The sequence below is a fragment of the Rhizobium sp. EC-SD404 genome (assembly GCF_902498825.1).
Lineage (GTDB): Bacteria > Pseudomonadota > Alphaproteobacteria > Rhizobiales > Rhizobiaceae > Georhizobium.
On the sequence record NZ_LR701459.1, the window covers coordinates 974,945 to 1,086,488 of the forward strand.

At 62.9% G+C, this 111,544-nt stretch carries 115 protein-coding genes (2 of these 115 cut by a window edge); 77 read left to right on the plus strand and 38 right to left on the minus strand.

Features of this window, described 5'->3' with window-relative positions; genetic code table 11:
• Positions 1-1,019, plus strand: the 3' portion of a protein-coding gene (ruvB, locus tag GC125_RS05610; RefSeq protein ID WP_151984440.1) for a Holliday junction branch migration DNA helicase RuvB. 22 nt of this gene lie to the left of the window's left edge; the window shows 1,019 of its 1,041 coding nt (coding positions 23-1,041); its start codon lies off the left edge, out of view; it ends in the stop codon at positions 1,017-1,019.
• Positions 1,020-1,031: 12 nt separating this feature from the next.
• Here the strand turns inward: ruvB and GC125_RS05615 are convergent, their stop codons facing one another.
• The 5 genes from GC125_RS05615 to GC125_RS05635 are packed head-to-tail and all read right to left on the minus strand — an operon-like array spanning position 1,032 to position 4,482.
• A complete protein-coding gene (locus tag GC125_RS05615; RefSeq protein ID WP_151984442.1) occupies positions 1,032-1,928 on the minus strand; it encodes an NAD-dependent epimerase/dehydratase family protein in 897 nt (298 codons plus the stop codon).
• A gap of 1 nt (position 1,929) precedes the next feature.
• Complete coding sequence (locus GC125_RS05620; RefSeq protein WP_199864464.1) at positions 1,930-2,757, minus strand: glycosyltransferase; 828 nt, start codon at positions 2,755-2,757, stop codon at positions 1,930-1,932.
• A 36-nt stretch (positions 2,758-2,793) separates the two neighbouring features.
• Positions 2,794-2,988, minus strand: coding sequence for a DUF2283 domain-containing protein (locus GC125_RS05625; protein ID WP_151984446.1), 195 nt, complete (start codon positions 2,986-2,988; stop codon positions 2,794-2,796).
• Positions 2,985-3,245: a DUF4258 domain-containing protein gene (locus GC125_RS05630; RefSeq protein ID WP_151984448.1), complete on the minus strand. Its 261-nt coding sequence runs from the start codon at positions 3,243-3,245 to the stop codon at positions 2,985-2,987. Before GC125_RS05630 ends, GC125_RS05625 begins: the two co-directional genes overlap by 4 nt.
• 16 nt (positions 3,246-3,261) lie before the next feature.
• A complete protein-coding gene (locus tag GC125_RS05635; RefSeq protein ID WP_151984450.1) occupies positions 3,262-4,482 on the minus strand; it encodes an NAD-dependent epimerase/dehydratase family protein in 1,221 nt (406 codons plus the stop codon).
• A gap of 140 nt (positions 4,483-4,622) precedes the next feature.
• On the opposite strand from GC125_RS05635, the gene ybgC reads away from it, so the two are divergent.
• A complete protein-coding gene (ybgC, locus tag GC125_RS05640; protein WP_502706036.1) occupies positions 4,623-5,072 on the plus strand; it encodes a tol-pal system-associated acyl-CoA thioesterase in 450 nt (149 codons plus the stop codon).
• A 16-nt stretch (positions 5,073-5,088) separates the two neighbouring features.
• Here the strand turns inward: ybgC and GC125_RS05645 are convergent, their stop codons facing one another.
• Positions 5,089-6,474, minus strand: coding sequence for a TrkH family potassium uptake protein (locus tag GC125_RS05645; protein WP_199864465.1), 1,386 nt, complete (start codon positions 6,472-6,474; stop codon positions 5,089-5,091).
• Positions 6,475-6,888: 414 nt separating this feature from the next.
• Between GC125_RS05645 and tolQ the strand changes: the two genes are divergently transcribed.
• From tolQ to GC125_RS05700, 11 genes are all read left to right on the plus strand, one after another.
• Positions 6,889-7,605, plus strand: coding sequence for a protein TolQ (gene tolQ, locus GC125_RS05650; protein ID WP_151984454.1), 717 nt, complete (start codon positions 6,889-6,891; stop codon positions 7,603-7,605).
• Positions 7,606-7,629: 24 nt separating this feature from the next.
• Positions 7,630-8,079 carry a protein TolR gene (gene tolR, locus GC125_RS05655; protein ID WP_151984456.1) on the plus strand — a complete coding sequence of 150 codons (450 nt, stop codon included), beginning with the start codon at positions 7,630-7,632 and terminating at the stop codon, positions 8,077-8,079.
• Positions 8,080-8,089: 10 nt separating this feature from the next.
• Entirely contained in the window at positions 8,090-9,211 is a 1,122-nt protein-coding gene (tolA, locus tag GC125_RS05660; protein WP_151984458.1) for a cell envelope integrity protein TolA, read from the plus strand.
• A gap of 21 nt (positions 9,212-9,232) precedes the next feature.
• Positions 9,233-10,561: a Tol-Pal system beta propeller repeat protein TolB gene (gene tolB, locus GC125_RS05665; protein WP_151984460.1), complete on the plus strand. Its 1,329-nt coding sequence runs from the start codon at positions 9,233-9,235 to the stop codon at positions 10,559-10,561.
• A gap of 185 nt (positions 10,562-10,746) precedes the next feature.
• Positions 10,747-11,286: a peptidoglycan-associated lipoprotein Pal gene (gene pal, locus GC125_RS05670; protein WP_151984462.1), complete on the plus strand. Its 540-nt coding sequence runs from the start codon at positions 10,747-10,749 to the stop codon at positions 11,284-11,286.
• Between the two features lie 163 nt (positions 11,287-11,449).
• Positions 11,450-12,430 (plus strand): tol-pal system protein YbgF, encoded by a 981-nt coding sequence (ybgF, locus tag GC125_RS05675; RefSeq protein WP_151984464.1) that lies wholly within the window; start codon positions 11,450-11,452, stop codon positions 12,428-12,430.
• 113 nt (positions 12,431-12,543) lie between these two features.
• A complete protein-coding gene (gene tilS / locus GC125_RS05680) occupies positions 12,544-13,806 on the plus strand; it encodes a tRNA lysidine(34) synthetase TilS (protein ID WP_286165605.1) in 1,263 nt (420 codons plus the stop codon).
• A gap of 90 nt (positions 13,807-13,896) precedes the next feature.
• Positions 13,897-15,828, plus strand: coding sequence for an ATP-dependent zinc metalloprotease FtsH (gene ftsH / locus GC125_RS05685; protein ID WP_151984468.1), 1,932 nt, complete (start codon positions 13,897-13,899; stop codon positions 15,826-15,828).
• Positions 15,829-16,005: 177 nt separating this feature from the next.
• Positions 16,006-17,358 (plus strand): phosphoglucosamine mutase, encoded by a 1,353-nt coding sequence (gene glmM, locus GC125_RS05690; RefSeq protein WP_151984470.1) that lies wholly within the window; start codon positions 16,006-16,008, stop codon positions 17,356-17,358.
• 201 nt (positions 17,359-17,559) lie between these two features.
• Complete coding sequence (locus GC125_RS05695; RefSeq protein ID WP_151984472.1) at positions 17,560-18,342, plus strand: outer membrane protein; 783 nt, start codon at positions 17,560-17,562, stop codon at positions 18,340-18,342.
• A 209-nt stretch (positions 18,343-18,551) separates the two neighbouring features.
• Positions 18,552-19,250, plus strand: coding sequence for an outer membrane protein (locus GC125_RS05700; RefSeq protein WP_151984474.1), 699 nt, complete (start codon positions 18,552-18,554; stop codon positions 19,248-19,250).
• A gap of 82 nt (positions 19,251-19,332) precedes the next feature.
• On the opposite strand, the gene GC125_RS05705 is transcribed toward GC125_RS05700, so the two are convergent.
• Positions 19,333-19,560: a hypothetical protein gene (locus GC125_RS05705; RefSeq protein ID WP_151984476.1), complete on the minus strand. Its 228-nt coding sequence runs from the start codon at positions 19,558-19,560 to the stop codon at positions 19,333-19,335.
• A gap of 242 nt (positions 19,561-19,802) precedes the next feature.
• On the opposite strand from GC125_RS05705, the gene GC125_RS05710 reads away from it, so the two are divergent.
• From GC125_RS05710 to GC125_RS05745, 8 genes are all read left to right on the plus strand, one after another.
• Positions 19,803-20,015 carry a hypothetical protein gene (locus GC125_RS05710; RefSeq protein WP_151984478.1) on the plus strand — a complete coding sequence of 71 codons (213 nt, stop codon included), beginning with the start codon at positions 19,803-19,805 and terminating at the stop codon, positions 20,013-20,015.
• 336 nt (positions 20,016-20,351) lie between these two features.
• On the plus strand, positions 20,352-20,561 hold the full coding sequence (locus tag GC125_RS05715; RefSeq protein WP_151984480.1) for a hypothetical protein: 210 nt from the start codon (positions 20,352-20,354) through the stop codon (positions 20,559-20,561).
• A gap of 89 nt (positions 20,562-20,650) precedes the next feature.
• Entirely contained in the window at positions 20,651-20,860 is a 210-nt protein-coding gene (locus GC125_RS05720; RefSeq protein WP_151984482.1) for a hypothetical protein, read from the plus strand.
• An 84-nt stretch (positions 20,861-20,944) separates the two neighbouring features.
• Positions 20,945-21,154 carry a hypothetical protein gene (locus tag GC125_RS05725; RefSeq protein WP_151984484.1) on the plus strand — a complete coding sequence of 70 codons (210 nt, stop codon included), beginning with the start codon at positions 20,945-20,947 and terminating at the stop codon, positions 21,152-21,154.
• A 166-nt stretch (positions 21,155-21,320) separates the two neighbouring features.
• On the plus strand, positions 21,321-22,496 hold the full coding sequence (locus GC125_RS05730) for a phosphoserine transaminase (protein WP_151984486.1): 1,176 nt from the start codon (positions 21,321-21,323) through the stop codon (positions 22,494-22,496).
• An 81-nt stretch (positions 22,497-22,577) separates the two neighbouring features.
• Entirely contained in the window at positions 22,578-24,173 is a 1,596-nt protein-coding gene (gene serA, locus GC125_RS05735) for a phosphoglycerate dehydrogenase (RefSeq protein WP_151984488.1), read from the plus strand.
• Positions 24,174-24,390: 217 nt separating this feature from the next.
• Positions 24,391-24,828 carry an FKBP-type peptidyl-prolyl cis-trans isomerase gene (locus GC125_RS05740; RefSeq protein WP_151984490.1) on the plus strand — a complete coding sequence of 146 codons (438 nt, stop codon included), beginning with the start codon at positions 24,391-24,393 and terminating at the stop codon, positions 24,826-24,828.
• 117 nt (positions 24,829-24,945) lie between these two features.
• A complete protein-coding gene (locus tag GC125_RS05745) occupies positions 24,946-25,164 on the plus strand; it encodes a hypervirulence associated TUDOR domain-containing protein (protein WP_286165377.1) in 219 nt (72 codons plus the stop codon).
• A gap of 70 nt (positions 25,165-25,234) precedes the next feature.
• Here GC125_RS05745 and GC125_RS05750 read toward each other — a convergent pair whose 3' ends face one another.
• Positions 25,235-27,220: a methyl-accepting chemotaxis protein gene (locus GC125_RS05750; RefSeq protein ID WP_199864466.1), complete on the minus strand. Its 1,986-nt coding sequence runs from the start codon at positions 27,218-27,220 to the stop codon at positions 25,235-25,237.
• Between the two features lie 154 nt (positions 27,221-27,374).
• Here GC125_RS05750 and GC125_RS05755 point away from each other — a divergent pair, with 154 nt between their 5' ends.
• Positions 27,375-27,872: a GNAT family N-acetyltransferase gene (locus GC125_RS05755; RefSeq protein WP_151984494.1), complete on the plus strand. Its 498-nt coding sequence runs from the start codon at positions 27,375-27,377 to the stop codon at positions 27,870-27,872.
• Between the two features lie 10 nt (positions 27,873-27,882).
• On the opposite strand, the gene GC125_RS05760 is transcribed toward GC125_RS05755, so the two are convergent.
• Positions 27,883-28,770 carry a DMT family transporter gene (locus GC125_RS05760; RefSeq protein WP_151984496.1) on the minus strand — a complete coding sequence of 296 codons (888 nt, stop codon included), beginning with the start codon at positions 28,768-28,770 and terminating at the stop codon, positions 27,883-27,885.
• A 214-nt stretch (positions 28,771-28,984) separates the two neighbouring features.
• Here GC125_RS05760 and GC125_RS05765 point away from each other — a divergent pair, with 214 nt between their 5' ends.
• The 4 genes from GC125_RS05765 (at position 28,985) to GC125_RS05780 (ending at position 34,085) form a co-directional block, all read left to right on the plus strand.
• Positions 28,985-30,283, plus strand: coding sequence for an adenylosuccinate synthase (locus GC125_RS05765; protein WP_151984498.1), 1,299 nt, complete (start codon positions 28,985-28,987; stop codon positions 30,281-30,283).
• Positions 30,284-30,352: 69 nt separating this feature from the next.
• Positions 30,353-32,818 (plus strand): hypothetical protein, encoded by a 2,466-nt coding sequence (locus tag GC125_RS05770; RefSeq protein WP_151984500.1) that lies wholly within the window; start codon positions 30,353-30,355, stop codon positions 32,816-32,818.
• A 67-nt stretch (positions 32,819-32,885) separates the two neighbouring features.
• Complete coding sequence (locus GC125_RS05775; RefSeq protein WP_151984502.1) at positions 32,886-33,464, plus strand: cytochrome b; 579 nt, start codon at positions 32,886-32,888, stop codon at positions 33,462-33,464.
• Between the two features lie 33 nt (positions 33,465-33,497).
• Positions 33,498-34,085, plus strand: a complete 588-nt coding sequence (locus GC125_RS05780; protein ID WP_151984504.1) for a YceI family protein — start codon at positions 33,498-33,500, stop codon at positions 34,083-34,085.
• An 83-nt stretch (positions 34,086-34,168) separates the two neighbouring features.
• Here GC125_RS05780 and rpoH read toward each other — a convergent pair whose 3' ends face one another.
• Positions 34,169-35,074: an RNA polymerase sigma factor RpoH gene (rpoH, locus tag GC125_RS05785; RefSeq protein ID WP_151984506.1), complete on the minus strand. Its 906-nt coding sequence runs from the start codon at positions 35,072-35,074 to the stop codon at positions 34,169-34,171.
• A 202-nt stretch (positions 35,075-35,276) separates the two neighbouring features.
• Positions 35,277-36,314: an RluA family pseudouridine synthase gene (locus GC125_RS05790; protein WP_151984508.1), complete on the minus strand. Its 1,038-nt coding sequence runs from the start codon at positions 36,312-36,314 to the stop codon at positions 35,277-35,279.
• Between the two features lie 42 nt (positions 36,315-36,356).
• Here GC125_RS05790 and GC125_RS05795 point away from each other — a divergent pair, with 42 nt between their 5' ends.
• Both GC125_RS05795 and GC125_RS05800 read left to right on the plus strand, forming a co-directional pair.
• Positions 36,357-36,749: a hypothetical protein gene (locus GC125_RS05795; protein ID WP_151984510.1), complete on the plus strand. Its 393-nt coding sequence runs from the start codon at positions 36,357-36,359 to the stop codon at positions 36,747-36,749.
• Positions 36,750-36,757: 8 nt separating this feature from the next.
• Entirely contained in the window at positions 36,758-37,588 is an 831-nt protein-coding gene (locus tag GC125_RS05800; RefSeq protein ID WP_151987603.1) for a TrmH family RNA methyltransferase, read from the plus strand.
• Positions 37,589-37,611: 23 nt separating this feature from the next.
• Here the strand turns inward: GC125_RS05800 and GC125_RS05805 are convergent, their stop codons facing one another.
• A complete protein-coding gene (locus GC125_RS05805) occupies positions 37,612-38,808 on the minus strand; it encodes a coiled-coil domain-containing protein (RefSeq protein ID WP_151984512.1) in 1,197 nt (398 codons plus the stop codon).
• Between the two features lie 249 nt (positions 38,809-39,057).
• A complete protein-coding gene (locus GC125_RS05810; protein WP_502706087.1) occupies positions 39,058-39,642 on the minus strand; it encodes a DUF1134 domain-containing protein in 585 nt (194 codons plus the stop codon).
• A gap of 205 nt (positions 39,643-39,847) precedes the next feature.
• Here GC125_RS05810 and chpT point away from each other — a divergent pair, with 205 nt between their 5' ends.
• Both chpT and GC125_RS05820 read left to right on the plus strand, forming a co-directional pair.
• Positions 39,848-40,489, plus strand: coding sequence for a histidine phosphotransferase ChpT (gene chpT / locus GC125_RS05815; protein WP_151984516.1), 642 nt, complete (start codon positions 39,848-39,850; stop codon positions 40,487-40,489).
• A gap of 143 nt (positions 40,490-40,632) precedes the next feature.
• Positions 40,633-40,998 (plus strand): response regulator, encoded by a 366-nt coding sequence (locus GC125_RS05820; protein WP_151984518.1) that lies wholly within the window; start codon positions 40,633-40,635, stop codon positions 40,996-40,998.
• A 64-nt stretch (positions 40,999-41,062) separates the two neighbouring features.
• Here GC125_RS05820 and ctrA read toward each other — a convergent pair whose 3' ends face one another.
• Positions 41,063-41,764 (minus strand): response regulator transcription factor CtrA, encoded by a 702-nt coding sequence (gene ctrA / locus GC125_RS05825; RefSeq protein WP_151984520.1) that lies wholly within the window; start codon positions 41,762-41,764, stop codon positions 41,063-41,065.
• Positions 41,765-42,238: 474 nt separating this feature from the next.
• On the opposite strand from ctrA, the gene GC125_RS05830 reads away from it, so the two are divergent.
• Positions 42,239-42,595 (plus strand): flagellar export protein FliJ, encoded by a 357-nt coding sequence (locus tag GC125_RS05830; protein ID WP_151984522.1) that lies wholly within the window; start codon positions 42,239-42,241, stop codon positions 42,593-42,595.
• Between the two features lie 97 nt (positions 42,596-42,692).
• Here the strand turns inward: GC125_RS05830 and GC125_RS05835 are convergent, their stop codons facing one another.
• Positions 42,693-43,289 (minus strand): hypothetical protein, encoded by a 597-nt coding sequence (locus GC125_RS05835; protein WP_199864467.1) that lies wholly within the window; start codon positions 43,287-43,289, stop codon positions 42,693-42,695.
• Between the two features lie 196 nt (positions 43,290-43,485).
• Entirely contained in the window at positions 43,486-43,761 is a 276-nt protein-coding gene (sciP, locus tag GC125_RS05840; protein WP_126011690.1) for a CtrA inhibitor SciP, read from the minus strand.
• A gap of 255 nt (positions 43,762-44,016) precedes the next feature.
• On the opposite strand from sciP, the gene mnmA reads away from it, so the two are divergent.
• Positions 44,017-45,201, plus strand: coding sequence for a tRNA 2-thiouridine(34) synthase MnmA (mnmA, locus tag GC125_RS05845; RefSeq protein WP_151984526.1), 1,185 nt, complete (start codon positions 44,017-44,019; stop codon positions 45,199-45,201).
• A gap of 151 nt (positions 45,202-45,352) precedes the next feature.
• Here the strand turns inward: mnmA and GC125_RS05850 are convergent, their stop codons facing one another.
• Together GC125_RS05850 and GC125_RS05855 are read right to left on the minus strand one after the other, a co-directional pair.
• Positions 45,353-46,051 carry a L,D-transpeptidase gene (locus GC125_RS05850; RefSeq protein WP_151984528.1) on the minus strand — a complete coding sequence of 233 codons (699 nt, stop codon included), beginning with the start codon at positions 46,049-46,051 and terminating at the stop codon, positions 45,353-45,355.
• A 103-nt stretch (positions 46,052-46,154) separates the two neighbouring features.
• Positions 46,155-46,925, minus strand: a complete 771-nt coding sequence (locus tag GC125_RS05855; protein ID WP_151984530.1) for a L,D-transpeptidase — start codon at positions 46,923-46,925, stop codon at positions 46,155-46,157.
• A 178-nt stretch (positions 46,926-47,103) separates the two neighbouring features.
• Here GC125_RS05855 and GC125_RS05860 point away from each other — a divergent pair, with 178 nt between their 5' ends.
• The gene (locus GC125_RS05860; RefSeq protein ID WP_151984532.1) at positions 47,104-47,745 is read left to right on the plus strand and encodes a DNA-3-methyladenine glycosylase I; all 642 of its coding nucleotides are present in this window, start codon (positions 47,104-47,106) and stop codon (positions 47,743-47,745) included.
• Positions 47,746-47,808: 63 nt separating this feature from the next.
• Here the strand turns inward: GC125_RS05860 and GC125_RS05865 are convergent, their stop codons facing one another.
• Complete coding sequence (locus tag GC125_RS05865; protein ID WP_151984534.1) at positions 47,809-48,294, minus strand: hypothetical protein; 486 nt, start codon at positions 48,292-48,294, stop codon at positions 47,809-47,811.
• Between the two features lie 84 nt (positions 48,295-48,378).
• Entirely contained in the window at positions 48,379-48,702 is a 324-nt protein-coding gene (locus GC125_RS05870) for an ArsR/SmtB family transcription factor (RefSeq protein WP_151984536.1), read from the minus strand.
• A gap of 75 nt (positions 48,703-48,777) precedes the next feature.
• On the opposite strand from GC125_RS05870, the gene GC125_RS05875 reads away from it, so the two are divergent.
• The 4 genes from GC125_RS05875 to hisG all read left to right on the plus strand — a co-directional run bounded on the left by GC125_RS05875 (position 48,778) and on the right by hisG (position 52,709).
• Entirely contained in the window at positions 48,778-49,236 is a 459-nt protein-coding gene (locus GC125_RS05875) for an SRPBCC family protein (protein WP_151984538.1), read from the plus strand.
• A 104-nt stretch (positions 49,237-49,340) separates the two neighbouring features.
• Positions 49,341-50,879: a histidine--tRNA ligase gene (gene hisS, locus GC125_RS05880; RefSeq protein WP_151984540.1), complete on the plus strand. Its 1,539-nt coding sequence runs from the start codon at positions 49,341-49,343 to the stop codon at positions 50,877-50,879.
• A gap of 7 nt (positions 50,880-50,886) precedes the next feature.
• Positions 50,887-52,023 (plus strand): ATP phosphoribosyltransferase regulatory subunit, encoded by a 1,137-nt coding sequence (locus GC125_RS05885; protein ID WP_151984542.1) that lies wholly within the window; start codon positions 50,887-50,889, stop codon positions 52,021-52,023.
• Positions 52,020-52,709 (plus strand): ATP phosphoribosyltransferase, encoded by a 690-nt coding sequence (hisG, locus tag GC125_RS05890; protein ID WP_151984544.1) that lies wholly within the window; start codon positions 52,020-52,022, stop codon positions 52,707-52,709. Before GC125_RS05885 ends, hisG begins: the two co-directional genes overlap by 4 nt.
• Before the next feature lie 192 nt (positions 52,710-52,901).
• Here the strand turns inward: hisG and GC125_RS05895 are convergent, their stop codons facing one another.
• The 3 genes from GC125_RS05895 to GC125_RS05905 form a co-directional block, all read right to left on the minus strand.
• Entirely contained in the window at positions 52,902-53,288 is a 387-nt protein-coding gene (locus GC125_RS05895; protein WP_151984546.1) for a DoxX family protein, read from the minus strand.
• Between the two features lie 209 nt (positions 53,289-53,497).
• Positions 53,498-54,889, minus strand: coding sequence for a class II fumarate hydratase (gene fumC, locus GC125_RS05900; RefSeq protein WP_151984548.1), 1,392 nt, complete (start codon positions 54,887-54,889; stop codon positions 53,498-53,500).
• Positions 54,890-54,984: 95 nt separating this feature from the next.
• Positions 54,985-55,761, minus strand: coding sequence for a sulfite exporter TauE/SafE family protein (locus GC125_RS05905; protein ID WP_151984550.1), 777 nt, complete (start codon positions 55,759-55,761; stop codon positions 54,985-54,987).
• Positions 55,762-56,006: 245 nt separating this feature from the next.
• Between GC125_RS05905 and GC125_RS05910 the strand changes: the two genes are divergently transcribed.
• Positions 56,007-56,714: a glutathione binding-like protein gene (locus GC125_RS05910; protein ID WP_151984552.1), complete on the plus strand. Its 708-nt coding sequence runs from the start codon at positions 56,007-56,009 to the stop codon at positions 56,712-56,714.
• Positions 56,715-56,836: 122 nt separating this feature from the next.
• A complete protein-coding gene (locus tag GC125_RS05915; protein ID WP_199864468.1) occupies positions 56,837-57,982 on the plus strand; it encodes a GGDEF domain-containing protein in 1,146 nt (381 codons plus the stop codon).
• Positions 57,983-57,989: 7 nt separating this feature from the next.
• On the opposite strand, the gene GC125_RS05920 is transcribed toward GC125_RS05915, so the two are convergent.
• Both GC125_RS05920 and GC125_RS05925 read right to left on the minus strand, forming a co-directional pair.
• Positions 57,990-59,219: an NAD(P)/FAD-dependent oxidoreductase gene (locus GC125_RS05920; protein ID WP_151984556.1), complete on the minus strand. Its 1,230-nt coding sequence runs from the start codon at positions 59,217-59,219 to the stop codon at positions 57,990-57,992.
• 162 nt (positions 59,220-59,381) lie between these two features.
• Positions 59,382-59,972 carry an NADPH-dependent FMN reductase gene (locus GC125_RS05925; RefSeq protein WP_151984558.1) on the minus strand — a complete coding sequence of 197 codons (591 nt, stop codon included), beginning with the start codon at positions 59,970-59,972 and terminating at the stop codon, positions 59,382-59,384.
• Between the two features lie 86 nt (positions 59,973-60,058).
• Between GC125_RS05925 and GC125_RS05930 the strand changes: the two genes are divergently transcribed.
• On the plus strand, positions 60,059-60,484 hold the full coding sequence (locus GC125_RS05930) for a winged helix-turn-helix transcriptional regulator (protein WP_126011655.1): 426 nt from the start codon (positions 60,059-60,061) through the stop codon (positions 60,482-60,484).
• A gap of 85 nt (positions 60,485-60,569) precedes the next feature.
• Here GC125_RS05930 and groL read toward each other — a convergent pair whose 3' ends face one another.
• Together groL and groES are read right to left on the minus strand one after the other, a co-directional pair.
• Complete coding sequence (gene groL / locus GC125_RS05935; RefSeq protein WP_151984560.1) at positions 60,570-62,216, minus strand: chaperonin GroEL; 1,647 nt, start codon at positions 62,214-62,216, stop codon at positions 60,570-60,572.
• A gap of 61 nt (positions 62,217-62,277) precedes the next feature.
• Entirely contained in the window at positions 62,278-62,574 is a 297-nt protein-coding gene (gene groES, locus GC125_RS05940; RefSeq protein WP_151984562.1) for a co-chaperone GroES, read from the minus strand.
• 260 nt (positions 62,575-62,834) lie between these two features.
• On the opposite strand from groES, the gene GC125_RS05945 reads away from it, so the two are divergent.
• From GC125_RS05945 to GC125_RS05960, 4 genes are all read left to right on the plus strand, one after another.
• Positions 62,835-63,683: a TIGR01459 family HAD-type hydrolase gene (locus GC125_RS05945; RefSeq protein ID WP_151984564.1), complete on the plus strand. Its 849-nt coding sequence runs from the start codon at positions 62,835-62,837 to the stop codon at positions 63,681-63,683.
• Positions 63,684-63,693: 10 nt separating this feature from the next.
• Positions 63,694-64,698: a bifunctional riboflavin kinase/FAD synthetase gene (locus GC125_RS05950; RefSeq protein WP_151984566.1), complete on the plus strand. Its 1,005-nt coding sequence runs from the start codon at positions 63,694-63,696 to the stop codon at positions 64,696-64,698.
• A gap of 290 nt (positions 64,699-64,988) precedes the next feature.
• Positions 64,989-68,006, plus strand: coding sequence for an isoleucine--tRNA ligase (gene ileS / locus GC125_RS05955; RefSeq protein ID WP_151984568.1), 3,018 nt, complete (start codon positions 64,989-64,991; stop codon positions 68,004-68,006).
• Between the two features lie 118 nt (positions 68,007-68,124).
• Positions 68,125-68,796: a hypothetical protein gene (locus GC125_RS05960; protein ID WP_151984570.1), complete on the plus strand. Its 672-nt coding sequence runs from the start codon at positions 68,125-68,127 to the stop codon at positions 68,794-68,796.
• A 14-nt stretch (positions 68,797-68,810) separates the two neighbouring features.
• On the opposite strand, the gene GC125_RS05965 is transcribed toward GC125_RS05960, so the two are convergent.
• On the minus strand, positions 68,811-69,266 hold the full coding sequence (locus tag GC125_RS05965) for a nucleoside deaminase (RefSeq protein ID WP_151984572.1): 456 nt from the start codon (positions 69,264-69,266) through the stop codon (positions 68,811-68,813).
• Between the two features lie 63 nt (positions 69,267-69,329).
• Between GC125_RS05965 and GC125_RS05970 the strand changes: the two genes are divergently transcribed.
• The 3 genes from GC125_RS05970 to GC125_RS05980 are packed head-to-tail and all read left to right on the plus strand — an operon-like array spanning position 69,330 to position 72,698.
• Positions 69,330-71,243: a pseudouridine synthase gene (locus GC125_RS05970; RefSeq protein WP_151984574.1), complete on the plus strand. Its 1,914-nt coding sequence runs from the start codon at positions 69,330-69,332 to the stop codon at positions 71,241-71,243.
• Positions 71,224-71,796, plus strand: coding sequence for a 16S rRNA (guanine(966)-N(2))-methyltransferase RsmD (gene rsmD / locus GC125_RS05975; RefSeq protein WP_151984576.1), 573 nt, complete (start codon positions 71,224-71,226; stop codon positions 71,794-71,796). Before GC125_RS05970 ends, rsmD begins: the two co-directional genes overlap by 20 nt.
• Positions 71,793-72,698 (plus strand): patatin-like phospholipase family protein, encoded by a 906-nt coding sequence (locus GC125_RS05980; protein WP_286165379.1) that lies wholly within the window; start codon positions 71,793-71,795, stop codon positions 72,696-72,698. The genes rsmD and GC125_RS05980 overlap by 4 nt, the downstream gene beginning before the upstream one ends.
• 21 nt (positions 72,699-72,719) lie before the next feature.
• Here the strand turns inward: GC125_RS05980 and GC125_RS05985 are convergent, their stop codons facing one another.
• On the minus strand, positions 72,720-73,145 hold the full coding sequence (locus GC125_RS05985) for a VOC family protein (RefSeq protein ID WP_151984578.1): 426 nt from the start codon (positions 73,143-73,145) through the stop codon (positions 72,720-72,722).
• A gap of 198 nt (positions 73,146-73,343) precedes the next feature.
• On the opposite strand from GC125_RS05985, the gene GC125_RS05990 reads away from it, so the two are divergent.
• The 6 genes from GC125_RS05990 to lpxK all read left to right on the plus strand — a co-directional run bounded on the left by GC125_RS05990 (position 73,344) and on the right by lpxK (position 78,975).
• Positions 73,344-74,681: a TldD/PmbA family protein gene (locus GC125_RS05990; RefSeq protein ID WP_502706037.1), complete on the plus strand. Its 1,338-nt coding sequence runs from the start codon at positions 73,344-73,346 to the stop codon at positions 74,679-74,681.
• On the plus strand, positions 74,668-75,498 hold the full coding sequence (locus GC125_RS05995) for a 3'(2'),5'-bisphosphate nucleotidase CysQ (protein WP_286165380.1): 831 nt from the start codon (positions 74,668-74,670) through the stop codon (positions 75,496-75,498). The genes GC125_RS05990 and GC125_RS05995 overlap by 14 nt, the downstream gene beginning before the upstream one ends.
• Positions 75,499-75,558: 60 nt before the next feature.
• Positions 75,559-75,819 (plus strand): DUF4170 domain-containing protein, encoded by a 261-nt coding sequence (locus tag GC125_RS06000; protein WP_151984582.1) that lies wholly within the window; start codon positions 75,559-75,561, stop codon positions 75,817-75,819.
• 70 nt (positions 75,820-75,889) lie between these two features.
• Positions 75,890-76,609, plus strand: a complete 720-nt coding sequence (locus GC125_RS06005) for a lysophospholipid acyltransferase family protein (protein ID WP_151987609.1) — start codon at positions 75,890-75,892, stop codon at positions 76,607-76,609.
• Positions 76,606-77,931 (plus strand): lipid IV(A) 3-deoxy-D-manno-octulosonic acid transferase, encoded by a 1,326-nt coding sequence (waaA, locus tag GC125_RS06010; protein WP_151984584.1) that lies wholly within the window; start codon positions 76,606-76,608, stop codon positions 77,929-77,931. Before GC125_RS06005 ends, waaA begins: the two co-directional genes overlap by 4 nt.
• A 6-nt stretch (positions 77,932-77,937) precedes the next feature.
• Positions 77,938-78,975 carry a tetraacyldisaccharide 4'-kinase gene (lpxK, locus tag GC125_RS06015; RefSeq protein ID WP_151984586.1) on the plus strand — a complete coding sequence of 346 codons (1,038 nt, stop codon included), beginning with the start codon at positions 77,938-77,940 and terminating at the stop codon, positions 78,973-78,975.
• A gap of 16 nt (positions 78,976-78,991) precedes the next feature.
• On the opposite strand, the gene GC125_RS06020 is transcribed toward lpxK, so the two are convergent.
• Both GC125_RS06020 and mutL read right to left on the minus strand, forming a co-directional pair.
• A complete protein-coding gene (locus GC125_RS06020; protein WP_151984588.1) occupies positions 78,992-79,213 on the minus strand; it encodes a DUF2093 domain-containing protein in 222 nt (73 codons plus the stop codon).
• Positions 79,214-79,349: 136 nt separating this feature from the next.
• On the minus strand, positions 79,350-81,182 hold the full coding sequence (mutL, locus tag GC125_RS06025; protein ID WP_151984589.1) for a DNA mismatch repair endonuclease MutL: 1,833 nt from the start codon (positions 81,180-81,182) through the stop codon (positions 79,350-79,352).
• A gap of 150 nt (positions 81,183-81,332) precedes the next feature.
• Between mutL and GC125_RS06030 the strand changes: the two genes are divergently transcribed.
• From GC125_RS06030 to GC125_RS06060, 7 genes are all read left to right on the plus strand, one after another.
• The gene (locus GC125_RS06030) at positions 81,333-82,331 is read left to right on the plus strand and encodes a metal ABC transporter solute-binding protein, Zn/Mn family (protein ID WP_286165381.1); all 999 of its coding nucleotides are present in this window, start codon (positions 81,333-81,335) and stop codon (positions 82,329-82,331) included.
• 19 nt (positions 82,332-82,350) lie between these two features.
• Positions 82,351-83,130: a metal ABC transporter ATP-binding protein gene (locus GC125_RS06035; RefSeq protein WP_151984591.1), complete on the plus strand. Its 780-nt coding sequence runs from the start codon at positions 82,351-82,353 to the stop codon at positions 83,128-83,130.
• Positions 83,131-83,135: 5 nt separating this feature from the next.
• Positions 83,136-84,365, plus strand: coding sequence for a metal ABC transporter permease (locus GC125_RS06040; protein WP_151984593.1), 1,230 nt, complete (start codon positions 83,136-83,138; stop codon positions 84,363-84,365).
• Entirely contained in the window at positions 84,366-85,277 is a 912-nt protein-coding gene (locus GC125_RS06045) for a metal ABC transporter permease (protein ID WP_151984595.1), read from the plus strand.
• An 86-nt stretch (positions 85,278-85,363) separates the two neighbouring features.
• On the plus strand, positions 85,364-86,650 hold the full coding sequence (locus GC125_RS06050) for a glycerate kinase type-2 family protein (protein ID WP_151987612.1): 1,287 nt from the start codon (positions 85,364-85,366) through the stop codon (positions 86,648-86,650).
• A 97-nt stretch (positions 86,651-86,747) separates the two neighbouring features.
• Complete coding sequence (locus tag GC125_RS06055; RefSeq protein WP_502706088.1) at positions 86,748-88,097, plus strand: putative bifunctional diguanylate cyclase/phosphodiesterase; 1,350 nt, start codon at positions 86,748-86,750, stop codon at positions 88,095-88,097.
• Positions 88,098-88,199: 102 nt separating this feature from the next.
• Positions 88,200-89,057, plus strand: coding sequence for a DMT family transporter (locus GC125_RS06060; RefSeq protein ID WP_286165382.1), 858 nt, complete (start codon positions 88,200-88,202; stop codon positions 89,055-89,057).
• Between the two features lie 11 nt (positions 89,058-89,068).
• On the opposite strand, the gene GC125_RS06065 is transcribed toward GC125_RS06060, so the two are convergent.
• A complete protein-coding gene (locus tag GC125_RS06065) occupies positions 89,069-90,697 on the minus strand; it encodes a long-chain-fatty-acid--CoA ligase (RefSeq protein WP_151984599.1) in 1,629 nt (542 codons plus the stop codon).
• A gap of 227 nt (positions 90,698-90,924) precedes the next feature.
• Between GC125_RS06065 and GC125_RS06070 the strand changes: the two genes are divergently transcribed.
• Entirely contained in the window at positions 90,925-91,656 is a 732-nt protein-coding gene (locus GC125_RS06070; RefSeq protein WP_151984600.1) for a LuxR family transcriptional regulator, read from the plus strand.
• Between the two features lie 4 nt (positions 91,657-91,660).
• Here GC125_RS06070 and pcaQ read toward each other — a convergent pair whose 3' ends face one another.
• Entirely contained in the window at positions 91,661-92,581 is a 921-nt protein-coding gene (gene pcaQ, locus GC125_RS06075) for a pca operon transcription factor PcaQ (RefSeq protein ID WP_151984602.1), read from the minus strand.
• Between the two features lie 87 nt (positions 92,582-92,668).
• Here pcaQ and pcaD point away from each other — a divergent pair, with 87 nt between their 5' ends.
• From pcaD to GC125_RS06125, 10 genes are all read left to right on the plus strand, one after another.
• A complete protein-coding gene (gene pcaD / locus GC125_RS06080) occupies positions 92,669-93,472 on the plus strand; it encodes a 3-oxoadipate enol-lactonase (protein ID WP_151984604.1) in 804 nt (267 codons plus the stop codon).
• The gene (gene pcaC / locus GC125_RS06085; RefSeq protein ID WP_151984606.1) at positions 93,469-93,870 is read left to right on the plus strand and encodes a 4-carboxymuconolactone decarboxylase; all 402 of its coding nucleotides are present in this window, start codon (positions 93,469-93,471) and stop codon (positions 93,868-93,870) included. The genes pcaD and pcaC overlap by 4 nt, the downstream gene beginning before the upstream one ends.
• 9 nt (positions 93,871-93,879) lie before the next feature.
• Positions 93,880-94,620, plus strand: a complete 741-nt coding sequence (gene pcaH, locus GC125_RS06090; RefSeq protein ID WP_151984608.1) for a protocatechuate 3,4-dioxygenase subunit beta — start codon at positions 93,880-93,882, stop codon at positions 94,618-94,620.
• Entirely contained in the window at positions 94,620-95,234 is a 615-nt protein-coding gene (pcaG, locus tag GC125_RS06095; protein WP_151984610.1) for a protocatechuate 3,4-dioxygenase subunit alpha, read from the plus strand. The genes pcaH and pcaG overlap by 1 nt, the downstream gene beginning before the upstream one ends.
• 24 nt (positions 95,235-95,258) lie before the next feature.
• Positions 95,259-96,116, plus strand: a complete 858-nt coding sequence (locus tag GC125_RS06100) for a CoA transferase subunit A (RefSeq protein ID WP_151984612.1) — start codon at positions 95,259-95,261, stop codon at positions 96,114-96,116.
• Entirely contained in the window at positions 96,113-96,928 is an 816-nt protein-coding gene (locus GC125_RS06105; protein ID WP_151984614.1) for a CoA-transferase subunit beta, read from the plus strand. The genes GC125_RS06100 and GC125_RS06105 overlap by 4 nt, the downstream gene beginning before the upstream one ends.
• On the plus strand, positions 96,921-98,126 hold the full coding sequence (gene pcaF / locus GC125_RS06110; RefSeq protein WP_151984616.1) for a 3-oxoadipyl-CoA thiolase: 1,206 nt from the start codon (positions 96,921-96,923) through the stop codon (positions 98,124-98,126). Before GC125_RS06105 ends, pcaF begins: the two co-directional genes overlap by 8 nt.
• An 82-nt stretch (positions 98,127-98,208) precedes the next feature.
• On the plus strand, positions 98,209-99,273 hold the full coding sequence (locus GC125_RS06115; RefSeq protein ID WP_151984617.1) for a 3-carboxy-cis,cis-muconate cycloisomerase: 1,065 nt from the start codon (positions 98,209-98,211) through the stop codon (positions 99,271-99,273).
• Positions 99,274-99,277: 4 nt separating this feature from the next.
• Positions 99,278-99,763, plus strand: coding sequence for a tRNA (N6-threonylcarbamoyladenosine(37)-N6)-methyltransferase TrmO (gene tsaA, locus GC125_RS06120; protein WP_151984619.1), 486 nt, complete (start codon positions 99,278-99,280; stop codon positions 99,761-99,763).
• Positions 99,764-99,850: 87 nt separating this feature from the next.
• Entirely contained in the window at positions 99,851-100,663 is an 813-nt protein-coding gene (locus GC125_RS06125) for a methyltransferase (RefSeq protein ID WP_151984621.1), read from the plus strand.
• Positions 100,664-100,768: 105 nt separating this feature from the next.
• Here GC125_RS06125 and GC125_RS06130 read toward each other — a convergent pair whose 3' ends face one another.
• Positions 100,769-101,536, minus strand: coding sequence for an anti-sigma factor family protein (locus GC125_RS06130; protein ID WP_151984623.1), 768 nt, complete (start codon positions 101,534-101,536; stop codon positions 100,769-100,771).
• Entirely contained in the window at positions 101,533-102,078 is a 546-nt protein-coding gene (locus tag GC125_RS06135) for an RNA polymerase sigma factor (RefSeq protein ID WP_151984625.1), read from the minus strand. The genes GC125_RS06130 and GC125_RS06135 overlap by 4 nt, the downstream gene beginning before the upstream one ends.
• Positions 102,079-102,256: 178 nt before the next feature.
• Between GC125_RS06135 and GC125_RS06140 the strand changes: the two genes are divergently transcribed.
• Positions 102,257-103,855: a S8 family serine peptidase gene (locus GC125_RS06140; RefSeq protein ID WP_286165386.1), complete on the plus strand. Its 1,599-nt coding sequence runs from the start codon at positions 102,257-102,259 to the stop codon at positions 103,853-103,855.
• 20 nt (positions 103,856-103,875) lie between these two features.
• Here GC125_RS06140 and arsB read toward each other — a convergent pair whose 3' ends face one another.
• From arsB to GC125_RS06155, 3 genes are read right to left on the minus strand one after another with little or no spacing between them, the layout of a single operon-like run.
• Positions 103,876-104,955 carry an ACR3 family arsenite efflux transporter gene (gene arsB, locus GC125_RS06145; protein WP_151984627.1) on the minus strand — a complete coding sequence of 360 codons (1,080 nt, stop codon included), beginning with the start codon at positions 104,953-104,955 and terminating at the stop codon, positions 103,876-103,878.
• Positions 104,956-104,973: 18 nt separating this feature from the next.
• Positions 104,974-105,495, minus strand: a complete 522-nt coding sequence (locus tag GC125_RS06150) for an arsenate reductase ArsC (RefSeq protein ID WP_151984629.1) — start codon at positions 105,493-105,495, stop codon at positions 104,974-104,976.
• 9 nt (positions 105,496-105,504) lie between these two features.
• Positions 105,505-105,837: an ArsR/SmtB family transcription factor gene (locus GC125_RS06155; protein WP_151984631.1), complete on the minus strand. Its 333-nt coding sequence runs from the start codon at positions 105,835-105,837 to the stop codon at positions 105,505-105,507.
• A 176-nt stretch (positions 105,838-106,013) separates the two neighbouring features.
• Here GC125_RS06155 and GC125_RS06160 point away from each other — a divergent pair, with 176 nt between their 5' ends.
• From GC125_RS06160 to GC125_RS06180, 5 genes are all read left to right on the plus strand, one after another.
• Positions 106,014-106,667, plus strand: a complete 654-nt coding sequence (locus GC125_RS06160; protein WP_151984632.1) for an ABC transporter ATP-binding protein — start codon at positions 106,014-106,016, stop codon at positions 106,665-106,667.
• Positions 106,664-109,162 carry an FtsX-like permease family protein gene (locus GC125_RS06165; protein ID WP_151984634.1) on the plus strand — a complete coding sequence of 833 codons (2,499 nt, stop codon included), beginning with the start codon at positions 106,664-106,666 and terminating at the stop codon, positions 109,160-109,162. Before GC125_RS06160 ends, GC125_RS06165 begins: the two co-directional genes overlap by 4 nt.
• Complete coding sequence (locus GC125_RS06170) at positions 109,152-110,234, plus strand: lipocalin-like domain-containing protein (protein WP_151984636.1); 1,083 nt, start codon at positions 109,152-109,154, stop codon at positions 110,232-110,234. Before GC125_RS06165 ends, GC125_RS06170 begins: the two co-directional genes overlap by 11 nt.
• 182 nt (positions 110,235-110,416) lie before the next feature.
• Complete coding sequence (locus tag GC125_RS06175; protein ID WP_151984638.1) at positions 110,417-111,508, plus strand: transferrin-binding protein-like solute binding protein; 1,092 nt, start codon at positions 110,417-110,419, stop codon at positions 111,506-111,508.
• 28 nt (positions 111,509-111,536) lie between these two features.
• Positions 111,537-111,544 carry the start of a surface lipoprotein assembly modifier gene (locus GC125_RS06180; protein ID WP_199864469.1) on the plus strand. Its footprint extends 1,036 nt past the window's final position, so the window shows 8 of its 1,044 coding nt (coding positions 1-8); the start codon lies at positions 111,537-111,539; its stop codon lies beyond the right edge, outside the window.

Here is a 111,544-nt window from a genome sequence, read left to right on the forward strand (position 1 = left end):
TCGATGCAGAAAAGCGCGGCGAGGACGCCGAGGCGTCTCTGCGGCCGCAGACGCTCGACGATTTCACCGGCCAGGCCGAAGCGCGCGCGAACCTCAAGATCTTCATCGAGGCCGCCAAGGCACGCGGCGAGGCACTCGATCACGTGCTGTTCGTTGGCCCGCCTGGCCTTGGAAAGACGACGCTCGCGCAGATCATGGCCAAGGAACTCGGCGTCAATTTCCGTGCGACATCCGGCCCCGTCATCGCCAAGGCCGGCGATCTCGCCGCTCTCTTGACCAATCTCGAAGAGCGCGATGTTCTCTTCATCGACGAAATCCATCGCCTCAGCCCGGCGGTCGAGGAAATTCTCTATCCGGCGATGGAAGATTTCCAGCTCGATCTCATCATCGGCGAAGGGCCGGCGGCCCGTTCCGTGAAGATCGATCTCGCCAATTTCACGCTCGTTGCCGCCACGACGCGGCTTGGCCTCCTCACCACCCCGTTGCGTGACCGCTTCGGCATTCCGGTGAGGCTCAATTTCTATACCGTTCCAGAACTGGAACTGATCGTCCGGCGCGGTGCCCGCATCATGGGCCTGCCGATGACCGAGGATGGCGCGCTCGAAGTCGCCCGCCGTGCCCGTGGCACGCCGCGTATCGCCGGCAGGCTGCTGCGCCGTGTGCGCGATTTCGCCGAGGTCGCGCGCGCCGAAGCTGTGGATCGCAAGGTCGCCGACGAGGCGCTGACGCGCCTGGAAGTGGATGCGCTCGGCCTCGACCAACTCGACCGACGCTATCTCTTCATGATCGCCAAGAATTTCGGTGGGGGCCCAGTGGGCATCGAAACGATCGCCGCCGGCCTCTCGGAACCGCGCGATGCGATCGAGGACATCATCGAGCCCTATCTGATCCAGCAGGGCTTCATCCAGCGCACGCCGCGCGGCCGGGTCCTCACTGCCAACGCTTGGAAACACCTCGGTCTCAACGCACCGAAGGATTTGGAAGCGACGCAGTTTCGCATTCAGTTCGACGAGGACTGATCCGTCGTCAGCCTAACGAGGCCTGATCAAGTCGGGCAGCGTTTCTTCCAGCAGGTCGAAGCCTCCCGGGCGCCAGCCGAGCTTTTTGAGCACGGTGCAATCCATGACGTCGACCGATGTTCTATCGGCGGGGTCTGGAGGCTGTCTCTCGATACCCGAGAGCGCAGCGACCCGGCCTAAAAGGTCGTGTTGATCCAGCAGGATGTCGGAAACGTTGAACACCCGTCCGGCGATGGCGTTGATATCGGTATACCGCAGAAGGAGAAGAACGGCCTGCGCGACATCGAAACCGTGCACTTCCGTCGCCACACGCGGCGCGATCGTCTGACCGTCCAGGAAATCCGCAAAGAGCTTCTCCCACTTGTGGGAGGCACCCGACCGATGAGCACCGTAAACGCCGGTGATCCTGAGGCTGGCCGCCACGAATTCGGCCGAGGCGAGGGCGCTGAGTGCTCTTTCTCCATCGAGCTTCACCTGCCCATATAGCGTTTCAGGCCTTGCCGGCGTCGCTTCTGTGAGTAGTGTCGGTGCCCCTTGGGTGCCGTAAACCGCGCGGCTTGAAAGAAAGACGGCACGCTTGACGCCGCCGGCTTTCGCAGTTTTGAACAAGGCGATACTGCCGTCGCGATTGAGCCGGCTGAAACGCGCCGGATCGTCGCCTTCGCCGCCCCGGTACTTGCCCTCGACATGATCGAAGGCGCCGTGCACCAGCCAGTCGATGCCTTCGAGAAGGGCCGTGCGATCGGCGTCGGGATCGAGGTCGAGCGGCCTGAAGGCAATCGGCGCACTGAACAGGTCGGGCTCGGGAGGTTGCCGGCCGGCGACGATGACCTCGAAGCCTTCCCGCAGCATGGCTTCAACGATGAAGCGACCGACATACCCCGTTCCGCCGGTCACCAGCACACGCATGTCAGTCGACCGCAGGATCGGCGACCGCAGGATTGGTGAGCGATGCGATGTCCGGAATGTTCGCGCCGGTGAAATAGGCCTGCCAGAGATCGATCAGCGGGCGCAGCCGATCCGTCTTCGGATGATCGGTCTCCCAAGGCTTCTCATATTGGTAGTGGATCACGTTCACCGAGCCCCAGTTCCAGAGTGCGGGCATGGTGAACCAGACATATTGCAGCATATTCATCGTCACCGGCAGGCCGTGCCAGTCGGGAAAGAAGGTCTGCAGGAAGGTCTGGTCGGTGCGCGGCCAGTGCGCGCCGGGCTCATCCAACCGCGCCATCATCGCATCGAACGTCGCGTCCGATGGCTCTGCCACGAAGACCCCGGAGTTCAGCCGGTGAAAGTCCGCGACGCTCTCGTAGACGTTCGGTGCCGCGGAGAATTCCGGATAGGCGAAGAGCTTGTCGATGTTGCGGATGACGATGGCATCGGCGTCGATGAAGACGACGCGTTCATACTGCGCCATCTGCCAGAGCCGCAGCTTGCAAAAATTGTCGAGCGGCGAATGAAATGCCGGCTTGCGCCCCTTGGTGAAGGGGGCGTCGGCATGGATCCGGGCGCGACTGTGTTGTTCGTTGAACGCATCCGAAAGCTCGAGAAGCTCGGCCGGATAGAGCTTCGCACCGAGGTCGACGAGCGGCGCAAGCGCTTGCCGATCGACACCACCCGTATGCATGACCACGAGGTCGGCGGTGGTCCCGGTCAGCTTTATCGACCGCAAGAGCGCCGTTGCGCCCATCGCGTAGTCCCGATTGGTGACGAGCGTGACGTAGGCGTGGGGGCTCATGGATGGCATGCAGCGTTCGCGATCAGGCTCAGGAGGTCAGGCTGCAGGCGACAGCACGTCGCGCGGCAGTCGCGACTTTGCGTCGAGAAGTTCGATGCCCACGATGCGTCCTTCGGAATCGAAATCGAAAACGATGCCGGGGGAAACTTCCTCGCTTTCGAGCACTGCGGCACGGGAAAAGCGGATATAGGCGGCGTTCGCATCCGCATCGTATGTGACGTCCGGTGTCATGTCGCTCGCCTTGCCTTCCGGTCGAAGAAGGCCGTGATTATACGGATGTGATCGTCGCTTTCCAAGCAAGCCACCCGCAGGATGCGGTTGCCGCGGTCAGCGATGCTTCGATAGCGGCGCTCGGCACCGATCGTCGTTTCATCGGGGAGAACCCAATCGGGCGCTTTGACCGTCGCCTCTACCCACGCCTGAGCGATGTCCCGTTCGGCCATCGCGTGCTCGGCGTGGTGGGTATAGACGATGGGCTTGTCAGCCACCCGCACCGCCCCGGTTTCAGGAAACGCTCTTCAGCTTCTTGCCTTCCGGATCGCGGTTGAGCGTCGGCGCGATGTCCTTGGTCCAGGCGGAAACGGCCGGAACGCGGCTGCGGTCGACGCGGTAGGCGAATTTCTTCGCCACGTCGACGACTTCCGACAGCAGACCTTCGGCAAGCGTGGTCGGATTGAGGCCGAGTGCGAGGAACTGCTCGTTCCTGACGATCAGTTCGTTTTCTGGTGCTTCCTTGCGCGGATTGGGCAGATAGGCGATCTCGGCGCCCGTCATCTTCGCGATCATTTCGGCCAGGTCACGCACCCGGTGTGTTTCCGTCATCTGGTTGAAGATCTTGACCTTGTCACCGCGCGACGGGCCGTTCTTCAGCGCGATTTCGATGCAGCGCACCGAATCCTGAATGTGAATGAAGGCGCGTGTCTGGCCGCCGGTGCCGTGGACCGTCAGCGGATAACCGATCGCCGCCTGGATGAGGAAGCGGTTCAGAACCGTACCGTAGTCGCCGTCGTAATCGAAACGGTTGATCAGCTGCGCGTGGCGGCGCGTTTGGTCCGTATGCGTGCCCCAGACGATGCCCTGGTGCAGGTCGGTGATCCGCAGCCCGTCATTCTTGGCGTAGAACTGGAACAGCAGCTGATCCAGGCATTTCGTCATGTGGTAAATCGAGCCGGGATTGGCCGGATAGAGAATGTCCTGGCTGACCGTCTCGCCGGAAAGCGTCTCGATGCCGACCGGCAGATAGCCTTCCGGGATCGCCGCGCCGATCGTCGAATAGCCGTAGACGCCCATGGTCCCGAGATGGACGAGATGTGCGTCGATATCGGTCTCGACCAGTGCGTTCAGCAGATTGTGCGTGGCATTGACGTTGTTGTTGACCGTGTAGTTCTTGTGCCGGTCCGACTTCATCGAATAGGGCGCGGCGCGCTGTTCGGCGAAATGGATCACGGCCTCGGGGCGATGCTCGATCAGCCAGTGCTTGAAGACGTCGTAATCGCGCGCGATGTCGATTAGGTGGAAACGGATGCGGTGACCGGTTTCCTGGTGCCAGATGCGGGTGCGCTCCTGGATCGAATCCATCGGCGTCAGCGACTGAACGCCCAATTCCGTATCGATCCAGCGGCGCGACAAATTGTCGACGATGTGAACCTCATGGCCCTGTGCCGAAAGGTGGAGGCAAGTGGGCCAGCCGACGAAGCCATCGCCGCCAAGTACCGCAATCTTCATGCGAGATAACTCCGTAATCGCTTTAATGCGTCCGTCCGTTAGGCCAAGTCTGTGTCAGCACTATAACGGAGGTGGCCGCGCTTGTAAGGCTGGGCGCGTTGCTCCACAAGTCTCCAGAAGAAAGACGGGGATTTTGCCGGATGGATGCGCATGACACGAGACTGCCGATGGTGCTCGCGGGGGAATTGACCCGTGACGGGCACCGGCTTCTTCAGCGCGTCTACTATGAGGACACAGATTTTTCCGGCGTCGTCTATCACGCGCGCTACCTCCATTTCATGGAGCGCGGCCGCACCGACTATCTTCGCCTTCTGGGGATCGCCCAGCGCGCCATGTCGGAAACCGAACGCCTTGCTTTCGTGGTTCGCCATATGGACATCGATTTCAAGCAGCCGGCCCGCATGGACGATGTTCTGACAATCGATACGGCAACCGTCGAAGCGCGCGGAGCCCGCCTGACATTATCCCAGACCATCAATCGCGGCAGCACCGTGCTGATCGAAGCGAAGGTCGATGTTGCCGTCATCGACGGGCAGGGGAGACCCCGCCGTTTGCCGGCGGATGTCGCAAAAGCATTTGCCCCACGTTGAAGTCGAGAGTGATTTCTCAGAAGTTCTTCCAGAATGACGAGCTGAACAGGATCAGAACGGCGAGAATTTCCAGTCGTCCGAGCAGCATGGCCACCGACAGGATCCATTTTGCAGCCTCGGACACTGGCTCGAACGTGCCAGCGGGTCCGATGATCGACCCGAATCCCGGCCCGACATTCGAGAGCGCCGTGATCGAGCCGGTCACAGCCGTCGTGAAATCGAGACCTGTCGCGGCGAGTGCGACGCTGACCAGGATGAAGATCGCGAAATAGACGCCGACGAAGACTGCGACCGATTGCACCACGCGCGGCGTGACGGGTTGGCGGCCGAACCGCACCGGCCGAACCGCATTTGGCCGGATCATCTGCGCCAGGTTCACCCGGAGCGCGTCGAAAAGCACCATCAGCCGGTAGGTCTTGATCCCGCCGGACGTGGAGCCCGAACAGCCGCCAAGGAATGTCAGCGTGAAGATCAGCATGATAGCGAGCGGCCCCCACAAATCGTAATCGGCGGAGACGAAGCCGGTTGTCGTGATGACCGACACGACGTTGAACGCGGCATGGATCACGGTGGCCCAGCGCGGGCCGTCCACATGCTCAAGCGCGAGGATCGTTATCGCCGCGGTTGCCAGTCCGATGATGCCGAGCAAAACCGGCATTTGCGGGTCGAAGGCCTGTCTCGGGCTCTGCAATACGATCGCGCGAATGAATGCCGCAAATGGCATCGCCCCGATCAGCATAAACACGGTTCCGACGATCAGCGCACCTTCGTTGTAGTTGCGAAACGAGGCGTCCGTCGTCGCAAAACCACCGGTTGAGACAGTCGCCATTGCGTGATTGATCGAATCGAAGCTCGACATGCCGGTGGCATTGTAGGCGAGCGCGCAGGCGAGCGTGATGGAGACATAGAACCCGATCAAGGCGATGGAAAATTGCCTGACGCGCGGAAACGGGCTGTCGGTCGCGCCGGACGATTCGAGCTTGAAGATCTGCATCCCGCCGACGTTGAGGAAGGGAAGCAGCAGAAGGCCCATTGCCACGACCCCGATGCCGCCGACGAAATGCGTGATCGAACGCCACAGCAGGATCCCCGGCGGCAGATTGTCCAGACCGACGATCACCGTCGCTCCGGTCGTCGTGAGACCTGAGACCGATTCGAAGAACGCCTCGCCGAAAGTCAGATCGAGCGAAGAAAAATAGAGAGGAAGCGCGGCTACGAGGGACGTCGATAGCCACAGCGCGTTCAGCAACAAGAAGCCGAAACGAGGGGAGAACCGGACAGACGCTCCTTGCGTCATGGCAATGACGGTCAGCGACAGTCCACCGACCAGCACCGCCGAAATCCCGAAGACCTGCCAATCCTCATGGCCATCGACGAGATCGGCCAGCATCGGCAAAAGCATGAAAACCGCCAAATACAGGCAGAAATAGCCTGATACATTGGCTGTCGCGGCAAGAGGGGAGTTGTTCAAGGCGGGTGAACCGGGGATGTGGATGCGCTTGCGTTTTACACCAGCGCGTCGCCCTCGGGAATGCGCTGGACAAAGATATCCGCCGGCCGCCGTCGACGCTAACGAAGGCTTAACCATAACGAATGCTTAATGGTGTTCGAATGGATGAAACCATGCGCGGAACGCCTTCGTTTGACCAAATTTACTGGCAAGAAGGCAGGTTCAGGCGCACGGGGCTCTTCGGACAGACCTTGTGATACAGCCGGGTCTTCTTTCGAGCATGAAATGTTGAAGTCGGCGCCGCCCGTACAAGCGTATCATTCGTGAACATCGCTTGCGGGCCTGGTCAATTCGAGGGCGTTATTGATGGAACAGGTGGGTTTGGCGGCAACGAGCGAAGTGACGCTCTGGGCGCTGTTCATGGAAGCGGGCTTTGTCGTCAAGCTCGTGATGGTAGGGCTTATCGGAGCCTCGATCTGGACCTGGGCCATCATCGTCGACAAGATCATGAGCTACGGTCGCGTTCGCCGCCGCCTCGACAATTTCGAGGAAATCTTCTGGTCGGGCCAGTCGCTCGAAGAGCTGTACCGGACATTGTCCGAGCAGAAGACCACCGGCATGGGCGCGATCTTCGTCGCCGCCATGCGCGAGTGGAAGAAATCCTTCGAGCGCGGCGCCCGCACGCCGATCGGCCTGCAGCAGCGGATCGAAAAGGCCATGGACGTGACGCTCGCACGGGAATCGGAAGAACTTGAATCGCGTCTGAGTTCGCTTGCGACCATCGGCTCGGCGGCGCCTTTCATCGGCCTGTTCGGCACAGTCGTCGGTATCATGACCTCGTTCCAGGCCATTGCCGGTTCGCAATCGACTAACCTCGCGGTCGTCGCTCCAGGCATCGCGGAAGCGCTTCTTGCCACGGCCATCGGCTTGCTCGCCGCTATTCCAGCCGTCATCGGCTACAACAAACTGATCGGCGATGCGAACAAGCTGACGAGCCGCATGGAAGCATTCGCCGACGAATTTTCCGCCATTCTTTCGCGTCAGATTGACGAGAAGCTTCAGCCGCGCCAGGCGGCCGAGTAAGGCACTGGGTTAGGGACCTCGATCATGGGCATGTCGGTCGGAAAATCCGGTGGTGGCGGTTCGCGCAGAAGGCGCGGCGGCAAGCGTGCCCCGATGAGCGAAATCAACGTGACGCCGTTCGTCGACGTCATGCTCGTGCTTCTGATCATCTTTATGGTCGCTGCACCGATGCTGACGGTCGGGGTGCCGATCGATCTTCCGGAAAGCCGCGCTAACGCTCTGAACAGCGAAAGCCAGCCGATCACCGTTTCCATCAATGCGGAGGGTCAGGTCTTCATCCAGGAAACCGAGGTGGCGATGGACGAGATCGTACCGCGTCTCGAGGCGATCGCCGAGACGGGTTATGAGGAGCGCATTTACGTGCGGGGTGACCAGAGCGCCGATTACGGTGCCGTGATCCAGGTCATGGGCCGCATCTCAGCCGCCGGCTTCACCAACATGGGCCTCGTTTCGCTCCAGGAGCAGGTCAACTGACCGGACCGCGATGAAAAAGTCTCTCGCGACATCGACGACCTTGCACGTAGTGCTGCTGAGCTGGGGCCTTTTGTCCTTGAGCGGCCCCGAGCGCTTGGACGCGGGTATCATGGAGACGTTGCCGGTCGACATCGTGCCGATCTCGGAACTGACACAGATCCAGCAGGGCGAACGCACCGCGCCAATCGCGGAAACCTCGGCGCCCGAGCCGGTCGAAGCGGAAGCTTCCGAGCCGGACGCGCAGAATATCGGCAACAACACCGTCGATCTCGATAGCCCGCCAACGCCGGAGGCGCGTCCCGAGACCGTGGAAGAGGCCGCAGCGCCTGCGCCGACACCAGAGCCAGTGCCTCAGCCGGAGCCTGAACCGGAGCCCGAGCCCGAGCCGGAACCTGTAGAGCCCGCCGAAGCCCCGCCGCCGCCCGAACCCGAAGCGCCGGAGCCTGAGCCGGAACAGGAAATCGCCGCTTTGCCCGAGCCGGCCGAAGCCGAAGCGCCGGAAGCCGAGCCGCTGCCGGAAGCTCCGGAGGCGACTGCTCCTGCCGAGCCCGAAGTGGCGGCACTGCCCGAAAATATTCCGACGCCCATGTCGCGGCCCGAACCGCCGCGGCCACAGGTCGCCGAGCAGCCCGAACCCGCCGAGCGTCCTCAAGAAACGCCGCCTCAGCAGCCGCAGCAGTCCCAGCAGGAAACGACAGAGCGCGAGAGCGAATTCGACGCCGACCAGATCGCCGCTCTGCTGAACCAGCAGGCGCCGTCGGGTGGTGGTCAGCGCCAGGCCGACAATCAGCAGGCAGCGCTTGGCGGACAGCAGACGACCGGCGGTGAATCGCTGTCGCAGAGCGAACTCGATGCCTTGCGCGGCCAGATTCAGCGCTGCTGGAACGTGGTGCCGGGCATGGCCGACGCGACCGATGTCCGCATTCGGGTCGGCATGCGGCTTTCGCCGGATGGCACCATCCAGGGCCAGCCGAGCGTGTCGGCCAGCGGTGGCTCCGACATGGCGCAGCGCACACTGTCTGGTAGCGCACTGCGCGCCGTTCTGCGCTGCGCGCCCTATTCGCTTCCGGCGGAAAAATACGAGACCTGGTCCGAAGTGGTCGTGAATTTCGATCCGAGCCAGATGTTCTGAGCTTTGAAAGGCTGAATGCGCATGAACACCATCTCATTGCCGCAAGGTGCAACGTTTCTCCGATCGTTCCTGTATGCGGTCGCCGTGCTCGTCACGGTGATCGTGCCGGCACGGGCGCAGGTCGAGATCGACATCAATCAGGGCAACATCGAGCCGCTGCCGATCGCCGTGACGCGGTTCCAGTCGACCGATGACCTCGGCCAGCAGGTAGCCGATGTCGTGACCGCCGATCTGCGCCGTTCGGGCCTGTTCAACCCGGTCGACCCGTCGGCCTTCATCCAGCAGATCACCGATCCGAACGCGACGCCGCGCTTCGAAGACTGGCGTGTGATCGGCGCGGAAGCGATGGTCACGGGCGCGGTATCGCGCGAGCCCGACGGCCGCCTCAAAGCCGAATTCCGCCTGTGGGACACGTTTGCGGGCCAGCAGCTTGTCGGCGAGCAGTTCTTTACGCAGCCGGAAAATTGGCGCCGCGTTGCGCACATCATCGCCGACGCCATCTATGAGCGGCTGACGGGCGAGCAGGGCTATTTCGACACCCGCGTCGTCTTTGTTTCCGAGAGCGGCCCGAAGGATGCCCGCCAGAAGCGTCTTGCCATCATGGATCAGGACGGGGCGAATGTCCGCTTCCTGACGCAAGGCACCGAACTCGTCCTGACGCCCCGCTTTTCGCCGAGCCGTCAGGAAATCACTTACATGTCGTTCGAGGGCGGCCAGCCCCGCGTTTATCTTCTCCAGTTGGAGACGGGTCAGCGCGAGATCGTCGGCAACTTCCCCGGCATGACATTTTCGCCACGCTTCTCGCCGGACGGCCAGAAGGTCGTCATGAGCCTTCAGCAGGATGGCAACGCCAATATCTACACGATGGATCTGCGCTCGCGTCAGACGACCCGCCTGACGTCGACGACGGCGATCGACACGTCGCCGTCCTATTCGCCGGACGCGAACCGCATCGTGTTCGAATCCGATCGAGGCGGTCGTCAGCAGCTTTATGTGATGAACGCCGATGGCTCCAACCAGCAGCGCATCTCGTTTGGCGATGGCTCTTATTCGACCCCGGTCTGGTCGCCGCGCGGTGATCTCATCGCCTTCACGAAACAGTCAGGCGGGCGGTTCTCGATCGGCGTCATGCGGCCAGATGGTTCGGGCGAGCGCATCCTGACGTCCGGCTTCCACAATGAAGGCCCGACCTGGGCTCCCAATGGCCGCGTGCTCATGTTCTTCCGCCAGCCCGCCGGGTCCGGCGGCCCGCAACTCTATTCGATTGACCTGACGGGCTACAACGAACAGCCGATCCAGACACCGAACTACGGCTCGGATCCGGCCTGGTCGCCGCTGCTCGAAGGTTGAGGCAAAACAGGGCGGGCGGCACGATTTTGCCGCCTTCCCGCCGCATTGAGCCCCTAGCTGAAAACCGGGGCGGCACACAGCGAATCACCGGGCCGGTAATGGTCCGTTAACCAGCTCCATAGTAACCACATTTAGGGTTTCCGGTCATAATTCGGAAACCATGGAGACCTTCAAGGAGATCGGCCATGCGCCGTTTGGAATCGTTCGCTCGCTCGCCCGGCGCAGTCGCTCTCGTCGCCCTGCTGGTCCTGTCCGGCTGCGCATCCCGCAACAACATGCCCAACAGTTCTGCCGACCTCGGCCTCGGTGGCCCTGGTGGTGCAGGCGGCATGGGTGGCGCAGGCGGCGTCGCCTCGCCCGGCTCGACCCAGGACTTCACGGTCAACGTCGGTGACCGCATTTTCTTCGAGACCGACTCGTCGTCGATCACGCAGCAAGCCGGTCAGACGCTTGACCGTCAGGCTCAGTGGCTCGCACAGTATTCGAACTACTCGATCACCGTCGAAGGCCACGCCGACGAACGTGGAACGCGTGAGTACAACCTTGCACTCGGCGCCCGCCGTGCTGCTGCGGCTCGCGACTATCTCGCCTCGCGCGGCGTACCGGCCAACCGCGTTCAGACGATCTCCTACGGCAAAGAGCGCCCGGTCGCGGTGTGCGACGATATTTCGTGCTGGTCCCAGAACCGCCGTGCGGTGACGGTGCTGGGCGGCGCCGGCAGCTAAGCGGCCGCTCCATTCCAGTCATTTCAATCGGGCGGTCTTTTTGGCCGCCCGATTTGTTTGTGCTTCAAACTTTGGCCGAACTCTGCTTGCAATGCTGTGCGCCAGTTATACAAGGTGTTGGTCTCCCTCGATCAACGCGGCCCACAAAGCGGATTGACTGACAATGGCTGTCGTATCTCGTATTTCATTCTTGCGTGCTTCCGTCGTCGCACTGACGGCAGTGATGGCGTCGTCCGCTGCACAGGCTGGACCGCTCGATTTCCTCATGCGGCCGGCACCACCGGCACCTGTCGGAAACGCTCCGACCATGGGCGGCGCGCCGGTCGTTCAGGTGCAGGGCGCTGACGCGCAGTTCCAGATCGGCCAGTTGCAGGAAGAAATCCGCCGCCTGAATGGCCGCATCGAGGAACTCGGCTTCCAGATGCTCCAGATCCAGGAGCAGATGCGCCAGGTTCAGGAAGACAACGAGTTCCGGTTCCAGGCTCTCGAAGGCGGCGCGCCTTCGGGCGACGCGACGCGCACTGACAGCATCACGAATGGGGCGGGCGCACCGAGCAATGACGGTGCTTCTGCCGATCTTCCAGGCATCCAGCCGGATGTCGCCACTGCTCCGAGCCCCCCGTCATCGACGGTCGCGCCCGCTGAGACGCAACTTGGCTCGCTGACATTCGACGATCAGGGCAATCTTTCGCGAACACTGGATACCGCCACGAGTGGCAGCAATGCCGCCGGTACCGGGGAGATGGCATCACTCTCGCTTGATGATCCGGACGGGCTCTACCGCGATGCCTATAGTCTGGTTCTTGCCGGCGATTATGCCGACGCAGAAGCGGCATTCCGCGACTATATCGATATTTTCCCGGATGGTGGGCAGATTGCCGACGCGCACTTCTGGCTGGGCGAAAGCCAGTTCTCGCAGGGCAGCTTCAGCGATTCCGCGCGCACCTTCCTCAACGCGCACCAGAATTTTCCCGAGGCCGAGAAGGCTCCGGAAATGCTGCTGAAGCTCGGCATGTCGCTTGCCGCGCTCGATAACCGCGACACCGCCTGTGCGACCTATCGTGAAGTGCTGTCGCGCTATCCGGATGCTTCCGCGACGGTTAGGGACAAAGTGACGCGCGAGCAGTCCAACGCCAGTTGCTGATGGTGGAGCGCGGCCCGGCACCTGAAGTCGCCGCTGCGCGTTGCCTCCAAAGCCTGGTCGATCCATCGCATCCCCTCCTGTTGGCCGTTTCCGGCGGCAGCGATTCCACGGCGATGCTTTTGGCCTTTCACCGAACGGTAACGCGCGCCCACCCTGAGATCCGGATTTGCGCCGCCACCGTCGATCACAGGCTGCGCGCCGAGTCCGCCGGTGAAGCTGCCGCAGTCGGTACCTTCTGTGCGAGGCTCGGCATCGATCATCGCATTTTGCCCTGGACCGCCGAAAAACCCGCAAGCGGCATTCAAGCCGCAGCGCGCCTGGCCCGCTACGGTCTCCTCGCCGACGAAGCCCGGCGCATCGGCGCGGGTGCGGTTGTGGCTGCCCACACACTCGACGACCAGTTCGAAACCGTTCTGATGCGTGCTGCGCGGCAGACCGAGGACGATGCTTTCGGCGCTGCCGGCATGGCACCGCAGTTGCTGTTCCATAAGGCTACCTGGATCGTTCGCCCCTTCCTCGACTGCCGGCGCGCGGACCTTCGGCGGTATCTCGAGGCGCACCAGGTGGACTGGATCGAGGACCCGAGCAATGCCGATCCACGCTACGAACGCGTGCGCCAACGAAGCCGACGGCCGCTCGATGACGGCGCTTTGGACGAATGGCTTTGCCGCATCGAGACCGCGGCGAATACGCGACGCAAACGCTCCGAGATAGTGGGCGAGGCGATCAAGGCTCATGCAAGCCAGTGGCGCCGCGCATTGTTTGTCTTGCGCGACGACGGCACTTTGTCCAGGCCCGTATTTTCAGAGGCGGTAGCAGAGCTGATCGCTGTTGCTGGCGGCCAGATCTATCCGATCGCCGGTCCCAAAATGGCGATGCTTCGTGCATTTCTCGACGAAGCAAGACCAGGAAGCCGTGTGGCACTCGGGCGTTGCATCGTGATGCAGCGGGCAGGAGCGGTCTTGATCTGGAGGGAGGACCGAGGTTTTGAAGATCTGATCGTCGAGCCGGGTTGCATGGGGCTATGGGATGAAAGGTTCGTCGTCGAAAATCCAACCGACCGTGCAGTTTCGATCACTCGAAATGCGGTCCCGCTCGGCGGCGAGCGTTTGGATATCCCTCAAGAAGCGACATCAGCCATTGCAGCCGCAGCATATTCAGCCCTCCCAATGGCGCTCCATCGTTCGTCGGAGAACGGCGAGAGCGAGGGTGAAATGCTCGGAATTGAGCCGATTCCGGTGGTCGCGCGCTACGACACCTTTCTGCCGGTATTCGAGTGGACACTCGGCTGTTCGCTCGCGAAACTCCTGGCTCTGGAGCGTTATCCGGAACCACCGATTGGCGGCGTGAACCTTGATCGAACGATGCGACAATAGCCGCCTTGGCAAGGGGCCGCGCCAAACCTATGTTAGCAGCTGACGAGCAGATCGATTGACCGGCGAGCCGATGCCGCCCTGGGGAGTTCAATGAACCCAAATTTCCGCAACTTCGCCCTCTGGGCGATCATCGCGCTTCTGTTGATCGCGCTTTTCAACATGTTCCAGGAGCCGACGGAACGGGCAAACGCGCGCGACATCAGCTACTCGCAGTTTCTCCAAGACATTGATTCCGGCCGCATCCGTGAAGTGACGATCATCGGTGAGCGGATTTCCGGTGTTTACACGGAGAACGGCACGTCCTTCCAGACCTACTCTCCAGGCGATACCGGCATCGTGCAGCGTCTCGAAGAGGCGAATGTTGCCATCACGGCACGTCCTGAGGTCGACAGCTCCAACACGCTCTTCGGTTACCTGATCTCCTGGCTGCCTATCCTGCTCATTCTCGGCGTCTGGATATTCTTCATGCGCCAGATGCAGGGCGGTTCGCGCGGCGCGATGGGGTTCGGCAAGTCTAAGGCCAAGCTTCTCACCGAAGCACACGGCCGCGTGACGTTCGATGACGTCGCAGGCGTCGACGAAGCCAAGGAAGATCTCGAGGAGATCGTCGAATTCCTGCGCGACCCGCAGAAGTTCCAGCGCCTTGGCGGCCGCATTCCGCGTGGCGTTCTTCTCGTCGGCCCTCCCGGGACCGGTAAGACGCTTCTCGCCCGTTCGGTCGCCGGCGAAGCCAATGTGCCCTTCTTCACGATCTCTGGTTCGGACTTCGTCGAAATGTTCGTCGGCGTCGGCGCAAGCCGTGTGCGCGACATGTTCGAGCAGGCCAAGAAAAACGCGCCTTGCATCATCTTCATCGACGAAATCGACGCCGTCGGCCGCCATCGTGGCGCCGGCCTCGGCGGCGGCAACGATGAGCGCGAGCAGACGCTCAACCAGCTGCTCGTAGAGATGGACGGCTTCGAAGCGAACGAAGGCATCATCCTGATCGCGGCGACGAACCGTCCCGACGTTCTCGATCCTGCCCTGATGCGTCCGGGCCGTTTCGACCGCCAGGTTGTTGTTCCGAATCCGGACGTCGCCGGTCGTGAGCGCATCCTGAAGGTGCACGTGCGCAACGTGCCGCTTGCACCGAACGTCGACCTGCGCACGCTCGCACGCGGCACGCCGGGCTTCTCCGGTGCCGACCTGATGAACCTCGTGAACGAAGCTGCCTTGATGGCGGCCCGCCGCAACAAGCGGCTTGTCACCATGGCCGAGTTCGAGGACGCCAAGGACAAGGTCATGATGGGTGCGGAGCGCCGCTCCAACGCCATGACCCAGGAAGAGAAGAAGCTGACCGCCTACCACGAGGCCGGCCACGCGATCGTCGCCATGCAGGTGCCCGTGGCCGATCCGGTTCACAAGGCGACCATCGTGCCCCGCGGCCGTGCGCTCGGCATGGTGATGCAGCTGCCGGAAGGCGACCGCTACTCCATGAGCTACAAGTGGATGGTCTCGCGCCTTGCAATCATGATGGGCGGACGTGTTGCCGAGGAAATCACCTTCGGCAAGGAGAACATCACCTCCGGTGCGTCATCCGACATCGAGCAGGCCACCAAGCTTGCCCGCGCAATGGTCACGCAGTGGGGCTTCTCCGACAAGCTCGGCCACGTCGCCTATGGCGAAAACCAGCAGGAAGTCTTCCTCGGTCACTCCGTGTCGCAGCAGAAGAACGTGTCGGAATCGACCGCGCAGACCATCGACAGTGAAATTCGTCGATTGATCGATGCGGCTTACACCGAGGCGAAGGAAATTCTGACGACCAGCCACGAGGCGTTCGTTGCCATCGCCGAGGGTCTTCTGGAATACGAAACGCTGACGGGCGAAGAGATCAAGGCCATCATCCGCGGCGAAAAGCCGGCCCGCGATATCGGCGACGATACGCCGCCGACCCGCGGATCGTCCGTTCCCAAGGCGGGCCCTAAGAAAGAACCGAAGAAGGGTGGCGAGCCCGAAGGCGGGCTGGAGCCCCAGCCGCAATAACGGCGCCTCTTGCCTCGACTTCTTTTACCACAACTGTGGAAAGGCCGCCTTACGGGCGGCCTTTTGACTTCAATCAACCTATTATAACCATAACTGCGCATAATCTGATGCGAAGAGCCGCGACCAGTCGATCACTCCGGGTTCGTACAGCGGTATGTTAGAAAAAGCGGGACATTCATGACGCGTCGTTACTTTGGCACCGATGGCATCAGGGGCACCTCCAATACCGGCAACATGACACCAGACGTCGCGATGCGCGTCGGTCTGGCCGTCGGCACGCTGTTTCGCCGTGGCGACCACCGGCATCGGGTCGTGATCGGCAAGGATACCCGCCTTTCCGGTTACATGCTGGAAAACGCGCTTGTGGCGGGCTTCACCGCGGCCGGGTTGGATGTCTTCCTTCTCGGCCCGATCCCAACACCTGCCGTCGCGATGCTGACCAGGTCTCTGCGCTGCGACATCGGAGTCATGATTTCGGCCTCGCACAATCCCTATCAGGACAACGGCATCAAGCTCTTCGGCCCGGACGGCTACAAGCTGTCCGACGATGTCGAGGCGACGATCGAAAGCCTGATCGACGACGACATGTCCAAGCTGTTGGCGCCGGCCGACCATATCGGCCGCGCCAAGCGCGTCGATGGCGACATCTACCGCTACATCGAGTTCGTGAAGCGCACCCTGCCGCGCGATGTGACGTTGAACGGCCTGCGCATCGCGATCGACTGCGCCAACGGCGCTGCCTACAAGGTCGCGCCTGCCGCGCTTTGGGAGCTTGGCGCAGAGGTGGTTCCGCTCGGCGTCGAGCCGAACGGGCGCAACATCAATCTCGATTGCGGGTCGACGAGCCCGATCGCGCTCGCCAAAAAGGTCCACGAAGTGCGCGCCGATATCGGCATCGCGCTCGATGGCGACGCGGATCGGGTGCTGATCGTCGACGAGAACGGCACCGTGGTGGACGGCGACCAGCTGATGGCCGTGATCGCCGAATCCTGGGCAGCAGACGAGCGGCTTGTCGGCGGCGGCGTCGTTGCAACCGTCATGTCTAATCTCGGCCTGGAGCGCTTCCTGGGTGACAAGGGCCTGTCGCTTCATCGCACGAAGGTGGGCGACCGCTACGTGGTCGAGCACATGCGCAGCCACAATTTCAACGTCGGCGGTGAGCAGTCCGGCCATATCGTGCTGTCGGACTTCGCAACGACCGGCGATGGCCTCGTCGCCGCACTCCAGCTCCTCGCTTGCGTCAAGCGCATGAACAAGCCGGTGAGCGAAGTTTGCCGGCGCTTCGAGCCCGTTCCGCAGTTGCTCCGCAACGTGCGCGTCAGCGGCGGCAAGCCGCTTGAGGACAAATCGGTACAGGCCGCAATCGCCGATGCCACGGCAGCGCTCGACAATTCCGGCCGGCTCGTCATCCGGGCGTCCGGCACCGAACCGTTGATCCGTGTCATGGCGGAAGGCGACGACCGAGCCCAGATCGAAAAGATCGTCGACGATCTCGTCGGCGTCATCTCCGGTGTCCGACAGGCCGCCTAGCCAGTTAACGATCAATCAAGAATTGAACCGGGTTAGGCCCTCGATCCACTCAGGATCGGGGGCCTTCTCTTTGTCATGGTGAGAAAATCGATAATAATCCTGGTAAACAGACGTGGTTAAATCCTATTTAACCATTGGAATTCATGATCCATCCCGAGACAGCAACCGGCCATGCCGGTTTATTTGTGAAAGATGGATAAAATGCTGCGATGGGCAATGGCGACCACGGTCGCAACTTTAGTTGCCGGCGTCAGCCTGCCTGCGCAGGCGGCCGATATCTACGTTCCGCCGGTCTACGAACCGGCTCCCAAGATCGAACTCGGCGGGTTCTACCTCAAGGGCTACCTGGGAATGAGCAACCAGCGTGTTGGTTCTCTCTACAATGTGCTTTTCGATACGACCGCTGATCTCGTCATCCGCGATAAGAACTTCGAGGCCGGCGTGCTCGGCGGCGGCGGCGTGGGCTATGCGGTCAACAACTGGCTGCGTCTCGACGCAACGGCGGAATATCGTGGCGAAGCTGGCTTCCACGGCCTCGATACGTTCACCGACGGTGCTGGCAACGCCCGCTTCAACAACTACACGGCCAAGAAGTCCGAGTGGCTGTTCCTGGCCAACCTCTACGCCGATCTTGGCAACTTCAACGGCATCGTGCCTTACGTCGGCGCCGGTATCGGTGCTTCGCGCAACTCGATCCATTCGTTCCGTGATGCCGGCATCGACCCGGCGACAGGTTCGCCGACGCTCGCCTATGCGGATGCCGACAGCAACTGGGATCTCGCCTGGGCGCTGCATGCCGGTGTGGGTTACGAAGTGACCGATCAGCTCACGGTCGATTTCGGATACTCTTACGTACATCTCGGCGATGGCCAGAGCGGCGACATCACGACTTTCGACGGCACGAACAACATCGTCAATCCGATGGAATTCCGCGACATCAGCTCGCATGATTTCAAGGTCGGCGTGCGTTACGCATTCCACTGATTTCTGCTTCAGGGCAGGGCACTGTCGAACCCCGTCTCGCAAAGAGGCGGGGTTTTTTGCTGTCTGCAAAGCAGCCCGCGGGGAAAAACATGCTTAATGAACATGCTTAACCGAGACTTAACCACTCTCCACTCATGATTGCACCATCACGCCCGAATCCGGCAAAGGCCATCGGCTTTCCTGTGAGCGGCAATTTTGAGAGGCAATCCATGGTCAAGCACATCATCTCTTCTCTGGTCGTATCCGCAGCCGTCATCGTTGGTTTCAGCGGTACGAGCGCCGCAGCCGATCTGGACAGCATCATCTATTCTCCGGAAATCGATCGCACCCGCCCCGTCGAAATCGGCAATGGCTGGTATCTGCGCGGCGACATCGGTTACGCAGTCGATGACGAGACGGGCAACGGCGATTTCGACAGTTTCCGCATGCAGTCGGAATTGTCCGGCGGACTGGGCTTCGGCTATCAGTGGACCGACCTCATCCGCACGGACATCACCGCTGACTACATGAAGGGTGATGCCGATGGCGTGGTGGCAGGTGGCTTCTGCAACGTAGCCCAGCCTTGCGGCTACGACGCTGCGTCGCTCCTGGCCAATGCCTATGTCGATCTGGGCACCATCGCCGGCTTCACGCCTTATGTCGGCGCCGGCGCCGGTTACTCCTATGTCGGTTTCGACGACGTCGATGTCGGGCTCGTGGAATTCGGTGGTGGCGACGACTGGCGCTTCACCTATGCCCTGATGGCCGGTGTGTCATACGATGTGTCCAAGAGCTTAAAGGTCGATCTCGGCTATCGCTACATGGACGTCGATGGCGGCGCCGTGGTCGACACACTGGCCGGAACGGTCGATGACGATGGCTATACGCGCCACGAAGTTCGCGCAGGTCTGCGCTACTCCCTCTGGTAGGCGTGCCTGCTCAGCGAATTCGAAAAAGGCGGCGAGGTTTCCTCAGCCGCCTTTTTTCAATGACCGAATAAGATAGGCGAGCTCACTGGCCGTAAAGAATGCCTGTGCCGCCTGTGTCGACGATGCGCCCGCGAACCGAGCCGCTGCGTTGCCGCGCTTCTGCCTGCTCCTGGCGGATTTCGAGTTCGGTTTTAACCGGTTGAACGCGGTACTCGGTGTATCCGGCATAACCGCCACCGCTGCTGCAGCCCGCCGCAAGACCCGTCAGAACGATGATCCCGGCAAGCCGGGGTAAGAATGATGGCCGCATACGGCTGCTCCCTGTGCTTTACACCGCGCTTTTTGCGCGTTCATGGCCTGCAAGGCAAGGTGTCTCGCGTCACGTCTTCGACAGAGCGATCACGCGAATGTTTTCGCGAGTGCTGTCACACAGCGTTCACAAAATCGGCTCTTACGAATCTGCCCGTCCCGCACCACATGGTCCCCAACAGCGAGCGGTGCCTGCGCGCGTTCGGCTGTCAAAAACAAGAAAATACCCCAAGGACCATCCCCATGAAGAATTCTGTGTTCGCGGTTGTCACCGCTATGCTGGCAGCCACCCTCTCGCATCAATCCGCATCCGCCGAAGGCCTGCTCTGCGCCCCGCGAGGAACGTTTGCGGACAATCACGCAAGCTATGCCTCTGCCACCCGGATGGAAGCCGACTACGGCAATTTCAACGATACGCCGCGGTTCTATCAGACGACCGGGTCCGTCGGTCGCTAATTCGAAAATCCAGTGAATTCGTCCGAGGAGTCCGGGCCGCGCATCGCGGTTTCGGAGGATCGAGCAATCATCGCGGACGATCGATCTATCGTCTCCAGGCCTGAAGTTGCCAAATAGGTCGCAACGAACCAGCCGAGAAAGGAGACCTGCCATCAACACGGTTCACCGAACGCTCGCGAAAAAGTTTCAATAGAAAACTGTCACACAGCGTTCACAGTTTGCGCACTGACAATCCTCCCCGGAGCGCACCAAGTTACAATCATGCAGCGAGGCAGATGTCTTCAAGCCACCTGGTTCGCACACTGATCAAAGAAGAAGAATTGAAAGGCGAATAAAATGAAAAATTCTGTGTTTGCACTTGCCGCCGCTGTCATCGCAGCTTCCGCATCGGTTGCCGTTGCTCAGACCCCGATCTCCGAATTCCGTGGGCCTGTAGCCGCTGATGCTTCGACCTACTCGGCCGGTCCGAGCGTCGATGGTTCCTACGGCACCTTCAGCGATGAAAACCGCTTCAACGATTTCTCTGGTCCCGTCGTCCGTCAGTAAGACGCTCGATCAGAAGAACTTCCTCGGCGGCGGGCGATGAACCGTCCGCCAGCCGAGCGAAACAAAAGTAAGAAAAAAGGAAAACGATCATGAAAAATTCTGTGTTTGCACTCGCAGCCGCCATCATCGCAACGACCGCAACCGTCGCTGCTGCTCAGACCCCGATTTCTGAGTTCCGTGGCCCGCTCGCCAACGACTACACGACCGCTTCTGGCTCGATCAGCCTGGACGCTCCTGCCACGATCGCTGGTGACGAAGGTCGCTTCAACGATTTCTCCGGCCCAGTCGTTCGTCAGTAATCGTCGAAGACCACTCATGGCCGCGATGGGTTGAGTATCTCCCCATTGCGGGCTTCGAGTAAAACCAAATTTAGGATTATGAAAATGAAGAACTCTGTACTCGCACTTGCAGCCGCCATCGTCGCAACCACCGCAACGGTCGCCGCTGCCCAGACCCCGATCTCCGAATTCCGCGGCCCGGTCGCTCCGGATTACACCGCCGCTTCCGGCGTCGTCACGATGAACGCTCCGGCCGCCTACGCTACGGACGAAGGTCGTTTCAACGACTTCTCGGGTCCGGTCGTCCGCCAGTAGTCATTGGCGTCACGAAACTTCTGACCTCCAAAAGCCGTCGTCCTTTCCCTGGGACGGCGGCTTTTCTTTTTAGCGGCCTCTTGCAGAGATGTGCTCGCTGCAGTAATTCCCGTCGCGGGCCACCTCTCCCCACCGAGAGGCTTACTATCTGGAAGGATAGACCGCGATGAGCACTTTTCCGACGCCCGAGTTGCGTCCGCAAAACCCCAATTTTTCCTCAGGCCCTTGCGCCAAGCGACCCGGTTGGTCGCTGGACCAGCTGTCCACGGACACGCTTGGTCGCTCCCACCGTTCCAAGATCGGGAAGACGCGTCTCGCAGAGGCGATCGACCTGACGCGCGAAGTGCTGCAGGTACCAGCCGATTACCGCATCGGCATCGTTCCGGCCTCCGACACGGGCGCCGTGGAGATGGCCATGTGGTCGTTGCTCGGCGAGCGCGGCGTCGACATGGTCGCCTGGGAAAGCTTCGGCGCCGGCTGGGTGACCGATGTCGTCAAGCAGTTGAAGCTCAAGGACGCCCGCAAGATCGAAGCCGGCTACGGCGATCTGCCCGACCTTTCGACGCTCGACTTCAACAATGACATTGTCTTCACCTGGAACGGCACCACCTCCGGCGTGCGTGTTCCGAACGCTGATTTCATTCCAGCCGACCGTCAGGGCCTGACGATCTGCGATGCCACTTCTGCAGCGTTTGCCCAAAAGCTCGATTTCGCCAAGCTCGATGTCGTCACCTTCTCCTGGCAGAAGGTTCTGGGCGGCGAGGGCGGTCACGGTGTCTTGATCCTCAGCCCACGCGCTGTCGCACGTCTCGAGAGCTACCAGCCTGCCTGGCCGCTGCCGAAAATCTTCCGCATGACGAAGGGCGGAAAGCTCATCGAAGGCATCTTCAAGGGCGAGACGATCAATACCCCGTCGATGCTTTGCGTCGAGGATTATGTCGATGCGCTGAAATGGGCGAAGTCCATCGGCGGTCTCGATGCCCTCGTGGGCCGCGCCGATGCCAACGCCAAGGTGATCTTCGATTTCGTCGCCAAGACACCGTGGATCGCAAATCTGGCCAAGGTCGACGAGACACGGTCGAACACCTCCGTCTGCCTGACGATCGCGGATCCGGACGTGACTGCGCTCTCCGACGACGAGCAGGCTGCCTTTGCGAAGGGCATCGTCACCGCTCTCGACAAGCAGGGCATTGCCTATGACATCGGCGCCTACCGCGATGCGCCGGCCGGCCTTCGCATCTGGTGCGGCGCGACTGTCGAGACGTCCGATCTCAAAGCCCTGATGCCGTGGCTCGACTGGGCTTTCCATGCCCAAAAGGCGACGCTCAAGGCTGCCGCCTGATCGCTTGATTGATACGGCCAGCGTCCCGCGCGCTGGCCGAACCCAAATCCAACAATTCGTTCTCAATTCAGGAGGCCAGACATGGCACCGCGCGTACTCGTATCCGACGCTCTCTCCGAGACCGCCGTCCAGATATTCAAGGATCGGGGCATCGACGTCGACTTCCAGCCGAAGCTCGGCAAGGACAAGGAAAAGCTTCTCGAGATCATCGGCAACTATGACGGCCTCGCGATCCGTTCGGCCACGAAGGTGACCGAGAAGATCATCGAGGCGGCCGGCAACCTCAAGGTCATCGGCCGCGCCGGCATCGGCGTCGACAACGTCGACATCCCTGCGGCAAGCCGCAAGGGCATCATCGTGATGAACACGCCCTTCGGCAACTCGATCACGACGGCCGAGCACGCCATCGCGCTCATGTTCGCGGTCGCCCGCCAGCTGCCCGCCGCCGACGCCTCCACCCAGGCGGGCAAGTGGGAAAAGAACCGCTTCATGGGCGTGGAAATCACCGGCAAGACGCTCGGCGTCATCGGCTGCGGCAATATCGGGTCGATCGTCGCGACCCGCGCCATCGGCCTGAAGATGCACGTCGTTGCCTTCGATCCGTTCCTGTCGCCCGAGCGTGCAGACCAGTTGGGCGTCGAGAAGGTCGATCTGGACACGCTGTTTGCCCGTGCCGACTTCATCACCATGCACGTGCCACTGACCGACAAGACCCGCAACATCATCAATGCGGCTGCGATCACCAAGATGAAGGACGGCGTGCGTATCATCAACTGCGCCCGCGGCGGTCTCGTCGTTGAAGCCGATCTCGCCGAAGCCCTGAAATCCGGCAAGGTGGCCGGAGCCGGCTTCGACGTCTTCGAAACCGAGCCGGCGACGGAAAGCCCGCTCTTCGGCCTCGAAAACGTGGTCTGCACGCCGCATCTCGGCGCGTCCACGACCGAAGCGCAGGAAAACGTCGCGCTGCAGGTAGCGGAGCAGATGGCCGATTATCTTCTGAAGGGCGCCGTCACCAACGCCATCAACATGCCGTCGATCTCGGCGGAAGAAGCACCGCGCCTCAAGCCGTTCGTCAAGCTCGCCGACATGCTGGGTGCCTTCGTGGGGCAGGCGACTGAAACCTCCATCCAGGAGGTTGAGGTTCTCTATGACGGCGTCACGGCCGAACTCAACACCAAGGCCCTGTCGTCCGCAGTGCTCGCCGGTCTGATCCGTGCGCAGGTCGCCGACGTCAACATGGTCTCGGCGCCGATCATGGCGAAGGAACGCGGTATCCTCTTTTCCGAGGTGAAGCGCGACAAGTCGGGCATCTTCGATGGCTATATCCGCCTGACGGTGAAGACCGAGAACCAGACGCGCTCGATCGCCGGCACTGTCTTCTCCGACGGCAAGCCGCGCTTCATCCAGATCAAGGGCATCAATCTCGATGCCGAGATCGGCCGCCACATGGTCTACACAACGAACGAGGACAAGCCGGGCTTCATCGGCCTTCTCGGCACCATCTTCGGCAAGGCAGGCGTCAACATCGCCAACTTCCAGCTCGGCCGCGATGTCGCCGGCGGCAACGCCATCGCGCTGCTTTATGTCGATGGTCCGGTGGAAGAGAGCGTTCTGGACGAACTGCGCAGCCACCCGCAGGTGCAGTCCGCCAAGGCGCTCGAGTTCAACGTCGATTGATCCATGCCTACTGCCGTCGGCCGGCCTCCGGGCTGCCGGCGGCTAAAATGCCCATTTTGCGCGGTTCGTACGGGCCAGTTGCCCGATTTTATCGCGCAAAATGTTTCAATCGGCGGATGAATGCCTATCTTGTAGGTTCGAATTCATACGAAACAACGCGGTGGTCGCTCTGAAGCGCGATATCCCGAGCCGCGTTTCGCAAGAGAAAGGTCTGCGCATGGCACAGGTAAAAACCGGCGATCTCGTTCGCATTCACTACACCGGAACCCTGACGGACGGCACCCAGTTCGACAGCTCGGAAGGTCGCGATCCGCTGGAATTCACGGTCGGCTCCGGCCAGATCATTCCCGGTCTCGACCAGGAAGTGCAGGGCATGGCTGTCGGTGAAAAATCGACCGTGACGATCCCGGCTGAGCAGGCCTATGGCCCGCACGATCCGCAGAGCATCCAGCAGGTTCCGCGCGACGCGATCCCGGCAGAAGTGAACATCCAACCCGGCGCTCAGCTTCAGGCTCAGACGCAGAGCGGCCAGACGGTTCAGCTGACCGTGGTCGAAGTCGATGAGGACAGCGTCACGGTGGACGGCAACCATCCGCTCGCCGGCCGTGATCTCGTCTTCGCCGTAGAACTTGTGGAGATCGTCAAGGCCGCATGATCCGCCTTGACATCGCGCGTTTCAAAAGGCCGGCTTTGCCGGCCTTTTTTGTTGGCCCGGAACCAGCCGCCATGACGTCACGTTGATCGCCACGATCAAGTCATGGAGACATGTGGCGTGGAAAAATACCGCAAGGGCACCAAGGTCGAGTGGAAGTGGGGCAACGGCGAAGGGACCGGAAAGGTCGCCGAAAGCTTCACCGAAAAGGTTACCCGCACCATCAAGGGCGAGAAGATCACCCGCGATGCGTCGAAGGACGATCCGGCCTATCTCATCGAACAGGAAGACGGCGATCGCGTGTTGAAAGGCCATGGCGAACTGAAGAAGGCCTCTTGATGCAAAACGGCGCGCCCCGTCAGGAGCGCGCCGTTTTCAATCGCTGATCGGTTTGCTGACCAGATCCGGCTCAGAACTCTTCCCAGTTCTCTTCGCTCGAACGAGCCACCGCAGCGGTTGCCGCGCCGCCGAACGCTCCCGCCAGTCGCCGTCCCAGCGCGCGCGCAGGCGATGGTCTCGATGGGGTGCTGGCGCTGACATGCGCCGGGCCGACCGACTTCGATACCCGTGAGGGCGCCGAAGTCCGCGCGCTATGTGCGGCAGACGACGCACCTTCTCCCATCTTGAACTGTGCGAGCAGCGCGTTCAGCTCGGCGGCCTCGCGGGCGAGATTGTGGCTCGCCGCTGTCGACTGTTCCACCATCGCCGCATTCTGCTGCGTGCCCTGGTCCATCGTATTCACGGCGCTGTTGATCTCGCCGAGCCCGATCGACTGCTCCTTGGCGCTTTCTGCGATCGCGGCGACATGGGCATTGATCTCCTGCACCTCGCCGACGATGGCCTGGAGCGCATCACCGGTGCGACCGACAAGGTCGACGCCCTGCTTGACCTGATCGCCGGACGAACTGATCAGCGTCTTGATCTCACGTGCCGCCGAAGCGGACCGCTGAGCCAATTCGCGCACTTCCTGGGCGACGACCGCAAAGCCCTTGCCGGCATCGCCAGCGCGGGCTGCTTCCACACCGGCATTCAGCGCGAGCAGGTTGGTCTGAAACGCGATGTCGTCGATGAGGCCGATGATGTTGGCGATCTCGACCGACGAATTCTCGATTTTTTCCATCGCATGGACAGCGTCTCGCACGATGGCACCCGAGCGTTCGGCGCCCTCTTTGGTGCGTGCCACCAACTGGCGTGCTTCTTCGGCGCGGCGTGCGCTGTCCTTGACCGTGGTGGTGATCTCTTCGAGAGCCGCTGCGGTCTCTTCGACAGAGGCTGCCTGCTGTTCCGTGCGGCGCGACAGGTCGTCGGCTGCCGATTGAATCTCGCGTGAACCGGCATCGATGCCGCGGGCATTTTCGCCGACCGCTTTCATCGCGTCGTCCAGCTTGGCGACGGAGTGGTTGAAGTTCTCGCGCAGCACGTCGAGCTGGCCGCTGAACTGGGTGTCGATGCGATAGAGCAGGTTGCCATCGGCAAGCTCGCTCAGGGCCTGACCAATGCCGTCGATGGCAAGCTGGACCTCTTCGGCATGACGGCGGCGTGCGCTTTCGTTCGCGTTGCGCTCGGCGTCGATCTGCGACTGCTGCTCCGCTTTGTTGCTCTCCAGAAAATTGCGGTCGATGACCGACTGGCGCAACAGGACGAGCGCCTTCGCCATTTCGCCGATCTCGTCACGTCGATCGATATGCGGCACGTCGGTGGACGTATCGTTCTCCGCCACCTCCCGCATGACCGATTTCAGTTCCATCACCGGCAAGGCGATCGAACGGCTGATGAAAAAGGCGCTGGCGAGCGTGAGAAGCGCTGCAAACAGGATTGTCCCTGCTGCGACGGAGGTTTCTTGCCAAAGAAGCGCCTGAAGGTCGTCCGTATAGACGCCATTTCCGACGACCCATCCCCAGGGTGCGAAGCCCGCAACGTGGGAGTATTTCTCCACCGCTTCCTCGAACCCAGGCTTCGGCCAGTAATATTCGACGAAGCCGGAGCCGTTCGCCTGAACGACGTCCACGAATTCCTGGAAGAAATACTTGCCGGTCGGGTCCTGCATGCCGCTGACATCCTGGCCGACGAGTTTCTCGTTGATCGGGTGAGCGACCATGATGTGGTTCATGTCGTTGACCCAGAAATACCCGTCGGCGCCGTAACGCACGGCCATGACAGCGCGCAGAGCCCCCGCCTGCGCGTCTTCCTGGCTCATCGCGCCAGACTGCTCGGCAGCATGGAAGTTCTGGATGATGGTGATGGCTGCGTCGTTCATCTGCGCAAGCTTCGCCTTGCGCTCCTCGACGGTGGAATTGAATCCGACATAGGTTTGATAGGCGACGGCAGCCGCCATGATGAGGAGTGCCAGGCACGCCAGCAGATAGATGCGCGCCCCGATTTTCAATGATTTCACGATCCCAGCCCCTTGATGGTAGAGGCTCAATTTTATGGACTCCGGTTAATCAACACTTATCGCGTCACCTACAAATTGGCGGTTTGTCTCTCGGAAGTATAAGAACGCGCTGATTGCCGCCACCGGAAGAAGCTTTAAAGAGGAATATCGAGGAATGCCCGACTATCAGTGGCGCCGCGCCGTGCCTGGAGACGTTCCACGCATCGCCGAAATCTCGTCCATCGCGCTCGCGGCATACCCCGAGGAGCCGGCGATCTTCCAAGAACTTCTCGCCTTGGCGCCCGATGGCTGCTTTGTCATGGAAATGGACGGTGCGATCGTGGGTTATCTGGTCGGGCACCCTTGGATGAAGGGCCGCCCGCCAGCGCTGAATCAGACGATCGGGACGCTGCCGGAAAGCCCGGATTGCTGGTACCTCCATGATCTCAGCCTGCTTGAGTCGGCGCGCGGCTTCGGCGCGGCGCGCGAAGCGGTGCGGCTCGCGGCAGCAGCATCGCGTGCAGCAGGTCTCGATGTCGTGGCTCTCGTGGCAGTCAATGGCGCGGGCGGGTTCTGGCGCGCACAGGGCTTCGGACCGCTGGAACCGGAGCAGGGCCGTGAGGGCATCGCAAGCTATGGCGACGATGCGATCTACATGGAGCGTCAGGTCTGAACCGTTGGCCTCACGCGACCTTCGGCTTGCCCTTTTCGGCGATCGCGATGCCGCCAAGCACGAGCCCAAGCCCGACAAGGTGGAACGGATAAAGCTCTTCGCCGACCACGGCGACGGCAAGCACCGTTCCGAAGATCGGCACCAGATTGACGAAAAGGCCGGCGCGATTGGCACCGATGATCTCGTTTCCGCGGATATACAGCGCTTGGGCGACGAGTGACGGCAGGATTGCGGTGAACAGCACGATCGCCCAGCCCGTCGCATCCGGCATGATCAGGCTATCGGTAGCCGCTTCCGCAATGGAGAGCGGCAGGGCGCCGAGCGCTGCCCCGAAGCAAAGAACCGCCATCAGGCTCAGCCAGTGGATTGGCGGCTTCCAGCGCAGCGCGACCGTGTAGCCGCCGTAAAAGAGAATCGCGACCAGCATCAACGCGTCGCCCCGATTGAGCTGCAGGGCGACGAGCGCGCCGAAATCGCCACCCGAAACTGTCACGGCGACGCCGACGAGCGTCAGCGCGAAACCCACGATCTGCAATCCGCTGACCGCGATGCGCAGCAGGATGAAATTCGCGACGAAGATGATGAGCGGCATGCCGGCCTGCTCGATCACCACATTGATGGTGCTGGTGTAGTTGAGCGCCAGATAAAGCGTTGCGTTGAAGCCGGTGAAGCCAGCGCCACCGAGCAGCAGCAGATAGGTCAGGTTCTGGCGGATGACGGGCAGGTCGCGCCGGATATGCGGCCAGGCGAAGGGCAGAACCGCCAGAAGCGCGAACAGCCATCTGAAGAGCGTCAGGAGCAACGGGCTCACATGCCCGACGGCAAGTTTGCCCGCGACGGCATTCGCGCCCCAGATCAATGCGGTGAGTGTCAGAAGGATATAGGCGCGACGCTGCACGTTGGCTGTCCCTAGACGCGGCATTCCAACCGCAATGTGTGGCCGTCTTCTAGACGCTTCGGTGCCCCGGAGGGAAGGGCAGATGTCCGATCCGGTTGCAATCCGGGAGAGCCTGCCGCATGGAGTCGCTTTCCCGCATCCGAGTGACTATAGATGCGGCGATTTGGCTGCGGCAGGGATTCTTGGCCGCTAGAGTACCGCTGAAAGGGTTCCGATGGCGAATGTGGTTGTGGTCGGCTCGCAATGGGGCGACGAGGGCAAGGGCAAGATCGTCGACTGGCTCTCCGAAAGAGCCGATATCGTCGTTCGGTTTCAAGGCGGGCACAATGCCGGCCATACGCTCGTCATCGACGGCAAGGTCTATAAACTCTCGCTGCTGCCTTCCGGCGTGGTGCGCGAAGGAAAGCTTGCCGTCATTGGCAACGGCGTTGTCATCGATCCTCATGCATTGCTGAGCGAGATGGACAAGCTCGCTGGCCAGGGCCTGACGATCACGCCCGAAAATCTGCGCATTGCCGAAAATGCAACGCTCATCCTGTCGCTGCACCGCGAACTCGATGGTCTGCGCGAAGACGCGGCCAACGACACGGGCACCAAGATCGGCACGACCCGCCGTGGCATCGGTCCCGCCTACGAAGACAAGGTTGGACGCCGCGCCATCCGCGTGCTCGATCTCGCAGACCTGGACAGCCTGCCGGGCAAGGTCGATCGCCTGCTGACACATCACAACGCGCTTCGCCGCGGTCTCGGCCAGGCGGAAGTGGACCAAGACGTCATCCTGGACGAACTGAAAGCCGTTGCCGAGCGCCTGCTTCCCTATAGCGAAGCCGTCTGGCGGCTCCTGGATCGCGAACGGCGCCGCGGCGCGCGCATCCTTTTTGAAGGAGCGCAAGGGACGCTGCTCGACATCGACCACGGCACCTATCCGTTCGTGACCTCGTCAAACACGGTCGCCGGCCAGGCCGCGGCCGGATCCGGCATGGGCCCGGGATCCGTCGGCTATGTGCTCGGCATCACCAAGGCCTACACGACCCGCGTCGGCGAAGGCCCGTTCCCGACCGAGCAGCAGAACGAGATCGGCAACTTCCTCGGCGAACGCGGCCATGAATTCGGCACCGTGACGGGCCGCAAGCGCCGCTGTGGCTGGTTCGACGCCGTGCTCGTGCGCCAGTCCGTCGCGACCAACGGCATCTCCGGCATCGCCCTGACCAAGCTCGACGTTCTCGACGGTCTCGATGAACTGAAGATCTGCGTCGGCTACGAGCTCGATGGCGAAACCTATGATTACCTGCCGGCCAGCCAAGGCCTGCAGGCTCGGGTCAAGCCGATCTATGAAACGCTCGAAGGCTGGAAAGAATCGACGGTCGGCGCACGGCGTTGGAGCGATCTTCCCGCACAGGCAGTGAAATACGTGCGTCACATCGAAGAACTTATCGGTGCACCTGTCGCTCTTCTTTCCACCAGCCCTGAACGCGATGACACGATACTTGTGACCGATCCGTTTGAAGACTAGTTTGCGGACCAGGGACGCAGTGCGTCGCACGGGTTTACCGGCGACCGACAAGAAAGACAGAGCTTCCGAATGGCGGACTTCGTAGCAGTCATCAAACGTGCCGTTGACGGTCTGGCGGAAAAGTCGCCGGACATGCGCGCGCGTGTCTATGACAAGGCAAGAACCGCTGTTCGGCGGCAGCTCGAAAACATGTCGCCGCGGCCGTCCGATCAGGCGATCGAAACCCAGCTGGCAAAACTGGAAGATGCCGTCGCCAAGGTGGAGGCCGACTACGCCGAGCCAGTCCTGAACGAGGAAGACCTGGTCTTCACCGACGAGGAATGGAACGCGCCGCAGGAACCACTTGCCGCAGGGCCGGCGGTGGAAGAGGTTTCCGAGCCCGAGCCCGAGCCCGAGCCCGAGCCCGAGCCCGAGCCCGAGCCCGAGCCCGAGCCCGAGCCCGAGCCCGAGCCCGAGCCCGAGCCTGAGCCTGAGCCTGAACCTGAACCTGAACCTGAACCTGAACCTGAACCTGAACCTGAGCCGGTCGCCGCCGTCGAGCCAGAGCCAGTCGTCGTCGAGCAGGAGCTTCCTGAGCAGCCGGAGCCGGTGCATGACACTGTCGTGGCTGCGCAAGACGACTGGCACGCGCCGGCTTTCGATGCGCAAGCCGAACCAGTCGATGCGGCCCCGGAAGAGCCTGCACAGCCAGCTCCTCAGGCCCCTGCAGACGGCGAGAAGGCAGCAAAAGCCGTTCAGCCGACGCCGGTCCCGTTCGGAAGCTACGCCATTGGACGCGCTCCGACGTTCCCGATGCCGCCGCGGGGCTCCGAGCCTGTCGCCGAAAAGCCCGCAAACGAAAGCGGATTCCGCCCGAGCCGCTATCAGTCCGGTTTCCCGACTGCGCGCAAGGAAGAGGAACAGCCGGTCGAGCCGGTCGCCGTCCAAGCTGCGCCTGAGCTTGTCGACGAGACGCCTCCGGTTCCGGAACATGTCGAGCCCGTCGCTATCGAGCCTGTCGAAGAGGTAACGGCCGCGTCGACTGACGACGCTGCTGCGCCGCCGCCGCCGGCCGAACCGGTTTTCGAGACGGAACTCGACGAACCAACCGTCGATGAACGATCGAACGGTGCTGAGCCTGCGGCACCCGTCGTGGCTGCAACGGCTGCCGCCGCAGCCGCGTCTCAGCCTGCATGGACACCGGGACAGTCCCAGGACGACGTGCTGAACCAGTGGCTTGAAGCCGAGGCCGGCCGCCCGGACAACGGCACGCGCAACACCGATCAGCCCGCCGAAGACCTGTTCGCGGCCGAATGGGAAGCGCAGGCGCGCGCCGACGGCGAGGAGCCTGTCGGCGGACCAACGCGACCGGGCTCCAAGCCCGAACTCCGTCCTGCTGCAAAGCTGGACGACGAGTTGACTGTCGCGGCCGGTGAGGAGCGAACCTCCCCAACGCCGCCCGTCCAGCCGCGCCGCGCCCATCGCGCCGTTCCCAAAAGCGGTAGCAAGCGGCCGCTGATCATTGCCGTGATCGCGCTTCTGATCGTCGCTGGCCTGGCCTTTGCCGGATATAGCCAGCGCGACGCTCTCGTTGCGCTCTTCGACGGCGGCGATACCCCGACGACCGAGACTCCGGCAGACCCCGAAATCGCTACGGTTCCGGAGACCGAAATGGCGCCCGCCGAGGAAGAGGTGGCGACCGCACCTGCTCCTGTCCAGGAGGAGCCGGCGCAGGCAGCAGGCGTGGAGAAGTTCACGCAGCGGCTAATGACCGACGGCAGCGAGCGGCAGGAAGGCCCGGGCGGTGAGCCTGAGGAAACGCCGGAAGGCCGCTCCGTCGCACTCCAGACCGAAGCGAGTTCTCCGGAAAACCTGGAGTCGCTCGCGGACGAAATCTCGCCTGAAGAAGTCGCCCAGAGCGATGCGGCGGCCGATGCAGCCACGCAGCCGAGCGATGCAGAGGAAGTGGCACAGCAGAGCGACGGTCAGCCGAGCGTCGGACAGTCGATGTTCCTCTATGAGGAGCGGATCGGCCAGCGCGGACCGACGGCCCTCGAGGGCAATGTCGTCTGGAGCATCGTGTCTGAATCGCCTGGTGGCGACGCGCAGCCGGAAGAAGCGATCCGCGGCGAGATCTCCGTTCCCGAGAAAGACCTGACCGCGCTCATCACCATCCGCCGCAACGCCGATCCTTCGCTGCCCGCCAGCCACCTGATCGAATTGGTCTTCTCGCTGCCTGCGACGTTCGAGGGCGGCGGCATCGAGTCGGTACAGCGCGTTGCCTTCAAGGAGTCCGAGCAGGACCGCGGCAACGAACTGATCGCCGTTCCCGCACGCATCACCGACGACTTCTTCATGGTGGCGCTGAACGACTATGCCGAGGCCGTGACGACCAATCTGCAGCTCATGCGTGAGCGCGAATGGATCGACATTCCGGTCGTCTACGGCAATGGCCGCCGCGCGCTGCTGACGCTCGACAAGGGCACGGCAGGCGCCGACGTCTTCAATCGCGCCATCCAGATCTGGCAGCGCCGGTCCGGCAGCTCCGCCGGCTAAAATCGGCGCAGCCACGGCCGTGACCGGTCGCTGAGCGGATCAGTTCAGCGCAGCAAGGCGATGCGTCATGCGGTTGCGTAACGACCGAGAGGGCTATGGAAGCGTGTCGATCGGCCTCCATTGGCTGATCGCGGTCGTTTTCATAAGCCAGATCATGCTCGGCGTTGTCATGACGCGCATCTTGCCGGAGACCGCTGCCACGACGTTCTGGGCCTATCAGTGGCATAAGAGCTTCGGCTTGCTGCTGTTGCTTCTGGCCGCACTGCGGCTGATTTGGGTGCTGGTCGAAACGAGGCCAGTCACCAAAGGCAGCCGCGGGTTGGTGCTAGCTGCGGGGGTCGTGCATCGCTGCCTGCTCGTCGCACCGATCCTCATTGCGCTGGCAGGTTGGGTCGTGGTGTCGGTATCGCCGCTCGGTATCCCGACTTTTGCGTTCAATCTATTCGTCGTTCCGCATCTCCCGCTGGCTCCCGGCGACGTTGCGGAAACGCGGGCGACGATGGTGCATCGCTGGCTTGCCTACGGCACGGTGAGTGTCGTGGCCATCCACATCGCCGCCGCACTGCTGCATCATTTTCGGTGGCGGGATGACACATTGCTGAGAATGATGCCGAAGCGCCGCCAATCCGCCGGAAACGACCGGTAAACCAGTCAATATCGAGCTCTGGAGGACACTGCCATGCGTGCGTGGGTAATCGGAGCATTCGCCGCAGTCGGCGCTTCACTATGCAGCCCGGCGGCGGTCTCGCCGGCATTCTCTGTAACCTTGGAGGAGGCGGCGGGCAGCTATCTCGTGGCCGATAATTCGCACATCCGGTTCTCGGTCGGCCAGGTTGGCGGAGGCCAGATCGCCGGGGAGTTCGCGACATTCACGGGAACGCTGCAACTGAACGCGGACGATCCATCCCGCTCGGTCGTGGTCTTCGATCTATATCCGGAGAGCGTGTCGACCGGTCAGCAGCGCATCGACGATTTTCTGCGCTCTGCGGCGGTGTTCGATACCGCAAACTATGATGTGGTCAGTTTCCGCTCGATAGACGTCAAGCTCACCGGGCCCGACACGGCGATTGTCCACGGCATCGTCACGGCACGCGGTAAGACCGCAGAGGCTGATTTCGACGTGGCGCTCACGGGCGAGGGGCCGGGATCTCTGCAGTTCAAGGTGACAGGCGACATCATGCGGTCGCCCTTCGGCATGGAAGTCGGAACGCCGATCTATTCGAACGTCGTTCGCTTCGACATGCAATTGGAAACGATGCGCCGCTGACCGGCGCATCGTTTTGAAGCGTTTCCAGGTGAAGTGTCTGCCGGTTCACCGTTCGGGAACGCGACAAATGACTCCAAGGAGGTTTATGCGTCTTCGACGACCCGGAGAGCCTTGGCACGCTCGGCGGCTGTCTTCTTGACCGCATCCTGCACCTTTTCGAAGGCACGGACTTCGATCTGGCGCACGCGCTCGCGGCTGATGTCGAACTCGCCGGAGAGGTCTTCCAGCGTGATCGGGTTTTCCGAGAGCCTGCGGGCTTCGAAAATGCGGCGTTCACGGTCGTTCAGCACGTTGAGCGCGCCGGCGAGCATGGAGCGACGGTCGTCGAGCTCGTCCTGCTCGATCAGCATGTCTTCCTGGCTTTCGCTGTCGTCGACGAGCCAATCCTGCCACTGGCCGGATTCGCCTTCCGTTGCGCGGATCGGCGCGTTGAGCGAGGCATCGCCCGAAAGACGGCGGTTCATCGAAACGACTTCGTCCTCGGAGACGTTCAGCGTCGTCGCGATATGCGAAACCTGGTCAGGCCGCAGATCGCCTTCCTCCAGCGCCTGCATCTTGCCCTTCAGCTTGCGCAGGTTGAAGAAAAGCCGCTTCTGGTTGGCGGTCGTGCCCATTTTCACGAGCGACCACGAACGAAGAATATACTCTTGAATGGACGCCTTGATCCACCACATGGCGTATGTCGCCAGGCGAAAGCCACGCTCCGGGTCGAATTTCTTGACGGCCTGCATGAGGCCGACATTGCCCTCGGAAACGACTTCGCCGATCGGCAGGCCATAGCCGCGATAGCCCATCGCGATTTTCGCGACGAGGCGAAGGTGGCTGGTTACCAGCCGGTGGGCAGCTTCGCGGTCGCCGTGCTCCTGATACCGCTTGCCGAGCATGTACTCTTCCTGCGGCTGCAGCATCGGAAATTTACGGATTTCTTCAAGATAGCGGTTGAGACCGCCTTCGCCAGAAGAAATGGATGGCAATGTACTGCGGGCCATATCAGCACCCTTTCCAAAAAGGTTGTTGGCCCCCACATAAGCGTTTGGCGGGCCAATCATGTCATGTCGTCTGTCGACCGACATGCTTTGAGTTTAGAGATAATTACGGCCGAAACGCGGATCAAGCGGTGTTACCGCGAACGCAAACGCGTGAACGCTCCGTCAATGGTTACGAGAGTAACCGACGATCGCGGTCTTTGTTTCAGCTTGCTCGCGGAATTTGCCGAAAGGCGTCGATCAACCCGGCGAGGTCCGCGGGCAGGGGCGCTTCGAAACGCAAATCCTCACCCGTGACTGGGTGCTCGAACGCCAAAAGGAACGCGTGCAACGCCTGTCGCGGAAACCCGTCGACCATGGCTTTAAGGTCGGCGGGCAACCGGTTCGACTTCGTCCGCATCGCAGCGCCGTAATCCTGGTCGCCGATGAGCGGATGTCCGATATGGGTCATGTGGACGCGGATCTGGTGGGTGCGCCCTGTTTCCAGGCGGCACTCGACCAGACTCGCCAAGGCCGTTGCATCATTGGCAGCGCCGAAGCGATCGGTGACACGGAAATGCGTGATCGCCTCCTGCGCGTCGCCGCTCAGATCCTTGCGCACGGCACGGCGCACGCGGTCGTTGCTGCGCCCAAGCGGCGCATCGATCGTGCCCGACATGCGGTCCGGCTGTCCCCACACGAGCGCCACATAAGCGCGTTCGAGGCTGCCGGTGCGGCCATGGTCTGCGAACTGCGCGGCCAGACCCTTGTGGGCGGCGTCGTTCTTGGCGACCACCATCACGCCGGTGGTGTCCTTGTCGAGCCGATGCACGATGCCCGGTCGGCGCACGCCGCCGATGCCCGAAAGGCTGTCACCGCAATGATGGATCAGCGCGTTGACCAGCGTTCCGGTCCAGTTGCCGGCCGCTGGGTGAACCACGAGCCCTGAAGGCTTCATGATGACGATGAGGTCGTCGTCTTCGTAAAGGATGTCGAGTGCGATCGCCTCGCCCTGCGGCTCGGGATCTTCCGGCGGCGGGATATCGACAACGACGGTGTCGCCGGGTCTGATCTTCTTGTGCGGATCGGTGGCAGGCTGGCCGTTCAGCGTCACGGCACCTTCCTTGATCAGCGCCTTTAGGCGGCTGCGCGAAAGTTCGTCTCCGAACTCGGCGGCAAGCCACACATCCAGCCGGCCGCTGGCCTCTTCGCCCGCCGTCAGCACTTTCTTATCGGATGTCGCTTCGTTAAAGGGTTCGGCCATGACACTGATTGAAGGGCGGCTTGGCCGCGTGAAGGGTTGACGATGTCGAAGATGGAAACGCCGCCGGAGCTCGAAGAACAGCCGCTCGATCCGGAGGTTGAAAAGGTTCGGCGCAAGATGGTGCGCCTCCTTGCCGTGTCCATCGGCATCATGTTCATCGGCGTTATGGCCGTGCTGGTCGCCATTGTCTATCGGATTTCCGAAACCGACGAGGCGGAGGTGGCGATGCCGTCGTCCGGAGACACCACTTTTGCCGCCGAAGGCGCCGTTGCGACGGCGGAAGCGACCCTGCCGGAAGGCTTTGCGGTTTCGAACGTCTCCCTCGATGGAAGCCGTATTCTCTTCTTCGGAACCAGCGGGGAGGGCGCGTCCATGGCTTATGTATTCGACATCGTCGAGGATCGCATCGTGGCAGAGATTTCGATCGGTCAATGAGCGCGTCGATCGGCCGGCGCCTGATCCGCATCGAGGACGCAGACGACCCGCGCGTCGCTCCGTTCCGCAATATCCGCGAACGGGATCTGGTCGGCCGCGAGAAGCGCTTCGTGGCGGAGGGCACTGTGGTGCTCAATGTGCTGGCCGATGTCCATGGCAAGCCGGGCCGACCATCCGCCGAAATGCTGCTCGTTCTGGAAAATCGGCTCGCCGGTATAGCGGACCTGCTCGCGCGGTTTCCCGACGACGTGCCGCTGATGGTCGTTCCGCGCGCCGTGATGGACGAGATCACGGGATTTCCCATGCATCGCGGCGTCCTGGCACTTGGGCGCGTGCCCGAGCCGGTCGCAAGCGCGTCAGTTCTGGCAGCAATGCCGCAAAGCGCGTTGGCGCTGGTCGCGGTCGGCATCTCGAACCACGACAACATGGGCGCGCTGTTTCGTAATGCCGCCGCCTTCGGTGCGGACGCCCTTCTTCTGGACGGGCAAAGCTGCGACCCGCTTTACCGCAAGGCGATCCGCGTTTCGGTCGGGCATGCGCTGCGCGTGCCCTATGCGCGCGAAGAGACGGCCGAGGATTTGTTGGAAAAACTGGCCGCGGAGGATTTCACGATCCTCACCTTGTCTCCCCGTGGGGAAGCGACGATCGAGGCCGTCGTGCCGACGCAGCGCATGGCGGTCGTCGTCGGCACAGAGGGCGAGGGATTGCCGGCTGCGCTCTTGAGCCGGACGTCGAGCGTTCGAATTCGCCAGGCGCCGGGCGTCGACAGCCTCAATCTGGCGACTGCAGCCGCGCTCGCACTTCACGATCTGGCGCTGAAGATGGGGCGGCTCGGCTAGCCGACCGGGAAGCCGTTCGAGGATTATTCGTGAAGCTGGGCCGCAGCCCGGGTCGCAAGGCTCTGGCGTGCAGCGTCGAAATTCCCGCCCTGTTCGGCTTCCACATTGCCAAGGATCGCATAGATCGGAGAGGACGCGCCTTCACGGGCAGCCGTCAGGCTGATCATGCTGGCCGCGATTTCCTTGATCTCGCTTCTGAGTTCCTGGTCGCCATCGGTATCGTTTGCGGCCACGAGCCGGTCGACGAGAGCTGTATGGCGTGCACGCAGGCGTTCGACACGTTGGCTAATGGCGATCTTGGAAGCCTGCGCGGTGTCTTCGCCGGAGGCGTCAGTCGCCTGTCCGTTGATCTGCATAGGCAGGCCCTTCGAGTGATCGGTGCCGTTTGGCGTCACGCGGTTTTCCTCATTGAGCTTCTGGCCGGCTTTTTCGAGTGCACGCAGATCGGCCGCTGCAGTCTTGAGACGGTCGCGCAGGCGGGCGATCTCGGCAGTGCGTCGCTCGATCGTGCTTTCCTGATCGACGATCTTCGCCAGATTCTCCGTGACGCGAGCCTCGAGCGCAGCGCTGCGAGCTTCTTCGCGCTCCAGGCGAAACTGCAGATCTTTGCTGCGGCTTTCAGCAGCATTTGCGGTATCACGCAGGCGCCGACGTTCTTCTCCAGCCATATCGAGCGAAGATCTAAGGCTCTCTACCTCGGTTTCGCGCGTGGCGAGGTCGATGCGCATGGCTTCGAGGTCGCTCGAGAGGCGTCTTGTGCTGCCGTTGAGGGTGCGGCGTTCCTCGTCACGTTGCGAAAGCCGCTCTTCGGTTTCAGAAAGAGCAAGCCGCAGCGCATCGGCGCGTTCGCGCTCCTGGCGGTTCGAAGACCGCAGGTCGGCTGCGTCGATGCTCAAGGCATTGATCTGCTGGCTGAGTTCGGAAATTTCGCCACGCATGGTGCCAGCTTTGCCCGCCAGCTCGTCCGCCCGTTTAGCTTCGCTCACGCGGCGGTCGCGTTCGTTGCGCAGTGAAACCGACATGCGGCTGTTTTCGAGGGCGAATGCGGCGCGCTCCATATCCCGCGCGGCCTTAAGCTCACGCCCGCTGATAGGCACCGTCGCATAGACGCGTTTTTCGGTGTAGCGCACGACTCGGCCAAAGACGGCCGGCGCCAGGACGAGGCCGAGCAGAAGGGCCGACAAGAAGCCCAATGCAAAGAGCAATACGAACTCGACCATGGTTGCGTCAGACCAATTTCAGGGTGTCCCTACCCGAAACTGGTCTATCGCAAAACGGTTTCAAAAGAAATCACCGAGAAAGGTGAGGGTCGGTTTAGGTTAATGCCCGAACCGCAGAGCAAGTAATTGTTACCGCGCTGTTTTCAATACAAAAAACTCGGGTGAGATCCAACTTGCGGCAGGCCTTTGGTCGGCTCGCGTCGTCCTGCCATAAAGCGTGCGATGGTAAGCATGAGGTAAACGCCCAGCTCAGAACGGGTTCCAGGTTGGTGACGAGGTCAGTTTCAGGTAGCCGATATTGAGCCCGAGACGAGCGCCGACGCCGGTGCGGATCGGAACCAGAAGAACCTGGTCGCGGCGCATGACCTGCATGCCGACGCCCGCGACGACGAAAGCCGAGCCGCCGACACCCGCGAAGCGGCCATAGACGCCGTTGACGCTCGGCAGATCGTAGACGAGCATCATCGTGCGTGCGCCCTGGCCACCGTAGTCGAGGCCGAGCGACGGGCCCTGCCAGAAGAGATTGTGGCTACCGGCATTTTTTGTGTGCAACTGCCCTTCGCCGTAGGTAAGGCCGCCGATGAAGGCGCCGCCGGCTTCTTCGCCGAGCACGTAGCCGTTGGGCAAGCCATAGGATTGGAACGCCTGTTCGACGACTTTTGCCAGGCCACCAGACGTCGAGCCGAAGAAACCGTGACCGGCGTCCACGATCTCCTGCATGCTGTATTCACCTGAATCTTGCGGCTGCTGCTGTGCGCTGGCAGGCAAAGCAAATGCTAACGCGCCGGCGATCATCGCGATGGCGAACAGAACCCGGCGGGCGACGAGAAGCATCCTCGACATCAAACTCTCCTTCGATGGACCCGGAAAGGGACGAAGCAGCATTTTCGTCGCGTCAGATTAAGAAACGGTTTACCTAAAATCGGATCAAAGAAGATGGTAACGAGGAGCGGCGGTGCGCGTCACCTTGGCACCAGCTTCGCGCACTAGTTTTCGGCCGCGTCCCGATCCGATCGTCGCCACGTCGCATGGAGAAGATATGTCCAGAAATCCGAATCTCACACTTGCCGGGCCGGATCTCGCCGCGCTTCTCTGCAGCCGCGTGTGCCACGATATCATTTCGCCGGTGGGAGCGATCAACAACGGCCTGGAGCTGCTCGACGAGGGCGGTGCCGATGTCGAGGCGATGGATCTCATCCGTCAGAGCGCGCTCAACGCGTCGGTCCGCTTGAAATTCGCCCGCCTGGCCTTCGGCGCATCCGGCTCAGTCGGTGCCTCGATCGATACGGGCGAGGCGCAAAAGGCGACAGAAGACTATGTCGGAGCCGATGCCAAGACCACGGTCACATGGAATGGCCCGCGCGCGATCATCCCCAAGAACAAGGTCAAGCTGCTTCTGAACCTGTTCCTCGTTGCCTACGGCGCGATCCCGCGGGGAGGCAATATCGACATTCATCTGGAAGATCTCGAAACGACACCGCGTTTTCGTCTGATCTCGAAGGGCCGCATGGTCCGCGTGCCGCCAAAGTTCCTGGAGATTCATTCCGGCGAACTGGACGAGCCTGTCGATGCCCATTCGATCCAGCCCTATTACACCGTTCTCCTCGCCGATGAGGCGGGCATGCGAATCAGTGCGTCGTCCGATGGCGAAGCCGTCACGTTCGTCGCCGAACCGGTCTGATTTCGGCCGGTTGCTCGCGCCGCTTCGGCAAGCAACCGTTAAGCCTGTACGTTGAGAGAATATTCGCAAGAGCGCGCTAAGGTACGATCCATCAAGAACGGCTGGGCAGTCTAGGCCCAAAGCCGACAGAAAGGGATCGTGCCATGCAGCGTCTCATGATCGTCGATGATTCGTCCGTCATCCGGAAAGTCGCCAAGCGCATTCTTTCCGGCCTCGATTTTCTGGTGTCCGAAGCTGACACAGGTGATCAGGCCCTGATGCACTGTCAGGCGCAATTGCCCCACATTCTGATCGTCGATGCGACGATGCCCGATGCGCTGGAGATCATCGCAGCGGTGCGCCAACTTCCCGGCGGCGCGGCCGTGCGGATCTATTACTGCTTGGTCGAGGCCGATCTGAAGTCGATGATGCAGGGCAAGCGCGCGGGCGCCGACGACTTCCTGATCAAGCCTTTCGATCGCCGCATCCTCACGTCCGTTTTCGGACACCTGAGCAAGACGCTGGCCTGAGTTTCGGCTGCTTGACGCAGAAAAGCCGCCCGAAGGCGGCTTCAAAGCATTGAGACGGCGAAAATCAGGCGATTTCGCGGACTTCCGCTTCATCCGGTTCGCGCAGCACGTAGCCGCGGCCCCAGACGGTCTCGATATAGTTCTTGCCGCCGGCAGCAGTCGCGAGCTTCTTGCGCAGCTTGCAGATGAAGACATCGATGATCTTCAGTTCCGGCTCGTCCATCCCACCATAGAGGTGATTGAGGAACATTTCCTTGGTGAGCGTCGTGCCTTTGCGGAGCGAAAGCAGCTCCAGCATCTGGTATTCCTTGCCCGTCAGGTGCACCCGCTGGGTCGCAACTTCGACAGTCTTGGCGTCGAGGTTGACGATCAGGTCGCCTGTCGTGATGACCGACTGCGCATGACCCTTGGAGCGACGCACGATCGCATGGATGCGGGCAACAAGTTCGTCCTTGTGGAACGGCTTGGTCATGTAGTCGTCGGCGCCGAAGCCGAGACCGCGAACCTTGTCCTCGATGCCGGCCATACCCGAAAGGATCAGGATCGGCGTCTTGATCTTGGACAGACGCAGGGTGCGCAGCACCTCGTATCCGGACATGTCGGGCAGATTCAGGTCGAGCAGGATGATGTCGTAATCATACAGCTTTCCGAGGTCGACGCCCTCTTCCCCGAGATCGGTCGTATAAACGTTGAAGCTCTCGGACTTCAGCATCAGTTCGATACTCTGCGCTGTCGCGCTGTCGTCCTCGATGAGTAGAACCCGCATATTTATCCCCTTTTCCGCCGCCCCGCAGCCATGGCCAAGCCGAGACGGAACGGATCCAGTCGTTGCCTGTGTCCAAGATTGCCAGCGAATGGTTAACAAATTCTGATTCAGTCTGGCAACCGGTTTCCTGCCTGTTAGAATTCGGCATCAGAGCGCTGAATTCTAATAGGAAATATTCCCGCGACCGCTCACCATTCATGTGAGCGAATTGCGCTAAGTGACTCTACCGACTCAGTCATTGGGAAAGCGGCTTCATTCGCTCCCGCCATTTACCGAGCCTTAAATGGTCGTCCTTATGATTAACGATGCCCGTAAACGAAACGTTACCGAGGTCAGGTTTTTGTTAAGATTTCGGAGATTTCTTTCAGCCGCGGGCGATGTGGCATCGGGGGCGGTGGGGAATTCCCGCACCGGCGCACTTTCGGCCGGTGGCGCCATTGGCGCAGAGGCCTCGTGTTCGGAGAGTATTGCGTCATGAAATCACGTGAGAGTCTTGTTCGTTTGAAGGCATTTCAACTGAACGAGAAACGTCGCCAGCTGGCCCAGATCGGAACCATGATGGGTGAACTGGAGCGCATGTGCGCGGAATTGGAGCAGCAGATCGTCGCCGAAGAGAAGAAAGCGGGGATTTCCGACACCAACCACTTCGCCTATCCGACCTTCGCCAAGGCTGCGCGCAAGCGTGCGGACAATCTTTTGGGATCGCTTCGCGAATTGAAGGTCCAGAAGGATGCCGCGGAACTGGCCGTCGAAGAGGCCGATGCAGATTATGCCAAGGCAGCTGCGCTGGAAGAGCGCGATGCGGGGCAGCGTCTCGGCCGGGCCGGGTAACGGATAGACCGTTCGGCGATAGGATCGCCGGGCTCCAATAGGAAAAGGCGCCCCAAGCAGGGGCGCCCATTGTCGTGTCGAGCAGGTGATGTGTCGATCAGTTGCCCGGCGCAAAGCCGGCTGCAGGTCCACCACGACGCTCGGCGCGCTCGCGCTCGGCCGGACCTTCAGGCGCCCAAGCGCGCTCGCGTCCGAATTCCGACGGCTCGTACTTCACCTTCGAAATTGCACCGCCGAAATTGACATGCAGTTCGGCCATCTCGTCGTTGGCGCCGCGAGCCATGATTTCGTAGTGGCGCTTCTTGCGATCGACTAGGGCGACGAACTCGTAGCCCGCATCTTCGATCGACTGACGCACTTGGCTCTCGCTGGCATAATTGCCGACGAAATTGGCGCGGCGCTCGAACTCGATCTCGACTTCTTCGACATTGCCGTAGCGGTCGAGCTCGATCTTGGCGCGGTTGCCCTGAGCGTCCTGCGTATAGGCCTCGAACTCGTCGTCGTCAGACTCGATATAGGCAACCGGCTGCAGATTGTAACGCTCTGCGGCTTCGTTCATCTGCTGGGTGATCTGGTCGCGATCGCCGGTGAACCAGCCATTCTGAGCGAGTGCCGGGGTTGCAGCGGCGATGCTCGCACCGAGGGTGAGGGCGGTGCCAATGGCGATCAGGTTGCGTGTTTTTGAAACAGTCATGTCCATCTCCTTGGTTTCATCTTGTCGATGATCGGGAGATAGCAAAGCAACGCTGAATCGACGGCGAACGGTGCGGTTCAGGCTTCGTTCAAGGAGAGCGGGCAGATTTGGCCGTAAGCGCCATGGCACTCACCGTCCCATTGCCCGTTCCTCCAACGAGACGACCGAGCATGGAACGGATGAAGGCGACGCCGAACTAGTGGCGATATTGCTGGATGCGAGTCGTGCGCAAGCCTGCAAGGCCATGGTCGTTGATGGAGGCTTGCCAGGAAAGGAATTCCTCGACCGTCAAGGTATAGCGCTCGCACGCTTCCTCGAGGCTGAGCAAGCCGCCGCGTACGGCAGCGACGACTTCAGCCTTGCGCCGTATCACCCACCGCCGCGTATTGGCGGGTGGAAGATCGGCAACCGTCAGCGGCGACCCATCGGGGCCGATGACATACTTGACGCGGGGCCGTACCATATCGGTCATTCGGACTCTCTACACACACACGTGACCTGAAATTCAAATCTAGACTGCGACGTTTAAAAATTGCCTAAGCGAAACGAAACAATTCGTTAGGAATTGTAAACGAATGGCGACCTTGGTGATTCGTGGCCTCGGTCTCTTGCTTGTTTCGGGCCGGTTTTGTGCCTATAGGACCGCTGAAGGCCTGCCTGCGCGCATTTTCAGGCGGCCCGCATTGATCGGCGCCTTGAACGCCCTTGAACGCGAAAGATTTTGGAAATGAACAGCCTCGACCTTCCAAAGGCGCCCGCCGACACGCGGGTCGTCGTCGCCATGTCCGGTGGCGTGGATTCCTCCGTCGTAGCCGGCCTTCTCAAGCGGGAAGGCTACGACGTCATCGGCATCACGCTGCAACTTTACGACCATGGCGCCGCGGTGAAGCGGGCCGGCTCCTGTTGCGCCGGCCAGGACATCGCCGATGCCCGCCGTGTCGCCGACCGGCTCGGCATTCCCTATTACGTGCTCGACTACGAAAAGCGCTTCCGCGACGCAGTGATCAATCCGTTCATGGAAAGCTACGTTGCGGGCGAGACGCCGATCCCGTGCGTAGCCTGCAACCAGACCGTCAAGTTCGCCGACCTTCTGGAAACCGCGCGCGACCTCGGTGCCGATGCGCTCGCGACCGGGCATTACATCCGCTCGCGCCAGAATGGCGCGCATCGCGCGCTGCACCGTCCTGTCGACGCCGAGCGAGACCAGAGCTACTTCCTGTTCGCGACCACGCAGGAGCAGGTCGATTATCTGCGGTTTCCTCTGGGCGGACTGTCCAAGCAGGAAACCCGCGCCCTCGCGGCGGAGATGGGTCTCGAAATCGCGGCCAAGCCGGACAGCCAGGACATCTGTTTCGTGCCGCAGGGCAAGTACACCGACGTGATCGCGAAACTGCGGCCGAACGCAGCGCTTGCCGGCGACATCGTCCATGTGGACGGCCGAGTGCTCGGCAGCCATGACGGGATCATCAACTATACGATCGGTCAGCGTCGGGGCCTGGGCGTGGCGACGGGCGAACCGCTCTTCGTCGTCCATCTCGATGCCCGCGCGCGCCGGGTCGTCGTGGGTCCGCGCGAAGCGCTGGAAACGCGCCGCCTCATCCTGCGCAACGTCAATTGGCTCCGCGATAACGCGCTTGCCGATATTCCGGCGGAAGGCCTCGAGTGTTTCGCCAAGGTGCGCTCCACACGCCCGCCGGCGCCTGCGCGTCTGACGCTGGAAGACGGGATCGCCGTGGTGGAATTGCTCGACGGTGAAACCGGTGTCGCTCCCGGACAGGCCTGCGTGCTTTATTCGGCAACGGGCAATGACGCACGCGTCTATGGCGGCGGCTTCATCGAGCGCAGCGAACGCTCTCCTGCCGCGGAAGCCATGCTGAAGGCGCTGGTGCCAAGCGAGCAGGCGCTCGCCTGACGTAAAAACGGGTGGCAGCTTGCGCCGCCACCCACTCCGTCGATCCATGGAATTTATCACGCAGTCTCTGGTTGACCCCGATGACCTGCAGCCAGTGCGGCATCGCGTATTGCCGGGACACGCCCGACCATCGCCGACGAAGCGGGTAGGTTCAGCCGCCGAAGAAGCCGAAAGCGCTGCGCGTGCTGGTCTGCGGGGTGCCGAGGTCAGAATAGAGGTTTCCGGCACCGGTTGCCGTCACGATGACCTTCGAGCCGACGCCGGCTCTGGCGTAGAGATCCGTGACGTCTTCGTTCATCATGCGGATGCAGCCGGATGACATGTTCTGGCCGATCGTCCAGGGCTGGTTGGTGCCGTGGATGCGGTAGATCGTGTCCTGGCCGCCGCGGTAGAGATACATGGCGCGTGCGCCGAGCGGATTGTTCGGGCCACCTTCCATATAGGCCGGCAGGATGTTGCCCTTGGCGCGTTCGCGTTCGCGCATGGCAGCAGGAGGCGTCCAACCCGGCCACTCGGCCTTGCGGCCGATGCTGACTGTGCCGGACCAGCCGAAGCCGTCCTTGCCGACGCCGACGCCGTAGCGCGTCGCAATGCCGTTCCCTTCGACGAAGTAGAGATATTTGGACGACGTATCGACGATGATCGTGCCAGGCCGCTCGCTGGTCTGAAATGCCACCTGGGCACGCTGGAATTCGGGCGCGGGCATGTTCGGCTGGCTGGCGCGCGCCTGGTAGGGCTGCGGTTCCGGCACGGCATGCGGGCTTTGCACGAACGCGCCGGCCGGCGCCGCGAGGGTCATGCCGATCGCCAATGCGGCGACCGATTGGGCAAGCTTCAAGGTGAATGACATTGGCGGTTTCCCCAGCCTCTCGAGCAGTCTCTGCGCTTGAAACGCGCTATCGGCGTTCAAGTTGCATATCGATCGAATATACCGCGTGATGGTTTACAGAGGCCTACAGAACGACCACGCGCGTGCCCACCGAAACGCGCTCGTAGAGTTCCATGACGTCTTCGTTTCGCATGCGGATGCAGCCGGACGAAACCGCCTGGCCGATTGTGTAAGGCTGGTTCGTCCCATGGATGCGGTAGAGCGTCGAGCCGAGATAGAGCGCGCGCGCGCCGAGCGGGTTTTCCGGGCCGCCCGGCATGTGCGCGGGCAGGATGCGGCCCTTGGCGCGTTCGCGGGCGATCATCTGCGCCGGCGGCGTCCAGCCCGGCCATTCCGCCTTGCGCGTCACGTTCTCGCTGCCGCGCCAGGAAAAGCCTTCCTTGCCGACACCCACACCGTAGCGACGTGCCTGGCCGCCAGCTTCCACATGGTAGAGGAAGCGCTTGCTCGTATCGATGACGATGGTGCCGGGCGCGTGGCCTCCCGTGTAGGCAACCGTCTGCGGAAGGAATTGTGGATCGAGCGTGCCGACCGGGGCCTGCACGGCCTGTCCTGCTGCCGACGCCTGCTGGACCTGCGGCTGCGCGCGGAAACGGCGCGGCTCGGAGCGTTCGCGCGGGACCTGGACGGCTGCCGCATCGGGTAGGCGGCGGCGCTGGAACAGGCCACGCTCCGTATGGACGGGGCCCGAGCGATGCAGTTGCATGACCCATGGGGCGGAAAGGTCAGGGGAGATCACGACGGGCGGACGCGTCGCATAGCGGTCCTGCGCGTGAGCGGGGAGGCAGGCGGCAGCGCTTGCAAGCAGCGCGAACAGGCAGACGGTCGTCTTCATCGGTGATATCTCCAGCCGGAGGAAAATGCCTAAAGCTGGGACGATCCTGGCACCCCCGTGATGATCAATGGTAAATCGGGTGGCGTTCGGGCGAGCTTTGCTCGATCCATCGCGCAAGACGGTTAGCGCCGGGTTGAGCATTGCGGTTAGCGGCGTGTTAAAGCTGAGAGGATAGCGGATGGAGACGGTGCGAGACGGATTGCTCGAGGGCGAGGATGGCCGGCCACGCTGCTTCTGGCATGGCAATCTTCCCGACTACACCCATTACCATGACACCGAATGGGGCAGGCCGGTCGCCAACGATCAGCGTCTCTTCGAGAAGATCTGCCTGGAAGGTTTCCAGTCGGGCCTGTCCTGGCTGACGATCCTGCGCAAGCGCGACAATTTCCGGAATGCCTTTGCCGTTTTCGATTTCGAAAAGGTCGCCCGGTTCGATGACGAGGACATTGCGCGTCTCTTAAGCGATGCCGGCATCGTGCGCCACCGCGGCAAGATCGTCTCGACCATCAACAACGCCGCCCGCGCGATCGAAATGCGCGACGAGTTCGGATCGCTCGCGGCCTATTTCTGGGCGCACGAACCCGATGCGGCGAGCCGCCCGGTACGGCTCGACCATGCGACGCTGATCGCCAATCCGACGACGGAAACCTCCAAACGCCTGTCCAAGGATCTGAAAAAGCGTGGCTGGACCTTTGTCGGCCCGACCACCGTCTATGCCTTCATGCAGGCCATGGGCCTCGTCAACGACCACATCGAAGGCTGCTGCATGCGCGACGACGTGGAGCGCGAACGGGCGGCGTTCACCCGTCCGACGACATGACCGTCTAGAGCGTTCCGGGTGAGGTGATACCGGTTCACCGTCTGGAAACGCGACAGGTCGGCTCTAAGCCGGCAGCATAGGATAGCGCTGCAACGACCGGTAGCCGGCGAAGAGGAAGAACACCAGCAACAGACCTTGCGCCAACGCGAAAGGTTGTTCGGTGCCTGTCGGCGCCAGCGCGTTCAAGGCCGGCACCTTCTGGAAGGCCTGGACCACCAGCACGAATGTGTTGAGGTAGAGCGCGAACAGCGCCGAGACGATGTAGGCCTCGCGCCAGTGCCCCGCCGCATGCTTCCAGTAACGGGCGACGATCGCCACCACGAGAACCACGGTGGATGCGATGCCGACCCCGACGGCCGGGGTGATCGTGGCGATCGGAAACAGGAAGCCGGTGATCACGGTTGCGGCGGTCGTGATCAGGAACACCTCGGTCCAGTGCTCGCGGCGCCGTGCGGTCAGCCAGCCATGCAACACGACGAAGCCGGCGACGATGCCGACCAGGCTCAGAACCACATGAAAGAGTGTGAAGGGAGTCATTCCGAAAAGCATGGAGTTTACTCCTGTTCGATGACTGACCCGATCATACGCCTTCCGGTGATAGTTGAGAAGCTGCTTAAACGCGGCCGCCCGCGCTCATGCTTCCAGCGTCGATTTCAGCCGTGCCAGCCGCTCGACCGCGCTTGCTGCATGCGGACCGATCCAGCGGTCGTGGATGTGCTTGATCGGCAGCGGATTGAGGTGGTTCCACCGCTCCCGGCCTCGGCGTTCAACGATGATGAGCTCGGCCGCCTCCAGCACCTTCAGGTGCTGCATCACCGTGCAGCGGTCGAGCTTCGGCAGAAGCTCCGAAAGCGTACCTGTCGTCTTCGGGTCGTCCTTCAACATGTCGCAGATCTGGCGGCGAACCGGGGCGGCCAGAGCCTTGAAAACGAGGTCGGATTTCGATTCGCTTGACATGTTATGTTTTTATAACACAATGGATCAATCGACAAGCGGATCGCAAAGCGGATCCCAAGACCGATGGAGAATAGGATGGATCTCAAATTCAAGGTGTCCGGCCGCATAGCGCGCCCGATTCACGACGTGTTCGAAGCCGTCGCCAACCCCGACAAGCTGTCGGGCTACTTCACGACGGGTGGCGCCAAGGGGCGGCTAGAGGCCGGCGCGACGGTAACGTGGGATTTCGCGGATTTTCCCGGCGCGTTCCCGGTGAAGGTGGAGGAAGTGGACGCGCCTCGACGCATCGTGCTGCGGTGGGAGGCAGCCGATAAGGACGAGGCTGGCCGATCCTATGACACGACGGTGACGATGACATTTGCACCGCTCAATGGCGACCGCACGCTCGTGACCATTTCCGAGGAAGGCTGGCTCGAGACAGCGGAGGGGTTGAAGAACTCCTACGGCAATTGCGGCGGCTGGATGCAGATGCTGTGCGCGCTGAAGGCCTATGTCGAACACGGCATCAATCTGCGCGAAGGGATGTTCAAGTAGCGCCGCCATGCGGGCGGCCCGAACTTGCGACAACCATTCCGATCCTTTAGGAACCGCGACTGAAAAGTTCAGTCATTAGTGACGCATTCGTCGCCAGGTTCCCCATGTCCGATAAGAAGAAAAAGCCGCAGAAGCTGAAGGCCCGCCTGCCGCGCGGGTTCGGCGACCGTTCTCCCGCCGACATCCGCGCGACCGACGAGATGGTGGCGAAGATCAAGGCCGTCTACGAGCGCTACGGCTTCGATCCGGTCGAAACGCCGATGTTCGAATACACCGACGCACTCGGCAAGTTCCTGCCCGACAGCGACCGGCCGAACGAGGGCGTGTTCTCGCTGACCGACGACGACGAGCAGTGGATGAGCCTGCGCTACGACCTGACCGCGCCGCTCGCCCGCCACGTGGCCGAGAACTTCAACGACATCCAGTTGCCATACCGCACCTACCGCGCCGGCTGGGTGTTCCGCAACGAAAAGCCCGGCCCCGGCCGTTTCCGCCAGTTCATGCAGTTCGACGCCGACACGGTGGGCGCTCCGGGCGTCCAGGCCGACGCCGAAATGTGCATGATGATGGCCGACGTGATGGAAGCGCTCGGCATTGCGCGCGGCGATTACGTGATCCGCGTCAACAACCGAAAGGTGCTGGACGGCGTGTTGGAAGCCATCGGTCTCGGCGGCGACGACAACGCCGAGAAAAGGCTGACGGTGCTGCGCGCGATAGACAAGCTGGACAAGTTCGGTGTCGGTGGCGTGCAGCAATTGCTGGGCGCAGGCCGCAAGGACGAGAGCGGCGATTTCACCAAAGGTGCGGGGCTCGATGAGGAGCAGCAGCAGCGTTTGGTCGACTTCATAGTTGCGGCTCAGCACGGCGGAACCGAAACATTTTTCGCAGACCTCGAGGCGACCAAGATTGCTTCAAGTTCTCGGGGCCTCGAAGGCCTGGAGGAACTTAAGGATATGAGCACTCTGTTTTACAGTGCTCAGTACGGCGGGGACCGCATCCGCATCGATCCCTCCTGCGTACGCGGCCTCGAATACTACACCGGCCCCGTCTTCGAAGCTGAACTCCTCGCCGAAATTCCCAACGAAAAGGGTGAGATCGTGCGTTTCGGCTCGGTTGGCGGCGGTGGTCGCTATGATGGGCTCGTGTCGCGCTTCATGGGCCAGCCGGTTCCGGCCACGGGCTTCTCCATCGGCGTGTCGCGCCTGATGACGGCGCTGAAAAACCTCGGCAAGCTCGGCCAGGACCAGGTCGCCGCGCCCGTGCTGGTCACCGTCATGGACCGCGACATCGAGGCGCTCGGCCGTTATCAGCGTTTCACCCAGGAATTGCGCAATGCCGGCATCCGGGCCGAGATGTTTCAGGGCAACCCGAAGAATTTCGGCAACCAGCTGAAATACGCCGACCGCCGCGATTGTCCGATCGCGATCATTCAAGGCGGCGACGAGCGGGAGCAGGGCGTCGTCCAGATCAAGGACCTGATCGAAGGCAAGCGTGCCTCGCAAGGCATCGAGGACAATGCCGCGTGGCGCGAAGCCCGCGTCGCGCAGGTGACCGTGCCCGAAAGCGAACTCGTCGCCAAAGTGCGCGAAATGCTCGCCGCGCAGGATGAAGACCGGGCCAAAGACCGGATGGGCGTCGCATGAGGGTTTCATGCCGCTTCTGAACCTGCCGGATTTTACCGATGCGCTGCTCAAGGATCTGGCCGGGCGTCGCACCGAACTGGTGACGATCCCGGTGATCCAGCCGGCTGCGCCCTTTCTCGACATGGCGGGCGAGGATCTGCGGCGGCGCATCTTCACGACCGAAAGCGAGACGGGCGAAGCGCTGTGCCTGCGGCCTGAATTCACGATCCCCGTCTGCATGGGCCATATCGAGGGCAATGCCGGGACGCCAAAGCGCTATGCCTATCTCGGCGAGGTCTTCCGGCAGCGCCGCGAAGGCCCGAACGAATTCTACCAGGCGGGCATCGAGGATCTTGGCGATCACGACGTGGCCGCCGCCGACGCGCGCGCCGTGTCTGACGCGCTGGAGGTCCTGCGCGCGCTTCTTGCGAGAGATCCGGGTCTCGCGGTGACGATCGGCGACCAGACTGTGTTTGAGGCCGTTCTTGCCGCACTTGGTCTGCCCGAGGGCTGGAAGCGGCGCCTGGTGCGCGCATTCGGCGATCGAGCGGCCCTCGACGCGATGCTTTCCTCTCTATCCCGCGGAGAGGTCGGCAATGGATCGAGCGAGGCAAGCCGCCTCGTCGAAGCCAATGATCGGGCAGGGCTCGTTGCCCATATCGCCGACCTCATGGACGCGACGGGATACTCCTCCAATGCGAGCCGCACGCCGGAAGAAATCGCCGACAGGCTTCTGGAGAAGCACGAGCTGTCGGAAGCGCGCCTGGAGACCCATGCCTTTTCCGTACTCATGGAATTTCTCGCGCTCGATGTGGAGCTTGCCGAAGCGCCGGCTGCCCTCGCTGGCTTTGCCGATGCCGCGGGCCTCGATCTCAGCGCGGCGCTCTCGCGCTTCGACCACCGCGTGGCGGCGATCCGCAACCGCAGCGGCGATGTCTCGGCAATGCGCTATCGCGCCGCCTTTGGCCGGCCGCTGGATTATTATACGGGCCTCGTCTTCGAAATCGGCACAGCGGGCCAGGTGCTCGCTGGCGGCGGGCGCTATGACCGCATGCTGACGCTTCTTGGCGCGGCGAAGCCCATTCCGGCCGTGGGCTTCTCGCTTTGGCTCGATCGGATCACTGCGGTGCGCCAGGCCGACGGCAAAGCCGGGGGTACGGCATGACGATCACGCTTGCGTTGCCCTCCAAGGGCCGGATGAAAGACGATGCCCTTGCGGCCTGCGCCAAGGCTGGCCTTGCCATCGAGATGGTGGGCAACGAGCGCTCTTATCGCGGCCGGGTCGTCGGCGATGACAGCATCGATGTCGCCTTTCTTTCCGCATCCGAGATCGCGCGCGAGCTGGGCAATGGCGGTGTCGATCTCGGCATCACCGGTGAAGATCTCGTGCGCGAAACGATCCCCGATGTCGCGCGACGCGTCGCGATCGGGCCACGTCTCGGCTTCGGCCATGCGGATGTCATCGTTGCGGTGCCGGACATCTGGCTCGACGTGCAGACGATGGCCGATCTCGGCGACGTCGCCGCCGATTTCCGCCAGCGCCACAACCGAAGGCTGGCGATCGCCACGAAATACTGGCGCCTGACGCGCGATTTCTTTTCCGCCAAGCACGGCATCCAATTGTATCGGATCGTCGAAAGCCTGGGCGCTACCGAAGGGGCGCCGGCAGCCGGATCGGCCGACATCATCGTGGACATCACGTCGACGGGTTCGACGCTGAAGGCCAACCATCTGAAGGTGCTGGAAGACGGCGTCATCCTGCGCTCCGAAGCCTGCCTCGTGCGCGCTCTGACCACCGACGTCACCCGTCGCGAAGCCGCCGAGGCTCTCGCCCGGCGCTTCGAACACTGACACCGTTCCAGCCTTGATCCCATAGAAAAGGCCGCTCTCCCGGGAGGGGGAGGCGGCCTTTTGGTGTGCCGGTCTGTCGGGGAAACGACCGGCAGGAGGAGGACGGCCGGAGATCGGGGGAGGATGGCTGCCGTCCTGGAAATCAATACGCGGCAGTGTCGGGGCGGATCACTGAACCGCCCCGAAAAAAAATCAGCGGCGACGGCCGTCGATCGACAAGGTGCCGGGGCCGGTCGCAGCAAGCAGCAGGAAGCCGCCGGCAAGGCCGAGGTTCTTGAGGAACTGCGTCATCTGGTTCTGGTCGGCGAAATCGAAGTGAGCGACGATGGCTGAGGCGATGCAGAACGCTGCGAGAGCATAGGCGGCGTTCCGGGTCTGGAAGCCGACCAGGACGGCGAGGCCGCCGAGAAGTTCAACGGCGATCGTAGCCCAGGCGAAGAAGAGCGGGGCCGGAAAACCGAGCGAACCGAGATAGCCGGCGAAATTGGCCGGGCCGCCAGCAAGCTTGCCGAAGCCGCCGACGATGAAGAGGAGCGCGAGGAAAATGCGCGCGACGAGAATGAGTGTGCTGTTGGGCATGGGAGGTCCTTGAGGTGCGGTTCTGCTCCCAATGACAGAAGTTCAGACTATAACATAGCTGAACGAACAACGACAGATCGTATCTCTCGAGTGAACAATGACTGTCGTGCCGAGCCGTTTCCAAACGAAGCGCAGACCGGCTCGCCGATCGGCAACGAGTCCAGCCAAACTCAGAGCGATTGAGCGAAGCGGATCAAAGCGGGATTATTCTAGCCGGGATGCACCATGTCGGCCGGCTTGACCAGCCGGTCATAGTCTTCGGCAGTGACCTTGCCGCTTTTGATCGCTTCGTCCTTGAGCGTCGTTCCGTTCTTGTGCGCGGCTTTCGCGATTGCGGCTGCGGCGTCATAGCCCACGGTCGGGGCCAGCGCCGTGACAAGCATGAGCGAACGCCCGACGAGATCGGCGATGTGATCCCGGTTGGCGGTGATGCCGGTAACGCAATTGTCGGCGAAGGAGCGCATGGCATCGGTCAGAAGTCGGATCGAGCGCAGCACGTTGAAGGCAATTACAGGTTTGAACACGTTGAGTTCGAAATGGCCCTGGCTTGCGGCAAACCCGACGGCCGCGTTGTTGCCGTGAATCTCCACCGCCACCATGGTCAGCGCTTCGGCCTGCGTGGGGTTGACCTTGCCAGGCATGATCGACGATCCCGGCTCGTTTTCCGGCAACGAGAGCTCCCCAAGCCCGGACCGCGGGCCGGATCCGAGGAAACGGATATCGTTGGCGATCTTGAAAAGGTCGCCTGCAAGCGCCGCCAGCGCGCCGTGGAAATGGGAAAGCGCCCCATGGGAAGCGAGTGCCTCGAATTTATTCGGCGCGGTGCGGAAAGGAAGGCCGGTCAATTTCTCGACCTCGGCGGCAAAGCGCGTGTCGAACCCCTCCGGCGCATTGAGGCCGGTGCCGACGGCGGTGCCGCCTTGCGCCAGAAGCATCACGTCACCCAGCGAGGTTTCGATCTGGTGGCGGGCACGCACAAGTGCCGCGTGGTAGCCTGAAAATTCCTGCCCGAGCGTCAGGGGCGTTGCATCCTGCGTATGGGTGCGGCCGATTTTCACGATATCGTCGAATTCGGCGGCCTTGGCGCCTATGGCCCCTGCCAGGTGGTCGAGTGCCGGAATAAGTGCCTTGCGTGTCTCCACGGCGACCGCGATGTGCATGGCGGTCGGGAACGTGTCGTTCGACGACTGGCTCATATTGACGTGGTCGTTGGGATGAACCGGCGTTTTCGAGCCGAGCGTGCCGCCGAGCAGTTCGATCGCCCGGTTCGAGATCACCTCATTGGCGTTCATGTTGGATTGCGTGCCGGAGCCTGTCTGCCACACCACGAGGGGAAACTCGTCGTCCAGCTTGCCCTGCGCCACTTCGGCGGCGGCGCGCACGATGGTCTTGCCGATCGCCGGATCGAGCCGGCCGAGTGCCATGTTCGTTTCGGCCGCTGCCTGCTTGACGGTGCCCAGCGCGTGGACGAGAGGAGCGGGCATCCGCTCCCCCCCGATCTTGAAATTTGCCAGCGAGCGTTCGGTCTGGGCGCCCCAATAGCGGTCAGCGGCAACGTCGATCGGTCCGAATGTATCGGTTTCCTTGCGGGTGGCGGTCATGCCGTCTCCTTCTCGCTCTGCGCGGGCGTGCTCCTGTTCGCAGATGGGTGTGCGCGAGGCGCTTGGCAACCTGAGGTGCGCGCCTCGATCGGGTTTCAGCCGGCAAAGACCTGCTGGATCGTCTGCGTGATCGCTAGGGTGCAGATCACGGTCCCGACTGCCCGCAGCAGGATCTTCTCCGGAACATGGCGGACCATCCAGCCGGCGAGAGGCGCAGCCACCAGGCCGCCGACGATGAGGCCGGCGATGGAGGTCGCGTGGCTGGAAAGATCGCCGGCATCCTCCCAGTGGCCGGTGAGAAGTGCGATGAGGAAGGCCAACGAAACCGAGAGCGTGATCAGGAATTCGCTCGCATTCACCGTTCCAATCACATAGCGCGGCGCACCGCCGGCTCCCAGAAGTCCGGTCGTTACGATCGGACCCCAGCCACCGCCGCCGGAGGCATCGAGAAAGCCACCCGCAAGGCCAAGCGGCGCCACCAGCTTGCCGCTGACCGGCTTGTTCGGAAGCTTGCGGAAAGACCGGGCGAAGATCCAGATCCCGAGTGCGGCAAGATAGGTGGTGATGAATGGCTTGATCGCCGAGCCGTCGATGGACGTCAGCACATAGGCACCCGTCACGCCGCCGATGATGCCGAACGGGGCGAGCCGGGCGAAAAGTTTCCAGTCGATATTGCGGTGATAGAGGTGCCCGCTGCCCGAAGCGGCCGTGGTGAAGAGTTCTGCAGCGTGCACCGATGCGGACACCTGTGCCGGCGGCAGGCCGACGCCGAGCAGCACCGTGGATGAGATGACGCCATAGGCCATGCCAAGTGCGCCATCGACGGCCTGGGCGAAGAAACCGACGAGCGCGAAAGTGAAAAAGTCGAGCACCTGGTATCTCCAGCCTTGGGTTGCCGGACATTACGGCTGACGACGGCTTCCCGGAAGCATCAACCGTTTCGTCGTCACCGCCTTGCGGCGAACAGCTTTGCGCCGAGGACGCTTCCGGCGCAATCAGGGCGAACAGAATGCCGTGCACAGTGCGTTCTCGTCTTCCGGGCTGGCAAAGGCGCGTCGTCAAAACCACCTATCGTTTGGCAGATACGTCGATACACAGAGCAAGGAGCTTTTCCCGAATGCCGCAACTTTCCGATTTTCCGATCACCGCGCGGTGGCCGGCGCAGAATCCTGATGCGATCCAGCTTTATTCTTTTGCCACGCCGAACGGCGTCAAGGTCTCGATTGCGCTGGAGGAACTGGGGCTCCCTTACGAGGCCCATCTCGTCCACATCGGCAAGGATGATCAAAAGACCGACGCGTTCCTGTCGCTCAATCCGAACGGACGCATCCCCGCAATCATCGATCCGCATGGCCCCGGCGATGCCCCGATCGGGCTCTTCGAATCCGGCGCCATCCTTCAGTATCTCGCTGAAAAGACCGGCAAACTCCTTCCGCAGGACCCCGCGCGGCGCATCGAAACGCTGCAATGGGTTTATTTCCAGATGGGCGGCGTCGGGCCGATGTTCGGCCAGTTCGGTCATTTCTACAAATTCGCCGCCGACAAGGTGACAAACAATTCCTATCCGGAAGAGCGTTACCGTAACGAAACGCGCCGGTTGCTGGGTGTGCTGGAAACACGGTTGGCCTCCCGCACCTATGTCATGGATGATGACTACACGATCGCCGACATCGCCCTCTTTCCGTGGGTGCGCACCCTCGAGCTCTTCTACGGGGCGAAGGACCATCTGAAGCTTGAAGAATTTCCGGCAGTTCTGGCGTGGCTCGACCGCTGCATGAGCCGCCCTGCGAGCGAGAAGGGCTTCAAGATACCGGCTGCCGACTGACATTCCCGCACATCATCGCACGCGGTTAACCAAGCCGGCTAACGCTATCGTAGGCAAGTCCGGGTCAAAAATGCATGAGGGGCAGGTGGGGCTGCTCCCTCGTGCATTGGGGGCCGGGTGGCATGATACAGTTGATCGGGCAGGTCATCTTCGGCGTCAACGCGACGATGTTGCTGGTTTTCGCCGCCGTCTACTTCGTTGCCGGCCATGGGCGAAAAGAACGCTATTGGCGCTCCTGGTGGGTCTCCAGCCTCATCCTGGGGCTGGGTCTCGCGAGCTTCGTCGTCCGGGATTCGCTGCCGCTCGGTCTAGGCGTGTTCCTGCCCAACGGCCTGCTCATTCTCGGTTTCGGTCTGCGCTGGCGGGCCGCACGCGAGTTCTCCGGGCGCCCTGTGATGCGCTCGGTCGTGTTCGGACCCGCATCCTTGTTTCTGCTGCTCTGTCTCCTACCGCCGTTCCTGTCCACCTACGGCTTAGTCTACACTCTGGTGAACATCGCGCTGACGACGCTCGCGGTATTGACCGCATGGGAATTCTTCCGCGATCACGAGGACCGTCTCTGGTCCCGCTACGGCCTCGCATTCGCTTACGGCCTGATCAGCCTGTCCTTCGGCTTGCGGGTGGTGCAGGGGCTGGTCGAAGGCGGCTCGATGGTCAATGCGGTGCCGCGGGACTTGGCTCTTTTGGCGCACCTGATCGTATCCACGATCTACATCGCCGCTTCAGGCGCTTTCGCTCTGTCGCTGGCTTATGAGCGCAATGCGGCCGACCTCAGGAAAGCAGCCTCCCACGATTTCCTGACCGGGCTGCTCAACCGCGGGGCTTTCGAGCAGAAACTGCGCTCGCGCTGCGTTGCTTCAGCCGGAGAGCCGTTCGCGCTGGCGCTTTTGGATATCGATCACTTCAAGGCGATCAACGATCAGCACGGCCACGCGGCCGGCGACGCGGTGCTGCGTACCTGCGCCAGCATATTCAGAGATCATGCACATGAAGGTGACCTCGTTGCTCGCATCGGTGGCGAGGAATTTGCGCTTGTCCTCAATGGTCCATGCGCAAAGGCGGCGGAGCGGCGTGTCTCGCAGCTCATCGAGGCAATCGGCCGATGCACCATGGGCTACGCCGGGCGCACCATCCGAGTAACCGTTTCGGCCGGCATGCTCCATTGCGATGGTGCCGCCGACTTTGACACGCTCGTCGCCCGCGCGGACCAATTGCTCTATACAGCCAAGAGCAACGGGCGCAATCGCGCCGAGGTCCTTGCCGCCTAACCGACCATCAACGGCTGAAGGCGAACAGCTTGGCGTCGGGATCCGGTTGACCGCCGATCTCGGCCGATACGATTTCGGCTGCGATCTTCGAGAAGGTGATGCCGTTGCCGCCAAAGCCCATCACCGCGAATGTGCGCTCCATCTGAGGCACGCGGCCGATGAGGGGCAGACCGTCGTTCGTCGTGCCGAACGCCGCCGCCCAGGCTGCATCATGTGCACCGATCTTCATGCCGAGCAGCGCTTCGACCTTCTTGGTGATGGTAATCGCCTTGGCTTTGAGCTTCTTAGGATCGGCGAAGGCTTCGCCGTCGTCTTCGTCCTCGCCGCCAACGATCAGTCGACGATCGCGGGTCGAGCGGAAATACAGGTACGGGTCCGAGCCTTCCCAGACGAGATGGTCCGGCAGCCAATCCGGAAGGGTCAGCCCGGGCGCGGAAGCGAGCGCCCAGGTCGACACGACGTCGTGGTTCTGGCTCGCGAGCGTTTCGAGGAACTCGTAGCCGGTGCAGAAAATGGCGTGGCCGGCCTCGATCAGGCTGCCGTCGCTGGTGGCGAGCACGACGCCCTCGGCGGTCTCGCGCAGATCGGTGATCTCGACGCCCTCGACGAGCTCGGTACCCCGTTTGAAGGATTCGCGCAGAAAGCCCGCCGCCATCTGGGCGGGATTGCCAGACGCGGACGCGTCACTGACGATGCCCGCATCGCGGTCCAGTCCAAACCGGGCTTGGACTTGGCTGCCGTCGAGCAACTCCGCGTCGAGGCCAGCCTTCTTGCGCGCATCGTATTCCTTGGCGAGCGCATCGGCATCGAATTCGTCGCCCGACAGATAAAGCGTCTTCTTGCGCTTCATGCCGCACGATATGCCGCGTTCTTCCACGCGCTCGGCCAACGCATCCACCGACGACGCCGAGCGGCGCCAGACGCGGTTGGCCTTGGCCGTGCCGATCATGCCGGAGAGCTTGTGCAGCGGCACGTCGATCTCGTGCTGGATCATTGCGGTGGACGCCATCGTGCTGCCGTGGACGGCGCGCCTGCGATCGACCACCAGAACCGACCGCTTGCCGTCTGCGAGTGCGTCTGCCATCAGCGCGCCGCTGATGCCTGCGCCGATGATGACGACATCGAAATGGCGCACCGGAACCGCCTTGCGGGAGAGCAGTTTGATGCGGGGCGTTTGCGCCCACAAAGGTTCGGCCTCGCGCAGGTCGCGCTGGCGCGTCAGGGTGTCGTCGACCATGGAAAGATTGCCCGGGAAAGTGAGGAAGTATCGCTCACAATGGACCGAGCCCCCTTTGGTTCCGGCCGGCCCCTGCGGCAAAATGGGCGCGATTTCTTATCCACGAAATACCCATCGCGGCAGCCGGCGACCGGTGCCGCGATGGACGAAATTTTGGATGGATCAGGAAGCCTTTGCGAGAGAGACGTTCGCCTCTTCGTCGCGGGCAGACTTGAGCGCCTTGCCCCACCAGGCAAGCTGGCCGAGCATCGTCTTGGCCGCATCGACCAGGTGCGCGAAATCCGAAATCTGCTTCTCGCCTTTGACGATAGCGAGATATTCCGGGAACAGGATATGCGTGCCGGTCTTCACGGATGCCATTTCCATTTCGACCGCGATCTGGCGAAGCTGCTCTACCGCGCGGGCGCCACCGACACCGCCATAGCCGACGAATGCTACGGGCTTTCGAACCCATGCGCCGTGGTCGATCGCATTCTTAAGAACAGCGGTCGGAGCGTGGTTGTACTCGGCCGCGGTGAAGATGTAGGCGTCGAACTCCTGAACCTTAGCCTTGAACTTGGCGGCCGTCTCGCTCTGTGCTTCAGTCGCCGCCGGATCGCCGTAGAAGGCCATCGGGTAGTCCTTCAAGTCGATCATTTCGACGTCGAACGCGCCGTCAGATTTCGCGAGGTCTGCGATCCAGTGTGCAGGCTTTTCGGCGAAGCGGCCTTCGCGTGTGCTGCCGATGACGACGGCGATTTTGAGCTTGCTCATTTCCAGTATCCTTAAGTGCGCTGGTAACCAATAGTGACTGTCGCTATATCTGTCATCTGAACCCGATTGTTCAAGGAGGCACTTTCATGAAACCTGCTCACCCGGACGTAACCTGCGGGCAAGCCGTGGCGCCTTTCGAAGTATCGGATGCCTGCCGGCCGGTGAACGCGATCCTTTCCCGGATCGGCGATAAATGGTCCGTGCTCGTGGTCAGTTATCTCGGCAATGGGACGATGCGGTTTTCCGAGCTGCGGCGGGCGATCGACGGGATCTCGCAGAAGATGCTGACGACGACGCTTCGTGGCCTCGAACGCGATGGCTACGTCACCCGGGCGGTTACGCCGACGATCCCGCCGCGCGTGGATTACGCACTCACCGATCTCGGCCGCGAACTGCTCGTGCCGCTGCGCGCGCTCGGCGAATGGGCGGTCGCGAACCGTGAACGCGTGGAGGCGGCGCAGGCGCGCTTCGACGCCGAGAATGTCGAAGCCTCCAGAATCCGGTTCGGCTGACGCAGACCCAAACGAAAAAGGGCGACCCGAAGGCCGCCCTTGTCCATTGATCGGCAGGTGATGCCGACACGCTTTAAAGCGTGTCTTACATCATGCCCATGCCGCCCATTCCGCCCATGTCCGGCATGCCGCCGCCACCGCCGTGGGAGTCCTTCTTCGGAGCTTCCGCGATCATGGCTTCGGTCGTGACGAGCAGGCCGGCAACCGAGGCTGCGTCCTGAAGTGCGGTACGAACGACCTTGACCGGGTCGACGATACCCATGGCGATCATGTCGCCATACTCGCCGGTCTGAGCGTTGTAGCCGTAGTTGTCGTCGTTCTTGTCGAGGATCTTGCCGACGACGATCGATGCTTCTTCACCGGCGTTCTCGACGATCTGGCGGGCAGGAGCCTGCAGAGCGCGACGGACGATGTTGACGCCTGCGTCCTGGTCGGCGTTCTGACCCTTGACCGTGAGTGTGGAGGAAGCGCGTAGGAGAGCGACGCCACCACCGGGCACGATACCTTCCTGGACGGCTGCGCGCGTAGCGTTCAGCGCGTCGTCGATGCGGTCCTTGCGTTCCTTGACTTCGACTTCCGTCGAGCCGCCGACGCGGATGACGGCAACGCCACCGGCGAGCTTGGCCAAGCGCTCCTGGAGCTTCTCGCGGTCGTAATCAGAAGAGGTCTCTTCGATCTGAGCCTTGATCTGGGCGACGCGACCTTCGATTTCGGACTTCTGTCCGGCACCGTCGACGATCGTCGTGTTTTCCTTGGTGATCGAGACCTTCTTGGCGCGGCCGAGCATGTCGAGGGTGACATTCTCGAGCTTGATGCCGATGTCTTCGGAAATCACCTGGCCACCGGTCAGGATCGCGATGTCTTCGAGCATTGCCTTGCGGCGATCGCCGAAGCCCGGAGCCTTGACGGCAGCAATCTTCAGGCCGCCACGCAGCTTGTTGACGACGAGCGTTGCGAGAGCTTCGCCTTCGACGTCTTCAGCGATGATGACGAGCGGCTTGCCCGACTGAACGACGGCTTCCAGAACCGGGAGCATCGCCTGCAGGTTGGACAGCTTCTTTTCGTGAAGAAGGATGTACGGGTCATCCAGTTCAGCGACCATCTTTTCCGGGTTGGTCACGAAGTAGGGCGACAGGTAGCCACGGTCGAACTGCATGCCTTCGACGACTTCGAGTTCGGTTTCGGCAGTCTTGGCTTCTTCGACGGTGATGACGCCTTCGTTGCCGACGCGCTGCATGGCTTCAGCAATGTCTTCGCCGACCTGCTTGTCGCCGTTGGCGGAGATGGTGCCGACCTGTGCGACTTCAGCCGAAGTGTTGATCGGCTTGGCAGCGGCTGCCAGCTTCTCGACGACTTCCTTGACGGCGAGGTCGATACCGCGCTTCAGGTCCATCGGGTTCATGCCGGCCGCTACGGCCTTGTTGCCTTCGCGAACGATGGCAGCGGCGAGAACGGTTGCGGTCGTCGTGCCGTCACCAGCGACGTCGTTGGTCTTCGAAGCAACTTCGCGGACCATCTGGGCGCCCATGTTCTCGAACTTGTCTTCAAGTTCGATTTCCTTGGCAACCGATACGCCGTCCTTCGTGATGCGCGGTGCGCCGAAGGACTTTTCGATGACGACGTTGCGGCCCTTGGGGCCGAGCGTGACCTTGACGGCATCGGCGAGGATGTCGACGCCGCGCAGCATGCGCTCACGCGCGCTGCGGCCAAATTTTACTTCTTTAGCAGCCATTGTAAAACTCCCGGGCTATTGCCCTAATTGGATGCATTGAATGGGGTCGAAAGGGCTCGGCTCAGCCGATGATGCCCATGATGTCGGCTTCCTTCATGATCAGAAGGTCTTCGCCGCCGATCTTGACTTCCGTGCCAGACCACTTGCCGAAGAGCACGCGATCGCCAACCTTGACGTCGAGCTCGACGAGCTTGCCGCTTTCGTCACGGGCGCCGGAGCCGACGGCGACGATTTCGCCTTCCTGCGGCTTTTCCTTAGCGGTGTCCGGGATGATGATCCCGCCGGCAGTCTTTTGTTCGGATTCGACGCGCTTGACGACGACTCGGTCGTGCAGCGGACGGAAATTGGTGGTTGCCATTGTCTTACCCTCGGTCGAATGACATGAGATGGCGCAGCCTCGTTGAAGCCGCGCTGGGGAGTTAGCACTCACGCTTGGGGAGTGCTAACTGGAGCCGGAGATAGGCGTGGCTCGGGTGACTGTCAAGGCATTTGGCGAGCCAAGTCGATTTGGTTCGGCGACCTCGATACCCCTTGTTTTCGAGCGCCGTCTGGGCGATGTCACGCGCGAGCCTCATTCGTCCCCCTTACACTGCATAGTGCGGAGCATCAGCGCGCCCGATGATTCAGAAAATCGAAAATCTCGCGAGCCTGCATCAGACCTACGATGCGGTTCTGTCGGATGTGTGGGGCGTGCTGCACAACGGCGTCGTCGCTTGGCCCGATGCCTGTGAGGCACTCAGCCGGGCGCGCGAGGACGGGCTTTCGGTCGTTCTGATCACCAATTCGCCGCGCCCGAACCAGGACGTCATCCTGCAGTTGGACGGTATCGGCGTCCCACGCAGCGCCTATGATCGCATCGTGACATCGGGCGATGTCACGCGGAAGCTGATCGAAGCCGGCCCCAAGAAGGTGTTCTTTCTCGGCCTCGACCGCGACCTGACGTTGCTCGAGGGCCTTGGTGTCGAAGTCGTTGGTGAGGACGAGGCGCAGGCCGTCGTCTGCACCGGTCCCTACGACGACGAGAACGACAAGCCCGACGACTACCGTGAGATGTTCGCGCCATGGGTCGAGCGCGGTGTTCCGTTCATTTGCGCCAATCCCGACCTGATCGTGGAGCGCGGCGACAAGCTCGTTCTGTGTGCCGGCGCACTTGCTGCCGTTTACGACGAGATGGGCGGCGAGACGCGCATCACGGGCAAACCCTATCCCGCGATGTACGATGCCGCGCTGGCCTTCGTCGCGGAGTTGAAGCCGGATGTGGCGGCCCCCCGCGCCATCGCCATCGGCGACGGCCTGCCGACCGATGTGAAGGGTGCCCAGGATTACGGGCTCGACCTGCTTTATATCGCCAATGGCATCCATGCGCGGGACTATGCCGACGGTGGGCGCATCGACGCTGACAGGCTCGCGGACTTCCTGGAAGACAATTCCGCCCGACCGCACTACTGGATGCCCGCGCTCGGATGAGGTGGGGCGGATGAACCGGGGCGGTCACGATCAAGGCTTCATCACGGCGGAGTTGCGGCCCGGCGAGCCCGTCGCAGCCGCGCTGCAAGGCGCGGTGGTCGCGATCGGCAATTTCGACGGCGTCCATCGCGGTCATCAGGCGGTGCTGTGCGAAGCGCTCGAAAAGGGTGCCGAACTCGGTTGCGCAACGATCGTTCTAACCTTCGAGCCGCATCCGCGCAGCTTCTTCAAGCCGGCCGAGCCGGTGTTCCGGCTGACGCCATCGCCGTTGCGCGCTACGCTTCTGGAGCTTGCGGGCTGCGACGGCGTGGTCGAATGCACGTTCGACACCGACTTTGCCGCCCAGACGGCATCGACCTTCGTGGAGCGGATCGTGGTCGAGCAACTCGCGGCGCGCCATGTGGTCACCGGCCACGATTTCCATTTCGGCAAGGGTCGCCAGGGCGGACCTAATTTTCTGGCGACGGCCGGCGACGAGGCCGGCTTCGGTGTGACGCTCGTCGAGGCGTTCTCGGATGAAAACGGAGACATCGTCTCGTCGAGCCGGATCCGTTCGGCACTCGCCGATGGCGCTGTGACGTTGGCTGCTGGCCTGCTCGGCTACCGGTTCCAGGTGCAGGGAACTGTCATCGGCGGCAAGCAGCTCGGCCGCACGCTCGGCTATCCGACTGCCAACATGGCGTTGCCTCCAGAGGCGACGCTGGCACCCGGCATCTATGCTGTGCGGTTCAGAAGAGCGGACGGAACCCTGCACGACGGCGTTGCCAGCTATGGCTATCGACCGACCGTTGATTCAGGAGGAGAGGCGCTGCTCGAAACCTACGTCTTCGATTTCTCAGGCGATCTTTACGGAGAGACCTGCTCGGTGACGCTGTTCGGCTATCTTCGGCCGGAGCAGAAGTTCGATGGCTTGGATGCACTCGTCGTGCAGATGCGCCGGGACGAGGAAGAGGCGCGCGCTTTGCTCGCATCGGTCCAACCGCTCGGACCCCTCGATAAGGCGCTCAACTTCTGAGACTGGCGCGAGCCCGTCAGAAACCGCTTTATTCAACAGGCGTCGCTTGATAGAAGCGGCGCCATGTCGAGCGATAAGGCGCACAGATTGCTGCGAATTACGGGCCCGGCTTTTCGTGCGCGCGCTTAGAGAGCGGGCCGCCGAAGGGCCGGGTAAAAATACGGCATGCGCCTTCCTGTCTGGCCGATAGCCCTCGTTTCGGCATGGCGGCAGGCGCCGATCTTCTCAGTCTCGATCGATAGACGGACAGCCGGCTCCAGGCGACCGGCAACGCACGAAAAGCGGACATCATGAACGACCAGGCGACGACAAGCGCAGAGGCGATGGACTATTCCACGACGCTTTATCTGCCGCAGACCGAATTTCCCATGCGCGCGGGCCTTCCCCAGAAGGAGCCCGAACTCGTCAAGCGCTGGCAGGAAATGCAGCTCTACCGCAAGCTTCGCGAAGCGGGCGCCGGGCGCGACAAGTTCGTGCTGCATGACGGCCCGCCCTATGCCAACGGCAACATCCATATCGGCCATGCGCTGAACAAGATCTTGAAGGACGTGATCACGCGCTCATTCCAGATGCGCGGCCGCGATGCCAACTACGTGCCAGGTTGGGACTGCCACGGCCTGCCGATCGAGTGGAAGATCGAGGAGCAGTATCGCGCCAAGGGTCTCGACAAGGACAAGGTGCCGGTCAACGAATTCCGCCAGGAATGCCGCGACTTCGCAGCCCACTGGATCGCGGTCCAGACGGAAGAATTCCAGCGCCTCGGCATCGAAGGCGATTTCGATCAGCCCTATACGACGATGAACTTCCACGCCGAAGCGCGCATCGCCGGCGAACTGATGAAGATCGCGAAGTCCGGCCAGCTTTATCGCGGCTCGAAGCCGATCATGTGGTCGGTCGTCGAGCGCACCGCTCTGGCCGAGGCGGAAGTCGAGTACCAGGACTACGAAAGCGACACGGTCTGGGTGAAATTCCCGATCGCCGAAGCCGCAGCGCCGGCCCGGACTGCGGTGGATGTCGGTGCCGACGGTCATTTGAAAGGCCCATCGGACGCCGAAGTTGCCGACCGCGCGTCGACCTCGTCGGATCTGTTGGGTGCCGCGATCGTCATCTGGACCACCACGCCCTGGACAATGCCCGGCAACCGGGCGATCTCCTATTCGTCGCGCGTTGCCTATGCGCTCTACGAAGTGTCGGCGAGCGAGAACGATTTCGGGCCGCAGCCAGGCGACAAGGTGGTGTTCGCCGAAACGCTGGCCGAGGATTGCGCCACCAAGGCGAAGATCACCCTGACGAAGCTTCGCTCGGTCTCCGCAGCTGAACTCGAAGGAACGGTCTGCGCGCATCCGCTCAAGGGCTTTGGCGGCGGCTATGAATTTGCCGTGCCGCTTCTGGCCGGCGACCACGTCACCGACGATGCCGGTACAGGCTTCGTCCACACCGCCCCCGGCCATGGCCGCGAAGACTTTGACGTGTGGATGGACCATGCCCGTGAGCTTGAAGCCCGCGGCATTTCATCGAAGATCCCGTTCACGGTGGACGACGGCGGCTTCTACACCGCAGACGCACCGGGCTTCGGTCCAGATGCGGAAGGCGGCGCTGCCCGCGTCATCGACGACAAGGGCAAGAAGGGCGATGCCAACAAGCGCGTCATCGAAGCGTTGATTGCCGCCAACAACCTCTTTGCGCGCGGCCGGCTGAAGCACACCTATCCGCATTCCTGGCGCTCCAAGAAGCCGGTAATCTTCCGCAACACGCCGCAGTGGTTCGTCCACATGGACAAGGCGTACGAGGATGGCTCGACGCTGCGTACCCGCGCCGTCTCCGCCATCGACCAGACCCGGTTCGTGCCGGGCGCCGGCCAGAATCGTCTGCGCGCGATGATCGAGGATCGCCCCGACTGGGTGCTGTCCCGTCAAAGGGCGTGGGGCGTGCCGATCGCGATCTTCGCCGACGACCAGGGAGAAATCCTCGTCGACGACGCGGTGAACGCCCGCATCCTCGAAGCCTTCGAGGCGGAAGGGGCCGATGCCTGGTTCGCCGAAGGCGCCAAGGAGCGCTTCCTCGGAAACGATCATGATCACGGCCGTTGGCACCTGGTCCGGGACATTCTCGACGTCTGGTTCGACAGCGGATCGACCCACACATTCACGCTCGAGGATCGTCCGGACCTGAAATGGCCCGCCGACGTCTACCTGGAAGGCTCCGACCAGCACCGCGGCTGGTTCCATTCCTCGCTGCTCGAAAGCTGCGCCACGCGTGGTCGCGCGCCCTACGACACCGTCGTCACCCATGGTTTCACCATGGATGAGAAGGGCGAGAAGATGTCGAAGTCCAAGGGCAATACCGTTACCCCGCAAGAGGTGATGAGCCAGTCGGGCGCCGACATACTCCGGCTTTGGGTGATGACGACGGATTACGGCGAGGACCAGCGTCTCGGCAAGGCGATCATCCAGACCAACATCGACGCCTACCGCAAGCTGCGCAATTCCATCCGCTGGATGCTCGGCACGCTCGCCCACGACGAGGGCGAGGATGTTGCGCTGCATGACATGCCCGAACTGGAGCGGCTGATGCTGCACCGGTTGACGGAGCTCGATCGTGTGGTGCGCAAGGGCTACGACGATTTCGACTTCAAACGCATCTCGCGCGCCCTGATCGACTTCGCCAATGTGGAGCTGTCGGCGTTCTATTTCGACATTCGCAAGGACGCGCTTTACTGCGACGCACCCTCGAGCCTGCGCCGCAAGGCGTCCTTGCACGTCATTCGGCAGATATTCGATTGCCTGGTGACCTGGATGGCGCCGATGCTGCCTTTCACGATGGAAGAAGCATGGCTGTCGCGCGATCCGTCCAAGGTCTCGGTGCATCTGGAGCAGTTCCCGCGGCTTGCCGTCGACTGGGAAAACGAGGTGCTCGCCGCCAAGTGGAAGAAGATCCGCACCGTGCGCCGCGTCGTCACCGGCGCGCTGGAAGTGGAGCGTCGCGAAAAGCGCATAGGCTCTTCGCTCGAAGCCGCGCCTGTCGTTTATGTCGACGATCCGGCGCTCTTGAACGCGCTCGACGGGCTCGATTTCTCCGAAATCTGCATCACGTCCGGCATCGAGCTCGTGTCCGGCAAGGGACCGGATGACGCGTTCCGCCTGGATGATGTGGGCAGCGTCGCGGTCGTGCCGCGCGAGGCGAGCGGCAGGAAATGCGCGCGCTCGTGGCGCATCACCGACGATGTCGGTTCCGATCCCGCCTATCCAGATGTGTCGGCACGCGATGCGGCGGCGCTCAAGGAACTGGCGGAACTCGGCCGCCTTTAGGGGCGGTCGGATTGCTCAAGCATGAACTATTCGCTATGACCGTGCCCGGAAATGGCCGGATTCTTGACGCATGGGCGAGCTTTACGTTTCACGGCCGATAAGGCGGGGAAAGATCCTGATGACAATGGGAATGCATGTGCGACTGGCCATGAGGGCCGCGATGCTGGGCGGTGTGGCGATGACGCTTTCCGGCTGTCTCGGCAGCCCGACATACGGCACCGGTACAGATGCGACCACGCAGCTTCTCAACGACATCGGCGACGTGGCGTCCATTCGCCCCCAGCAGGGTGGTGACATTGCCTATCAGCCACGGCCTGACCTTGTTCAACCAACCGATACGTCGGCGCTGCCCGCGCCGCAGACTGCGTTGGCACGGACGGAAGCGTGGCCTGAATCGCCTGAGGAAACCCGGGCCCGCCTGCGTGCCGAGGCCGATCTTTCGGGCGGAACCGGCAGCTTCAGCTCGCCGCTCGCCCAGCGCGAAGCCGGCGGTGGGGCAGGGCGCGAGGCGCCCAATCCTCGCCGTGGTCCCGTTGGCGGTCCGATCGGGCTCCCAAGCGGCGTTTCCGGTGCCGAAGCACAGGCCGATTACCGCGCCCGTCAGGAGATCGCCCGTGCAGCCGATCCCACGACGCGCAACTTCCTGTCGGAGCCGCCGCTCGAATATCGCCAGCCGGTAGCGACCGCTCCGGTGGGTGACATGGGCGAATCGGAGCGGACCAAGGAACGCCGGCGCATGCAGGAAGCGACGCGCGGACAGTCGCTGCGCCAGAAGTGGCTGCCGTTTTAACGAACTACGGCAAGCTATCGCTTGAGCGCGAAGAACTCTTTCAGGATGCGCGCAGCCCCGGCTTCGCCGATCCCGGCATAGACGTCCGGCGCGTGGTGGCAGGTCGGCTGGTCGAAGAAGCGGCCGCCGCTGATCACGGCACCACCTTTCGGGTCTGAAGCGCCGAAATAGAGCCGCCTGATGCGCGCGAAGGAAATCGCCGCTGCGCACATGGCGCAAGGTTCGAGCGTCACGTAGAGGTCGCAGTCTGAAAGCCGTTCGCTGTCGAGGACGCGGGCTGCGGCGCGAATGGCGGCGATCTCGGCATGGGCCGTCACGTCGCGCAACTCGCGCGTGCGATTGCCTTCCGCAGCGACGATGGTGCCTCCAAGCACGATAACGGCGCCGACCGGCACTTCGCCGCGCAGACCGGCCGCTTCCGCAGCGGCCAGCGCGTGGTCCATGAATGTCGGGCGCTCTTGTTCAGCCATTTTTCTCTTAATCCAGATCGGGCAACCTGATAGGAAAGCGCCCGACAAAAGGCAAATCTCACAATGAGCTTCAAAGACAAGCCCAAGGGCAAGGGCGGTGCCGCCCCCCGTTCGAAACCGCCGGTTCGCGACAAGAAAACCAAGCCGGCATCGGCAACCGTGGCCGAGTCGGGTGCAGCGGCTGCGCCGTCCGAACCCGAGCGCATTTCCAAGCTTCTCGCCCGCGCCGGCATCGCCTCGCGTCGTGATGTGGAACGCATGATCGCCGAAGGCCGCGTGACATTGAACGGCAAGGTGCTCGATACGCCGGCCATCAACGCCACGTTTGCCGATGCGATCGAAGTCGATGGCGAAGCCGTCACCGGCATCGAGCGCACACGGCTCTGGCTCTACCACAAACCCGCCGGTCTCGTGACGACCAATCGCGATCCCGAAGGCCGGCCGACTGTTTTCGAACGGCTGCCGAAGGCGCTCCCGCGGGTCATGTCCATCGGGCGTCTCGACATCAACACCGAAGGCCTGCTGCTTCTGTCGAATGACGGGGGTCTCGCGCGCGTCCTGGAATTGCCGACGACAGGCTGGCTGCGCCGCTACCGCGTGCGCGCCCATGGCGACATCAGCCAGGAAAAGCTCGACACGCTGAAAGACGGCATCGCCGTGGAAGGCGTGCTCTATGGCGGCATCGAAGCGACGCTCGACCGTCAGCAGGGGTCGAATGTCTGGATCACGATGGGTCTCCGCGAGGGCAAGAACCGCGAGATCAAGAACGTGCTTGGCGCGCTTGGCCTCGACGTCAACCGCCTGATCCGCATCTCCTATGGCCCGTTCCAGCTTCAGGATCTGCCGGAAGGCCAGGTGGTGGAAGTGCGTGGCCGCATGCTGCGCGATCAGCTCGGACCGCGCCTCATCGAAGAAGCCGGCGCCGATTTCGATGCGCCCATTCTGCACCAGACCGATGGTGCCGAAGAGGCCGACGACAGCAAGCAGAAATCAGGCGCGAAACCGAAGCCATTCGGCGAAAAGCCGGCGGAACGCAACGAGCGACTCCGTGGCCGTCTCGACACCAAGCGAGAGGAAACCGGGCGCGGCGCCAAGGAAGGCGGCTGGAGCAAAGACGGACCACGCGCCAAGGATGGTCCCCGCAGCAAGGACGGCTCCCGCAGCAAGGACGGCCCACGGGGCAAGGATGCTGCCGGCAAGGACGGTCCGCGCAAGCCGGTGACACCGCAGGTGCGTCGATCGAGCAATGTCTGGATCGCGCCCGGTGCGCGGCCGATGGGCCCGAAGCGCGCGGCCGAGAAGGAAGATGCCGACCGTCGTCAGGCTGAGCGCGATGCCAAGCGGGAAACGCGTGGAGATCGGGCAGGCGCTCGCCCCCGTCGCGAAAGCGGCGATGCGAATGCGCGTCCCGCTGGGAGCAGGGACGGCGCCCGTTCGCCGCGTCGCGACCAAGGCGAGGGACGCGATGCTGCCCGTCCGGCGCGAGGCGGCAAGCCGGCATTCGCTGGATCCGATCGCGCTCGAAGCGATGCGCCGCGCGACGGCGAGCGTCCGCGCAGGGACGAACGTCCGCGTCGCCCGGATCGTCCGGAAGGATCGGGCGCTGCCAGAGGCCCTGGCGCCAGAGGCGCAGGCACCCGTACGGAAGGCAGCAGGCCGCCATCGAGCGGCGAAGATCGGCCGAGAAGCCAGGGGCGTCCCGCTCCGGCCGGTGCATCGGAAAGACCAGCCGGTCGCGGTCCGCGTCCTACAGGTGGTCCAGGCAAGCCGGCAGGTGCTGGTCGCAGCTTTGGTGACAAGCCGGGTGCCGGTGCCCGTCCTTCGGGCGGCAGACCTGCAGGCGCTGGCAAGCCCAGAGATGCCAAGCCCAGAGATGGAAAGCCGAGCGGCGGCAAGCCGAGAGACGGCAAGCCAGGTGGTGGCCCACGCGGTGCGGGCGGATCGAAAGGACCTGGCAATGCGGATCGTCGGCGGTGAATTCGGCGGGCGGTCACTGAAGGCGCCCCGTTCCGACGCCATCCGCCCGACCAGCGATCGAACCCGTGAGAGCCTGTTCAACATTCTCGCCCACGCCTATCCGGGCGCGGTCGAGGGTGCACGCGTGCTGGAACTCTTCGCCGGCACCGGCGCAGTCGGGCTCGAAGCCCTGTCGCGCGGAGCGTCATCGGCGATTTTCGTGGAGCAATCCGTTGAAGGCCGCGCCCTGATCCAAGCGAACATCGAGGCATTCGGCCTAATGGGCCGCACCAAGATTTTCCGGCGCAACGCAACCGCGCTCGGCGCATGCCGTGGTCTGGAGCCCTACAGCTTCATCTTCGCGGATCCGCCCTACGGCAGAGGCCTTGGTGAAGCTGCGTTGAATGGCGCGGCGGTCGACGGATGGATCGCGGACGGCGCACTTGTGCTGCTCGAAGAACGCTCCGATCAGAGCCCCGAGCTGTCGCGTTCATTTTTTCCTCTTGAATCACGTGTATTCGGGGAAACGAGCATTCATTTCTATCGTTACGAGCCGGGACGAAACGGATCATGAGCATCGTCAACGAGCCATCAGCGATGACGCTGGAAATGCGGCGTCGGACCTCCGAGCCGACGGTCGCCGTCGCGTTCGGTGGCGGCGGCGCGCGCGGAATTGCGCATATCCATGTCGTCGAGGCGTTGAACGATCTCGACATTCAGCCTGTCGCGATTTCCGGCGCATCGATCGGCGCAATCATCGGTTCGGCCATGGCGTCGGGCATGCGGGGCCGCGAGATCAGCGAGTTCGCGCTCGCAACCGTCGGCAACTGGTCGGAAGTGGCGAGCCGGCTGTGGAAGATGCGTCCTCAGACGATCAGCGAGATGTTCCGCCGCAAGCGCGGCCAGTTCGGCCAGTTCGATATCGAACGCATCCTGCACGGCTTCCTGCCGCAGGCGATCCCTCAGGATTTCGCCGACCTTCAGATCCCGACGAAGATCGTCGTGACCGACTATTACGCCCAATGCGAGCGGATCTGCGACACCGGCGATCTCTACAATGCGCTCGGTGCCTCGGCTGCCATACCGGCCGTCTTCCGCCCCGTCATTCGCGGCGGCCGTGTGCTGATCGATGGCGGGATCTACAATCCCGTGCCTTATGATCATTTGCTGGGTCTGGCTGACATCGTCATCGCCATCGACGTCGCGGGCGGACCTTGCGGCAACGAGGCGCGCATTCCGACCCGCATGGATGCGATTTTCGGCGCCAACCAGCTGATGATGCAGTCGATCATTGCGATGAAGCTGAAGGCATGCCCGCCGGACATTTTCCTGCGGCCCGACGTCAGCCGTTTCCGCGTGCTCGATTTCCCGAGGGTGGCGGAGATTCTTGCCGCTTCGGCGCCGGTGCGCGATCAGCTGAAATTCGCGCTGGACGAGGCTTTCGAGCAGCATGCGAAGGCCCACCGCGGCCATTGATCGCGGAAGGCCAGGACGGCCTCAAGCGGCGAACACGGCGTCCATGTCGGCGAAGCCCTTGAATTCCAGCGCGTTGCCGGACGGATCGCGGATGAACAGCGTCGCCTGTTCGCCCGGTTGGCCCTCAAAGCGGATCTGTGGCTCCAGGATCCAGTCGATCCCGTCCGCGTCCTTCAGACGCTCGGCCAGCGCGCGCCACTCGTCCATGGTCAGGACGGCGCCGAAATGCGGGATGGGCACTGCCTTGCCGTCGACCGTTCCACTGCCTTCCGCACCGGTGTCGCGCGCTGATGGACGCACATGGCCGGACATCTGATGACCGAAGAGATCGAAATCGATCCATGTCTCCGATTCCCGGCCGATCGCGCAGCCGAGCACGTCGCGATAGAAGCTGCGCGTCTCTTCGATGTCGCGGATCGGAAAGGCGAGATGAAAGGGCCCGGCCATGGATGCTCTCCTCGAGATGAAAAACCGACGGCCTGTCTATGCGGTTCGTGACGCGTTGAACAGGGCGCACGCGGCTTGATGCGCTGCAGCAGGCGCAATACATGAGGGGGTAGGCGGTCTGACGTCGACCGCCCATCTCGTCCGCAAAGTCTTGCCGCACCGAAGATGCCGGGACGGCACAACGCTTCAGGAGTTTCGATGATCGATACGAGCGCGCTGGAAAAGGAAGCCGCGAGGCTCGTCGAGCTTGCCAAGAGCGCCGGAGCCGATGCGGCGGACGCGGTCGTTGCGCGCGGGCGCTCCAAGTCGGTCTCGGTGAGGCTCGGCAAGGTCGAAGGCACGAATGCCGCCGAAAGCGACGATTTCTCCCTTCGGGTCTTTGTCGGCAAAAAGGTCGCCAGCGTATCCGCCGGCCCCGGCGCGGATCTGGCAGAACTTGCCGAGCGCGCGGTCGCCATGGCCCGCGTGTCACCGGAAGATGCCTATGCAGGCCTCGCCGATCCTGAAAATCTCGCCCATGAGATCATCGACCTCGACCGCTTCGATCCGACGGATATTTCGGCGAGCGAATTGACCGAAGCGGCCCTGGCCGCGGAGGCGGCGGCGTTGGCGGTGGACGGCGTCAGCAATTCCTCAGGTGCGGGTGCATCGGCCGGCATGGGCGGAATGGTGCTCGTCACGTCGCACGGATTTTCCGGTTCCTTCATGGCCACGCGCTTCGGCCGTTCGGTCAGCGTCATCGCCGGCGAAGGCACAAAGATGGAGCGCGATTACGATTTCGACAGCCGGCTCTTCGCCGCCGAACTCGACAGTCCCGAACTCATCGGGAAGCGGGCCGGCGAGCGCACGGTCCGACGCGTGGCGCCGCGCCAGGCAGAGACCGGTCGCAACATCACCGTTGTCTTCGATCCGCGGGTTGCACGGGGCTTCGTCGGCCACGTGGCCAGCGCGATCAATGGCGCGTCGGTTGCGCGAAAGACGAGCTTCCTGCGCGACAAGATGGGCAAGCAGGTGATGAAGGCCGGCATCATGATCACCGACGATCCGTTGATCCATCGCGGCCCCGCGTCCCAGCCATTCGATGGCGAAGGCGTGCGCGGTGCGAGGATGACGATGATCGACGATGGCGTTCTGGCAAACTGGTTCCTCTCCAGCTCGACGGCGCGCGAACTCGGCCTGAAGACCAACGGGCGCGGTGTTCGCAGCGGCAGCAACGTCAATCCGGGCTCGACCAACCTTGCGCTCGAGCCGGGAGACATGTCGCCGGAAGATATGATCCGTCAGATCGGCACCGGTTTCTACGTCACCGAACTGATCGGGCATGGTGTCGACATGCTCACCGGCGAATACAGCCGCGGCGCCAGCGGCTTCTGGATCGAGAACGGTGAGATTGCCTATCCCGTCGCCGAAGTTACCATCGCCTCGAACTTGAAAGACATGTTCATGCGGCTGACGCCCGCCAACGACATCGACCGCAAGTTCGGGACCGCCGCTCCAACAATTGCAATCGCAGGAATGACGCTTGCCGGCCGATAATGCCCGCGAAGCCGCCTCTTGGACGGCCGATCTCGACCTGATCCTCGGTGCAGCCGAGGAGGCGGGACGCATTGCCATGCGCCATTTCCGCAATGCTCCGGACGTCTGGTACAAGAACGGCGGAACCTCGCCGGTGTCGGCGGCGGACATGGCGGTCGACAGCTTCCTGAAGGATGCACTGCTTGGAGCCCGGCCCGACTATGGCTGGCTTTCCGAAGAAACGGTGGATGCCGCGGACCGGCTGACGCATCGTGACGTGTTCGTCGTCGACCCGATCGACGGCACGCGCGCCTTCATCGAAGGCATGGACACCTGGTGCGTGTCCATCGCGATCGTGTCCGACGGCAGTCCCGTGGCGGGTGTTCTCGTCGCACCAGCGCTGGCGGAGACATTTTCGGCCTCGCAGATCGGCCAGGCGCAGAAGAATGGTCAAGTGCTCTCCGTCCCGCCGATTGATGCCAGCCAGCCATTGCGGTTCGCCGCGCCCAAGCCGCTGGTCGAAGGCCTTTCCGAACGCCTCGGCCGGGATGTGACGCGCATGCCGCATATTCCGTCGCTCGCCTATCGGCTGGCCATGGTGGCCGACGGCCGGCTCGACGCGACGCTCGTCAGTGCCAAAGCGCGCGACTGGGACATCGCTGCCGCAGATCTCATTCTATCGCGTGTCGGCGGTCAGGTGATGACGCTTTCGGCCGAAACGATCGCCTATAACCGAGCCGAGACCGACCATGGTATCCTCGTCGCAGGCCAGGCAGCACTCATGCCGGGGCTTGCGCATGCTGTGGCTGCGCTCCACGCGCCGGCTGCCGAGCATTGACCTTTCCGGCGAATTGTCCGAAACCGCTTTGGATTTCCGATCTATCGAAGGAACCGCCCTATGTCTGAAGCAGGACAGAAACAGCTTCTCCACCTGGTTTTCGGCGGCGAACTCGCCACGTTGAAGGAAGTGAAGTTCCGCGATCTCGACAAGCTCGACATCGTCGGCATCTTCCCCGACTACCAGTCGGCGCTGGCCGCCTGGAAGTCGAAGGCGCAGCTGACGGTCGACAACGCCCACATGCGCTATTTCATCGTGCACATGCACCGTATGCTCGATCCGGAGACTGACATCGTCACCGCGGTCAAATCGACGATCTGAAGCAGCCACCTTGCCGGTTCCCGACAATCAGCGCCTGGACCCTGCCGTCTCTTCCGGGAACGGCAGGCGGGTGACGCCGCCTGAACGAAGGCTCGGTCGCCGGATACTCTCCTCACCGGCCTTCCAGGCGATTGCCGCACGCCTTTTGCACGGCGTCTTGTGGTTCATCTACAAGACCAACCGTCCGGTGGCGTCTTCCCAAGATCTCGCGGGGATCGCGAAAAGCGACGGCCCGCTGATCATCGCACTCTGGCACGGGCAGCAATCGCTGGTTCAGTTCACGCGTCCTGAAAATGAGAAGGTTGCGAGCCTCGTTTCCCGCAGTGTCGATGCGGAAATCAACGCGCGGGTAATCCTCCTTGCCGGCAATGAAGTGGTGCGCGGCTCCGGCGGTCGCGAGCGCGAAGCGGCAAGCCGCAAGGGCGGAGCCCAGGCGTTGATCGCGTTGCGGAATGCGCTGAGGCGAGGGCGGCATGTGGTCATGATCGCCGATATTTCGAAAGGCGCGCCGCGCCAGGCCGGTGACGGCGTCGTGCGGCTCGCCAAAGTCAGCGGTCGGCCGATCGTGCCGCTGGCGCTGGCGACGAGCCGCTATCACGTGGTCGACAAGGCGTGGGACAAGATGACCATAAATCTGCCGTTCGGGCGGCGTTGTCTGCGAATCGGCGCGCCTATCCATGTGGGGCCGGATGCCAGTCCGGACGAGTTGGAGGCCGCGCGCCAGAAAGTGACGGCCGAATTGAACCGGGTGACGGCGGCGGCTTACGAAGCGGCGGAGGCAGGCAGATGAGCGGAGGTTGGGCACGTGTCGTGCTGACCGGTTATCGCCTCGCCGGTGCAGCCGTTTACCCCTTCATTGGCGGTTATATTTCCATGCGAGCCGCGCGTGGCAAGGAAGAGCGTTCGCGCCGACGGGAACGCTACGGCTACGCCAGCGCGCCCCGTCCGGAGGGTCCGCTCGTCTGGTTCCATGCGGCGAGCGTCGGCGAGACCATGGCGGTCATTCCGCTCATCGAAGCGGTCGCCGAGCGCGGTATCTCCATCGTTCTGACGACCGGCACGGTCACCTCCGCCACCATCGCGCGCGACCGGCTCGATCCGTCGATCCATCACCAATATGTGCCGCTCGACCTGCGCCCGGCCATTCGCCGTTTTCTCGACCATTGGCGGCCCGACGTGGCGATCTTCGCCGAGTCCGAGATCTGGCCGATGACGATCCTTGAGCTTGGCGCGCGCCGGATCCCGCAGATCCTCGTCAATGGCCGGCTGTCCGACAAATCCTTCGAGCGCTGGAAGCGCCGCAGTTCGCTTGCCGAAGCGCTGTTCGAGCACTTCTCCCACGTAATCGCGCGCACCGACATCGATGCAGAACGGTTCCGGCAGCTTGGAGCGCGGCCCGTCACCATCTCGGGCAATCTCAAGGTCGATACGAACGCTCCGCCCTACGATCCCGATGAACTGGCCGAGGTGCAGGCGCAGGTCGGCGATCGAGCGACCTGGGCGGCGATCTCGACCTTTGACGGCGAGGAGGCACTTGCTGCAGATGCCCACGAATTCGTTCGTCCCCATGTCGGCGCACTGACGATCATTGTGCCGCGGCACCCGGAACGGGGCGACGCGGTGGAGGCGATGCTTGTTCAGCGCGGCCTCAAGGTTGCCCGCCGGTCGCGCGGCGATGTCATCGACGCGACAACCGATGTGTTCCTCGGCGACACGATCGGCGAGATGGGTCTTTATCTCCGCCTGACGGAAGTCGTCTTCGTCGGACGCTCGTTGACGGGTGAAGGTGGGCAGAATCCGCTCGAGCCGGCCATGCTGGGCGCGGCCGTTCTGTCCGGTCGCAACGTGCAGAATTTCCGCGAAACCTATCAGAAGCTTTTGAAGAATGGCGGCGGCCGCATCGTTCGCGACGGCGACATGCTGTCCAAGGCCGTGCATTATCTTCTGACCAACGACAAGGTCCGCCAGGACATGATCAAGGCCGGCCAGCGGACGGTCCATGACATGCGCGGCGCGCTCGCCCTGACGATCCGGGCGCTGGAACCCTATATCAGCCCGCTCGCCGTGAAGGCGCGGCTGCAGACCTATGAGATGGAACGACAAGAGGAGTGACGGACCATGGTCAGCGAGGCACCTCCCTTCTGGTGGAATGACGCGGATTGGCGTGCCAAGGGCCTCGCTCCGGTCGCTTGGGCCTATGGCTCCATCGCGCGGCGTATCATGGACCGCCGCCAGCGCCTGAGGCTGCCGGTCCCGGTCATCTGCGTCGGCAATTTCACCGTCGGCGGTGCCGGCAAGACGCCGACGGCCATGGCGCTCGCGAAAGCCGCCGTCGCCAAGGGTCGTAAACCCGGCATCCTGTCGCGCGGCTATGGCGGCTCGATGGACGGCCCGGTTCTGGTCGATCCGCACCATCACCGCGCCAAGGATGTCGGCGACGAGCCGATGCTTCTCGCAAAGCACGCGCCGACCGTGATCGCCAGGGATCGACGCCGCGGCGCCGAGATGCTGATCGCAAGCGGCGTCGACATGATCATCATGGATGACGGCTTCCAGAGCGCGCAGATCGAGAACGATTATGCGCTGCTGGTGATCGATGCCGGCCGTGGTCTCGGCAACGGACATGTCATTCCTGCCGGACCGGTGCGCGCGCCCGTGATCGATCAGCTGCGCCATGCGACGGCGCTTTTGACCGTCGGTTCGGGTGCTGCCGCCTCCGACATGGTGCGGAGGGCCTCACGGGCCGGCAAGCCGATCCATCAGGCGCGCATCGTGCCGCGCGAACCGAGCCGGTTCAGCAGCCAGCGCGTCTTCGCCTATGCCGGGATCGGCGATCCGCATCGCTTCTTCCGCTCGCTGGAAGAGGCCGGCGCCGAGATCGTGCGCAAGCGCTCCTTCGGCGATCACCATCCCTTCACCGATGAGGAAATGCGCGATCTGATCGCGGACGCCGACAAGGATGATCTGCAACTGGTGGCGACGGAAAAGGACGTGACCCGGCTCAAGGGCCACCATGGTCTCGCCGAAGAGCTCCTCTCCAGGACCGACGCGCTCGTGATCGACATGGTGTTCGATCAGCCGGGCGTTCCGGCATCCATCGTGGAAAAGGCGATCGCGACCTTCAAGGACAAGCGTCTGTCGGCGCCGTTCGGCTGAAAAGCGAGCGGCCGGATCAGGCGGGCAGGGTGCCTGCGCGTTTTTCGGCCTCGAAGGACGCGATGACGTCGACATAGGCTTCCTGGCGCGCAACGCTCCAGTATTTCAGTTCGTCGATCGGAATTTGCTGGCCCGTGATGGCGCACAGCACATAGGTGCCTGGCACGACGACCTGAAAGTCGCCATCGAGATAGCGCAGCTTTGCGGGCCTGGCGCCCGCGCCCTCGAAGCGGTTCATCACGTTCTGGCTTCCTGCTTTCGACCTGTCGATGACCGGATATAGCAAGCCCGAGGAGCGGCGCACAACCGTCCTTTGCCCGCGTCCCTGTCTTCCGCCCCTGGCGATGGCTGGCTCCTCGGTCCGGACTGTTATTTCAGCTTCGCCCGAACAGCCGCTCGATGTCGGCAAGCTTGAGTTCGATATAGGTCGGCCGGCCGTGATTGCACTGCCCCGAGCCCGGTGTCGCCTCCATCTGCCGCAGCAGCGCGTTCATCTCTTCGGGCCGCAGGACCCGGCCGGACCTGACCGAGCCATAGCAGGCCATCGTCGCCGCCACATGGTCGAGGCGTGCGGCAAGGCCGTTGGCGTCGTCCCATTCTGCAATTTCATCCGCAAGGTCGCGGACCAGCGCCACGGCATCGATCTCGCCAAGCATTGCCGGCGTTTCGCGAATGGCGATGGCGCCCGGCCCGAAGCGCTCGATGCCGAGCCCGAGTTTCGCCAAATCGTCGGCATGCTGGATCAGCCTGTCGCAATCCTCTTCGGGAAGATCGACGATCTCGGGGATGAGCAGGCCTTGGGAAGCGAGCGGCGTGTCGCCGGCGAGCAGCGTCTTGCGGAAGGCTTCGAAGACCAGCCGTTCATGCGCGGCATGCTGGTCGACGATGACGAGGCCATCGGCAGTCTGCGACACGATGTAGTTCGCATGCACCTGGGCCCGGGCCGCGCCAAGCCGATGGTCCGCCCCGTTCGGTGAAGCCGTTATGGGTGCGGATGGCCGAGCGGAGGGCATGGAAATGGCGTCGAACGGCGCTTGCTCGCCCGCTGAGAAACCCTGGGGCGGCGCGCTGGCAAGCGGCCGGCAGGGCGAGTGGGCGACATCGTAGCCGGTGGCGGCGGCAGTGGGCCGATAGCCATAGGCACCGGAATGCCCGTTTGTCGAACGCGCACCCATCGAGAAAGAGGCTGCCATCGATCGTGCCGCGACGGTGGAGGCGCGGTCGCCTTCCATGGCAAGCGCTTCGCGGATCGCGCCGACGATCAGTCCGCGCACGAGCCCCGGATCGCGGAAGCGCACGTCGGATTTCGCCGGATGGACATTGACGTCGACGAGAGCCGGATCGAGCGCGATAGACAACACCGCAACCGGATGGCGGCCGCGCGGGACGGTCTCCGCATAGGCGCCGCGCAGGGCGGACGCGACGAGCCGGTCCTGCACGGGCCGTCCGTTCACGAAGGCATATTGGTGAAGCGCGTTGCCGCGGTTGAACGTCGGCACACCCGCATGGCCGGACAGTTCCACGCCTTCGCGCCATGCATCGAGCGCAATGGCGTTCTCGGTGAAATCCTTGCCGAGGATCTGGGCGATGCGCGCCAGCCGGTCTTCGCCGGTTGCGGGAAAATCGAGCGTGGTCCGGTCGGTGCCGCTCAACAGAAAGCGCACATGCGGGAAGGCAAGCGCCATGCGGCGGACGACTTCGGTGATCGTGCTGGCTTCCGCGCGCTCCGATTTCATGAATTTCAGTCGCGCCGGTGTCGCGAAGAAGAGATCGCGCACTTCCACGATGGTGCCGCGGTTGGCGGCGGCGGGCCGGGCCTCGCAATGGCGCCCGCCTTCAACGACGATCTCGTGACCCATGTCGGCATCAGTCATCCGGCTCGTTATCCTGAGCCTCGCGACCGAACCGATCGAGGGCAGGGCCTCGCCGCGAAAGCCGAGCGTGCGAATATCCAAAAGGTCGTTCGTAATCTTCGACGTGCAGTGCCGGCGAACAGCCAGCGCCAGATCGTCCGGCGTCATGCCGGAGCCATTGTCGGTCACGCGGATCAGCGTCTTGCCACCGCCCGCCGTCGCGATCTCGACGCGGGTCGCGCCGGCATCGACGGCATTCTCGATCAGTTCCTTCACGACACTGGCCGGCCGTTCGACGACTTCGCCGGCGGCGATCTGGTTGATCAGCGTTTCGGATAGTTGGTGGATGGCCATGGCGCATTCTCGCGGATTCGACTGCGCGGCGGAAGCTCTGCGCAGAGGCTATCCCGCGCGATCATCGCTATTGCAAATCATTCGCAATTGACAGTGTCGAGGCAAGTCCCTACCTTACAATGAGAATGAGTTGCAATTGAAGGTGGCGACATGCCGGGTCCTTCCCGCGTAACACTTGTATTTAGAGGTCTCTTTCAGCTCGGCACACTGATTGCGGTTGCGATGCTCGCACTGTCAGCGGGCGCCAACGCCCAAAACGCCGATCGAGAGAAGCTTCAGGTCGTCGCCACTGTTTCGATGATCGGCGACGCTGTTCGCTCTGTCGCCGGCGACCGCGCGGATGTGCAGACGCTGATGGGCGAGGGGGTGGATCCCCATCTTTACCGACAGACCCAGGCGGATGTGGCCGCGATGGCCCGCGCCGACGCCGTGTTCTGGAACGGGCTCTATCTCGAGGCACAGTTGGAGGAGTTTCTGGAGCAGCTGTCACGGCATAAACCGGTTTTCGCGCTGGGCGAAAACGTTCCGGTCGAGATGCGCATTGCCAATGCCGGTTACGAGAACCGCTACGATCCGCATATCTGGATGGATCCGTCGCTCTGGCGCTACGTGGTCGAAGGCGCCCGCGATGCACTCGTCGAACTCGATCCCGAAGGCGCCGACATTTACGCCGCCAATGCCGAACGCAGTCTTGCCGATCTGGCCGAACTGGAAGCCTACGCAAAAGCCAGCCTATCGACTGTGCCTGAAGACAAGCGCATGCTGATCACCGCGCATGACGCCTTCAGCTATTTCGGTCGCGCCTATGGCTTCGAAGTGCTCGGCATCCAGGGTCTTTCAACCGAAAGCGAGGCCGGCCTGCGCCAGGTCGACCAGCTGGTCTTCCTGATCGTCGAGCACGACATCAACGCGATCTTCGTCGAAACGTCGGTGTCGGAACGCAACGTGCGCGCGCTCATCGAGGGAGCGGCTGCCCGCGGCCACGAAGTCACCATCGGCGGAAGGCTCTATTCCGATGCGATGGGCCCTGCCGGAACGTATGCCGGCACCTATATTGGAATGATCGACGCCAATGTGACCACGATCACGCGCAGTCTAGGCGGCGATGCGCCCGCCGGCGGTATGGCCGGCCAATTGGGCGAAAGCTGAGAAAGCAGAACCGAGCGACATGCTGAACCGCCTCGATCAACCGCCTGCGCTCTCGATATCCGGTCTTTCGGTCGCCTACGGTGACAAACCTGCCTTGTCGGCTGTCGATGCCGTGTTCCATCAGGGCCGAATGAGCGCCGTGATCGGCCCGAACGGCGCCGGCAAGTCCACGCTTCTGAAGGCCGCCATGGGTATGGTGCCCCAAATAACCGGGCAGGTGCAGTTCTTCGGCCTGCCGCTATCGGCTGCCCGCAATCGTGTCGCCTATGTACCCCAGCGCGCGAGCGTCGATTGGGATTTCCCCGCCTCTGTCATCGATGTCGTGATGATGGGTCTTTACGGCGAGCTTGGCCCCTTCCGCTTTGCAGGGCAAAAACACAGGGACATGGCCCGCAAATGCTTGCGGGAGGTCGATCTCGAGCCCTTGGCCGATCGCCAGATCGGCCAGCTGTCCGGCGGCCAGCAGCAACGCGTCTTCATCGCCCGCGCACTCGCCCAGAAGGCCGATCTTCTGATCCTCGACGAGCCGCTGGCGGGGGTCGACGCCGCGACGGAACGCACGATCGTGACGCTTCTGAAGAAGCTCGCGAGCGAAGGCGCGGCGATCATCACGGTTCACCATGATCTCTCGACCGTGCGCGACTATTACGACGACGTCCTGATCATGAATGTCCGCACCGTCGCCAACGGCACGGTGGCGGACACCTTCACCGAGGAAAAGCTCGCCGATGCCTATGGCGGGCGCCTGGTCGGGGCTGGCCTGCCGGCCCCGGCTCCTGGCGCCAAGGTCGAGGCGTAAGAGCGATGGACGTCGAGGCATTTCTATCCGCGTTGACGTTCCAGGCCGGCTACAACACCATGATCGTCACGATCGGCGCGATCCTTCTTGGATGGGCGGGCGGCATGGTCGGCACATTCCTGCTCTTGCGCCGTCGCTCGCTCGTTTCCGATGCGCTCAGCCACGCGACCTTGCCGGGCGTCGGCATCGCATTCCTCGTCATGGCGTCGCTCGGCGGAACCGGACGCTTTCTTCCGGGCCTATTGCTCGGCGCCGCCTTGAGCGCGCTCGCCGGCTTGGCGACCGTCGCTTGGATCACCCGGCGTACGCGGCTTCAGGCGGATGCGGCGATCGGCGCTGTGCTGTCGGTCTTCTTCGGCTTCGGCATCGTGCTTCTCACCGTCATCCAGTCCGTGCAGATCGGCCAGCAGGCCGGAATCGGCGGCTTCCTGCTCGGCTCCACCTCCGGCATGCTGCGTTCGGAGGCGATCACGCTTGCGGTTCTGGCCGGCGGCACCGCGCTCGCCGTCTTCTTCCTGCGCCGGACGCTGACCCTTGTTGCCTTCGACGAAACCTTTGCGCGCGCCCGGGGCATCTCTATCAGGAAGAGCGATCTGCTTCTGATGCTGCTGGTGCTTGCCGTCACGGTGACGGGGCTGCGGATCGTCGGGTTGGTGCTGATCATCGCGCTCGTCATCATCCCGCCGGTCGCCGCCCGTTTCTGGACGGACCGGGTCGATCACATGCTCCTGATCTCGGCTGGCATCGGGGCGTTTTCCGGCTATGTCGGGACTGCTCTTTCCGCTTCGATCGACGATTTGCCGACCGGTCCGATCATCGTCCTCGTCGCCACCGGACTGTTCGCGGTGTCGCTGCTCTTCGCGCCCGTCCGGGGCATCTTTTCGGGGCTCTACCGCGCCCGCGCCTTTTCCTGGAAGGTGCATCGCCGTCAGGGCCTGCTCGCGCTCAACCGCGGCGAAGCGATCTATGACAAGAAGACCATCTTCGTGCTGCTTGCCGAGGGCTTCATGCGGCGCGACGGAGCGGTCACCCAGCCCGGCCTCGTCGCTGCGAAACGGGCGGCCGAAGAAGAGGCGCTTTGGTCGCTCTATTTGCGTGAAAATCCCGATTCCCTGCATCGCGCCCACGGCATGCTGCTTGATCCGATCGAGGAGCGCCTCGGCGCCGGCGAGATCAACGCGCTGCGCCTGAGGCACTACGCTGCGACCAGGCAGACGATGGGGGCGATGGCTTAAATGGCGGTCTATCTCGGACTGACGGTCGTTCCCATCCTGATCGGCTTGCTGGCAGCGGTCGCGGCAGCCTTGCTCGGCAATTTTCTCGTTCTCAAACGCCAGAGCCTGATGGGCGATGCGGTCAGCCATGTGGTGCTTCCCGGCATCGTCGTCGCCTTTGTCGCGACCGGCTCGATGGCCGCAGGCCCGATGCTGATCGGCGCTGCGGTCGCCGCCATCGTGGCCGCGGTGCTGATCGAGATCATCCGCGTCTTGGGCAAGGTGGAACCGGGCGCCGCGATGGGCGTCGTGTTCACCGCAATGTTTGCGTTCGGCATCGTGCTTCTCGAACAGACCGACACCGGAGCGATCCATTTCGATGTCGAGCACGCGCTCTACGGCAATCTGGAAAGCCTCGTCTGGCTGGCGGGCCTCGAATGGAGTGCACTCACCGATCCCGCAGCGCTGGCTGAACTGCCGCCGCAGCTGCCGCGCGTCGCGCTCGCGCTGATTGCCGTCATCGCATTTCTCTACGTCGCCTGGCGGCCGCTCGTCATCGCCACCTTCGATCCGATTTTTGCGGCGGCAAGCGGCGTGCCGGTCCGCCTGGTGGACGGCGCACTCATCGCACTCGTCGCCATCGTCGCCGTCACCGCCTTCGAAGCGGTCGGAGCCATCATCACCATCGCCATGCTCATCTGTCCGCCGGCGGCTGCACGGCTGATGACGGACAATCTGGTGCGGCAGCTGCTCTTGAGCGTGCTGTTCGCCGCTATGGCAGCGGTTTTCGGATATCTCGCCGCCGGTGCCGGCGTGGCGCTCTTCGTCTCCGGAGTTGCCGTATCCGCTGCCGGGATGATCGCCACGGTGTCCGGTCTGATCCTCGCCCTCGCGGCGCTGTTCGGGCCACGGCGGCTCGGCGCGCGCGCCTGAACGATTGCGGGAAGCCAAGCGCTTCCCATGCCGCATCCGAGCCTTTAGGGTCCGCGTCTCCAACCACCGATTGACCTTGATGGATGATGCGCGTGCTCGGCGAAAGACGCTTTCTGATCGATCTGTTTCACGCCGGCGTGCGAAGTGCCGATCCCGCGGAATGCGTGCCGCCCTTGCTGCCTGAACCGCCCAAGGGGCGCACGATCCTCGTTGCCGCCGGCAAGGCCGCTGCGTCGATGGCGCGTGCCGTCGAGGAGAACTGGTCGGGCCCGCTCGAAGGGGTCGCCGTAACGCGCTACGGTCATGGCCTCGAATGCGGCAGGATCGAAGTGATCGAGGCGGCCCATCCGGTGCCGGACGATCGGGGCGAGCAGGCAGCCGCGCGCTTGATGGAAACCGTTCGCGGTCTGGGTCCCGACGATCTGGTGTTGTGCCTGATTTCAGGCGGTGGCTCGGCGCTGCTTGCGCTTGCCGCCGAGGGCCTGACGCTTGACGACAAGAAGGCCATCAACAAGAGCCTCCTGGCATCCGGTGCGCCCATCGGTGCCATGAACACCGTGCGCAAGCATCTGTCGGCGATCAAGGGAGGCAGGCTTGCCGAAGCTGCCTACCCGGCGCGCGTGGTCACGATCGGCATTTCGGACGTGCCGGGCGACGATCCTTCAGTCATCGCATCCGGGCCGACGGTTCCCGACGGGACGACGCTTGCCGATGCCAAGGCGGTGCTTGAGCGCTACCGCATCACGACGGCGGATCATGTGTCGGCTCACCTGGACAAGGACACATCCGAAACGCCGAAGCCTGGCGATGCGATCTTCGCCAATACGGAGTTCCGCATGGCGTCGCGCCCCGCCGACATGGTCGAGGCGGTCGTCGCCGAAGCGAAGCGTCACGGCATGGACGTGATGTCGCTCGGTGCCGACATCGAAGGCGAGGCGCGCGAGATCGGCAGGAAACATGCCCGCCTGGCATTGGAGAAGGCCGAGGAGGTCCGCGACACGCCGCTGCTGATCGTCTCGGGCGGCGAGACGACGGTGACGGTGCGCGGCGACGGTTCCGGTCGAGGGGGGCGCAACGGCGAGTATCTTCTGTCGCTGGTGCTGGAGCTCAAGGCACATCCGCGCATCCACGCGCTTGCAGCGGACACGGACGGCATCGATGGCAGCGAGGACAATGCGGGTGCGGTAGCAGATCCGGACAGTCTTGCGCGTGCAAGCGCCTCCGGACTCGACCCTGCGCAATGTCTGGAGCGCAACGACGCCTACAGCGTCTTCGAAGCCTCAGGCGACCTGATCGTGACCGGGCCGACCCGCACCAATGTCAACGATCTCCGGATGATCCTTATTGCGCCAAAGCACCGAGAGAACCGCTGATTACGGTATCTTGAGGCCGTTGAAGATGAATTCTTAAGGAACCCACCCCCATCTTGCATCTGATGACTCGCCAGAATGTTTTAGAACTGGACTGATGATGCCGCAGCTGGGCGCCGATGAGGTGCAAAGCACCCGCGAAGCCGTGTTGACCCATACCGATGCCCTGACCGGTCTCGGCAATCGCAGGCGCATGCGCGAAAAGGTCGAGAACCTTGCCGCCGAGCGCGCCGAGGACCCGGCACCCTTCACCATCGGTCTCGCCAATCTCGACGGCTTCAAGCCCATCAACGATCTTTTCGGCCATGGTGCCGGCGACGTCATTCTCACCCAGGTTGCACACAGGCTGAAAGCCTGCATGCCCGACGGCGCGACCGTCGTTCGGCTCGGCAACGACGAATTCGGCTTCGTGATGCCGCTGGTGTTCGATGCTCGCGGCGCCGAAAAGATGGCGCGACTGATCAAGGATGTGCTGTCGGCACCCTTCGACCTCGGTGCCCGCACCGTGCGTCTCACGGCGTCGTTCGGATTCTCGGTCTATCCGTTTGCCGGAACCGATTTCGACAGTCTGATGAGCTGCGCCGAAACGGCGCTCTACCGCTCCAAAAGGCGTGGACGAAGCCAGATCACGGTCTATTCCCAGGAGATCGCCGAGGAGTTCCGGCGCGCCACCGAGCTGGAACAGGCGCTGCGCCGCGCGATCATCGCCGATGATGTCGCCGTGCATTTCCAGCCGATCGTGCGGCTGGCCGACGGCCATATCATGGGGTTCGAAGCGCTCGCCCGGTGGCATGACGCAGAACTTGGGTTCGTGCCGCCGAACGTCTTCATCACACTCGCCGAGGAACGCGGCTTCATCGACCTCCTGACCGAGGTGCTGTTGAAGAAGGCGGCCGCGACCGCGCTGCGGTGGCCGGAGGAAATGTATCTTTCCTTCAATCTCTCCTCGGCCCAGCTTGTCGATCCCATGACGAGCCTGTCCATTCTCGCCATCCTGAACCGCGCTGGTCTCGACCCGCGCCGGCTCGAATTGGAGATCACTGAAACCGCGATGATGTCGGACCCCGACATGGCGCAGAAGATCGTCACCGAGCTGCGCGCAGTCGGCATCAAGATCGCGCTCGACGATTTCGGAACGGGCCAGTCGAGCCTTGGCCGCCTACGCGACTTCACCTTTGACAAGGTGAAGATCGACCGCGCCTTCGTGTCCGAAATTACCCGCGACCGGCCGTCCGAGCACATCATCAAGGCCATTCTCGCCATGTGCGAAGGTATGGATCTGGCCGTGATCGCCGAGGGCATCGAAGAGGTGGAGCAGGCTGCAAAGCTGATCCAGCTCGGTTGCCGGCTGGGCCAGGGCTATCTCTACGGAAAGCCGATCAAGGCAGCCGATACACTGCGCCTGATCGCCGCCAACGCCCAGCCTCTCGAAGCCATCGCCATCGCCTGATCCCCGCCCGGTACCATAGTTGGGCTACCGAGTGGTTGCGGTGCCAGGCCCTGCCGCTAGTCTTGTCCGCTCGACCACAGTTGCGTTGCTGGACCTGACTTCATGCCAATGACAGCGTTTTTCACCATCATCGCCATGGTTGCCTTTGCAGCGAACTCGATCTTAGCGCGCGAAGCTCTGGGAGACGGCACGATGGATGCCGCCGGCTTCACCGGACTGCGTCTCGCGTCGGGCGCTGTTGCGCTCGCGTTTGTCCTGATGCTGCGACGGAAGGATGAAGTGAAGGCAGTGCCTGGAAGCTGGGCGTCAGCGCTGGCACTTTTCGTCTACGCGGTCGCGTTCTCCTTCGCCTACGTGCAACTCGGCGCTGCGACCGGCGCGCTTATTCTCTTCGTTTCGGTTCAGATGACGATGATCGGTTGGGGCATTGCGTGCGGCGAGCGGCCTCGCGCAATGCAATGGTTGGGGATCTTCATGGCGCTCGCCGGGTTTGTCTATCTCGTCTCACCGGCTCTGACGCGGCCGGATCCGGTTGCGACGGCGCTCATGATCACGGCTGGCATTGCCTGGGGCGTCTATTCATTGCGTGGCCGTGGCACCCGCGACCCGATTGGCGACACGGCAGGCAACTTCATCCGAACGCTTCCGCTCGCAATGGCTCTGCTTGCTTTCGCGCTTGTCGGCCAAGGCAGCATTGGCGGCGAGATGTCCGGCCGGGGTATCGTGTTGGCCGTTGCGTCGGGCGTGCTGGCATCCGCGGCGGGTTACGTCGTCTGGTATCGTGTTCTGCCGCATCTGGCGGCGATAGCTGCAGCCATTGTGCAACTGTCTGTTCCGGTCATAACTGCTGCTGCCGGCGTGCTGTTTCTGGCCGAGCCGCTGACCATCGAACTGACGCTGGCCGGCGTGCTCATTCTCTGCGGTCTTGCGCTTGCGATCGCCGCCCGTCGCAAGGCCTGAGTCCCACGCCGTCAAACCTCGGTGAAGCGGAAATCTTTCATCTGCTCGCGCAGCGTCGTCTTCTTGATCTTGCCCGTCGCCGTATGAGGGATCTCTTCCACGAAGACGACGTCGTTCGGCATCCACCATTTGGCGACCTTGCCCGACATGAAGTCGAGGATCGACTGCTTGTCGGGATGCCGGCCTCCCTTGAGCACAACGACGAGAAGCGGGCGCTCGTCCCATTTCGGATGGGCGATGCCGATGACGGCAGCTTCCGCAACATCCGGATGTCCGACGGCAAGATTCTCAAGATCGATGGTGGAAATCCATTCGCCGCCCGACTTGATGACGTCCTTTGCCCGGTCTGTGATCTGCAGGTAGCCGTGCGCATCCATGTGGCCGACATCGCCTGTGTCGAACCAAAGCTCATCATCGAACTGCTCGGCGCCGTGGCCCTTGTAGTAGCTGGACGACACGGCCGGCCCGCGCACCTTCAGACGACCAAAGGTCTTGCCGTCCCAAGGCAGTACGCGCTCCTCGTCGTCGACGATCTTCATCTCGACGCCGAAGGGCGGATGGCCCTGCTTGACCTGGATATCGAGCTTCGCTTCCCCGGTCAGATGCGCATAATCGGGCTTGATCGAGCATACCGTGCCCAGCGGGCTCATTTCGGTCATTCCCCACGCATGCATCACGTCAACGCCGTAGCGGTCCTGGAACGCTTGCGTGATCGCGCGGGGACAGGCCGAGCCGCCGATGACGACGCGCTCGAGATCGGGCAGTTGACCCTGTTCCTTTTCCAGATGCTGCAACAGCATGAGCCAAACCGTCGGAACCGCGGCGGTGATCGTCACCTTCTCATTTGTCAGCATCTCGTAGATCGACTTGCCGTCCATGCCCGGTCCCGGGAAGACCAGCGTCGCGCCGGCCATCGGCGTCGAGAAGGCTGTTGACCAAGCGTTGGCGTGGAACATCGGAACGACCGGCATCATTACGTCGCGAGAGGCGATGCCCAGCATGTCCGCCTGGAGCGCCGTCATGGCGTGCAGCACGTTCGAGCGGTGCGAATAGACGACGCCTTTTGGGTCGCCGGTCGTGCCCGACGTGTAGCACATGCCGGCGGCCGTGCGCTCGTCGAAGTCCTTCCAGCGGAAGTCTTCGTCCGCTTCGGAGAGCCAGTCTTCATAGGCGACGGCTGGGAAGGGAAGATCCGCCGGCATGTGCGCCGCGTCCGTAAGGATGACGATCCGGGTCAGGCTCGGCACTTGCGGCGCGATCGCCTTGACGATCGGCAGAAAGGTGAGGTCGACGAAGAGCAGCCGGTCCTCCGCATCGTTCATGATCCAGGCGATCTGGTCGGGAAAGAGCCGCGGATTGAGCGTGTGGTAGATGGCGCCGATGCCGAGCGTTCCGTACCAGACTTCCAGATGTCGCCATGTGTTCCAGGCAAGCGTCGCCACCCGGTCGCCGAGAACGATGCCTTCCATGTCCAGCCGCTTAGCCAGTTTCAGCGCGCGGTCACGGACGGTGCGATAGTCGGTGCGATGGATGGCGCCTTCCACCGAACGGGAAATGACAGGACGGCCGCCGTGGTAATGCGCCGCATGATCGATGACCTTGTGACAGAGAAGCGGCCATTCCTGCATCAATCCCAGCATACACTTTCCTCCATTCGCCCGCAGCCTCCTCGCTGCGTCCTATCCGAAATATGGAGCGGCGGGCCGCATTATGAAAGATGGGCCTTTCGTCGAGGGTGTTCACGGCAAGCATTGACACGCATCAAGGGAAGTTTCTTGTTTGCTGATAATGCGTCCTATAAGTGTTGATTCACGGCACGAACGAGATCCAAAAATCGATTCACTTCATCCACCCGGGCGCCTACATCATGAAGTCAGGCCTAACCGGCGACGCGCCTCTCGACCAGTTGAAGGAAATCACGACACTTCAAACTCAGTTCGAGGTCTTTCGCCAGTTCAAGAAGACTGTGGAACTGTATGGCTACCGGTGCTTCCTGGTGCTGCGCCTTCCGCCACCGACCTCACTCGACCTTGCCGAAAACTCCATCATCACCAATTTCCCGGCTGAATTTCTGGGCGCTTTCGATCGCCAGAAGCTGATGCGCAGCAGCCCTTTGTTCGCCCGTTTGCGCACGTCCATCGTGCCGTTCTCCTTTCGCTATGCCGACTTCGTCGCGGGCAGAAGCGCAAAGGATGCGATGCTGGCTGCCAAGCTCTATGAAGAGTTCAGCCTGGTCGACGGTGTCTGTCTTCCGGTCCAGAGCGTGGAGGGCGATCGTTGCGCCGTCGTCTTCGCCGGCGAACGACAGCCTCTGGACAACGATGCCATCGCGCAGCTGATGTTGCTCACGCTTCACCTCTTTCAGCGCCTCGGCGAAGTATCGCAGCGCTCGGCGAAACTCGAGCAGCCGCTGACCGAACGCGAGCTCGAATGCCTCACCTGGACGGCGGCCGGCAAGACGAGCGCGGACATTGCCCAGATCCTCGAACTCTCTGAACACACGGTCAATCACTACCTGAACCGCGCGACCAAGAAGCTCGATACGGTCAACCGCACCCAGGCGGTGGCCAAGGCGCTGCGCCGCAGCCTCATTCGCTAGCCGATCAGTCGCTGGCGTTCTGCCGGGCAACGGCACGAACCGACTGCATGAAGATCGCAAGCGGCAAAGGCTGATCTCCCACTCCCCGCGTCGTCAGGCCGACCGAGCCGACCGTTTCGCTCGTATCGATCGGCAGCCGCGCAACGCGCCCGTCGCGAATGTCGTTGGCGACGGCGCCTTCCGAGATGATCCAGATCGCATCATGTGCCCGAATGTAAGCGCGCCCGAATGCGTCCGACACGGTCTCGATCCGCACCGGCAGTTCGGCGATTCCGTTGGTGATGAGGAAGCGATCGACGAAGGGGCGGATGACGGCGTTCGGCGTTGGCATCAGGATCGTATAGTCGCGCAATTCACCGAGCGAGAAATTCGGCTTGCTCATCAGCGGGTGACCGCTTCGCACGGCGAAGATGACGTGTTCGGAGTAGAGCGGCTCGAAGGAGAGACCGATCATCATCTCCGGCGGCGCAAGACGGCCGACGACGAGATCGAGCGTGCCGGTGCGCAACTGTTCCAGGAGCACGGAATTGTCGCCGGTCACCACCGTGATCGGACTTCCGGTGTTTTCTTTCAGGAATTGCGCGACCGCGTCGGGCATGATCCGGGCCGATACCGTGGGCAGCGCACCGATGCGGACCGGCGGCCCTTCAGAGCGTAGAGCCTGCTGGATGGAATCGACGCCCTGCCGCAAGGCGGCGACGCTGGAGCCCGCATGACGCAGAAACACTTCGCCGAAGCGCGAGATGCGAATGCCGCGACCATCCTTCTCGAACAGCCGCACGCCGAGCGCGTCCTCGAGCTCCCGGATCGTGCGCGTTACGGCGGGTTGCGTCAGCGCAAGCACGTCGGCTGCCTTGCTCACGCTCTTCTGGCGGGCTACCTCCATGAAGGTCTGGAGATGCCGAAACTTGATCTGCTGGTCCATCGCATACCGAAAATATTATGGATCAAGCCGAGAATATCATTTTACCATACCGATACAATTTGCTTTGAGAGCCTGAGGGAGAATTCGATGCAGTTTCACAAGGTCAACGGCGTCACTCTGCATTATCAGCTGATCGGCGCGCCCGAGGGGCGCCCCGTGTTGGTCTTCGCGAATTCTCTCGGCACCGATTTCCGTATCTGGCGCGATGTGATCGTCCGGCTCGTCGGCGAGTTCGCGATCGTTCTCTATGACAAGCGGGGCCACGGACTTTCCGATGTCGGCGAGACGCCCTACACGATCGATGATCATGTCGACGACCTGTCCGGCCTGCTCGACCATCTGCGCGTGCGCAAGGCTGTCATCTGCGGGCTCTCCGTCGGCGGGCTGATCGCGCAAGGGCTCGTCCACAAGCGCCCGGATCTGGTGCGCGCACTCGTTCTCTGCGACACGGCCCACAAGATCGGAACGGCGGAGATGTGGGACGCGCGCATCCGCGCCATCTACGAGGAGGGCATCGAGGCGATCGCCGACCTCATCCTGGAACGCTGGTTTACCGTCGACTACCGCAAGCCCGACAACGCCGAGTTCACCGGCTACCGCAACATGCTGATCCGCTCGCCGCGCGATGGTTATACCGCCACCTGCGCCGCGATCCGCGACGCCGATTTCACCGAGTCCGCCAAGCTGATCGACGTGCCGACCATGTGCGTCGTGGGCACCGAAGACGGCTCGACGCCACCCGAACTCGTCGGCGAGCTGTCGCGGCTGATCCCCGGCGCGCTCTATCAGGAAATCCCGCAGGCGGGCCATCTGCCCTGCATCGAACAGCCGGTCGTCCTCACCGACGCCATCAAGCTGTTCGTCGAGAAGATCGCAAAGGAAGGCAAATGAGCGCCACCTCGAAATCTCCCCGCCACAATGATGGCATGGCGACGCGCCGCTCGGTGCTCGGCGATGCGCATGTCGATCGGGCCGAGGCGGCGAAGTCGGAGTTCGATGCGCCCTTTCAGGAGATGATCACCGAGGGTGCGTGGGGCACCGTCTGGTCACGGCCGAACTGGACCAAGCGGGAGCGCTCCATCGTGACGATCGCGCTTCTTGCAGCGCTCGGCCATGACGACGAGGTGGCGATGCATGTGCGTGCCACCGCCAACACCGGCGCGAGCGAAGACGATATCCGCGAGGCGCTGATGCATGTGGCGATCTATGCCGGCGTTCCGGCCGCCAACCATGCGTTCAAGATCGCCAAACAGACGTTGAAGGAGATGGCTGCCGAAAAGGCGGCTTGAGGAGCGACGATGTCGAACAGGAAACCCGAAACCGGTGCCTTCTTTCCGCGCGATCGCGCTTGGCAACCGGACGCTTACACACCTTGGTATAAAACGAGTGTGCTACGCTCGCCGCAAAAGGCGCTGCTGTCCATCGGCAACACCCTGTCGGAGATGACCGGTCCAGTTTTCGGCCACGACATTCTCGGTGAGCTCGACGACGACCTCATCCACAATTTCGCCAAGCCTGGCGAAAGCGCGATCGGTCCGCGCATCGTCGTCCATGGCCGCGTCATGGACGAGCGGGGCAGGGGTGTCGGTGGCGCGCTTCTCGAATTCTGGCAGGCCAACGCCGGCGGCCGATATCGCCACAAGAAGGAAGGCTACGTCGCCGCGCTCGATCCGAATTTCGGTGGCTGCGGGCGCACCATTACCGATGAGGACGGCTGTTACTCCTTCCGAACGATCAAGCCGGGGCCGTATCCCTGGCCGAATCGCGTGAACGACTGGCGCCCGGCCCACATCCACTTCTCCGTCTTCGGCCATGGCTTCGCCCAGCGGCTGATCACCCAGATGTATTTCGAGGGCGATCCGCTGATCCCGCTTTGCCCGATCGTGAAGACGATCGCCGACCCGAAGGCGATCGAGGATTTGATCGCGCCGCTAGACATGGCGAACACGATCCCCATGGACGCCAGCGCCTACAAGTTCGACATCGTGCTGCGTGGCCGCCGTTCGACCATGTTCGAGAACCGGTTGGAGGGGAACTGATGCCACAATCGCTGAACCGCCTGAAGGAATCCGCGTCGCAGACAGCCGGACCTTATGTCCATATCGGCCTGACGCCGAATTTTGCCGAGATCGGCGGCGTTTATGCGGATGACCTCGGCACCCGCATGGCAACCGGCGACGCCAAGGGCGAGCGCATCACCATCAAAGGCCGCATCTTCGACGGTACCGGCACGCCGCTGAAGGACGCGCTCGTCGAAATCTGGCAGCCGGATGCGGCAGGGCTCTTCAATTCGCCGTCCGAGATGCGCGGCTCGGCCGATCCGCACTTCACCGGGTTCGGGCGATGCGCGACCGACATGGCCAGCGGCGAATTCGGCTTCGAGACGATCAAGCCCGGCCCCGTCCCCTATCCGGACGGCCGTGTGCAGGCGCCGCATGTCACGCTTTGGATCGTCGCACGCGGCATCAATATCGGCCTTCACACCCGCATGTATTTCTCCGACGAGGAGAAGGCCAATGCGGCCGATCCGCTTCTCAACCGGATCGAACATCGCCACCGCGTCGCGACGCTGATCGGCAAGCGCGACGGCGATATCGTCACCTTCGACATTCACCTGCAGGGCGACGACGAAACCGTCTTCCTCGATATTTGACTTTAACCAACAGGCAGGAAATCCATGGCGAAGTTCCAGGATTTGAAGACCGCCGTCGCGGAAAATCTCCACGACGGCGATGTGGTGGCCTTCGAGGGCTTCACCCATCTGATCCCGCATTCGGCGGCCCATGAGGCGATCCGGCAGGGCCGCAAGGACCTGACGCTCGTACGCATGACGCCGGACGTCATCTACGACCAGATGATCGGCATGGGCATGGCGAAGAAGCTCGTCTTCTCCTATGCAGGCAACCCGGGCGTGGGCCTGCTGCGCCGCCTGCGCGATGCGGTCGAAAACGGCTGGCCGAACCGGCCGGAAGTGGAAGAGCACAGCCATGCGGCGATGGCGAACGCCTATGAGGCGGGGGCCAGCGGCCTTCCATGTGCGATCTTCCGCGGCTATCTCGGCGCCGGGCTCGAACAGGTCAACCCGAACATCAAGCGCGTGCAGTGCCCGTTCACCGGAGAGATGCTGGCGGCCGTGCCCTCCGTGCGTCCCGACGTGACCTTCATCCACGCGCAGAAGGCGGACCGGAAGGGCAACGTGCTCGTCGAGGGCATCATCGGCATCCAGAAGGAAGCGGTGCTCGCCGCCAAGCGTGCTGTGGTGACGGTCGAGGAGATCGTCGACGATTTCGACGACGTGCACCCCAATGCCTGCATCCTGCCGCGCTGGACCGTTACGGCGATCTGCGAAGTGCCGGGCGGCGCGCACCCGTCCTATGCGCACGGCTACTATGACCGCGACAACAAGAGCTATCTCGACTGGGATAAGGTGGCCGCCGAGCGCGACAGCTTCCAGTCGTGGATGAAGGAGCATGTGCTCGAGGCGAGCCCGGACGATTTTGCCGGCCGTGTCGAACATCTGAGGAGCGCGCAATGAGCGATCTTGGCTTTACCCCGGACGAGATGATGACGATCGCCGCGGCGCGGGCGCTGAAGAACGACGACGTCTGCTTCGTCGGCATCGGTGCGCCATCGGCCGCCTGCAACGTTGCGCGGCTGACCCACGCGCCGGACATCACGCTGATATACGAATCCGGCACGATCGGCACGGCGCCGGATGTTCTGCCGCTATCGATCGGCGACGGCGAGCTGTGCGATACGGCCGTCACCACCGTGTCGGTGCCCGAGATGTTCCGTTACTGGCTGCAGGGCGGCCGCGTCACGATCGGCTTCCTCGGTGCCGCGCAGCTCGACAAGTTCGGCAACATCAACACGACCGTCATCGGCGACTACGATAACCCGAAGACTCGTCTGCCGGGCGGCGGCGGAGCACCGGAAATCGCGTCCTCGTCGGGCGAAATCTACATCACCATGAAGCAGACGAAGCGCGGCATGGTCGACAAAATCGACTTCTTCACCTCCTTCGGCCATGGCACCGGCGGCAAGGATCGCGAAAATCTCGGCATCAAGACCAAGGGTCCGACGCTTCTGATCACCGATCTGGCGATCTGGAAGCCCGATTCGGAGACCAAGGAATTCACGGTCGTTTCGCTGCATCCAGGCGTGACACGCGAACAGGTGCAGGAAACCTGCGGCTGGCCGGTCAAGTTCGCTGACCATGTCGAGGTCACGCCGGCGCCGGACGAAACGGAACTGAAGACGCTGCGCGATCTTCAGGCAAGAACGAAGGCCGCCCATGAGGGGACAGGCCGTGGCAAGAACACATTCGGGAGCCAGCGCGATGGCTGAAGCCTATATTTGCGACTATATCCGCACGCCCATCGGCCGTTTCGCCGGTGCGCTTTCGCCGGTCCGTGCAGACGACCTCGGCGCGGTGCCGCTGAAGGCGCTGATGGAGCGCAACGGCTCGGTCGACTGGGCGGCGATCGACGAAGTCATCTACGGCTGCGCCAACCAGGCCGGCGAGGACAACCGCAACGTCGCCCGCATGTCGTCGCTCCTGGCCGGACTGCCGGTCGAAGTGCCCGGCACCACCATGAACCGGCTCTGCGGATCCGGCATGGATGCCGTCATTGCCGCGGCCCGCGCCATCAAGGCCGGCGAGATCGACATCGCCATCGCCGGTGGCGTGGAATCCATGTCGCGGGCGCCCTTCGTGATGCCGAAGGCGACGAGCGCCTTTTCGCGCGACAACGCGGTCTACGACACCACGATCGGCTGGCGCTTCGTCAACCCGCTGATGAAGGAGCAGTACGGCGTCGATTCCATGCCGGAGACGGGCGAGAACGTCGCTGCCGATTGGCAGGTCAGCCGCGAGGATCAGGACAAGTTCGCCGTGCGTTCGCAGCAGAAAGCTGGCCGCGCTGTGGAGAACGGCAGGCTGGCGAAGGAAATCACGCCGGTCTCGATCCCGCAGCGCAAGAAAGACCCTGTCGTCGTCGATCGCGACGAGCATCCGCGCCCCGACACGACGCTGGAGGCGCTTGCCAAGCTGCCCACCCCCTTCCGCGAGGGTGGCACTGTCACGGCCGGCAATGCGTCTGGCGTAAACGATGGCGCGGCCGCGCTGATCATCGCGTCGGAGGAAGCAGCCCGCAGACACGGTCTGACCCCGATAGCGCGCATTCTCGGCGGTGCGACCGCAGGCGTCGAGCCGCGCATCATGGGCTTTGGCCCGGCGCCTGCCGCCAAGAAGCTGTTCGCACGCCTCGGTCTCGGGGCCGGCGATTTCGACGTGATCGAACTCAACGAGGCTTTCGCCAGCCAGGGGTTGGCGACGCTGCGTGATCTCGGTATCGCCGATGACGACGACCGCGTGAACCCGAATGGCGGCGCAATCGCTCTCGGCCATCCGCTCGGCATGTCGGGCGCGCGCATCACCGGCACGGCGGCGCTGGAGCTAGCCGAGCGCAACGCCCGGCGCGCACTTTCCATGATGTGCATCGGCGTCGGCCAGGGTATCGCGATCGCGCTCGAGCGCGTCTGAGTGCCAAGACTTTGAGAAGGGCCGGTTTCATCGCCGGCCCTTTGCGCTATAAGGCGGCCTCCGTGACCGTCGGGAGGTATCGATGTCGCTGTCGCTTTTTGAGCACCCCGTGCTCGCCGCCCATTTCGGGGACGAAGCGCTCGCCGCCCATTTCCGCATCGAGGCGGAAATCTCCACCATGCTCACTTTCGAGATGGCCCTTGCGGAAGCGCAAGCCCATGAGGGCATGATCGCGCCGGAGGCGGCCGCCGCCATCGCCCGGGCCTGCGAGAACTTTGCGCCGGATTTCGATGCGTTGCGAGAGGGCGTCGCCCGCGACGGACTGATCGTTCCGGAACTCATCCGCGAATTGCGCAAGACGGTGCCTGCGCCGCACGACGCGCATCTGCATTTCGGCGCGACCAGCCAGGACGTGATCGATACGAGCCTTGTCCTGCGGTTGAAGATGGTGCTGCCCATGCTGGCGGCCCGGCTGGAAAACCTGATCGCCGCCCTGCAGGATCTCGATGAACGCTTCGGTCACAACCACCTTATCGGCCGCACCCGCATGCAGGCGGCGATGCCGATCCCGGTGGGCGCACGGCTGCGCGCCTGGATGATGCCGCTGTCGCGCGCGCTGGACGAACTGGAAGACATCGGGCCGGAACTGCTGCAACTGCAATTCGGTGGCGCCGCCGGGACGCTGGAAAAGCTTGGCGACGATGCCGCTGGCGTCGCGGCGCGCATCGGTTTCCTGCTGGATCTCGACGTGCCGCAGACGAACTGGCACACGCAGCGTGATTCCATCGCCCGTTTCGCCAACTGGCTGTCGCTGATTTCCGGCGCACTCGGCAAGATCGGCCAGGACATCGCACTGATGGCCCAGAACGAAATCGGCGAAATCGCCATGACGGGCGGTGGCGGCTCCTCCGCCATGCCGCACAAGCAGAACCCGGTGCGCGCCGAAACACTTGTGGCGCTCGCCCGGTTCAACGCCACCCAGCTCTCTGGCATCCACCACGCACTCGTCCACGAACAGGAACGCTCCGGCGCCGCATGGTCACTGGAATGGATGATTTTGCCTCAGATGGTGGTGGCAGCCGGCGCCTCGACACGTCTCGGCGCCGAACTCTTCGATGCCATCGAACGTCTCGGCGCCGCGGAGTAGGTCCATGGCGGACACGGTCGTTCATTCCTCCGACAGCATTCGTGAAGGCGAGATCCAGGGGATTCTGCCGGATCAGTTTGACGCCTCGGTCTATTTCATCGGTCGCATCCACACGCCGTTCAATACGCGGGCAGACTGCCCGCGCAGGGGCGATCCGGAGAACGGACCGGATTGCACGATCGCCCTCGATCCCCGTTTCGCCGACGCTTTGAAAGGTCTGGACGCCTACGAACACATCGCCGTGCTCTACTGGATGGACCAGGCGCGCCGCGACCTGCTCGTCCAGAACCCCAAGCACGATGGCGGGCTTGTTGGCACCTTTGCGCTGCGATCTCCGGTTCGTCCGAACCCGATCGCGCTCTCCATCGTCCGGCTGATTGGCGTCGATGGCGCGACGCTGACGGTGCGGGGGCTGGACTGCGTCGACGGCACGCCGCTGATTGACCTGAAGCCGGAATTCACGGGTGGCCGGAAGCCCTGTCACGCCTGATCGTGCTTGCCGCACGCCGTCCCTGACGATAGGACCGCGAAAAGACCGGCGGCCGATGCCGTCACCAGGCGATGGGATTATCAAGCGATGAGCGATTTCGACGAGGATGCGTTGGCCGAGGCCTACAATACGGGTCTCGACCTGGAAAAGGCCGGCCGTCGTGAAGAAGCTGCCCTGTTCTATCGGCGGGCGCTGGAAATCGATCCCGACGATCACGGCGGCGCGGCTGTCCGGCTCGCTTCGATGGGCCTTGCGCCCGCACCGGACAAGGCGCCCGACGCCTATGTGATGACCCTGTTCGACCAGCATGCGGAAGTGTTCGACAGCGTGCTCGTCGATCAGCTCGGCTATTCGGTCCCGATGATGCTGGGCGACGCTCTGCCTGCGTTCTTGCCTGACGGTGCGCAACGCCTGCTCGATCTCGGCTGCGGCACGGGCCTCGTCGGAGAAGCGCTCTATGACAGCGTCGACCACGCCGTCGGCGTTGATCTCTCCGAGCGGATGATCGAAATCGCCGACGAGCGCGAGGTCTATGATGAGCTTTATGTTGCCGAGATCGGCCTGTTTCTCGAAGAGAGCGAGGCGCTGCCGTTCGATCTGATCGTGGCTGCGGACGTGCTGCCCTATATGGGCAAGCTTGAAAGCTTCTTCGCCGGCATTGCGAAGCATATTACGCCGGCCGGCCTGCTCGCGTTCTCCAGCGAGACATTGCCGGATGAGGCTTTCGGCGGCAGCGACTTTATGGTCGGGCCGCATCAGCGCTTCGCCCATCCGCTTGCCTATATTGATCGATTGCTCGCCAAAAACGGCTTCGAACGCTTGCTGGCAGAACCGATCGTCGTGCGGCACGAACAGGGCACGCCGGTGCCCGGCCATCTGGTTGTGGCACGCAAAGTCTAGAGCGTTTCCGGGTGAAGTGCAGACCGGTCTACCATCCGGAAACGCGACAACCCGGGAAATAGGTGCAGTTGAGCGATGCGAAGAACCGCGACATCGCTCTAAGCGTCAGCGCAGAGCCGCAAGCGCTGCCGCTTCCTCTTCGAGCGACAGCGGCGCGCCAGCCTCGATACCGGTGAGGTAGGCGTCCAGCGTGTCGAGCGATGATGCCGGCTGATAGCCGGTGCCGTCCGGCGAGCCCGTTCCCATGGCGAAGGCCAGCTGCCAGTCGTCGCTGGTTCGGCATGCCACGCCGACAAACGCCTGCTCCGAAGCCAGTTCGAACTCGCGGCAGACCCGATCGGCACCATCGGTAAAGGTCGAGACCGCCGTCAGCGTGCCGGCGCCGGCGATGTCCGTCGTCTCGCCCGATGCGGTGGTCAGAAGTGCGTCGCCAAGCCCCGGAACGTCGATGAGCGCGACCTGGGCCGAGCCGGCAGGCGCCGATCCCTGTCCGGCCATGTAACCGGCAAGCCCCGCGGCGACGATGGCGACCGATGCGGCTGCAGCCATGGCATAACGCGCGAAGCCACGCCGGTTTTCATTGGCTGCGACAGGCGCGCTACGTTTCCGCTGGAAGGGCATCACCGTGGAAGGCGCGGCCGGCGCGGCAATCATCCGCTCGACGGCGGCCTGAAGCGCAGGCGGGACCGGTTGGGACAGCTGCCGCTCGAACACGCTCTCGGCCAGCTCACGGCTTTCCATGAACAGCGCGATGCGTTCGGCGAGCGCTGGATCGTCGTCGATCGCCGCTTCGACACGCGCCATCGCGTCATCGTCGAGCTCGCCATCGGCGAAGGCCATCAATGTCTCGTCGGTGAATTCGTGTGTCGTCATGATCCGTGCCCGTCCTCTTCACGGTGAGAACGTCGGCTGCCTGCGTTTATTCCATCGCCCTCGACAAGTTTCTTGCGAGCCCGGGCGAGCCGGCTCATGACCGTGCCGATCGGGATGCCGAGGAGTTCCGAGACCTCCTTGTAGGACATGTCTTCGCCGCAGACGAGAAGCAGGATTTCGCGCTGGTCGTCGGGAAGCGTCGCGATGGCGCGTGACACGTCGCTGAGATCCATGCGGGCATGGGCTTCGCGCTCTCCGTCCGTGCCGACGAGATCGACCTGCGTTTCGATGTCTTCGGCCGGGCCCGCGGTCCGCCCCTTGCGGATCTGGTCGATCCAGAGATTGCGCATGATGCGGAACATCCACGAATCGAATTTGGTGCCCGGCGTGAAGCCCGTTACGTTGGCGAGCGCCTTTTCGCACGCCGCCTGCACCAGATCGTCGGCGCTGTCCTGATTGCGCGTCAGCGTATAGCCGAACCGGCGCATATTGGGCAGGAAGCCGATGAGCTGCCGCCCGATCTCGTCTCTGGCATCCGTCACTCGTATAAGTCCTCGCAAGTTTACGACGGGGGCCGGAATAAGTGTGCGCCGCGGCCGTTATGCAGCATATGGCTTTGAAAGCGGCAACTGAAATTCGCGTCACGCAAGCATAAAGTACAGGTCATCTTGCCGCCGGAACGGCCCAGCCCAACTAGCGCATCGAGCGGAGATTTCGATCGTGATCAGCATTGTTAGGTTCATTGCCGCTTGCGGCCTGTCGATCGCAACCGCAGTGCCCCATGGCCTTGTCGGCACCGGCGCGCTGGTTGCAGGTGCTGCCCTCATCCAGTCATCCGCTCCGGCCTTCGCCCAGGAAGGCGACGACGGTGACGATGGTGGAGATGACGGGGATGATGGCGGCGGCGGCGGCGGCGGTGGCGGCGGCGGTGGCGGCGGGCGGTCGGCTGGAGATGGCGATAGCCGGCAGTTCCGCGGTGGCAGCGGCCAGGCACCCGAATTCATCCGGCGACCGCTGCGCACCTTGCGCTCCCTCTTCGACCGTGGCGGTCCGCCTCCACGTCAGGCACGCCGGGCGGCACCGCCGCCTGCGGCGCCGTTGCCGGAACGTGCCGAACGCGAACTGACAGCACTCGGCCTGGATGACGACGATGTGGCAGCGCTCGAGGCCCAGGGCTTTGCCGTGGACGAACGGGTGCTCATCGAACTCCTCGGCGGAGAGCTCGTGCGCCTCGTTGCGCCGGATGGCGTGTCGCTGGAGGATGCACGGGCCACCGTGGCCAGCCTCAACGCCACATCGGCCGTGGATTTCAACCACTATTACCGTCCCGAGGCCCGTCCGGTCGAAGATTGCGAAGGCATGAACTGCCCGGCGACCGAACTCATCGACTGGCACTTTGCAGCCACCGAGGACAGTTGCGTGGTACCGGCCCGGATCGGGCTGATCGATACCGGGATCAACCCCGACCACGACGCATTCTCCGCCGGCTCGGTCACGGTTCTTGATCGTGTCGGCCAAGACGAGGAGACGTCTGATCTCAAACACGGCACGGCGGTCGCGGCACTTCTCGTCGGTTCCAAGCAGGAACGCACCTCCGGCCTCCTTCCGGGAGCGGATCTGATCGCGGTGGATGCGTTCCAGACGGCCGGCGCCGATACGCGGGCGACCGCATACGATCTCGTGCGGGCGATCGACCGCGTCGCACGCGAAGAGATCGCCGTCCTCAATCTCAGTCTTGCCGGTCCGGCGAATGAGCTTCTCGAACGCACGGTCGCGGCCATCGCCGAAAACGGCGTCATCCTTGTCGCGGCGGCCGGCAACAACGGACCCAACGCGGAGCCGGCTTTTCCCGCGGCCTATGAGGACGTGATCGCGGTCACCGCCGTCGATCGAAACATGCGGCCTTACAGGCGCGCGGGGCAGGGCGACCACATCGATATCGCCGCGCCCGGCGTGGAGATATGGACGGCCGCGTCGATTTCCGGCGCACGACCGAAGACCGGCACGTCCTTCGCCGCTCCCTTCGTGACGGCCGCGATCGCGCTCGCCAAGGCGATCGACCCGACGATGAATGCGAAAGCCATTGAGGATCATCTGGAAACGAGCGCCGACGATCTCGGCGATCCTGGACGCGATCCCGTCTTCGGTTTGGGCTTGCTCAACACATCTGCGCTGTGTCGCGTCGTGACGGCCACGCAGAGGGAAACTGGCGAGCCCTCGCTGATCTCAGATTCAGAGGGTGGCACCGTCGCGATGGTTGCGGGCGCCGACCCGAATGTCGGGCCGGCAACCGGGGGCAGAGCAAGCGGCCTGCGCTGAAGCCTGCGAGAAGGGAAGTTTCAGTCTGCCGGAAACCAGTGCTTCGTCCGGTTCGCAAAAGCGACGAGCGAGAGCATCACGGGCACCTCGACGAGCACGCCGACCACGGTCGCAAGTGCGGCGCCGGACCCTAGTCCAAACAGGCTGATGGCAACGGCAACGGCGAGTTCGAAGAAGTTCGAGGTGCCGATCAGTGCGCAGGGAGCTGCGATGGTGAAGGGCAGGCGCCACGCCTTTGCGGCAAGGTAAGCAGCAAAAAAGATGCCGTAGGACTGGATGAGGAGCGGCACGGCGATAAGCAGGATTACCAGCGGCTGGTCGAGGATGACTTCGGCCTGGAAGCCGAAAAGCAAGACGACCGTGACCAGGAGCCCGAAGACGGATGCCGGCTTCACGCGGGCACTGAAACGGGCGACTGCCGCGTCTTCCTCGGCCTTGCTTCGCGTACCCTGGCCGAGCTTCATGCGCGTCAACGCGCCAGCTGCCAGCGGGATGACGATATAAAGCCCCACCGAGAGCAGCAGCGTCATCCATGGCACCACGAGATCGGTGACGCCGAGCAGCAGCGCAACGATGGGCGCGAACGCGAACACCATGATGACGTCGTTCACCGAGACCTGGACAAGCGTGTAGTTCGGGTCGCCGCGGGTCATCTGGCTCCAGACGAACACCATCGCGGTGCAGGGCGCTGCCCCGAGCAGGATCAGACCGGCCAGATATTGCTCGGCATCGGCCGGCGCGATCAGGTCGGCGAAGACATATTCGAAGAAAAGCACGCCGAGCGCCGCCATCGTGAATGGCTTCACGAGCCAATTGATGACGATCGTCACCACCAGGCCCTTCGGTTTGGCACCGACCTGGCGCAGACTCTTGAAATCGACGCCCACCATCATCGGGTAGACCATCGCCCAGATCAGTACGGCGACCACGAGATTGACCGAGGCATACTCGAACGCCGCCAGGCGCTGGAAAAGTCCAGGGACGAGATTGCCGAGCAGCAGACCGGCGAGGATCGCCGCGCCGACCCAGACCGACAGCCATTTCTCGAACGGGCCGATGCCGGCTGGAGCCGGCGTCGCGGCGGAGGTGTCGATGGACATGGGCAAGCCTTCAGGCGGTCAGGATGCGCGCAGCGCGTCGTCGGCGGAAGTGCGCCCGATGGCCTCGATCTGTCGCTGAATGGACAGGCGGTCGAGCGACGCGAAGGGCAGGGCCGTGAACACCGAAATGCGATTGGACAGCATGCGGAAGGCGTCTGCAAAGGCGAGGTGTCTTTCCGCATCCGTTCCGGTCGCGGCCGCCGGATCCGGCACGCCCCAATGGGCGGTCATCGGTTGGCCCGGCCAGACGGGGCACTGCTCGTTGGCGGCATTGTCGCAGACCGTGAAAACGAAATCCATGACAGGGGCATCCGAGGCCGCGAACTCTTCCCAGCTCTTGGAGCGTGCAAAGCTGGTATCGAACCCCGAATGTTCCAGCAGCGACAAGGTGTACGGGTGGACCGTTCCGCGCGGCTGCGACCCTGCCGAGAAAGCACGGAAGCGCCCGTTCCCGAGCTTGTTGAGGATAGCTTCGGCCAGTATCGAGCGGGCCGAATTGGCGGTGCAGAGGAAAAGGACGTTCAAGGTGCGATGGGTCATGGCGCTCTCTCAGCAATGACAGGTGATGGCCTCGATGACGGGCTGGCAAAGTTCCGGCGAGCCCGCGCAGCAGTCCTCCATGAGAAACGCCAGAAGGTCGCGGATGCCGGTGAAATCCGCGCGATAGAGAATCGAGCGCCCCTGTCGTTCGGCCGTCACCAGCCCGGCATGGTCGAGAATCTTGAGATGGGCAGACAGCGTGTTCTGTACCGTGCCGAGGCGCGATGCGATTTCGCCGGCCGGCACCCCGTCGGCGCCGGCGCGAACCAGAAGCCGGAAGACGTCGAGCCGCGTTTCCTGGCCGAGTGCCGCGAGCGCTCCGAGTGCAGATGACTTGTCCATATATCCAGCTTTCTAGAACTATAAGTTTTGATAGCATCTCAACGGGCGTCACACAAGCGATGACGACCATCGAAGCATGCGTGCCGCGTCAGGCCGGTTCGTCCATGCGGCACCGCAATCCATGGCCTTCGCGCCTGCCGCACCCTATCTTTCACGTGTGAATGCGAAAGAGCCAGATGCTGACCCTCCGAAATGTTTCGAAGACCTATCCGACGGCACAGGGACCAGTGCACGTCCTGCGTGGCATCGATCTTGATCTGCCTTCGGGTGGAACGCTGGCCCTGACCGGCGAATCCGGAAGCGGCAAGAGCACGCTTCTGCACCTCGCCGCGGCGCTCGACGCTGCCGATGGCGGAGAAATCGTGGTCGCGGGCCAGAGCCTGGTCGGAATGGGCGACAGTGCGCGTGCCCAGTTGCGCCGCGAACGGATCGGCCTCGTCTTCCAGCAGTTCAATCTGGTGCCGAGCTTGAAGGTGCGGGAAAACCTCTCCTTCCAGGCGCGCATCGCCGGCCGGCATGATCCGGCCTGGGTAGAGACGCTCACCGAGCGGCTGGGCCTTGGCGCGCTGAAAGATCGCTATCCCGAGCAATTGTCGGGCGGCCAGCAACAGCGCGTCGCCATCGGCCGCACGCTGGCTTGCCGGCCAGACCTCATTCTTGCCGACGAGCCGACCGGCAATCTCGACGAGGAAACGAGCGATGCGGTGTTGAAGCTCTGCCTCGATCTCGTCGAACAGACCGGAAGCGCTTTTCTGATGGTGACGCACAGCCCCCGTTTGGCAGGCCTTCTCGGGCGGCGCATCCATCTCAGCGCGGGCCGGCTGGCGTGAAGCGTCATCTCTGGACCCTGGCGGTTCTCCTGTCGCACTGGCGGCGGCGACCGTTTCAACTGATGACGCTGGTCATCGGACTTGCGGTGGCAACCGCGCTGTGGAGCGGGGTGCAGGCGCTCAACGTGCAGGCGCGGCAAAGCTACGACCAGGCCGCAAGATTGATCGGCGGCGATGAGCTGGCGAGCCTCAGGCCGACCAACGGAGCGAGTTTCCACGAGGCGCTTTACGTCACGCTTCGGCGCGCCGGCTGGGACGTTTCGCCTGTCGTCGAAGGCGATGTGCGCATTGCCGACAGAAGCATCCGCATCGTCGGCATCGATCCGGTCACGCTGCCTCAGGGTGCCGGCCCAGTCACGCGCGATGCGCTGGATGATGGTCCGGAGACTGCCGACGGGAGCGGCCAGAGCCGTGCCGTGCGCCTGCTGACGGCGCCGTCCCTTGCGCTAGGCGATGCCGAGACGGTTGCGGCGCTCGGCGGCGTTAATGCGAGACCGGCGATCGGAAATGGCGGGCAACTGCCGCCGCTCGTCGTCGCCGCTTCGTTGCCTCCGGAGACACTGGTGACGGATGTCGGCGTTGCGCAGGCGCTTCTCGATCAAACGGGACGCTTGTCGCGCCTGATCCTGACGGCCGCGCCTGAAACAAGTGCTGCCTCGCTGGCGGAATTGACCGGCGGAGCGCTCGAACGGGTCGAGCCGAACGACCAGGGCGACCTGGAACGGCTGACCGACAGCTTTCATTTAAATCTCACAGCGTTCGGCTTCCTGTCCTTCCTCGTGGGTCTGTTCATCGTTCACGGCGCGATCGGGCTCGCCTTTGAGCAGCGACGGCCGATGATGCGCACGATGCGTGCATGCGGCGTGTCGGCGCGCGCCCTGACCGCGGTGATGCTTCTGGAACTGACGACCATCTCGGCGCTTGCCGGCATTATCGGCACGGTTGCGGGTTACATCATCGCTTCATCCCTGTTGCCGGATGTGGCGGCAAGTTTGCGCGGCCTCTATGGCGCGCGGGTCGCAGGCGAACTATCGCTGCAGCCGAGTTGGTGGCTCGCCGGCGTTGCAATCAGCGTCATCGGTGCTCTGGTCGCCGCTGGCAGCAGCCTCTATCGCGCCTGGCGCCTGCCATTGTTCGCAACGGCACAGCCGGAAGCATGGGCCGGCGCCGAAGCGCGTGCGCGCCGCTGGCAGTTGGTCGCGGCAGTGCTGTTGGGAGCGATCGCGCTCGGCGTGCTGCTCGAAGGCTCGGGACTGGTTGCCGGTTTTGTGCTGATGGGCGCCGTGCTGCTCGCTGCTGCACTGTTGCTGCCTTCAGCGCTGGTCGGGCTGCTCGCTTTGGCGCAGCGCCTGACGCGCGGCCCGGTGGCACAATGGTTCTTTTCGGATGCGCGCCAGCAATCCGGCGGCCTGTCGCTCGCCTTGATGGCGCTGCTTCTGGCGCTTGCCGTGAACATCGGTGTCGGCACGATGGTCGACAGTTTCCGCCAGACTTTCACCGGCTGGCTCGACCAGCGCCTTGCCGCCGAACTCTATGTCGGCGCACGAGACCCTGCCCGCGCCGCCGACATTGCCGATTGGCTCGAGGCGCGGGATGACATCGATGCGGTGTTGCCCGTCTGGGATGCGGAAACGCGCTACCGCGGATTTCCCGTCGAAGTCTTCGGCTTCTCAAACCATCCGACCTATTCCGACCACTGGCCGCTTCTCGCGAGCCTGCCCGATGCCTGGAGCGAGGCGGAGGCAGGGCGCGCGGTGCTTGTCAGCGAACAACTCGCACGCCGCTTTGCTCTGGAACCTGGCGACCCGATCGAGATCGCCGCGCCCGGTGGCGACTGGGCCGGCACCGTTGCGGCGATCTATTCCGACTACGGCAATCCCCGCGGCCAGGTCATGATCGCGGTGGATGAACTCGTCGCACGCTTTCCAGATGCCGAGCGCGGCAATTTTGCCGTGCGCGTCGTCCCCGAAGCGGTCGACGCCGTCATGGCGGATCTGACTGCGGCATTCGGTGCGGGCACGGTTGAAGTGGTCGATCAGCGCACGATCAAGGATATCTCGCAGCGCATCTTCGATCGCACCTTTGCAGTCACGCTTGCACTGAACACGCTGACCCTGATCGTTGCCGGCATCGCGCTTCTCGCCAGCCTTCTCACGCTCGCCGATGCGCGGCTTCCGCAGCTTGCACCGCTCTGGGCGCTCGGTCTCACGAGGCGCCGGCTCGCGGGGATGGAACTGGTCAAGGCCGCGACGCTCGCCCTCTTGACGGCACTGCTCGCCATCCCTCTCGGTCTGGCGGTGGCCTGGATTCTCACTAATGTCATCAACGTGGAAGCCTTTGGCTGGCAGTTGCCGGTCCACGTCTTCCCCGAACAATGGCTGCGGCTGGTCGTTCTGGCACTGATCACTGCGATCGTCGCTGCGGCCTGGCCGGCGCTCAGCCTGCGCCGAATGCCGCCTACGAAATTGCTCAAGGTGTTCGCCGATGAACGTTAGAGCCTTGCTGGTCATGCTGCTTGCTCTCTCCGCACCCGCATTTGCGCAGGGTTTCGCGGGGCTTGGAACCGACGCGGAAGGCTACAGGTCCGTGGAGCCCGGCCGAGCGTTCTCGTTCCCGCAGGATCATGGCCCACACGAAGGCTTCCGCATCGAATGGTGGTACGTCACCGCCAATCTGCAGGATGCGAACGGCAACGATTACGGCCTGCAATGGACCCTGTTTCGTCAGGCCTTGGCACCGGGCACGGAAGGCGAGGGCTGGGAAAGCAGTGCGCTCTGGATGGGTCATGCCGGACTGACGACCGGGGAACGCCACTTCAGCGCGGAAAAATTCGCCCGCGGCGGCATTGGCCAAGCCGATGTCACCGCCGCTCCGTTCGAGGCCTTCATCGACGATTGGGCGCTTGCCGGCGATATGACTGCCGAACAGGCACCAAACGGCGACACGATGGCGAATGTCTCGGTCAGCGCGGCCGGTGCCGATTTCAGCTATGCGATGACCCTACGCACAGAGCGCCCGCCGGTCCTTCAAGGCGAGGCGGGATACAGCGTCAAATCGAACGCCGGCCAAGCATCATACTATTACAGCCAGCCATTCTATCAGGCCGAAGGCACCATCACCGTCGACGGTGAAGAAATCCCCGTCACGGGCACCGCATGGCTGGACCGCGAATGGTCGAGCCAGCCTCTGGCGGACGACCAGGAAGGTTGGGACTGGTTCTCCCTGCACCTGCCGGACGATGAAAAGCTGATGTTGTTCCAGGTGCGATCGGCCGATGGTTCGAGCTATTATTCCGGCACCTGGTTTACACCGGACGGCGCGGCGACGCCGCTCGCCAATGACGCGATCACCATGACGCCGCTCGGCACGACCAATATCGACGGGCGCATCGTGCCGACGCAATGGCGTCTCGAAATCCCGTCCCGCGATTTCGAGATCACCACCGAAGCGCTCAACCCGCAAAGCTGGATGGCGACCACCTTCGCCTATTGGGAAGGCCCGATCCGCTTCTCCGGCACCCATCCCGGCAAGGGCTACTTGGAAATGACCGGCTACAGCGCGGATTGATCGACAGCTTTTGCGGTGCAACGCCTCACCTGTTCAGGTGATGGCGGGTCGATTTTCACCGTGATTGTATCCCAGCCAATGGCAATGCCGGCCTCGACTGATCGTCGGGGAGGCATCGCCGGGCAGGGGGCTGGGGAATTGCATGAATCCACCTGCTTGAAACCGTCAAAAGGAGCAGGTGGATGAAGACTATGATGGCGAAGCTTTTGGTCGTTGGCGCGACGTCGGCGCTGGCGGCCTGCAGCAGTTCCGGCAGCGGGGCAAGCGCGGGCGCCGGTGGGGCGGGCGGTGGTGGTGGTGGTGCAGGCGGCTCGCTTCCGATCACCGCGCAAGGGCGGATGCTCGCCGTTCGTCTGCCGGCCAACGTCGTCTCGACGGTCAACTCCATCACGCAGACACCGCAACTCGAGACCACGGCAACCGGCGCGGTCGCGACCGATCGAACCGCTGCCGGCGGCGTCGGCATCTCCGGTTCTGCCAAGGACGATCCGAATCCGAACAACAATCAGGGTTCGCCAGGCATCGCGCCGGCAGCCCTGATCTCCGCATCAGCCGATGGCCCACTTGCAGGTGGCGCGACCGTGATCGGATTGAGCGACGCCAAGGGCAACGTCTATTTCGAGAACGGGAACTTCGGCGATCCGCAGGTCGAAAGCGCCAATGCGGCCATCAGCAGCGTCAGCGTCTACAATCTCAGCGCAAGCGAGCAGATCGTGCTCTCTGACGCGACGACCATCCGCTACCGCGACGGAAATGCCGGCGATGCAGAGGCGAATTACGGCGTAGGTTATGTCGGCAACGCGACCACCAACATGCCGACCTCCGGCACGGCAAGCTACAAGGGCTTCTTCGAAAGCGGCCAGTCGATCTACACGCGGCCTGACGGCTCGGTCGAAAATTTCGGCTTCGACAACGGGGCCGATGTGGCGCTGGCGGCTGATTTTGCCGCGGGCAAGGTGACAGGCGGCATCACCGGCGGAAAGCTGCAGGCCTATACCAATCTCGGTCAGAACGTCGTCGATGTCGCTCCGACGATCACCGGTATGGCGATCGACGCGACGATCACCGGTGCGGATTATGCGGGCACCGCAAGGCTCGTCGATGCCCAAGGGGCGGCGGTCGGCACCGTATCGAACGGTGAGGCCATCGGTAGCTTCTTCGGCAGTGCCGGCCGCGAAACCGTGGCCGCGGTGTCCATCGAAGGCAACGCGACGCTGGAAGGCGGGGCGAGCGATTACGTCTTCCAGGGCGTGATCGGGGCGGTGAAGCAATAGCGGCAGCGGCATCTCGGGATCCATGGCCGTGGCTGC

Bases quoted from the DNA above. Each gene is read 5' to 3' on its own strand.
- GC125_RS05820 (WP_151984518.1), top strand. From the start codon at position 40,633: ATGCAGCGTCTCATGATCGTCGATGATTCGTCCGTCATCCGGAAAGTC.
- GC125_RS06045 (WP_151984595.1), top strand. From the start codon at position 84,366: ATGGCGGTCTATCTCGGACTGACGGTCGTTCCCATCCTGATCGGCTTG.
- pal (WP_151984462.1), top strand. From the start codon at position 10,747: ATGCGCCGTTTGGAATCGTTCGCTCGCTCGCCCGGCGCAGTCGCTCTC.
- GC125_RS05970 (WP_151984574.1), top strand. From the start codon at position 69,330: ATGAGCTTCAAAGACAAGCCCAAGGGCAAGGGCGGTGCCGCCCCCCGT.
- GC125_RS05960 (WP_151984570.1), top strand. From the start codon at position 68,125: ATGACAATGGGAATGCATGTGCGACTGGCCATGAGGGCCGCGATGCTG.
- chpT (WP_151984516.1), top strand. From the start codon at position 39,848: ATGTCCAGAAATCCGAATCTCACACTTGCCGGGCCGGATCTCGCCGCG.
- pcaF (WP_151984616.1), top strand. From the start codon at position 96,921: ATGGCTGAAGCCTATATTTGCGACTATATCCGCACGCCCATCGGCCGT.
- hisS (WP_151984540.1), top strand. From the start codon at position 49,341: ATGTCCGATAAGAAGAAAAAGCCGCAGAAGCTGAAGGCCCGCCTGCCG.
- GC125_RS06100 (WP_151984612.1), top strand. From the start codon at position 95,259: ATGGCGAAGTTCCAGGATTTGAAGACCGCCGTCGCGGAAAATCTCCAC.
- GC125_RS05615 (WP_151984442.1), bottom strand. From the start codon at position 1,928: ATGCGTGTGCTGGTGACCGGCGGAACGGGGTATGTCGGTCGCTTCATC.
- GC125_RS05620 (WP_199864464.1), bottom strand. From the start codon at position 2,757: ATGAGCCCCCACGCCTACGTCACGCTCGTCACCAATCGGGACTACGCG.
- tolB (WP_151984460.1), top strand. From the start codon at position 9,233: ATGAACACCATCTCATTGCCGCAAGGTGCAACGTTTCTCCGATCGTTC.
- GC125_RS05795 (WP_151984510.1), top strand. From the start codon at position 36,357: ATGTCGAAGATGGAAACGCCGCCGGAGCTCGAAGAACAGCCGCTCGAT.
- GC125_RS05700 (WP_151984474.1), top strand. From the start codon at position 18,552: ATGGTCAAGCACATCATCTCTTCTCTGGTCGTATCCGCAGCCGTCATC.
- mnmA (WP_151984526.1), top strand. From the start codon at position 44,017: ATGAACAGCCTCGACCTTCCAAAGGCGCCCGCCGACACGCGGGTCGTC.
- ybgC (WP_502706036.1), top strand. From the start codon at position 4,623: ATGGATGCGCATGACACGAGACTGCCGATGGTGCTCGCGGGGGAATTG.
- GC125_RS06105 (WP_151984614.1), top strand. From the start codon at position 96,113: ATGAGCGATCTTGGCTTTACCCCGGACGAGATGATGACGATCGCCGCG.
- GC125_RS06030 (WP_286165381.1), top strand. From the start codon at position 81,333: ATGCCGGGTCCTTCCCGCGTAACACTTGTATTTAGAGGTCTCTTTCAG.
- GC125_RS05990 (WP_502706037.1), top strand. From the start codon at position 73,344: ATGATCGATACGAGCGCGCTGGAAAAGGAAGCCGCGAGGCTCGTCGAG.
- GC125_RS05765 (WP_151984498.1), top strand. From the start codon at position 28,985: ATGGCGAATGTGGTTGTGGTCGGCTCGCAATGGGGCGACGAGGGCAAG.
- GC125_RS05730 (WP_151984486.1), top strand. From the start codon at position 21,321: ATGAGCACTTTTCCGACGCCCGAGTTGCGTCCGCAAAACCCCAATTTT.
- GC125_RS05775 (WP_151984502.1), top strand. From the start codon at position 32,886: ATGCGGTTGCGTAACGACCGAGAGGGCTATGGAAGCGTGTCGATCGGC.
- GC125_RS06115 (WP_151984617.1), top strand. From the start codon at position 98,209: ATGTCGCTGTCGCTTTTTGAGCACCCCGTGCTCGCCGCCCATTTCGGG.
- ftsH (WP_151984468.1), top strand. From the start codon at position 13,897: ATGAACCCAAATTTCCGCAACTTCGCCCTCTGGGCGATCATCGCGCTT.
- GC125_RS05850 (WP_151984528.1), bottom strand. From the start codon at position 46,051: ATGTCATTCACCTTGAAGCTTGCCCAATCGGTCGCCGCATTGGCGATC.
- GC125_RS05740 (WP_151984490.1), top strand. From the start codon at position 24,391: ATGGCACAGGTAAAAACCGGCGATCTCGTTCGCATTCACTACACCGGA.
- GC125_RS06050 (WP_151987612.1), top strand. From the start codon at position 85,364: ATGCGCGTGCTCGGCGAAAGACGCTTTCTGATCGATCTGTTTCACGCC.
- GC125_RS06170 (WP_151984636.1), top strand. From the start codon at position 109,152: ATGAACGTTAGAGCCTTGCTGGTCATGCTGCTTGCTCTCTCCGCACCC.
- GC125_RS05755 (WP_151984494.1), top strand. From the start codon at position 27,375: ATGCCCGACTATCAGTGGCGCCGCGCCGTGCCTGGAGACGTTCCACGC.
- ybgF (WP_151984464.1), top strand. From the start codon at position 11,450: ATGGCTGTCGTATCTCGTATTTCATTCTTGCGTGCTTCCGTCGTCGCA.
- pcaD (WP_151984604.1), top strand. From the start codon at position 92,669: ATGCAGTTTCACAAGGTCAACGGCGTCACTCTGCATTATCAGCTGATC.
- GC125_RS05780 (WP_151984504.1), top strand. From the start codon at position 33,498: ATGCGTGCGTGGGTAATCGGAGCATTCGCCGCAGTCGGCGCTTCACTA.
- GC125_RS05790 (WP_151984508.1), bottom strand. From the start codon at position 36,314: ATGGCCGAACCCTTTAACGAAGCGACATCCGATAAGAAAGTGCTGACG.
- GC125_RS05985 (WP_151984578.1), bottom strand. From the start codon at position 73,145: ATGGCCGGGCCCTTTCATCTCGCCTTTCCGATCCGCGACATCGAAGAG.
- glmM (WP_151984470.1), top strand. From the start codon at position 16,006: ATGACGCGTCGTTACTTTGGCACCGATGGCATCAGGGGCACCTCCAAT.
- GC125_RS05980 (WP_286165379.1), top strand. From the start codon at position 71,793: ATGAGCATCGTCAACGAGCCATCAGCGATGACGCTGGAAATGCGGCGT.
- GC125_RS05910 (WP_151984552.1), top strand. From the start codon at position 56,007: ATGCCGCAACTTTCCGATTTTCCGATCACCGCGCGGTGGCCGGCGCAG.
- GC125_RS06175 (WP_151984638.1), top strand. From the start codon at position 110,417: ATGAAGACTATGATGGCGAAGCTTTTGGTCGTTGGCGCGACGTCGGCG.
- GC125_RS05715 (WP_151984480.1), top strand. From the start codon at position 20,352: ATGAAAAATTCTGTGTTTGCACTTGCCGCCGCTGTCATCGCAGCTTCC.
- mutL (WP_151984589.1), bottom strand. From the start codon at position 81,182: ATGGCCATCCACCAACTATCCGAAACGCTGATCAACCAGATCGCCGCC.
- GC125_RS05895 (WP_151984546.1), bottom strand. From the start codon at position 53,288: ATGCCCAACAGCACACTCATTCTCGTCGCGCGCATTTTCCTCGCGCTC.
- GC125_RS05860 (WP_151984532.1), top strand. From the start codon at position 47,104: ATGGAGACGGTGCGAGACGGATTGCTCGAGGGCGAGGATGGCCGGCCA.
- GC125_RS05925 (WP_151984558.1), bottom strand. From the start codon at position 59,972: ATGAGCAAGCTCAAAATCGCCGTCGTCATCGGCAGCACACGCGAAGGC.
- GC125_RS06130 (WP_151984623.1), bottom strand. From the start codon at position 101,536: ATGACGACACACGAATTCACCGACGAGACATTGATGGCCTTCGCCGAT.
- GC125_RS05950 (WP_151984566.1), top strand. From the start codon at position 63,694: ATGAACCGGGGCGGTCACGATCAAGGCTTCATCACGGCGGAGTTGCGG.
- lpxK (WP_151984586.1), top strand. From the start codon at position 77,938: ATGGTCAGCGAGGCACCTCCCTTCTGGTGGAATGACGCGGATTGGCGT.
- groES (WP_151984562.1), bottom strand. From the start codon at position 62,574: ATGGCAACCACCAATTTCCGTCCGCTGCACGACCGAGTCGTCGTCAAG.
- rsmD (WP_151984576.1), top strand. From the start codon at position 71,224: ATGCGGATCGTCGGCGGTGAATTCGGCGGGCGGTCACTGAAGGCGCCC.
- GC125_RS05865 (WP_151984534.1), bottom strand. From the start codon at position 48,294: ATGCTTTTCGGAATGACTCCCTTCACACTCTTTCATGTGGTTCTGAGC.
- GC125_RS06160 (WP_151984632.1), top strand. From the start codon at position 106,014: ATGCTGACCCTCCGAAATGTTTCGAAGACCTATCCGACGGCACAGGGA.
- GC125_RS05870 (WP_151984536.1), bottom strand. From the start codon at position 48,702: ATGTCAAGCGAATCGAAATCCGACCTCGTTTTCAAGGCTCTGGCCGCC.
- GC125_RS05810 (WP_502706087.1), bottom strand. From the start codon at position 39,642: ATGCTTCTCGTCGCCCGCCGGGTTCTGTTCGCCATCGCGATGATCGCC.
- fumC (WP_151984548.1), bottom strand. From the start codon at position 54,889: ATGACCGCCACCCGCAAGGAAACCGATACATTCGGACCGATCGACGTT.
- tolA (WP_151984458.1), top strand. From the start codon at position 8,090: ATGAAAAAGTCTCTCGCGACATCGACGACCTTGCACGTAGTGCTGCTG.
- GC125_RS05770 (WP_151984500.1), top strand. From the start codon at position 30,353: ATGGCGGACTTCGTAGCAGTCATCAAACGTGCCGTTGACGGTCTGGCG.
- GC125_RS05635 (WP_151984450.1), bottom strand. From the start codon at position 4,482: ATGAAGATTGCGGTACTTGGCGGCGATGGCTTCGTCGGCTGGCCCACT.
- GC125_RS06000 (WP_151984582.1), top strand. From the start codon at position 75,559: ATGTCTGAAGCAGGACAGAAACAGCTTCTCCACCTGGTTTTCGGCGGC.
- tsaA (WP_151984619.1), top strand. From the start codon at position 99,278: ATGGCGGACACGGTCGTTCATTCCTCCGACAGCATTCGTGAAGGCGAG.
- hisG (WP_151984544.1), top strand. From the start codon at position 52,020: ATGACGATCACGCTTGCGTTGCCCTCCAAGGGCCGGATGAAAGACGAT.
- GC125_RS05835 (WP_199864467.1), bottom strand. From the start codon at position 43,289: ATGACTGTTTCAAAAACACGCAACCTGATCGCCATTGGCACCGCCCTC.
- GC125_RS05885 (WP_151984542.1), top strand. From the start codon at position 50,887: ATGCCGCTTCTGAACCTGCCGGATTTTACCGATGCGCTGCTCAAGGAT.
- rpoH (WP_151984506.1), bottom strand. From the start codon at position 35,074: ATGGCCCGCAGTACATTGCCATCCATTTCTTCTGGCGAAGGCGGTCTC.
- GC125_RS05645 (WP_199864465.1), bottom strand. From the start codon at position 6,474: ATGCTTTTGCCGATGCTGGCCGATCTCGTCGATGGCCATGAGGATTGG.
- tilS (WP_286165605.1), top strand. From the start codon at position 12,544: ATGCTTTTGGCCTTTCACCGAACGGTAACGCGCGCCCACCCTGAGATC.
- GC125_RS05830 (WP_151984522.1), top strand. From the start codon at position 42,239: ATGAAATCACGTGAGAGTCTTGTTCGTTTGAAGGCATTTCAACTGAAC.
- GC125_RS06070 (WP_151984600.1), top strand. From the start codon at position 90,925: ATGAAGTCAGGCCTAACCGGCGACGCGCCTCTCGACCAGTTGAAGGAA.
- GC125_RS05725 (WP_151984484.1), top strand. From the start codon at position 20,945: ATGAAGAACTCTGTACTCGCACTTGCAGCCGCCATCGTCGCAACCACC.
- GC125_RS06065 (WP_151984599.1), bottom strand. From the start codon at position 90,697: ATGCTGGGATTGATGCAGGAATGGCCGCTTCTCTGTCACAAGGTCATC.
- GC125_RS06060 (WP_286165382.1), top strand. From the start codon at position 88,200: ATGCCAATGACAGCGTTTTTCACCATCATCGCCATGGTTGCCTTTGCA.
- GC125_RS05930 (WP_126011655.1), top strand. From the start codon at position 60,059: ATGAAACCTGCTCACCCGGACGTAACCTGCGGGCAAGCCGTGGCGCCT.
- GC125_RS05625 (WP_151984446.1), bottom strand. From the start codon at position 2,988: ATGACACCGGACGTCACATACGATGCGGATGCGAACGCCGCCTATATC.
- GC125_RS05915 (WP_199864468.1), top strand. From the start codon at position 56,837: ATGATACAGTTGATCGGGCAGGTCATCTTCGGCGTCAACGCGACGATG.
- GC125_RS05920 (WP_151984556.1), bottom strand. From the start codon at position 59,219: ATGGTCGACGACACCCTGACGCGCCAGCGCGACCTGCGCGAGGCCGAA.
- sciP (WP_126011690.1), bottom strand. From the start codon at position 43,761: ATGACCGATATGGTACGGCCCCGCGTCAAGTATGTCATCGGCCCCGAT.
- GC125_RS06040 (WP_151984593.1), top strand. From the start codon at position 83,136: ATGGACGTCGAGGCATTTCTATCCGCGTTGACGTTCCAGGCCGGCTAC.
- groL (WP_151984560.1), bottom strand. From the start codon at position 62,216: ATGGCTGCTAAAGAAGTAAAATTTGGCCGCAGCGCGCGTGAGCGCATG.
- pcaH (WP_151984608.1), top strand. From the start codon at position 93,880: ATGTCGAACAGGAAACCCGAAACCGGTGCCTTCTTTCCGCGCGATCGC.
- waaA (WP_151984584.1), top strand. From the start codon at position 76,606: ATGAGCGGAGGTTGGGCACGTGTCGTGCTGACCGGTTATCGCCTCGCC.
- ileS (WP_151984568.1), top strand. From the start codon at position 64,989: ATGAACGACCAGGCGACGACAAGCGCAGAGGCGATGGACTATTCCACG.
- GC125_RS05945 (WP_151984564.1), top strand. From the start codon at position 62,835: ATGATTCAGAAAATCGAAAATCTCGCGAGCCTGCATCAGACCTACGAT.
- GC125_RS05875 (WP_151984538.1), top strand. From the start codon at position 48,778: ATGGATCTCAAATTCAAGGTGTCCGGCCGCATAGCGCGCCCGATTCAC.
- GC125_RS05720 (WP_151984482.1), top strand. From the start codon at position 20,651: ATGAAAAATTCTGTGTTTGCACTCGCAGCCGCCATCATCGCAACGACC.
- arsB (WP_151984627.1), bottom strand. From the start codon at position 104,955: ATGTCCATCGACACCTCCGCCGCGACGCCGGCTCCAGCCGGCATCGGC.
- GC125_RS06020 (WP_151984588.1), bottom strand. From the start codon at position 79,213: ATGAACCGCTTCGAGGGCGCGGGCGCCAGGCCCGCAAAGCTGCGCTAT.
- tolQ (WP_151984454.1), top strand. From the start codon at position 6,889: ATGGAACAGGTGGGTTTGGCGGCAACGAGCGAAGTGACGCTCTGGGCG.
- GC125_RS06150 (WP_151984629.1), bottom strand. From the start codon at position 105,495: ATGACCCATCGCACCTTGAACGTCCTTTTCCTCTGCACCGCCAATTCG.
- GC125_RS06155 (WP_151984631.1), bottom strand. From the start codon at position 105,837: ATGGACAAGTCATCTGCACTCGGAGCGCTCGCGGCACTCGGCCAGGAA.
- GC125_RS05710 (WP_151984478.1), top strand. From the start codon at position 19,803: ATGAAGAATTCTGTGTTCGCGGTTGTCACCGCTATGCTGGCAGCCACC.
- tolR (WP_151984456.1), top strand. From the start codon at position 7,630: ATGGGCATGTCGGTCGGAAAATCCGGTGGTGGCGGTTCGCGCAGAAGG.
- GC125_RS05705 (WP_151984476.1), bottom strand. From the start codon at position 19,560: ATGCGGCCATCATTCTTACCCCGGCTTGCCGGGATCATCGTTCTGACG.
- GC125_RS05855 (WP_151984530.1), bottom strand. From the start codon at position 46,925: ATGAAGACGACCGTCTGCCTGTTCGCGCTGCTTGCAAGCGCTGCCGCC.
- serA (WP_151984488.1), top strand. From the start codon at position 22,578: ATGGCACCGCGCGTACTCGTATCCGACGCTCTCTCCGAGACCGCCGTC.
- pcaG (WP_151984610.1), top strand. From the start codon at position 94,620: ATGCCACAATCGCTGAACCGCCTGAAGGAATCCGCGTCGCAGACAGCC.
- pcaC (WP_151984606.1), top strand. From the start codon at position 93,469: ATGAGCGCCACCTCGAAATCTCCCCGCCACAATGATGGCATGGCGACG.
- ctrA (WP_151984520.1), bottom strand. From the start codon at position 41,764: ATGCGGGTTCTACTCATCGAGGACGACAGCGCGACAGCGCAGAGTATC.
- GC125_RS06125 (WP_151984621.1), top strand. From the start codon at position 99,851: ATGAGCGATTTCGACGAGGATGCGTTGGCCGAGGCCTACAATACGGGT.
- pcaQ (WP_151984602.1), bottom strand. From the start codon at position 92,581: ATGGACCAGCAGATCAAGTTTCGGCATCTCCAGACCTTCATGGAGGTA.
- GC125_RS05805 (WP_151984512.1), bottom strand. From the start codon at position 38,808: ATGGTCGAGTTCGTATTGCTCTTTGCATTGGGCTTCTTGTCGGCCCTT.
- GC125_RS05695 (WP_151984472.1), top strand. From the start codon at position 17,560: ATGCTGCGATGGGCAATGGCGACCACGGTCGCAACTTTAGTTGCCGGC.
- GC125_RS06035 (WP_151984591.1), top strand. From the start codon at position 82,351: ATGCTGAACCGCCTCGATCAACCGCCTGCGCTCTCGATATCCGGTCTT.
- GC125_RS06055 (WP_502706088.1), top strand. From the start codon at position 86,748: ATGCCGCAGCTGGGCGCCGATGAGGTGCAAAGCACCCGCGAAGCCGTG.
- GC125_RS05965 (WP_151984572.1), bottom strand. From the start codon at position 69,266: ATGGCTGAACAAGAGCGCCCGACATTCATGGACCACGCGCTGGCCGCT.